This is a genomic window from Streptomyces sp. SAI-170 (genome assembly GCF_049739565.1).
In the GTDB taxonomy this organism is placed as follows: domain Bacteria; phylum Actinomycetota; class Actinomycetes; order Streptomycetales; family Streptomycetaceae; genus Streptomyces.
Genome location: NZ_JBMGQD010000001.1, coordinates 7186530 through 7297253 on the forward strand (window position 1 = coordinate 7186530; position 110724 = coordinate 7297253).

106 protein-coding genes, 4 pseudogenes and 1 riboswitch (2 of these 111 running past the window's edge) are annotated in these 110724 nt (G+C 72.2%); of the genes and pseudogenes, 47 read left to right on the top strand and 63 right to left on the bottom strand.

Annotation, left to right across the window (positions count from 1 at the left end):
* The 3 genes from RKD23_RS32375 to RKD23_RS32385 form a co-directional block, all read right to left on the bottom strand.
* Positions 1-33, bottom strand: the start of a protein-coding gene (locus tag RKD23_RS32375; RefSeq protein WP_424856912.1) for a GNAT family N-acetyltransferase. Its footprint begins 1407 nt before the window's first position; only the first 33 of its 1440 coding nucleotides appear in the window; its start codon is at positions 31-33; its stop codon lies beyond the left edge, outside the window.
* Between the two features lie 226 nt (positions 34-259).
* Positions 260-1849: an alkaline phosphatase D family protein gene (locus RKD23_RS32380; RefSeq protein WP_424856913.1), complete on the bottom strand. Its 1590-nt coding sequence runs from the start codon at positions 1847-1849 to the stop codon at positions 260-262.
* 253 nt (positions 1850-2102) lie between these two features.
* Entirely contained in the window at positions 2103-2933 is an 831-nt protein-coding gene (locus tag RKD23_RS32385; RefSeq protein WP_424856914.1) for an alpha/beta fold hydrolase, read from the bottom strand.
* 116 nt (positions 2934-3049) lie between these two features.
* On the opposite strand from RKD23_RS32385, the gene RKD23_RS32390 reads away from it, so the two are divergent.
* Positions 3050-3934, top strand: coding sequence for an RNA polymerase sigma-70 factor (locus RKD23_RS32390; protein ID WP_424858384.1), 885 nt, complete (start codon positions 3050-3052; stop codon positions 3932-3934).
* Between the two features lie 243 nt (positions 3935-4177).
* Positions 4178-4939 carry a GntR family transcriptional regulator gene (locus tag RKD23_RS32395; RefSeq protein WP_424856915.1) on the top strand — a complete coding sequence of 254 codons (762 nt, stop codon included), beginning with the start codon at positions 4178-4180 and terminating at the stop codon, positions 4937-4939.
* 43 nt (positions 4940-4982) lie between these two features.
* On the opposite strand, the gene RKD23_RS32400 is transcribed toward RKD23_RS32395, so the two are convergent.
* From RKD23_RS32400 to RKD23_RS32410, 3 genes are all read right to left on the bottom strand, one after another.
* Positions 4983-6140, bottom strand: a complete 1158-nt coding sequence (locus tag RKD23_RS32400) for an ROK family transcriptional regulator (RefSeq protein WP_404039743.1) — start codon at positions 6138-6140, stop codon at positions 4983-4985.
* A gap of 98 nt (positions 6141-6238) precedes the next feature.
* Positions 6239-6904: a response regulator transcription factor gene (locus RKD23_RS32405; protein ID WP_424856916.1), complete on the bottom strand. Its 666-nt coding sequence runs from the start codon at positions 6902-6904 to the stop codon at positions 6239-6241.
* A 30-nt stretch (positions 6905-6934) separates the two neighbouring features.
* Positions 6935-8101, bottom strand: coding sequence for a sensor histidine kinase (locus tag RKD23_RS32410; RefSeq protein WP_424856917.1), 1167 nt, complete (start codon positions 8099-8101; stop codon positions 6935-6937).
* Between the two features lie 109 nt (positions 8102-8210).
* Here RKD23_RS32410 and RKD23_RS32415 point away from each other — a divergent pair, with 109 nt between their 5' ends.
* The 3 genes from RKD23_RS32415 (at position 8211) to RKD23_RS32425 (ending at position 10358) form a co-directional block, all read left to right on the top strand.
* Positions 8211-9131, top strand: a complete 921-nt coding sequence (locus RKD23_RS32415) for an ATP-binding cassette domain-containing protein (RefSeq protein ID WP_424856918.1) — start codon at positions 8211-8213, stop codon at positions 9129-9131.
* 2 nt (positions 9132-9133) lie between these two features.
* Complete coding sequence (locus RKD23_RS32420) at positions 9134-9859, top strand: ABC transporter permease (RefSeq protein ID WP_424856919.1); 726 nt, start codon at positions 9134-9136, stop codon at positions 9857-9859.
* A 67-nt stretch (positions 9860-9926) separates the two neighbouring features.
* The gene (locus tag RKD23_RS32425; RefSeq protein WP_424856920.1) at positions 9927-10358 is read left to right on the top strand and encodes a hypothetical protein; all 432 of its coding nucleotides are present in this window, start codon (positions 9927-9929) and stop codon (positions 10356-10358) included.
* A 131-nt stretch (positions 10359-10489) separates the two neighbouring features.
* Here the strand turns inward: RKD23_RS32425 and mug are convergent, their stop codons facing one another.
* From mug to RKD23_RS32465, 8 genes are all read right to left on the bottom strand, one after another.
* Positions 10490-11035, bottom strand: a complete 546-nt coding sequence (gene mug, locus RKD23_RS32430; RefSeq protein WP_424858385.1) for a G/U mismatch-specific DNA glycosylase — start codon at positions 11033-11035, stop codon at positions 10490-10492.
* Positions 11032-12471: an adenylosuccinate lyase gene (gene purB / locus RKD23_RS32435; protein WP_424856921.1), complete on the bottom strand. Its 1440-nt coding sequence runs from the start codon at positions 12469-12471 to the stop codon at positions 11032-11034. The genes mug and purB overlap by 4 nt, the downstream gene beginning before the upstream one ends.
* Positions 12472-12545: 74 nt before the next feature.
* Positions 12546-13331, bottom strand: a complete 786-nt coding sequence (locus RKD23_RS32440; protein ID WP_424856922.1) for an SGNH/GDSL hydrolase family protein — start codon at positions 13329-13331, stop codon at positions 12546-12548.
* An 80-nt stretch (positions 13332-13411) separates the two neighbouring features.
* Entirely contained in the window at positions 13412-14425 is a 1014-nt protein-coding gene (locus RKD23_RS32445) for a hemolysin family protein (RefSeq protein WP_424856923.1), read from the bottom strand.
* Positions 14425-15762 carry a hemolysin family protein gene (locus tag RKD23_RS32450; RefSeq protein ID WP_424856924.1) on the bottom strand — a complete coding sequence of 446 codons (1338 nt, stop codon included), beginning with the start codon at positions 15760-15762 and terminating at the stop codon, positions 14425-14427. Before RKD23_RS32450 ends, RKD23_RS32445 begins: the two co-directional genes overlap by 1 nt.
* A 163-nt stretch (positions 15763-15925) precedes the next feature.
* The gene (locus RKD23_RS32455; protein ID WP_424856925.1) at positions 15926-16351 is read right to left on the bottom strand and encodes a GNAT family N-acetyltransferase; all 426 of its coding nucleotides are present in this window, start codon (positions 16349-16351) and stop codon (positions 15926-15928) included.
* 55 nt (positions 16352-16406) lie between these two features.
* A complete protein-coding gene (locus RKD23_RS32460; RefSeq protein WP_424856926.1) occupies positions 16407-18980 on the bottom strand; it encodes an ABC transporter permease in 2574 nt (857 codons plus the stop codon).
* 4 nt (positions 18981-18984) lie between these two features.
* Positions 18985-19800 (bottom strand): ABC transporter ATP-binding protein, encoded by an 816-nt coding sequence (locus RKD23_RS32465; RefSeq protein WP_424856927.1) that lies wholly within the window; start codon positions 19798-19800, stop codon positions 18985-18987.
* Positions 19801-19950: 150 nt separating this feature from the next.
* Here RKD23_RS32465 and RKD23_RS32470 point away from each other — a divergent pair, with 150 nt between their 5' ends.
* Together RKD23_RS32470 and RKD23_RS32475 are read left to right on the top strand one after the other, a co-directional pair.
* Positions 19951-20181: a toxin-antitoxin system HicB family antitoxin gene (locus RKD23_RS32470; protein WP_404039705.1), complete on the top strand. Its 231-nt coding sequence runs from the start codon at positions 19951-19953 to the stop codon at positions 20179-20181.
* Between the two features lie 4 nt (positions 20182-20185).
* Entirely contained in the window at positions 20186-20566 is a 381-nt protein-coding gene (locus tag RKD23_RS32475; protein ID WP_424856928.1) for a fic family toxin-antitoxin system, toxin component, read from the top strand.
* A 75-nt stretch (positions 20567-20641) separates the two neighbouring features.
* Here the strand turns inward: RKD23_RS32475 and RKD23_RS32480 are convergent, their stop codons facing one another.
* The 4 genes from RKD23_RS32480 to bioB form a co-directional block, all read right to left on the bottom strand.
* On the bottom strand, positions 20642-21322 hold the full coding sequence (locus tag RKD23_RS32480; protein ID WP_424856929.1) for a class I SAM-dependent methyltransferase: 681 nt from the start codon (positions 21320-21322) through the stop codon (positions 20642-20644).
* Between the two features lie 90 nt (positions 21323-21412).
* Positions 21413-22141, bottom strand: coding sequence for a dethiobiotin synthase (bioD, locus tag RKD23_RS32485; RefSeq protein ID WP_424856930.1), 729 nt, complete (start codon positions 22139-22141; stop codon positions 21413-21415).
* Between the two features lie 17 nt (positions 22142-22158).
* Entirely contained in the window at positions 22159-23439 is a 1281-nt protein-coding gene (locus tag RKD23_RS32490) for an adenosylmethionine--8-amino-7-oxononanoate transaminase (RefSeq protein WP_424856931.1), read from the bottom strand.
* Positions 23432-24643: a biotin synthase BioB gene (gene bioB / locus RKD23_RS32495; RefSeq protein WP_424856932.1), complete on the bottom strand. Its 1212-nt coding sequence runs from the start codon at positions 24641-24643 to the stop codon at positions 23432-23434. Before bioB ends, RKD23_RS32490 begins: the two co-directional genes overlap by 8 nt.
* Positions 24644-24791: 148 nt before the next feature.
* Between bioB and RKD23_RS32500 the strand changes: the two genes are divergently transcribed.
* Complete coding sequence (locus tag RKD23_RS32500; protein WP_424856933.1) at positions 24792-25919, top strand: 8-amino-7-oxononanoate synthase; 1128 nt, start codon at positions 24792-24794, stop codon at positions 25917-25919.
* A gap of 78 nt (positions 25920-25997) precedes the next feature.
* Here the strand turns inward: RKD23_RS32500 and RKD23_RS32505 are convergent, their stop codons facing one another.
* Positions 25998-26207, bottom strand: a complete 210-nt coding sequence (locus tag RKD23_RS32505) for a DUF397 domain-containing protein (protein ID WP_404039687.1) — start codon at positions 26205-26207, stop codon at positions 25998-26000.
* 9 nt (positions 26208-26216) lie between these two features.
* Positions 26217-27086: a helix-turn-helix domain-containing protein gene (locus RKD23_RS32510; protein WP_424856934.1), complete on the bottom strand. Its 870-nt coding sequence runs from the start codon at positions 27084-27086 to the stop codon at positions 26217-26219.
* A gap of 213 nt (positions 27087-27299) precedes the next feature.
* Here RKD23_RS32510 and RKD23_RS32515 point away from each other — a divergent pair, with 213 nt between their 5' ends.
* On the top strand, positions 27300-27758 hold the full coding sequence (locus RKD23_RS32515; RefSeq protein ID WP_424856935.1) for an ATP-binding protein: 459 nt from the start codon (positions 27300-27302) through the stop codon (positions 27756-27758).
* A 91-nt stretch (positions 27759-27849) separates the two neighbouring features.
* Here RKD23_RS32515 and RKD23_RS32520 read toward each other — a convergent pair whose 3' ends face one another.
* The 3 genes and pseudogenes from RKD23_RS32520 to RKD23_RS32530 all read right to left on the bottom strand — a co-directional run bounded on the left by RKD23_RS32520 (position 27850) and on the right by RKD23_RS32530 (position 29780).
* A complete protein-coding gene (locus RKD23_RS32520; RefSeq protein ID WP_404039678.1) occupies positions 27850-28323 on the bottom strand; it encodes a C40 family peptidase in 474 nt (157 codons plus the stop codon).
* Between the two features lie 3 nt (positions 28324-28326).
* A riboswitch (cyclic di-AMP (ydaO/yuaA leader) is annotated at positions 28327-28517 on the bottom strand.
* A 309-nt stretch (positions 28518-28826) separates the two neighbouring features.
* Positions 28827-29136 (bottom strand): annotated as a pseudogene (locus RKD23_RS32525) (hypothetical protein).
* 7 nt (positions 29137-29143) lie between these two features.
* Positions 29144-29780, bottom strand: a pseudogene (locus RKD23_RS32530) (ATP-dependent Clp protease proteolytic subunit).
* Between the two features lie 84 nt (positions 29781-29864).
* On the opposite strand from RKD23_RS32530, the gene RKD23_RS32535 reads away from it, so the two are divergent.
* Positions 29865-30134: a type II toxin-antitoxin system Phd/YefM family antitoxin gene (locus tag RKD23_RS32535; protein WP_424856936.1), complete on the top strand. Its 270-nt coding sequence runs from the start codon at positions 29865-29867 to the stop codon at positions 30132-30134.
* A gap of 94 nt (positions 30135-30228) precedes the next feature.
* Here RKD23_RS32535 and RKD23_RS32540 read toward each other — a convergent pair whose 3' ends face one another.
* On the bottom strand, positions 30229-31221 hold the full coding sequence (locus RKD23_RS32540; protein ID WP_424856937.1) for an ABC transporter permease: 993 nt from the start codon (positions 31219-31221) through the stop codon (positions 30229-30231).
* A gap of 109 nt (positions 31222-31330) precedes the next feature.
* Here RKD23_RS32540 and RKD23_RS32545 point away from each other — a divergent pair, with 109 nt between their 5' ends.
* From RKD23_RS32545 to RKD23_RS32580, 8 genes are all read left to right on the top strand, one after another.
* A complete protein-coding gene (locus RKD23_RS32545) occupies positions 31331-31948 on the top strand; it encodes a TetR/AcrR family transcriptional regulator (protein ID WP_424856938.1) in 618 nt (205 codons plus the stop codon).
* Between the two features lie 130 nt (positions 31949-32078).
* Entirely contained in the window at positions 32079-32381 is a 303-nt protein-coding gene (locus RKD23_RS32550; RefSeq protein WP_164425936.1) for an urease subunit gamma, read from the top strand.
* Positions 32382-32392: 11 nt separating this feature from the next.
* Positions 32393-32704 carry an urease subunit beta gene (locus tag RKD23_RS32555; RefSeq protein ID WP_424856939.1) on the top strand — a complete coding sequence of 104 codons (312 nt, stop codon included), beginning with the start codon at positions 32393-32395 and terminating at the stop codon, positions 32702-32704.
* A complete protein-coding gene (locus RKD23_RS32560) occupies positions 32697-34418 on the top strand; it encodes an urease subunit alpha (protein WP_424856940.1) in 1722 nt (573 codons plus the stop codon). Before RKD23_RS32555 ends, RKD23_RS32560 begins: the two co-directional genes overlap by 8 nt.
* Positions 34418-35092: an urease accessory protein UreF gene (locus tag RKD23_RS32565; RefSeq protein WP_424856941.1), complete on the top strand. Its 675-nt coding sequence runs from the start codon at positions 34418-34420 to the stop codon at positions 35090-35092. The genes RKD23_RS32560 and RKD23_RS32565 overlap by 1 nt, the downstream gene beginning before the upstream one ends.
* A gap of 226 nt (positions 35093-35318) precedes the next feature.
* A complete protein-coding gene (ureG, locus tag RKD23_RS32570; protein WP_424856942.1) occupies positions 35319-36002 on the top strand; it encodes an urease accessory protein UreG in 684 nt (227 codons plus the stop codon).
* On the top strand, positions 35999-36763 hold the full coding sequence (locus RKD23_RS32575; protein WP_424856943.1) for an urease accessory protein UreD: 765 nt from the start codon (positions 35999-36001) through the stop codon (positions 36761-36763). The genes ureG and RKD23_RS32575 overlap by 4 nt, the downstream gene beginning before the upstream one ends.
* Before the next feature lie 102 nt (positions 36764-36865).
* Positions 36866-38491, top strand: coding sequence for an alpha/beta hydrolase (locus tag RKD23_RS32580; RefSeq protein ID WP_424856944.1), 1626 nt, complete (start codon positions 36866-36868; stop codon positions 38489-38491).
* A 72-nt stretch (positions 38492-38563) separates the two neighbouring features.
* Here RKD23_RS32580 and RKD23_RS32585 read toward each other — a convergent pair whose 3' ends face one another.
* The 5 genes from RKD23_RS32585 to RKD23_RS32605 all read right to left on the bottom strand — a co-directional run bounded on the left by RKD23_RS32585 (position 38564) and on the right by RKD23_RS32605 (position 43998).
* A complete protein-coding gene (locus tag RKD23_RS32585) occupies positions 38564-39592 on the bottom strand; it encodes an NAD-dependent epimerase/dehydratase family protein (RefSeq protein WP_424856945.1) in 1029 nt (342 codons plus the stop codon).
* A gap of 88 nt (positions 39593-39680) precedes the next feature.
* A complete protein-coding gene (locus RKD23_RS32590) occupies positions 39681-40391 on the bottom strand; it encodes a lysophospholipid acyltransferase family protein (RefSeq protein ID WP_424856946.1) in 711 nt (236 codons plus the stop codon).
* Between the two features lie 944 nt (positions 40392-41335).
* The gene (gene rocD / locus RKD23_RS32595; protein WP_424856947.1) at positions 41336-42562 is read right to left on the bottom strand and encodes an ornithine--oxo-acid transaminase; all 1227 of its coding nucleotides are present in this window, start codon (positions 42560-42562) and stop codon (positions 41336-41338) included.
* Positions 42562-43371: a dimethylargininase gene (gene ddaH, locus RKD23_RS32600; protein WP_424856948.1), complete on the bottom strand. Its 810-nt coding sequence runs from the start codon at positions 43369-43371 to the stop codon at positions 42562-42564. The genes rocD and ddaH overlap by 1 nt, the downstream gene beginning before the upstream one ends.
* A 117-nt stretch (positions 43372-43488) precedes the next feature.
* Positions 43489-43998, bottom strand: a complete 510-nt coding sequence (locus RKD23_RS32605) for an Lrp/AsnC family transcriptional regulator (RefSeq protein WP_424856949.1) — start codon at positions 43996-43998, stop codon at positions 43489-43491.
* Positions 43999-44076: 78 nt separating this feature from the next.
* Here RKD23_RS32605 and RKD23_RS32610 point away from each other — a divergent pair, with 78 nt between their 5' ends.
* The 4 genes from RKD23_RS32610 to RKD23_RS32625 are packed head-to-tail and all read left to right on the top strand — an operon-like array spanning position 44077 to position 48114.
* The gene (locus RKD23_RS32610) at positions 44077-44829 is read left to right on the top strand and encodes a LytR/AlgR family response regulator transcription factor (RefSeq protein ID WP_424856950.1); all 753 of its coding nucleotides are present in this window, start codon (positions 44077-44079) and stop codon (positions 44827-44829) included.
* Positions 44830-44831: 2 nt separating this feature from the next.
* Positions 44832-45191, top strand: coding sequence for a hypothetical protein (locus RKD23_RS32615; RefSeq protein ID WP_424856951.1), 360 nt, complete (start codon positions 44832-44834; stop codon positions 45189-45191).
* Positions 45188-46903: a cation acetate symporter gene (locus RKD23_RS32620; protein WP_424856952.1), complete on the top strand. Its 1716-nt coding sequence runs from the start codon at positions 45188-45190 to the stop codon at positions 46901-46903. The genes RKD23_RS32615 and RKD23_RS32620 overlap by 4 nt, the downstream gene beginning before the upstream one ends.
* Positions 46900-48114 carry a sensor histidine kinase gene (locus RKD23_RS32625; protein WP_424856953.1) on the top strand — a complete coding sequence of 405 codons (1215 nt, stop codon included), beginning with the start codon at positions 46900-46902 and terminating at the stop codon, positions 48112-48114. Before RKD23_RS32620 ends, RKD23_RS32625 begins: the two co-directional genes overlap by 4 nt.
* Positions 48115-48129: 15 nt before the next feature.
* On the opposite strand, the gene RKD23_RS32630 is transcribed toward RKD23_RS32625, so the two are convergent.
* The 5 genes from RKD23_RS32630 to RKD23_RS32650 all read right to left on the bottom strand — a co-directional run bounded on the left by RKD23_RS32630 (position 48130) and on the right by RKD23_RS32650 (position 52707).
* Positions 48130-48333 (bottom strand): hypothetical protein, encoded by a 204-nt coding sequence (locus RKD23_RS32630; protein WP_424858448.1) that lies wholly within the window; start codon positions 48331-48333, stop codon positions 48130-48132.
* 49 nt (positions 48334-48382) lie between these two features.
* The gene (locus tag RKD23_RS32635) at positions 48383-49336 is read right to left on the bottom strand and encodes a cytochrome c oxidase assembly protein (protein WP_424856954.1); all 954 of its coding nucleotides are present in this window, start codon (positions 49334-49336) and stop codon (positions 48383-48385) included.
* Positions 49337-49489: 153 nt separating this feature from the next.
* Positions 49490-50515 (bottom strand): 6-phosphofructokinase, encoded by a 1026-nt coding sequence (locus RKD23_RS32640; protein WP_424856955.1) that lies wholly within the window; start codon positions 50513-50515, stop codon positions 49490-49492.
* A gap of 208 nt (positions 50516-50723) precedes the next feature.
* Positions 50724-51452: a type 1 glutamine amidotransferase gene (locus RKD23_RS32645; protein WP_424856956.1), complete on the bottom strand. Its 729-nt coding sequence runs from the start codon at positions 51450-51452 to the stop codon at positions 50724-50726.
* Between the two features lie 16 nt (positions 51453-51468).
* A complete protein-coding gene (locus RKD23_RS32650) occupies positions 51469-52707 on the bottom strand; it encodes a MurT ligase domain-containing protein (protein ID WP_424856957.1) in 1239 nt (412 codons plus the stop codon).
* A gap of 158 nt (positions 52708-52865) precedes the next feature.
* Here RKD23_RS32650 and def point away from each other — a divergent pair, with 158 nt between their 5' ends.
* Positions 52866-53411: a peptide deformylase gene (gene def / locus RKD23_RS32655; RefSeq protein ID WP_424856958.1), complete on the top strand. Its 546-nt coding sequence runs from the start codon at positions 52866-52868 to the stop codon at positions 53409-53411.
* 55 nt (positions 53412-53466) lie between these two features.
* Here def and RKD23_RS32660 read toward each other — a convergent pair whose 3' ends face one another.
* A complete protein-coding gene (locus tag RKD23_RS32660) occupies positions 53467-54111 on the bottom strand; it encodes a TetR family transcriptional regulator (protein WP_424856959.1) in 645 nt (214 codons plus the stop codon).
* Between the two features lie 171 nt (positions 54112-54282).
* On the opposite strand from RKD23_RS32660, the gene RKD23_RS32665 reads away from it, so the two are divergent.
* Positions 54283-55509, top strand: a complete 1227-nt coding sequence (locus RKD23_RS32665; RefSeq protein WP_424856960.1) for an acyl-CoA dehydrogenase family protein — start codon at positions 54283-54285, stop codon at positions 55507-55509.
* Between the two features lie 87 nt (positions 55510-55596).
* Here the strand turns inward: RKD23_RS32665 and RKD23_RS32670 are convergent, their stop codons facing one another.
* From RKD23_RS32670 to RKD23_RS32690, 5 genes are all read right to left on the bottom strand, one after another.
* Positions 55597-55830, bottom strand: coding sequence for a DUF6213 family protein (locus RKD23_RS32670; protein ID WP_404039596.1), 234 nt, complete (start codon positions 55828-55830; stop codon positions 55597-55599).
* A 25-nt stretch (positions 55831-55855) separates the two neighbouring features.
* On the bottom strand, positions 55856-57250 hold the full coding sequence (locus tag RKD23_RS32675; protein WP_424856961.1) for an NADP-dependent succinic semialdehyde dehydrogenase: 1395 nt from the start codon (positions 57248-57250) through the stop codon (positions 55856-55858).
* 121 nt (positions 57251-57371) lie between these two features.
* Positions 57372-57830, bottom strand: coding sequence for an NUDIX domain-containing protein (locus RKD23_RS32680; RefSeq protein ID WP_424856962.1), 459 nt, complete (start codon positions 57828-57830; stop codon positions 57372-57374).
* Positions 57827-59365: an ATP-dependent DNA ligase gene (locus RKD23_RS32685; protein WP_424856963.1), complete on the bottom strand. Its 1539-nt coding sequence runs from the start codon at positions 59363-59365 to the stop codon at positions 57827-57829. Before RKD23_RS32685 ends, RKD23_RS32680 begins: the two co-directional genes overlap by 4 nt.
* A gap of 29 nt (positions 59366-59394) precedes the next feature.
* On the bottom strand, positions 59395-60342 hold the full coding sequence (locus RKD23_RS32690) for an NAD(P)/FAD-dependent oxidoreductase (RefSeq protein WP_424856964.1): 948 nt from the start codon (positions 60340-60342) through the stop codon (positions 59395-59397).
* 89 nt (positions 60343-60431) lie between these two features.
* Between RKD23_RS32690 and RKD23_RS32695 the strand changes: the two genes are divergently transcribed.
* From RKD23_RS32695 to RKD23_RS32720, 6 genes and pseudogenes are all read left to right on the top strand, one after another.
* Positions 60432-61004, top strand: coding sequence for a helix-turn-helix domain-containing protein (locus RKD23_RS32695; RefSeq protein ID WP_424856965.1), 573 nt, complete (start codon positions 60432-60434; stop codon positions 61002-61004).
* 81 nt (positions 61005-61085) lie between these two features.
* Positions 61086-62051, top strand: a complete 966-nt coding sequence (locus tag RKD23_RS32700; RefSeq protein WP_424856966.1) for an NADPH:quinone oxidoreductase family protein — start codon at positions 61086-61088, stop codon at positions 62049-62051.
* Positions 62048-63229 carry an acyl-CoA dehydrogenase family protein gene (locus RKD23_RS32705; protein WP_424856967.1) on the top strand — a complete coding sequence of 394 codons (1182 nt, stop codon included), beginning with the start codon at positions 62048-62050 and terminating at the stop codon, positions 63227-63229. The genes RKD23_RS32700 and RKD23_RS32705 overlap by 4 nt, the downstream gene beginning before the upstream one ends.
* Positions 63226-64309, top strand: a pseudogene (locus RKD23_RS32710) (acyl-CoA dehydrogenase family protein). The gene RKD23_RS32705 and the pseudogene RKD23_RS32710 overlap by 4 nt, the downstream one beginning before the upstream one ends.
* Positions 64310-64501: 192 nt before the next feature.
* The gene (locus tag RKD23_RS32715) at positions 64502-65365 is read left to right on the top strand and encodes a phosphatidylinositol-specific phospholipase C/glycerophosphodiester phosphodiesterase family protein (RefSeq protein ID WP_424856968.1); all 864 of its coding nucleotides are present in this window, start codon (positions 64502-64504) and stop codon (positions 65363-65365) included.
* A gap of 125 nt (positions 65366-65490) precedes the next feature.
* Entirely contained in the window at positions 65491-65685 is a 195-nt protein-coding gene (locus RKD23_RS32720) for a hypothetical protein (RefSeq protein ID WP_404039566.1), read from the top strand.
* A gap of 3 nt (positions 65686-65688) precedes the next feature.
* Here the strand turns inward: RKD23_RS32720 and RKD23_RS32725 are convergent, their stop codons facing one another.
* The 8 genes and pseudogenes from RKD23_RS32725 to xylB form a co-directional block, all read right to left on the bottom strand.
* A complete protein-coding gene (locus RKD23_RS32725; RefSeq protein WP_424856969.1) occupies positions 65689-66906 on the bottom strand; it encodes a phosphodiester glycosidase family protein in 1218 nt (405 codons plus the stop codon).
* Positions 66907-67048: 142 nt separating this feature from the next.
* Positions 67049-67408: a DUF779 domain-containing protein gene (locus tag RKD23_RS32730; protein ID WP_424856970.1), complete on the bottom strand. Its 360-nt coding sequence runs from the start codon at positions 67406-67408 to the stop codon at positions 67049-67051.
* Positions 67409-67421: 13 nt separating this feature from the next.
* Entirely contained in the window at positions 67422-68945 is a 1524-nt protein-coding gene (gene exaC, locus RKD23_RS32735; RefSeq protein ID WP_424856971.1) for an acetaldehyde dehydrogenase ExaC, read from the bottom strand.
* 518 nt (positions 68946-69463) lie between these two features.
* Positions 69464-70717 (bottom strand): annotated as a pseudogene (locus tag RKD23_RS32740) (GAF domain-containing protein); the annotation flags it as partial.
* Between the two features lie 554 nt (positions 70718-71271).
* Complete coding sequence (locus RKD23_RS32745; protein WP_424856972.1) at positions 71272-71889, bottom strand: N-acetylmuramoyl-L-alanine amidase; 618 nt, start codon at positions 71887-71889, stop codon at positions 71272-71274.
* A gap of 52 nt (positions 71890-71941) precedes the next feature.
* The gene (locus tag RKD23_RS32750) at positions 71942-72955 is read right to left on the bottom strand and encodes an acetamidase/formamidase family protein (protein WP_424856973.1); all 1014 of its coding nucleotides are present in this window, start codon (positions 72953-72955) and stop codon (positions 71942-71944) included.
* A gap of 324 nt (positions 72956-73279) precedes the next feature.
* Positions 73280-74488 (bottom strand): ROK family protein, encoded by a 1209-nt coding sequence (locus tag RKD23_RS32755; RefSeq protein WP_424856974.1) that lies wholly within the window; start codon positions 74486-74488, stop codon positions 73280-73282.
* A gap of 63 nt (positions 74489-74551) precedes the next feature.
* Entirely contained in the window at positions 74552-75997 is a 1446-nt protein-coding gene (gene xylB / locus RKD23_RS32760; RefSeq protein ID WP_424856975.1) for a xylulokinase, read from the bottom strand.
* A 180-nt stretch (positions 75998-76177) separates the two neighbouring features.
* On the opposite strand from xylB, the gene xylA reads away from it, so the two are divergent.
* Positions 76178-77344 (top strand): xylose isomerase, encoded by a 1167-nt coding sequence (gene xylA / locus RKD23_RS32765; protein ID WP_424856976.1) that lies wholly within the window; start codon positions 76178-76180, stop codon positions 77342-77344.
* A gap of 336 nt (positions 77345-77680) precedes the next feature.
* Here the strand turns inward: xylA and RKD23_RS32770 are convergent, their stop codons facing one another.
* Positions 77681-79021 carry an esterase-like activity of phytase family protein gene (locus tag RKD23_RS32770; protein ID WP_424856977.1) on the bottom strand — a complete coding sequence of 447 codons (1341 nt, stop codon included), beginning with the start codon at positions 79019-79021 and terminating at the stop codon, positions 77681-77683.
* 283 nt (positions 79022-79304) lie between these two features.
* Between RKD23_RS32770 and RKD23_RS32775 the strand changes: the two genes are divergently transcribed.
* Positions 79305-79487, top strand: coding sequence for a hypothetical protein (locus RKD23_RS32775; protein WP_404039540.1), 183 nt, complete (start codon positions 79305-79307; stop codon positions 79485-79487).
* A 4-nt stretch (positions 79488-79491) separates the two neighbouring features.
* On the opposite strand, the gene RKD23_RS32780 is transcribed toward RKD23_RS32775, so the two are convergent.
* The 3 genes from RKD23_RS32780 to RKD23_RS32790 all read right to left on the bottom strand — a co-directional run bounded on the left by RKD23_RS32780 (position 79492) and on the right by RKD23_RS32790 (position 82492).
* Positions 79492-80877: a tannase/feruloyl esterase family alpha/beta hydrolase gene (locus RKD23_RS32780; protein WP_424856978.1), complete on the bottom strand. Its 1386-nt coding sequence runs from the start codon at positions 80875-80877 to the stop codon at positions 79492-79494.
* A gap of 302 nt (positions 80878-81179) precedes the next feature.
* Positions 81180-82061 carry a hypothetical protein gene (locus RKD23_RS32785; protein WP_424856979.1) on the bottom strand — a complete coding sequence of 294 codons (882 nt, stop codon included), beginning with the start codon at positions 82059-82061 and terminating at the stop codon, positions 81180-81182.
* Between the two features lie 134 nt (positions 82062-82195).
* Positions 82196-82492, bottom strand: coding sequence for a hypothetical protein (locus RKD23_RS32790; protein ID WP_424856980.1), 297 nt, complete (start codon positions 82490-82492; stop codon positions 82196-82198).
* Between the two features lie 119 nt (positions 82493-82611).
* Here RKD23_RS32790 and RKD23_RS32795 point away from each other — a divergent pair, with 119 nt between their 5' ends.
* Positions 82612-83577, top strand: coding sequence for an oxygenase MpaB family protein (locus tag RKD23_RS32795; RefSeq protein WP_424856981.1), 966 nt, complete (start codon positions 82612-82614; stop codon positions 83575-83577).
* Here the strand turns inward: RKD23_RS32795 and RKD23_RS32800 are convergent.
* Positions 83563-84087 (bottom strand): PadR family transcriptional regulator, encoded by a 525-nt coding sequence (locus tag RKD23_RS32800; RefSeq protein WP_424856982.1) that lies wholly within the window; start codon positions 84085-84087, stop codon positions 83563-83565. The genes RKD23_RS32795 and RKD23_RS32800 overlap by 15 nt on opposite strands.
* A gap of 153 nt (positions 84088-84240) precedes the next feature.
* Between RKD23_RS32800 and RKD23_RS32805 the strand changes: the two genes are divergently transcribed.
* Entirely contained in the window at positions 84241-84996 is a 756-nt protein-coding gene (locus RKD23_RS32805) for an alpha/beta fold hydrolase (RefSeq protein WP_424856983.1), read from the top strand.
* 38 nt (positions 84997-85034) lie between these two features.
* Here RKD23_RS32805 and RKD23_RS32810 read toward each other — a convergent pair whose 3' ends face one another.
* The gene (locus RKD23_RS32810; protein WP_424856984.1) at positions 85035-85634 is read right to left on the bottom strand and encodes a class I SAM-dependent methyltransferase; all 600 of its coding nucleotides are present in this window, start codon (positions 85632-85634) and stop codon (positions 85035-85037) included.
* Between the two features lie 152 nt (positions 85635-85786).
* On the opposite strand from RKD23_RS32810, the gene RKD23_RS32815 reads away from it, so the two are divergent.
* From RKD23_RS32815 to RKD23_RS32835, 5 genes are all read left to right on the top strand, one after another.
* Positions 85787-86557, top strand: coding sequence for an MHYT domain-containing protein (locus RKD23_RS32815; RefSeq protein ID WP_424856985.1), 771 nt, complete (start codon positions 85787-85789; stop codon positions 86555-86557).
* Between the two features lie 142 nt (positions 86558-86699).
* Entirely contained in the window at positions 86700-89174 is a 2475-nt protein-coding gene (locus tag RKD23_RS32820; protein ID WP_424858386.1) for a nitrate- and nitrite sensing domain-containing protein, read from the top strand.
* A complete protein-coding gene (locus RKD23_RS32825) occupies positions 89171-89608 on the top strand; it encodes a roadblock/LC7 domain-containing protein (RefSeq protein WP_424856986.1) in 438 nt (145 codons plus the stop codon). Before RKD23_RS32820 ends, RKD23_RS32825 begins: the two co-directional genes overlap by 4 nt.
* Before the next feature lie 22 nt (positions 89609-89630).
* Positions 89631-90044, top strand: coding sequence for a DUF742 domain-containing protein (locus tag RKD23_RS32830; RefSeq protein WP_424856987.1), 414 nt, complete (start codon positions 89631-89633; stop codon positions 90042-90044).
* 121 nt (positions 90045-90165) lie between these two features.
* Complete coding sequence (locus RKD23_RS32835; RefSeq protein WP_424856988.1) at positions 90166-90771, top strand: GTP-binding protein; 606 nt, start codon at positions 90166-90168, stop codon at positions 90769-90771.
* A 15-nt stretch (positions 90772-90786) separates the two neighbouring features.
* Here the strand turns inward: RKD23_RS32835 and RKD23_RS32840 are convergent, their stop codons facing one another.
* The gene (locus RKD23_RS32840) at positions 90787-91215 is read right to left on the bottom strand and encodes a PPOX class F420-dependent oxidoreductase (protein WP_424856989.1); all 429 of its coding nucleotides are present in this window, start codon (positions 91213-91215) and stop codon (positions 90787-90789) included.
* A gap of 104 nt (positions 91216-91319) precedes the next feature.
* Here RKD23_RS32840 and RKD23_RS32845 point away from each other — a divergent pair, with 104 nt between their 5' ends.
* Positions 91320-91733, top strand: coding sequence for a roadblock/LC7 domain-containing protein (locus tag RKD23_RS32845; RefSeq protein WP_404039499.1), 414 nt, complete (start codon positions 91320-91322; stop codon positions 91731-91733).
* 124 nt (positions 91734-91857) lie between these two features.
* Entirely contained in the window at positions 91858-92820 is a 963-nt protein-coding gene (locus tag RKD23_RS32850) for a DUF6397 family protein (RefSeq protein WP_424856990.1), read from the top strand.
* Positions 92821-92825: 5 nt separating this feature from the next.
* Here RKD23_RS32850 and RKD23_RS32855 read toward each other — a convergent pair whose 3' ends face one another.
* Entirely contained in the window at positions 92826-93692 is an 867-nt protein-coding gene (locus RKD23_RS32855) for an acyl-CoA thioesterase (RefSeq protein ID WP_424856991.1), read from the bottom strand.
* Between the two features lie 19 nt (positions 93693-93711).
* On the bottom strand, positions 93712-96225 hold the full coding sequence (locus tag RKD23_RS32860) for a DEAD/DEAH box helicase (RefSeq protein ID WP_424856992.1): 2514 nt from the start codon (positions 96223-96225) through the stop codon (positions 93712-93714).
* A 145-nt stretch (positions 96226-96370) separates the two neighbouring features.
* Between RKD23_RS32860 and RKD23_RS32865 the strand changes: the two genes are divergently transcribed.
* Complete coding sequence (locus tag RKD23_RS32865; RefSeq protein WP_404039490.1) at positions 96371-97165, top strand: metal-dependent hydrolase; 795 nt, start codon at positions 96371-96373, stop codon at positions 97163-97165.
* A 56-nt stretch (positions 97166-97221) separates the two neighbouring features.
* Here RKD23_RS32865 and RKD23_RS32870 read toward each other — a convergent pair whose 3' ends face one another.
* From RKD23_RS32870 to RKD23_RS32885, 4 genes are all read right to left on the bottom strand, one after another.
* Positions 97222-97485, bottom strand: coding sequence for a type B 50S ribosomal protein L31 (locus tag RKD23_RS32870; protein ID WP_404039487.1), 264 nt, complete (start codon positions 97483-97485; stop codon positions 97222-97224).
* 54 nt (positions 97486-97539) lie between these two features.
* A complete protein-coding gene (locus tag RKD23_RS32875; protein WP_424856993.1) occupies positions 97540-98010 on the bottom strand; it encodes a DUF5709 domain-containing protein in 471 nt (156 codons plus the stop codon).
* A gap of 666 nt (positions 98011-98676) precedes the next feature.
* Positions 98677-100524, bottom strand: a complete 1848-nt coding sequence (locus RKD23_RS32880) for an ABC transporter ATP-binding protein (protein ID WP_424856994.1) — start codon at positions 100522-100524, stop codon at positions 98677-98679.
* A complete protein-coding gene (locus tag RKD23_RS32885; protein WP_424856995.1) occupies positions 100521-102365 on the bottom strand; it encodes an ABC transporter transmembrane domain-containing protein in 1845 nt (614 codons plus the stop codon). Before RKD23_RS32885 ends, RKD23_RS32880 begins: the two co-directional genes overlap by 4 nt.
* A 186-nt stretch (positions 102366-102551) precedes the next feature.
* Here RKD23_RS32885 and RKD23_RS32890 point away from each other — a divergent pair, with 186 nt between their 5' ends.
* The gene (locus RKD23_RS32890) at positions 102552-104150 is read left to right on the top strand and encodes a peptide-N4-asparagine amidase (protein ID WP_424856996.1); all 1599 of its coding nucleotides are present in this window, start codon (positions 102552-102554) and stop codon (positions 104148-104150) included.
* A gap of 66 nt (positions 104151-104216) precedes the next feature.
* Here the strand turns inward: RKD23_RS32890 and RKD23_RS32895 are convergent, their stop codons facing one another.
* Complete coding sequence (locus RKD23_RS32895; RefSeq protein WP_424856997.1) at positions 104217-104705, bottom strand: MarR family winged helix-turn-helix transcriptional regulator; 489 nt, start codon at positions 104703-104705, stop codon at positions 104217-104219.
* A gap of 95 nt (positions 104706-104800) precedes the next feature.
* On the opposite strand from RKD23_RS32895, the gene RKD23_RS32900 reads away from it, so the two are divergent.
* Together RKD23_RS32900 and mltG are read left to right on the top strand one after the other, a co-directional pair.
* On the top strand, positions 104801-106603 hold the full coding sequence (locus tag RKD23_RS32900) for an ABC transporter ATP-binding protein (protein WP_424856998.1): 1803 nt from the start codon (positions 104801-104803) through the stop codon (positions 106601-106603).
* Positions 106604-106646: 43 nt separating this feature from the next.
* Positions 106647-107489: an endolytic transglycosylase MltG gene (gene mltG, locus RKD23_RS32905; protein ID WP_424856999.1), complete on the top strand. Its 843-nt coding sequence runs from the start codon at positions 106647-106649 to the stop codon at positions 107487-107489.
* 12 nt (positions 107490-107501) lie between these two features.
* On the opposite strand, the gene RKD23_RS32910 is transcribed toward mltG, so the two are convergent.
* The gene (locus tag RKD23_RS32910; protein ID WP_424857000.1) at positions 107502-108578 is read right to left on the bottom strand and encodes an NAD(P)-binding domain-containing protein; all 1077 of its coding nucleotides are present in this window, start codon (positions 108576-108578) and stop codon (positions 107502-107504) included.
* A gap of 128 nt (positions 108579-108706) precedes the next feature.
* Between RKD23_RS32910 and RKD23_RS32915 the strand changes: the two genes are divergently transcribed.
* Together RKD23_RS32915 and RKD23_RS32920 are read left to right on the top strand one after the other, a co-directional pair.
* Positions 108707-109129 (top strand): secondary thiamine-phosphate synthase enzyme YjbQ, encoded by a 423-nt coding sequence (locus tag RKD23_RS32915; protein ID WP_424857001.1) that lies wholly within the window; start codon positions 108707-108709, stop codon positions 109127-109129.
* Between the two features lie 212 nt (positions 109130-109341).
* Positions 109342-110724: the 5' portion of an MFS transporter gene (locus tag RKD23_RS32920; RefSeq protein ID WP_424857002.1), read on the top strand. Its footprint extends 174 nt past the window's final position; 1383 of the gene's 1557 nt are visible here — the first part of the coding sequence; its start codon is at positions 109342-109344; its stop codon lies beyond the right edge, outside the window.

Below are 110724 nucleotides of genomic sequence, written 5' to 3' on the forward strand. Positions count from 1 at the left end.
GCGGCCGTGCCGCGCTCGCGTCACATCAGACATGTTTCGCTTCATACGCCCACTGTGGACGAGAGGTGTTGCGTGATCACGAACGCTTTGTGACCGATGGGTAAAGGACGCTTCTGCACCATTTGTTGTTCTTTTGACGGTTGAGTTGTCTACGTCATGCGGCGACCTCCCCCGCCGGCGCCCGCTCCGCTGGACGCACACGTGCCCCGCACCGGGGGATGACGCCGGTGCGGGGCACGTGCTGTCGAGCGTACGGCAGTTACTGGCCGACCCGGCCTGGCTGGAGCACCTGCGTGAACAGCACGGTGCCGTCCTGCTCGCGCAGCCGGACCGTCAGCTCGGCGCTGTCGCCGTCGATGTCGACCTCGCCGAAGAACTGGTACCCGTCGGCGGGGGAGACGTTGCCGACGCTCGGCGCCTTCACGAAGACCCGCTCCGGGCCGAAGGTGCCGTCCAGGGCGCTCGCCGGAAACGCGCCCGCGTTCAGCGGCCCGGAGACGAACTCCCAGAACGGCTCGAAGTCCGTGAACGCCGCCCGTGACGGCTGGTAGTGCTGGGCCGAGGTGTGATGGACGTCGGCCGTCAACCACACCGTGCCGGTGATCCGCCGGTGCTTGACGAACCGCAGCAGCTCGGCGATCTGCAGCTCGCGCCCGAGCGGCGCACCCGGGTCGCCCTGAGCGATGGCCTCGAAGTGCGGCCGGCCCTCCTGGCCGTCCGGCACCACCAGGCCGATCGGCATGTCGGCGGCGATCACCTTCCACACCGCCCGCGAGCGCGCCAGCTCCCGCTTCAGCCACTCCAACTGCTCGACGCCCAGGATGCCCTGCGGGTCGACGGCCTGGTCGTCCGGCGAGTTCGCGTTGCGGTGGCTGCGCATGTCCAGCACGAACACGTCCAGCAGCGGCCCCTGTCGCAGCACCCGGTACACGCGGCCCTCCCGGGCGCCGGGCCGCAGCGTCGAGACGGGGAAGTACTCGCTGAACGCCCGCTGCGCCCGCGCCGCCAGCACGTCCACGCTCTTCTCCGTGTAGCGGGTGTCGGTGCCGGCGACGACCTGCCCCGGGTACCAGTTGTTGCGCACCTCGTGGTCGTCCCATTGCACGATGGTGGGCACCTGCGCGTTGAAGCGACGCAGGTTGTCGTCCAGGAGGTTGTAGCGGAAGTTGCCGCGGTACTCGGCGAGCGTCTCGGCGACCTTCGCCTTCTCATCGGTGGTGACGTTCCGCCAGATGCCGCCACCGGGCAGCGCCGCGGTCGGCGCGATCGGGCCGTCGGCGTAGACGGTGTCGCCGCTGAACAGGAAGAAGTCGGGGTCGAGGCGGGCCATCGCGTCGAAGATGCGGTAGCCGCCGAGGTCGGGGTTGATGCCCCAGCCCTGGCCCGCGAGGTCGCCGGACCACAGGAAGCGCACACCGTCGCCGCGGCGCACCGGCACTGTGCGGAAAGTCCCCGGGACCGGCTCGCTCGTACGACGCGGGTCGTCCGGGTCGGCGAGCAGCACCCGGTAGTGGACCTGCCGGCCGGGCGGCAGCCCGCGCAGCCTGGTCGTACCGGTGAAGTCGGTGTCCGGGCCCAGCAGGGGGCCGTGCCATCTGCGCGGATCGCGGAACGACTCGGTCGCCGAGGTCTCCACGATCATCCGGGCCGGCCGGTCCGAACGGACCCACACCAGCGCCGAGTCGGCCGTCACGTCACCGCTCTGCACGCCCCACTCCGCGCGGGGGCGCCCGGACAGGGCGAAGGCCGGTGCCGCGCCGAGGCCGGCCGGGAGGGTCAGGGCCGCCGAGGCGGCGACGGAGCCGCGCAGCACGCTGCGACGACCGGGGAGCAGGGGACGGGCGGACATGGTGGGGCCTCCAGTGCGGGGAGCCGGCTGGTGTGCCCTGACACACCTACTGGTGCACCGCAGCGCCCACGCGAACCACAAGTGAACAACTGTCCCCGGCCACCGCGTATCCGACGCACTGTCACCTCGACCGCGTCCCACGCGCGCGTAGTACCCGCGCCGTCACCCCGGAGCGCCCCTGCCCCACCGCTGCGTTCGCACAAGCGCCGCCAGGCTGACGCGCGGCCCGACGCCGTACGCCCGGAGCGTCCCCTCAGCGGCTGCCGTCGAGGATCACGCGGGCGACGAGCGCCGGGTCGTCGTTCATCGGGACATGGCCGCAGCCGGGCAGCCGTACCAGCCGGGCCTTGGGGATGATGCCCTTCGCGCGTACGCCCTGCCGGCGCAGCAGCAGGCGGTCCTTGGTGCCCCAGGCCACGGTGACCGGGATGCCGGGGATGTCGTCGGTGAACTGGACCGTGGCGCCCGCGCGGAGGGTCTCGGTGAAGCCGGTGGCGTTGGCGAGGGCCAGGGTCTCGGCGACCACGGCCTCAGGCGACCTGCGGCCGGGCCGGGCGTAGATCGTGCTGGTCAGGACGGTCCGACCGGGCGCCGTACGCGACAGCCGCTCGACCAGGGGCACGGGCAGCCCGCGTGCGCTCTGCCGCATCGCCATCAGCACGCCGAACGCGTAGCGCCGCTCGGCCCGCGTCCAGAAACCGGCGGGCGACAGCGCGGTGACGGACCGGACGAGCTTCTCCCGGCCCAGCTCCAGGGCCAGCAGCCCGCCGAGGGAGTTGCCCGCCACATGGGGGCGGTCCAGGTCCAGTGCCTCGCACAGGGCGCCGAGCGCGGCGTTCATGGTCGGCAGGTCGTGGGCGAGGCCGTCCGGCAGGGACGGGGACGCGCCGAAGCCCGGCAGGTCCACGGCGATCACGTCCCGCTCGGCGGCCAGGATGTCGATGACCGGCTCCCAGGCCTGCCAGTGGTGGCCGATGCCGTGCAGCAGGAGCAGCGGTTCACCGCTGCCCACGCGCGCGTAGGAGAGGGTCACGGACCGTCGGCCCTGGGGGGAGGGGACCTCGAAGGTGACGGTGGCGGACATGAGCGGCTCCTTTGCCTGGGATGCGCCGACGAACGCTTGGTGGACAGCTTGTCAGCAATTACTACTCGTGGGTAGCCCATCTGGACATGACACCGCGCGTCGGATGGGATGACCTGGTGATCACCGACCCCGCGACCGACGTCTTCGAGCAGCACCGGCCCGTACTCATGGGCGTCGCCTACCGCATGCTCGGACGCGTGACGGACGCCGAGGACGTCGTCCAGGACGCGTGGCTGCGCTGGTCCGCCGCCGGCCGCGACGAGGTCCGCGACACGCGCGCGTACCTGGTGCGCATCACCACGAGGGTCGCCCTCGACCGGCTCCGCCGGATCCGCGCCCGCAACGAGGCGTACGTCGGCTGCTGGCTGCCCGAGCCGTACGCCGCCGAGCACGTCGGCCTCGTCCCGGACACCGCCGAGGGAGCCCTCCTCACGGAGTCGGCCTCCCTCGCCGTCCTGGTCCTGCTGGAGTCGCTGTCGCCGCTGGAGCGGGCGGTGTTCGTGCTGCGGGAGGCCTTCGGCTATCCGTACGGCGAGATCGCCGCGATCCTCGACCGCGCGGAACCGGCCGTACGGCAGCTCGCCGCGCGGGCCCGCCGGCATGTCGACGAGCGGCGGCCCCGCTACGACGTCGACCCCGGCCGGCGGCGCGAGCTGACCGAGCGCCTCCTCGCCGCGGCCCGCGAGGGCGACCTCGACGGGCTCGTGCGGCTGCTGGCCCCCGACGCCCGGCTGGTGGGCGACGGCGGCGGCAAGTCCCGCGCGCCCCTGCGCGTCCTGGAGACCGCCGACCGGATCGGGCGCTTCCTCGTCGGCGCGGCGCGCAAGAGCCCGCCGGGCAGGTCCGTACGCCTCATGGAGCTCAACGGCGGACCCGCCGCGCTCTACCTCCGCGACGGCGCCCCCGACGCCGTGCTCCAGGTCGACGTCGTCGACGGGCGAATCCAGACCGTCCACCTCATCCGCAATCCCGACAAGTTGCGGTCGCTCGTCGGGCTCTGACCGCCGGCACCGTACGGCCCCCGTCGTCCGCGACGGGGGTTTTGCCGTGATGTCACGAATGCGACCCCGTGCGAACGCGCCATGAACGCTGCACCGCGCACGCCCCGAGCCCCCGCCCAGGGATCGAGGATTGGTCTTGACCAAGGGTGGGGGCCGTCCTATGGTCGCTGATAAGTGCAACAACCTTTAATAAACAAGGGCGCTAAAACGCCGCCGGGGAACACGGCGATTGCGGAGGACAGGGTGGGGACCCAGCAGTTGGAAACGGTGCCGGAACCGAAGTACTGGCACCTCAAGACCGTGCTCACCGAGGCACTGGACTCCGAGTTCTCCGTGGGGGAGATCCTTCCCAACGAGCGCGACCTCGCCGCCCGCTTCGGCGTCGCCCGCGCCACGCTCCGCCAGGCCCTGGAGCAGCTCGAACTGGAAGGCAGGCTCCAGCGCCGCCGCGGCGTCGGCACGACCGTGGCACCGCCCCGCGTGGGCGTGGCCGTCGGCAGCGAGCAGCCCGGCTGGCCCGGCGGTCCCGAGGACGCCTGGCAGCCCGTCGACTGCGAGCTGGCCGTGCCGCCCGCGTCCGTCGCCGCCGCGCTGGAGACCGCCGCCGACGAGCCCGTGCACATCGTGCGCCGCACCCGCATGACCCACGGCCAGCCCGTCGCCGCCGAACTGCTCCACATCCCGCAGTCCTCCGTGCCGGACCTGTCCGGCATAGACGCTCCCTCGGGCGCGGCACGCGCGCGTGCGGTGCTGCGCGAACTGCAGCGCCTGGAGCTGGAGGGCCACGACAACGCGGTCGAGCTGGGCTCCGCCCGCGCGGACGACGCCAAGGAGCTCGACCGGCTGCCCGGGGCGCCCGTGCTGATCGTCACCACCCGGTACCTCGCCGGGGGGCGCACCGCCGCGCTGTCCGTCGCCACCTACCGCGCCGACACCTGCCGGCTCACCTTCGGCGACTCCGGCAACGTGGAGATCCACCAGGACCCCCAGCGCCGGGCGAGCTGAGCGACGCCCGTCCACCGCATCCCGCGGCCGGACATCTCGGCCGTCAGCGGCGTGCCGTGACCGTGCCCTCCACCGCGAAGAGCTGCTCCTCCACGTGGTCGAGGGCCAGGCGCACCGCGCCGGTGGCCACGGCCGCCTCGCCGAGCAGCGACAGCGCCACCCTCGGCGGCCGCAGACAGTAGCGGGCCAGCTCGCGCCGCAGCGGTTCGAGCACGTCGTCCAGGCCGGCCGCCCAGCCGCCGATCACGACGAGTTCGGGGTCCAGGGCCAGCACCAGCGCGGCGACGTCGTGCACCAGCCGCTGGATGAACCGGTCGACAGCCGCGCGGGCCCCCGTGTCGCCCCGGCGGGCCCGGGCGAACACCTCGGCGACCGCCTGCTCGTCCAGCGGGTGCAGCGGCTCGTCCGTCGTGGACAGCAGCGTCTCCGGCGTGACCTCGCGCCCCAGCAGATGCAGCGCGCCGATCTCCCCGGCCGCCCCGCCGAACCCGCGGTGCAGCCGACCGCCGATCAGCGCGCCCGCCCCGGGACTCAGTCCGGCCAGCACGAACACGACGTCGTCCGACTCGGTCGCCGAGCCCTTCCAGTGCTCCGCCACCGCCGCCGCGTTCGCGTCGTTCTCCACCAGCACCGGGCACTTGAAGGAGCGGCTCAGCCGCTCGCCCAGCCGCAGGCCCGTCCACCCCGGCAGCGCCGTGCCCAGCCGCACCGTGCCGTCCGCCTCGACGATCCCGGGCGTGCCCACGCCCACCGCCCGCAGCGAGGCCCGGGACACTCCGGACCGGCGCAGCAGCTCCGCCACCGCACCGCGCACCCGCTCCAGCCGCTCGTCCGCGTCGACCGTCTCGTCGACCTCCTTGGCCTGCGCGCCCAGCACCTTCCCGTCCAGGTCCGCCAGCAGCGCGGCCACCCGGTGGGCGCCGATCTCCAGGCCCAGCAGATGCCCCGCCTCGGCGCGGAAACGGAACCGCCGCGCGGGCCGCCCCTGCCGCCGGGCAGCGCCCTCCTCCGCGGCCTTCTCGACGACCAGCCCGGCCTCGATGAGCCCTTCCACGACACCCTCGACGGTCGGCCGGGACAGCCCGGTGACGCGCGTGATCTCCGTGAGCGTCGCGCAGTCCGTGGCACGCAGCGCGTGCAGCACCACCGCGGAATTGATCCTTCGCAGCAGCGAGGGATCCCCGCCGGTCAGCCGCCCCACCGTCCGTCCTCCCAGCTCGAGCGCGTGATGGCCGGATCGTACTCGGCGCGGCGGAACCGGGCGAGTGGCGGAGTCCCCTGCTCCGCACACCCCCGCCGTCAGCCCGGCGAGACGAACCCGGACTCGTACGCGACGATGACCGCCTGCGTACGATCGCGCGCCCCCAGCTTCGCCAGTACGGCGCTCACGTGCGACTTCACCGTCTCCGCGCCCACGGTCAGCCGGGCCGCGATCTCCGCGTTCGACAGACCCCGCGTCATCAGCCGCAGCACCTCCGCCTCACGCTCGGTCAGCCGGGCCCGATCCAGCGCCGCCCGCGCCGCCGGGTTCCCGGCCCCGTCGCCGCCGTACTCGGCGGCCAACTGCCGCACCGACGCCGGGAACAGCAGGGATTCGCCCTCGGCGACCAGCCGCACCGCGTGCACGATCTCCGCCGGACGCGCCCGCTTCAGCAGGAACCCGCTGGCACCCGCACGCAGCGCGTCGTACACGTAACTGTCGTTCTCGAACGTCGTCACCACCAGGATCCTCGGCGGCTCCGGCACCGTCCGCAGCACCGCGCGGGTCGCCTCGATGCCGTCGAGCAGCGGCATCCGGACGTCCATCGCGACCACGTCCGGCCGCAGTTGCCGCACCAGCGGGATCACCGCGGCCCCGTCCGCGGCCTCCCCGACGACCTCGATGTCGGGCTGTGCGTCCAGAACGGCCCGCAGACCCGCGCGGACCAGGGGTTCGTCGTCGACAAGGAGAACGGTGACGGACATCCGGCCAGACTAGTCGAGCCCGTACGACGGTCAGCCCAGCGGCAGTTCCACCCGCACGCGCCAGTCGCCGTCGTCAGGGCCGGTGTGCGCCCGGCCGCCGAGCAGGGCCGCACGCTCGCGCATGCCGCGCAGGCCGCTGCCCCGGCCGGGCGTGGGTATCGCGGCGGGCAGGGCGTTGCGCACCTCCAGCTCGAGCGTGCCGTCCGCGACCCGCACCCGCACCTGTGCCGGGACCGCGCCCGCGTGCCGCAGCACATTGGTCAGGGCCTCCTGGAGGATGCGGTAGCCCTCGCGCGAGACCGGCCCCGGCAGCGCCTCCAGCGGGCCGCTCACCTCGGCGTCGAGCTTCGCACCGGAGGCCCGCGCGGACTCCAGCAACCGGTCGGCGTCGGCCAGCGTCGGCCTGCTGCTCACCGGCCGCTCCGACTCGCGCAGCACCCCGAGCACCCGGTCCAGGTCCTCCAGCGCCGCCCGGCCGGTGTCCTCGATGGCCGCCAGCGCCCGGTCGGTGAACTCCGGGTCACCCGCGGCCCGCGCCGCGCCCGCCTGCACCACCGCCACCGTCAGCGCGTGCCCGATGGAGTCGTGCAGCTCGCGCGCGATGCGGTTGCGCTCCAGCAGTCGCTCCGTGCGCTCCTCAAGCGCGGCGAGCCGCTCAGCGGGGGAGGGGCCGAGCAGCCGCCCGGCCAGCGAGGTGATCAGCTCGCCGGACGCCACGACCACCACCGGCAGCAGCACGAGCGGCAGGGGCGCCAGCGCCAGGTACCACCAGTGGTCCCCGGACAGATGCAGCAGCGCCCCCCCGTCCGGGCCGCCCCCGCCCAGCCCCGCCCGCACCAGCGTCTCGGTGGTGATGGGAAGTTGGACCGTCAGCATCGCGACCACGCCGCCCAGCAGCAGCCGGGCCTCCAGCCACAGCACCGTCCGCGCGCGGTCGCCCCAGCTCGCCGCGGGCGTGGTGACGATCTCGGGGCCGACGCCCGCAGGCCGCCGCCCCACCAGCAGCAGCCGTGCCTGCAACCCCTCCACCGTCCGCATCCCCGGCACCAGACCGGCCAGCCCCAGCGGGACCGCGGACAGCAACCACCAGTCCTCGTTGAGATACATCCACATGGCGGGCCACACGACGGCCATGAACAGATGCAGCCATCGTGTGTACGTCACGGCCCTGGTGAACGGGCGCAGCAGGCGGAGCATGCGCCCATCGTCGCAGCCACCACCGACAACGGGCCTCCCCCGGCCGGGGGAGCCGATCTCCCCTCGCGGGGGAGGCGACGACCCGGCACCGGCCGCCACGCTGATGCCCATGACCAGCATCGACGTCCAAGACCTCACCAAGGAGTACGGCACCCGGCGGGCCGTGGACGCCCTGACCTTCAGCGTGCGCCCCGGCCGGGTCACCGGCTTCCTCGGCCCCAACGGCGCGGGCAAGTCCACCACCATGCGGCTCGTGCTCGGCCTCGACCGGCCGACCTCGGGCACCGCCACCGTGGGCGGCCACGCCTACGCCGGCCTCGACGAACCCCTGCGTCAGGTCGGCGCGTTGCTCGACGCCCGGGCCGCCCACGGCTCCCGGACGGCCCGTGACCATCTGAGGATCCTCGCCACGAGCAACCGCATCCCGGCCCGGCGCGTGGACGAGGTGCTGCGGGAGACGGGCCTGGAGTCCGTCGCGCGGCGCCGGGTGCGGACGTACTCGCTGGGCATGCGGCAGCGCCTCGGCATCGCGGCCGCGCTGCTCGGCGACCCCGCGGTGGTGATGCTCGACGAGCCGTCCAACGGCCTGGACCCCGAGGGCATCATCTGGATCCGCGCCCTGCTGCGTCGGCTCGCCGCCGAGGGCCGCACCGTACTGGTCTCCAGTCACCTCATGAACGAGACGGCCGAGTTCGCCGACCACCTCGTGGTCCTCGGGCGCGGGCGGCTGCTCGCCGACATGCCCATGCGGGAGTTCATCGACGCGCGCGTGCGGCCCCGGGTGCGGGTGCGCACCACGGACGCCACGGCCCTGCAGAACGTCCTGGCCCGGCACGGCCACACCGCCGAACCCGGCGAGGACGGCGCCTGGACCGTGCATCACGCGCGCGTGGCCGAGATCGGCCGGCTCGTCTCCGAGGCGCACGTCCCGATCCTCGAACTCACCGCGGAAGAGGGCACGCTCGAACAGGCCTACCTCGATCTGACCGCGTCCGAGACCGAGTACACCGCACAGCTCCAGGAGGCCTGACCATGCCGTTCGCACCGATCCTGCACGCCGAGTGGCTGAAGGTCCGCACCCTGCGCTCGCTGTACGGCGCGCTGCTCGCGCTGCTCGCCGTCTCCACGGCCTTCTCGGCGCTCTCCGGCGTCTCGGACACCTCGGACCCGGAGTTCGACCCGCTGTTCACGGCGTTCTCGGGCGTCCTGCCCGGTCAGATCGCCGTCATCGCCTTCGGAGCCATGGCCATGTCGGCGGAGTTCCACGGCGGCGCCCTGCGCCTGTCGCTGGCCGCGGTGCCACGGCGCGGGCGGTGGTTCGCCGCCAAGGCCGTCGCTGTCGGCGTACCGGCGCTGCTGGTCGGTCTGCTGACCGCCGGGGCCTCGCTCGCCGCCGCCCGTGCCGGACTCGGCGCCACGGCGGACGGGCTGACCGCCGCTCAGCAGGTGCGCGGGGTCGTGGGCTGCGGGATCTACCTCGCGCTGATGGCGCTCCTGGCGACCGGGCTCGCGGCCCTGCTGCGCAGCGGTGTGGGCGCGCTGTCGGTCCTGATCCCCTTCGTCCTCGTGGTCTCCTTCGTCGTCGGGGACACCGCGGGGAAGGTGACCGACTTCCTGCCCGACAAGGCAGGTCAGGTGGTCCTGCACGGGACCTGGGAAGGCACCCTCGGCCCGTGGACCGGCCTCGCCGTGACCGCGGCCTGGGCTGCCGCCCTGCTCGCCGCCGGGGCGTGGAGCGTGCACCGCAGGGACGCCTGACGCCCCGACGGCGGGGGCCACGGCTGACGCCCCGCCAATTGTCAGTGGTGCCGGGTTTACTGGAGGCATGGACATCGCGCGGTACCTGGACACGATCGACCGGCTGTGCGCCCGCCCCTTCCCGGCGGAGCACGGCTGGTCGGACGTGGGCCGGGAGGGGCCGGGCTACTGCATAGCGGAGTTGGCGGCCGGGGACGGGGACGCCGCGCGCCGCGAGCGCACGGCGGAGGACTTCGAGGCGTACCGGGAGGGCATCGCACAGCGCCTTGACCAGCGCTGGGGAGCACAGCCCGCGTGGAGCACGCTGACGCTCCAGGTGCGCAAGGAGAGAGGCGAGGAGATACCCGAGCCATGGGGGAGCGTCGGTGAACTGCTGGACGAGGTGTCCCTGTGGCGGACGAACGGCACCGACCGCTGGGTGGCGATAGGGGTCGCCGCGCGGGGCGAGTCGGAGGAGGTCCGCCTGCTGGCCGTGGTGACGGAGATCGACCCGCCCTGAGGAAGGACGCACGGCGACGCGGGGTCTGCTCCTCGCGGCGACCCGCCGGGACGCAGGGGGCCAGGTTTGCGCAGCCCCCACCTGACCCCGGCTCAGTCCGCCGCAGCCACGCCCAGCCAACCAACCCCGGCTCAGTCCTCCGCAGCCACCCGCAACCGGGCGAACTCCTCCGCCATCGTCGCGGCCGTCCAGTGCGCGTTCAGCCCGCTCGGATTGGGCAGCACCCACACGCGCGTGTCCCCGATGGTCCGCTCCTGCGGCCCCACCTGGGCGGTGCGGTCCCCGAAGGCCGCCCGGTAGGCGGTGACGCCCACCACCGCGAGCCGGCGGGGCTTCAGGCGGGCCACCTTCAGTGCCAGCAGCCGGCCGCCCTCGCGGTACTCCTCGGCGGTGAGTTCGTCCGCGCGGGCGGTGGCCCGGGCGACCACGTTGGTGATGCCGAGCCCGTAGGACAGCAGCTCCTGCTGCTCGGCCGGCTTCAGCAGCCGCGGGGTGAAGCCGGACAGATGCAGCACCGGCCAGAAGCGGTTGCCGGGGCGCGCGAAGTGATGGCCGGTCGCAGCCGTCATCAGGCCCGGGTTGATACCGCAGAACAGCACGCGAAGGCCGTCCGCGACGACGTCCGGTACGAGACGGTCGCGGGCGGCCTCCAGCTGCTGCGGCGTGAAGCGGGTCAGAGAATCGCTCCGGGGGTGTAGCCCGCGGCCTCCGGGTGCTGCTTGACGATCTCGTCGATGCGGGCGACGACCACGCCGACCTGGTCGGCGGCGGCACCGGTGAAGGACAGCTTGTCGGCCATCAGCTCCGCCAGCTGCGACCGGTCCAGCGGCAGCCGCTCGTCCGCGGCCAGCTTGTCGAGCAGGTCGTTGCGCTCGGCGCCCTGCTCGCGCATGGCCAGCGCGGTCGCCACGGCGTTCTCCTTGATGGCCTCGTGCGCGATCTCCCGGCCGACACCGGCCCGCACCGCGCCCATCAGCACCTTGGTGGTGGCGAGGAACGGCAGGTAGCGGTCCAGCTCCCGGGCTACGACGGCCGGGAACGCGCCGAACTCGTCGAGGACGGTCAGGAACGTCTCCAGCAGGCCGTCCAGCGCGAAGAACGCGTCCGGCAGCGCGACCCGGCGCACCACCGAGCAGGACACGTCGCCCTCGTTCCACTGGTCGCCCGCCAGCTCGCCCGTCATCGAGGCGTAGCCGCGCAGGATGACCATCAGGCCGTTGACGCGCTCGCAGGAGCGGGTGTTCATCTTGTGCGGCATCGCCGAGGAGCCGACCTGGCCCGGCTTGAAGCCCTCGGTGACCAGCTCGTGCCCGGCCATCAGCCGGATCGTCTTGGCCAGCGACGACGGCGCCGAGGCCAGCTGCACCAGCGCGGTGACGACCTCGTAGTCCAGGGAGCGCGGGTAGACCTGGCCGACCGAGGTGAAGGCCTGCGCGAAGCCCAGGTGCTGCGCGATCCGGTTCTCCAGGTCGGCGAGCTTCGCGGCGTCACCGCCGAGCAGGTCCAGCATGTCCTGCGCGGTGCCGACCGGGCCCTTGATGCCGCGCAGCGGGTAGCGGCCGAGCAGCTCCTCCAGGCGGCCGTAGGCGACGAGCAGCTCGTCGGCGGCGGTCGCGAAACGCTTGCCCAGGGTGGTGGCCTGCGCGGCGACGTTGTGGGAGCGGCCGGCCATGACCAGCTCGGCGTACTCGCCGGACAGCTTGCCGAGGCGGGCCAGCACGGCCACCGTGCGGTTGCGCATCAGCTCCAGGGAGAGCCGGATCTGGAGCTGCTCGACGTTCTCCGTCAGGTCGCGGGACGTCATGCCCTTGTGGACCTGCTCGTGCCCGGCGAGGTCGTTGAACTCCTCGATCCGCGCCTTCACGTCGTGCCGCGTGACCTTCTCGCGCTCGGCGATGGAGGCCAGGTCGACCTGGTCGAGGACACGCTCGTAGTCGGCGATCGCCGCGTCCGGCACCTCGATGCCGAGGTCCTTCTGGGCCCGCAGCACGGCGAGCCAGAGCTGACGCTCCAGCTTCACCTTCTGCTCGGGGGACCAGAGCGTGGCGAGCTCGGCGGAGGCGTACCGTCCGGCGAGAACGTTCGGGATGCGGGGCTTGGCGGGAGAAGTCACGTGTCGCGGATTCTACTGGCGATTAGTGCAGGCCAGCGCCAGACCCCGGTTGGGCGGAACCTACGAGACCGCTGTCACTCGGCGGCCTCCGCCAGATACGGCATCAGCTCCGGCCGCTTCGGCGGGCGCCCGTCCCCCGACGACCGGCCGGTCAGCCGGCGCCCGATCCAGGGAAGCAGGTGCTGCCGGGCGAACCGTACGTCCGCGACCCGGCGGGTGACCCAGCCCGGCGGCAGGGACGCCGGCGCCGGGACGTGCCAGTCGGCGTCCTCGGGTTCGTAGCCCAGCGACTGCCAGACCGCCTCGGCGACCCGGCGGTGACCCTCGGCCGTGAGGTGGAGCCGGTCCACGTCCCACAGCCGCGGGTCACCGAGGGCGGGTGCGCCGTACAGGTCGACCACGACCGCCCCGTGCCGGGCCGCGAGCTCGTCGATGCAGGTGAACAGCTCCTCCATGCGCGGCCGGAACCGCTCCAGGACCGGCCCCTGCCGGCCCGGGCTGCGCATCAGCACCAGCTGCTCGCAGGCCGGGGCCAGCCGCTCCACGGCCTCGGTGAGCAGCCCCTTCACGCGCCCCATGTCGCACTTGGGGCGCAGCGTGTCGTTCAGGCCGCCGACCAGGGTGATCACATCGGCGCCCATCGCGGCGGCGACGTCCACCTGCTCGTCGACGATCTGCCCGATGAGCTTGCCGCGCACGGCGAGGTTCGCGTACCGGAAGCCGGGCGTGCGCGCGGCCATCCGCGCCGCGAGCAGGTCGGCCCAGCCGCGGTAGCTGCCGTCGGGCAGCAGGTCCGACATGCCCTCGGTGAAGGAGTCGCCGACCGCGACCAGGCTGGTGTGAGTGGGGTTCGTCTGCATGGCGTCAGCGATGGTAACCCGTCGGACATACCCAGCGGTCGGTCACCCCGGCCGACCCCGTCTCACGGCAGCCCAGCCCCCTACGCCGGCTGCCCGAACAACTCCCGCAGCACGTCCTCCATCGTCACCAGCCCCGCCAGCCGCCCGTCGGCGCCGAGCGCGGCGGCGAGGTGCGTACGACTGCCCCGCATCGCGGTCAGCACGTCGTCCAGCGGAGTCGTCTCCCGTACGCGGGCGATGGGCCGCATGTCCCGCAGCCGGAAGGCCACATCGCGCGGGGAGGCGTCCAGCGCGTCCTTCACATGCAGATAGCCCACGATGCGCCGGCCCTCGTCGACCACCGGGAACCGGGAGAACCCGGACTCGGCCGACAACCGCTCAAGCTCCTCCGGCGTGACGCCCACACGCGCGTAGACGACCCGTTCCAGCGGAAGCACCACGTCCCGCACCGGCCTGCGCCCCAGCTCCAGCGCGTCGTTCAGCCGCTCGCGCGCACGGGCGTCGATCAGCCCGGCCTCGCCGGAGTCACGCACCAGGCGGGCCAGCTCGGCGTCCGAGAAGGTCGCCGTGACCTCGTCCTTGGTCTCGATCCGCATCAGCTTGAGCAGGGCGTTGGCGAAGGCGTTGATCGCGAAGATCACCGGCCGCAGCGCCCGGGCCAGCGTCACCAGCGGCGGCCCCAGCAGCAGCGCGCTGCGCACCGGCTCGGCGAGCGCGATGTTCTTGGGCACCATCTCGCCGAGCAGCATGTGCAGATACGTCGCGAGGGTCAGCGCGATGACGAACGACACCACGTGCCCGGCACCGCTCGGCACGCCGACCGCGTGGAACACCGGCTCCAGCAGATGCGCGATCGCCGGTTCGGCGACCACACCGAGCACCAGGGTGCACAGCGTGATGCCGAGCTGCGCGGCCGCCATCAGGGCGGACACATGCCGAAGGCCCCACAGCACGCTGCGGGCGCGCCGGTCACCGTCCTCGGCGTGCGGTTCGATCTGGGAACGGCGTACGGAGATCAGCGCGAACTCGGCGCCGACGAAGAAGGCGTTGACGACCAGCGTCGCCAGACCGATCAGCAGCTGTACGGCGACCATCACCGGCTCCCCTCTTCGTCGTCCTCGGTGTCGTCCAGCGGCGCGTGCAGCAGCACCCGTGCGGCGCGGCGCCCGCTCGCGTCGACCACGTCCAGCCGCCAATGGCCGACCTGGAGGCTGTCGCCCTCGGCCGGGATGCGGCCGAGTTCGGCGGCGACGAGGCCGGCGAGGGTCTCGTACGGCCCCTCGGGCGGCCGCAGGCCGACGCGCGCGAGCTGGTCGATGCGGGCGGCGCCGTCCACGGAGTACAGGGCGTGGCCGTCCGGGTCGGTGCCGGCCGGGGCGAGGTCGGGCGTCTCGTGCGGGTCGTGCTCGTCGCGGACCTCGCCGACTACCTCCTCGACGATGTCCTCCAGGGTGGCGACGCCGGCGGTGCCGCCGTACTCGTCGATGACGACCGCCATGGTCCGCTTGCCGGACAGCCGGTCCAGCAGGCGGTCCACCGTGAGCGACTCCGGCACCAGCAGCGGCTCGCGCATCAGCTCGGCGACCCGCACCCGGGGGCGCCGTTCGGCGGGTACGGCCAGCACGTCCTTGATGTGCGCGGTGCCCACGACCGAGTCGAGGTTGCCGCGGTAGACGGGGAAGCGGGACAGGCCGGTCGCGCGGGTGGCGTTGGCGACGTCCTCGCAGGTCGCCTGCACATCCAGGGCGATGACCTGGACGCGCGGCGTCATCACGTTCTCCGCGGTCAGGTCGGCCAGGTTCAGGGTCCGTACGAACAGCTCGGCGGTGTCCGGCTCCAGGGCGCCCTCCCGGGCGGAGTGCCGGGCGAGCGCGGCCAGCTCCTGCGGCCCGCGCGCGGAGGCCAGCTCCTCGGCCGGCTCGATGCCGAACCGGCGCACGACCCGGTTGGCCGTGTTGTTCAGGTGGGTGATGAAGGGCCGGAAGGCGCGGCTGAACCAGCGCTGGGCGTTGCCCACCGTCTTGGCCACGGCCAGCGGCGAGGAGATCGCCCAGTTCTTGGGCACGAGTTCGCCGACGACCATCAGGAACACCGTCGACAGGCCCGTACCCAGCACGAGCGCCAGCGAGGACGCGGCCGACCGGGACATGCCGACCGACTCCAGCGGGCCCGCGATCAGCCGCGAGATCGACGGCTCGGCGAGCATGCCGACGACCAGGTTGGTGACGGTGATGCCGAGCTGGGCGCCGGAGAGCTGGAAGGTGAGGTTGCGTACGGCCTTCAGCGCGCCGGCCGCGCCGCGTTCACCGCGCTCGGCCGCCGCCTCCAGCTCGCCGCGCTCGACCGTCGTCAGCGAGAACTCGGCGGCGACGAAGGCGCCACAGGCGAGCGAGAGCAGGATCGCCACCAGCAGCAGGAGCACTTCGGTCATCGGGTCACCTCCGTCCCATGATCGGACAGGGTGGCGGACAGTGCGCGATGTCGGCTACTGGGAGGCTCGCCCATGGACGGACGCTCACACCTTTCATCAGAGGACCGCGTCAGGACGACACGGTCCTCCAATAGTAAAGGATCGGCAAAGCGGATCAGGTGGATCAGTCGGTGAGGGGCTTCACCCAGCGAAGCCACTGCTCCTGGGGCGCGTACCCCGCCGCGCGCCAGGCATGGTGCGCCGTCTCGTTGCGGGTGAGCACCATCGCGTCCCCGCGCCGGCCCCCCAGCCGTACGAAGCGCTCCTCGGCCGCCGTGAGCAGCGCCGAGCCGATGCCGCGGCGGCGCCGCTCCGGGTGCACCGCGAGCCGGTACAGATGGCAGCGCCAGCCGTCGAAGCCGGCGATCACGGTGCCCACCAGTTCGCCGTCCAGCTCGGCCAGCAGCAGCGCCTCCGGGTCCCGCTCCACCAGCCGCTCCACTCCGGCGCGGTCGTCGCTGATGCTGGTCCCCTCGGCGGACGCCTTCCAGAAGGCGAGCACGGCATCGAGGTCGTCGGGCGTCGCGGCCCGTATCCGCAGGTCGGTCATGGGACGAGCACATCACGGTCGGCCCTGCCGGACGGCGAATTCCACGATGCGGACGTCACTCGTGCGCGATCGCCGCCAGTACGTTCATCCGCGAGGCCCGCAGCGCGGGCAGCAGCGCCGCCACCACCCCGACGACCGCCGAGCCGATGACCACCGCCACGATCGTGCCCCAGGGCACCGCCAGCGCGGTCATGCCCTGGAGCGCCAGCACCTGCTGCATGCAGACACCCCACACCAGCCCGAGCGCGAGCCCCAGCACCGCGCCGAACACGGCGATCACCACCGACTCCAGCCGGATCATCCGCCGCAACTGCCGGCGCGACAGCCCGATCGCCCGCAGCAGCCCGATCTCCCGGGTGCGCTCCACGACCGACAGCGCGAGCGTGTTCACCACACCGAGCACCGCGATGACGATGGCCAGCCCGAGCAGCGCGTACACGAGATACAGCAGCACGGCGATCTGGTCGTGGATCAACTGCTTGTAGTCCGCCAGGTCCCGCACCTGCACCTGCGGATACGGCTCCAGCGTCCGCTCCAGACCCGCGCGCAGGGCGTCGTCGTCGGTGCCCGCCCGGCCGTTGACGTAGACGGCGGAGTCCTGGCCGCCCGGTGCGTAGCGGTCCAGGGTGGCGAGGGAGAAGTAGATGCCGCCCTGGTTGCCGAAGCCCTCGGCGGTCTCCTGGTCGGTCAGCGCGCCCACGGTCAGCTCGGCGGTGCGCCCGCCACGGAACTCCACGGGCAGCGCGCTGCCGACCCGGACGTCGTGGTCCCGCGCGAAGTCCAGGTCCATCGCGAGGTGCCCGCCGGCCAGCGCGGCGGCGGTGTCTCCCTGCGCGTAGGTGATGTTTGCGACCTCGTCGAGCTGGGCGTCGTAACCGGCCGCCGTGGTCGTGACGCGGTCGCCGTCCGGCAGGCGTACGGCGATCGGGGTGAACCGCGCGCGGACGACCAGGCCGACCCCCTCCGTGTCGCGCACCTTGTCGGTGACCTCGGGCGGGAACGGCACGAAGTTGCTGTTCTGCAGGACGAAGTCGGCGCCCAGCGTTTTGTCGATCTGCTCGTCGAACGACTGGGTCATCGACGCGCTCGCCACCGACATCCCGCCCACGAGCGCGAGCCCCACCATCAACGCGGCGGCCGTGGCGCCCGTACGGCGCGGATTGCGCAGGGCGTTGCGCTGGCTCATCCGCCCGACCGAGCCGAACAGCGCCGGGAAGCCCGCGCCGAGGACCCGGATCACCGGGCGCACCAGCAGCGGCCCCGCGATGACGGTGGCGACCAGCGTCAGCACGACCCCGAGGCCCAGCAGGGACGCCGCCGTGGCCGTCCGTGACGCGGCCACGCAGCCGGCCAGCGCCGCCGCACCGGCCGCCCCGACGACCACGCCCACCACCGCACGCACCTTCAGCGGGCGCCCCACCCCGGCGACCTCGGCGTCCGAGAGGGCCGCCATCGGGGAGACCGTGGCCGCGCGGCGGGCCGGGAGATACGCGGCGACGAAGGTGACGCCCACGCCGACGACGTACGCCACCACGGGCGTTCCCCACCCGACCACCATCTCGGTGGCCTTGATGTTCATGCCGAGCAGGCCCATCAGCTCGATCAGCCCGGCGGCGAGGCCGATCCCGGCGGCCAGGCCCAGGGTGGAGCCGACCAGGCCGAGCAGCGTCGCCTCCGCCAGCACCGAGCGGCGCACCTGACGCCGGTCGGCGCCCAGGGCGCGCAGCAGGCCCAGTTCGCGGGTTCGCTGGGCGATCAGCATCGAGAAGGTGTTGACGATCAGGAACACGCCCACGAGCACGGCGATCCCGGCGAACCCCAGCATCACGTACTTGATGACGTCGAGGAACCCGCCCAGCTGGTCCACGTCCGACTCGGCCTGCTCCTCGGCCGTCCGCAGCTCGTAGCGGGCCGCGCTGTCACCGAGCGCCACGGCCACGCGCCGCTTCAGCTCGGTGTCGCTCACCCCGTCGGCCGCGTCGACGGTGATGGCGGTCGCGGCCTTCGTGTCGCCCAGCAGCCGGGCCTGCGCGGTCGGCGGGTCGAGGAACAGCAGGGCCGCGCCGGGGTTGGTGGTGGTGAAGGTGACGATGCCGACGACCTTCACGTCGAAGGAGCCGGGCGCGGCGATCACGGTGAGCGTGTCGCCGATCGCCACGTCCTTGCGGTCGGCGGTCTCCGAGTCCAGCAGCGCCTCCTCGGGACCGTGCGGGGCGTGGCCGGAGGTGAGCTCCACGGGGCTGCGGTCGGTGGGCTGCCAGCCGGTGCCGATCGTCGGGGCGCCGGTGGTCGGGCCGACCGACTCGTGGTCCTCGTCCACGACGGTGATGCCGTTGACGTCCACGTCCGCGCGCGCGTCCGCCACCCCGGCCACCCGCTTCACCCGTTCGGCGAGCGCGGCCGGCAGGGTCGGGGTGAAGCCCGAGGGCACGGTCTCGTCGAGTGTCTCGTCCGGGCTGATCGTCACATCGGCGGCCGTGGACGCGAAGAGCCGGTCGAAGGTACGGCTGACGGTGTCCGAGAAGATCAGGCTGCCCGCGACGAACGCGACGGACAGCACGACCGCCAGCGCGGACAGCAGCAGCCGTCCCTTGTGCGCGAGAAAGCTGCGGAGGGTCGCCTTGAGCACGGACTCAGGCCTCCTTGCCGGGGTCGCCACCGTCTGCGATGGCCCCTCGGACGATGTCGAACCGTTTCATTCGCTCCAGCACGGCATGGGCCGTGGGCCGCTCCATCTCGTCGACGATCCGCCCGTCCGCGAGGAAGAGCACCAGGTCCGAGTGGGCGGCGGCGCCCGGGTCGTGGGTCACCATCACCACGCTCTGCCCGAGGTCGTCCACCGCCTCGCGCAGAAAGCCCAGCACCTCGAGACCGGCCCGCGAGTCCAGGTTGCCGGTCGGCTCGTCCGCGAAGATCAGCTCGGGCCGGGAGGCCAGCGCGCGGGCACACGCGACACGCTGCTGCTGGCCGCCCGACAGCTGGGCCGGCCGATGCGTGAGCCGGTCGCGCAGCCCGAGCGTGTCGATGACCTGGTCCAGCCACGCCGGGTCGGGTTTCTGCCCGGCGATGTCCATGGGCAGGGTGATGTTCTCCAGCGCGTTCAGCGTCGGGATCAGGTTGAACGACTGGAACATGAAGCCGATCCGGTCCCGGCGCAGCCGCGTCAGCTCCCGCTCCCGCAGCCCGGTGATCTCGGTGTCGCCCAGCCACACCTGCCCGGCCGAGACGGTGTCGAGCCCCGCCAGACAGTGCATCAGCGTGGACTTCCCCGAGCCCGAAGGCCCCATGACCGCGGTGAACCGGCCGCGCGCGACGTCCACGTCCACCGAGTCCAGGGCCAGTACGGCCGTCTCACCGGAGCCGTACGCCTTGGTCAGGCCGCGGGCGCGCGCGGCGATCCCGTCGGCCGAGGCCAGGCCCGGGGCGTGCTCCGCAGCAGGTGTGGACAAGGCCGCCTCCTTGGTCGGGGACCGGGGATCGGGGACATCGGGCACTTCCTCGTCCCGCCCGAGCCTAATGTGACCGGCGGCACACTCGGTATCCTCCTTGAGTTTGAGTGGCCCTTGCCGGTGCTAGCACCTCGGCGCTAGCTTCGAGGTATGGCGAAGACCCAGCTGAACGTCCGCGTGGACGAGGGCACGGCCCGCGCGGCCCGTGAGCGCGCCCTGGCCCGCGGCATGAGCGTCAACCGCTACATCGAGGAACTGGTCCGACAGGACACCGGCGAGGTCGGCCACACCTTCGTGGAGGCCGCCGCCGACTTCATGAAGAGCTACGCGTCCGTCTTCGCCGAGGAGTTCGGCGACCCGAAGCGCGAAGGCCGTCACTGAGCCGTTGAGCCCTCTCCGGATCGACCTCGCCTGGCTGCTGATGCTCGCCGAGCAGTACACCCCGGGGGACCCCCAGGTCAGCGACTGGGGCGCGCTCGTCGCCGCCGTCGCCCGCCACCAGGCCGAGATCTTCGACGTCCCCGTCTACGACACCCCGCACGCCCGCGCCGCCGCCCTGCTCCAGCTCCTCGTCCACATCCCGGCCCTGGAGCGCTCCAACGCCCTCTTCGCCTGCGCCGTCGCCTACGCCTACCTCGTCGCCAGCGGCCTCAAGGTCGTCACCTCACCCGAACAGGTCCGCGACCTCGCCCGCATGGTCAAGACCGGCGAAGCCTCCGTCCACGACATCGCGGACGAACTGCGCCAGTGGAGCATCGAGGCCTAGGGCCTGTCTTCCGGATCAGGTCGGCTGAAGGGGACTGCGCTTCTCGCGACGCCGGCATGATCCGGAAGACAGGCCCTAAGCCTCCGGCCGCCAGGCCGTGCCCAGGACGCAGTACGACATCGGCAGGGCCGGGCCCTTGTCCGGCATCAGGAAGCTGCGGTAGGGGCCGAGTTCGAAGCCGGCGGAGCGCAGGGCGGCCACCGGGTCGCGGGAGACGTGGCAGCCGCCGTTGAGGCGCGGCCACACCGTCAGGTCGAGGGCGCGCTGGGTGGCGGTCATGGCCCGGCCGCCGCCCCGCCCGTGCTCGAAGAACCGCACCTCGCCGCCAGGCCGCAGGACCCGCCGCACCTCCCCGAGCGCGCGCGGCACGTCCCGCACGCTGCACAGCACCAGAGACAGCACGACCGCGTCGAACGCCTCGCTCTTGACCGGCAGCGCCTCCGCCGCACCCGGCACCACGTCCACCGGCACCCCGGCCCGCACCGCGGCGTCCACCGCGAGCTGCCGCAGGGTGCGCTCGGGTTCGATGCCGACGACCTCGGAGACGGTGCCGGGGTAGTGGGCGAAGTTCAGCCCGTTGCCGGCGCCCACCTCCAGCACGCGGCCGGACAGACCGGCGAGCAGCCGCTCGCGGATGCCGCCCATGCCCATCCGGGTCTCGGCGGCCACACTGACCCGGGCGTAGTAGCGGGCGAACAGCGGACGGTGCACGGCATCCCGCGCCGGCTTGCCGGCGGCCGTGGAACGCAGCGGCATGGGGACCTCCTCGGCAGGACGGGCCTTAAGCCGATTCTGCCCCGCCCCACGCCCCGGCACCCACGTCCACGACCGCCGGACAGCGGCGGCCTACGTCGCCGAGGGCGCGGCCCACCGCGTCGCGAAGGCGTCCGCGTCCCAGGTCCCGTCCAGCCGCGGCGCGAGCCATCCCGGCGCGGAGGCCCGGAAAACGTCCGGGGACAGCGCGCCCGCCCCGGCCGGCAGGGCGCCGAGCAGCGCAGCCGCGGTCACCTCCGGCAGGTCGGCGAGGTTGCAGCGGCAGGCGAGGTCGGCGTCGTCGGGCCAACTGCCGATGACGACACCGGCCAGGTCGAGGCCGCGGCGGCGCAGCTCACGGGCCGTCAGCTCCGTGGTGTTCAGCGTCCCCAGGCCCGCCGAGGCGACCACCAGGACCGGCGCGCCCAGCAGCTCGGCCGCGTCGGCCAGCGTGCCGCCCTCGTCGTCGAACCGCACCAGCAGCCCGCCCGCGCCCTCCACCAGCACCAGGTCGTACTCCGTGGCCAGCTTGGCCGCCGCGTCCGCGATCTCCCGCGGCCGCACCGGAGCGAGCCCCGCCCGCCGCGCCGCCGTCGCCGGGGCCAGCGGCTCCGGATACCGGGCGAGCTCGGCGATCGCGACCTCGCCCGCGAGCCGCGCCACCTCGGCCGCGTCCCCGAGCTCGTCCGGCCGTACGCCCGTCTGCGCACCCTTCAGCACGGCGACCGACCGGCCGGCCGCGAGCGCCGCGGCAGCCACCGCGGCGGTCGTGACGGTCTTGCCGACCTCCGTGCCCGTACCTGTGATCACCAGGACCGGCATATCCGCTTCTCTCCGTTTCATCCCTCGCGCGCGGCCGCGCACACGGCCCGCGCGATCCGCGCCACGTCCTCGTCACCGGTGACGTACGGCGGCATGGTGTAGATCAGGTCGCGGAACGGCCGCAGCCAGACGCCCTCGCGCACCGCGGCCGCCGTCGCCGCCGCCATGTCGACCGGGTGGTCCAGCTGGACGACACCGATCGCGCCGAGCACGCGCACGTCCCGCACACCGGAAAGCTCCGAGGCCGCGGCGAGCCCCTCGCGCAGGCCCGCCTCGATGCGCTTGATCTCCGTGGCCCAGTCCTGCCCGAGCAGCAGGTCCAGCGAGGCGCAGGCCACAGCGGCGGCGAGCGGGTTGGCCATGAACGTCGGCCCGTGCGCCAGCACCGGCACCTCGCCCTGCGAGATCCCGTCGGCCACACGCGGCGTGCACAGCGTCGCCGCCATCGTGAGATAGCCGCCGGTCAGCGCCTTGCCCAGGCACATCACATCCGGCGTCACGCCCGCGTGGTCGGCCGCGAACAGCGCGCCCGTACGGCCGAACCCGGTCGCGATCTCGTCGAACACCAGCAGCACGTCGTGCGCGTCGCACGCCTCGCGCAGCACCCGCAGATAGGCGGGGGAGTGGAAGCGCATGCCGCCCGCACCCTGCACCACCGGCTCCACGATCACCGCGGCCAGCTCATGGGCGTGCTCCGCGATCGCCGAGCGCAGCAGCTCCGCGTACGTCTCCTCGTACTCGGCCGGCGGCGCGTCCACGAACACCTGCTGCGGCAGGACGCCCGACCACAGCGCGTGCATGCCGCCGTCCGGGTCGCACACGGCCATCGGCTGCCAGGTGTCCCCGTGGTAGCCGCCGCGCCAGGTCAGCATCCGCCGCTTCTCCGGGCGGCCCAGCGAACGCCAGTACTGCAGGCACATCTTCACCGCGACCTCGACCGACACGGACCCGGAGTCGCAGAGGAACACATGCTCAAGACCGTCGGGCGACATGTCGACAAGGCGCTTCGCCAGCCGTACGGCGGGCTCGTGCGTGAGCCCGCCGAACATGACATGGCTCATCCGACCGAGCTGGTCCTGCACGGCCTCGTCCAGCACCGGGTGGCGGTAGCCATGGATCGCCGCCCACCAGGACGACATGCCGTCGACCAGCTCGCCCGAGCCGCCGGCGAGCCGCAGCCGGACCCCGCTCGCCGACTCCACGACGAGCGGTTCGGCCTTGCCGGGCATCGGACCGTAGGGATGCCACACATGCCGCCGGTCCAGGTCCAGCAGCTCCGGCACGCCGAGCTCAGGCATTGGGCGCGAGGTCCGTACCTGCACCACGACGGCGTACGGCGACGAGGTCGGTCCGCGGCTCGGCCGCGGCGGGCGCGGCCTCGGCGGCAGCCGGCACGGAGCCGCAGACCCCGCCGCCCTCATGCGAGCCGCAGCCACCGGCACCCTCGTGGGAACCGCAACCACCCGCGGCCGCGTGAGAACCGCAGCCCCCGGCAGCGGCCCGGTGCTCCGGCAGCGTCACCTCCCCGGCGCCCTCCACCTCGAAGCCGGCGTCGGCGATCATCTCCAGGTCGGCCTTGCCGGCCTGGCCCTCGCTGGTGAGGTAGTCGCCGAGGAAGATCGAGTTGGCCAGGTGCAGCGCGAGCGGCTGCATCGTGCGCAGGTGGACCTCACGGCCGCCCGCGATGCGCACCTCGACGTCCGGGCACACGAAGCGGACCATCGCCAGGATGCGCAGGCACCGCTGCGGGGTGAGGTTCCACTCCTTGGCCAGCGGCGTGCCCTCGAACGGGATGAGGAAGTTGACCGGCACCGAGTCCGGGTCCAGCTCGCGCAGCGAGAACACCACGTCGACCAGGTCCTCGTCGCTCTCGCCCATGCCCGCGATCAGGCCCGAGCAGGCCGACAGACCCGCCGCGTGCGCCTTCTGCACGGTGTCGACGCGGTCGGCGTAGGTGTGCGTGGTCGTGATGTCCGCGTACGTCCCCTCGGACGTGTTCAGGTTGTGGTTGTAGGCGTCGGCGCCCGCCTCGCGCAGCCGCTCGGCCTGGCCGTCGGACAGCAGACCGAGGCAGGCGCACACCTCGACGTCCTCGTTCTGGTCCTTGATCGCCTTGATGGTCTCCGACACCCGGTCCACGTCACGGTCCGTCGGACCGCGCCCGCTGGCCACCAGGCAGACCCGCTTGGCGCCTCCGGCGAGCCCCGCGGCGGCCGCCTCGGACGCCTCGTCGGGCTTGAGCCAGGTGTACTTCAGGATCCCGGCCTTCGAGCCGAGCCGCTGGGAGCAGTACGAGCAGTCCTCGGGACACAGGCCCGACTTGAGGTTGACGAGATAGTTCAGTTTCACGCGCCGCCCGAACCAGTGCCGGCGCACCTTTCCGGCCGCGGCCACGACGTCGAGCAGCTCGTCGTCCGACGTGGCCAGCACGGCGAGCGCTTCCTCGCGGGTCGGCAGCTCGCGCCGAAGCCCCTTGTCCACCAGCGTGTTCAGCAGATCCATGAGAGCCGATCCTGTCGTACGGAGGTACCCCGGGCCAATGTGACTTCGCACAACGAAGGGCGTTCGACGTGTGGGTATTGCCACACCGTGGGCGGCTGCCCCTGCGGCTAGTGTCTGTCCACTGCCTACAAATCCTGCGGAGGGACCCATGGCGTTCGGCTGGATCGACGAGTCGGCGGAACTGCGCCGCCGCGCCGGACTCGTACGGACGCTGCGCCCGCGCCCCGCCGACTCGCCGCTGCTGGACCTCGCGAGCAACGACTACCTCGGCCTTGCCCGCCACCCCGAGATCGTCGCGGGGGCGCAGGAGGCCGCCGCGCTCTGGGGCGGCGGCGCCACCGGCTCCCGGCTGGTCACCGGCACCACGGAACTGCACACCGCGCTGGAGCGCGAGCTGGCCGAATTCTGCGGCTTCGAGGCGGCCCTGGTCTTCTCCTCCGGGTACGCCGCCAACCTCGCGGCGGTCACCGCGCTGGCCCCGCACGGCTCGCTGGTCGTCTCCGACGCGGGCAACCACGCCTCGCTCATCGACGGCTGCCGGCTGGCCCGGGGCACCACCCAGGTGGTCGGACACGCCGACCCGGACGCGTTCCGCAAGGCCCTGGGCACGCACGAGGGCCCCGCCGTCGCGGTGTCCGACTCGGTCTTCTCGGTCGACGGCGACGCGGCCCCGCTGGCCGCCCTCGCCGAGGCCTGCCGGGCGTACGGCGCCGGGCTCGTGGTCGACGACGCGCACGGCCTCGGCGTACTCGGCGACGGCGGGCGCGGCGCGCCGCACGCGGCCGGGCTGGCGGGGGCCGAGGACGTCGTCGTGACGGTGACCCTGTCGAAGTCGCTGGGCAGCCAGGGCGGCGCGGTGCTGGGCCCCGCGCGGGTGATCGAGCACCTGGTCAACGCGGCCCGCACGTTCATCTTCGACACCGGCCTCGCCCCGGCCGCGGCGGGCGCGGCCCTGGCGGCCCTGGGGCTGCTGCGCCGTGAGCCCGAGCGGGCGGCGCGGGCGCGGGAGGTGGCGACCGAGCTGTACGAGCGGCTGACGGCGGCGGGCCATGAGGCGGTACGGCCGGACGCCGCCGTCGTGTCGGTGCGCGCTCCGTCCCCGGAGCAGGCCGTGCGGTGGGCGGCGGACTGCCGCGCCGCCGGGGTGGCCGTGGGCTGCTTCCGGCCGCCGTCCGTGCCGGACGGCATCTCCCGGCTGCGGCTGACCGCCCGCGCGGACCTCTCCGGGGAACAGATCGAACGCGCTGTACGGGTGATCGGTCGGACGCGACCGTGAGTCGGCGATCCACGGCCGTGTTTCAGAACTGATCCGTTTTCAGAGTGAAACGACCCTGGGAGGGGCCTCGAACGACCCTCAGTGGAATGCGGCCGTGAATCCCGCCCAGCTCTCGGGGGAGAAGAGCAGCGCGGGTCCCTCCGGCCTCTTGGAGTCGCGCACGGCGAGCCGGCCCGACCAACGGGCTGTCTCGACGCAGTTGTTGGCTCCGGTGCTGTAGCTGCTGCGCAGCCACTGTGCGCTGTGCAGTCGGGTACTGGAGGGGACGTTCCGAGGCAGTGCAGACATGGTGCCTCCTTATGCGCCGTCAACTGTCCCGGCGATGTGATCCAGCGAGTCCTCGGGTGAAAGGGCGTGTGCCTGAAGGGTGTTGAAGGCCTCGGTGTAGGCCTCCAGGTCTTCTTTCCGTTCGAGATAGAGGCTACTCGTCATGTGGTCGAGAACAACCACATCCAGATCAGAAGTGCGCGGAAATGAGAAGATAACGAAAGGCCCGGTGACGCCGATATGCGCCCCGGCGGAGAACGGCAGCACCTGGATACGGACCTGCGGCAGCCGCGCCGCCTCCAGCAGCCGCCGCACCTGCCCCCGCATCACCTCGGGCCCGCCCACCTCCCGGCGCAGCACGGCCTCGTCCAGCACCGCGCTCAGCCTCAGCGGCGGCTGCGCCCGCAGCACCTCCTGCCGGGCGAGGCGCACCTGCACCAGCGCGTCCACCCGCTCGTCCGGCTCCCCGGCGAGGCCGGCCACCGCGGCCCGGGTAACCGCACGGGCGTACTCGGGGGTCTGAAGCAGACCGGGCACCACGGAGGTCTCCAGCGTGCGCATCGCGCTGGCCTGCGACTCCAGACTGATGAAGTCCCGGTAGGCGGGCGGCAGCACCCCGCGGTAGGCGTGCCACCAGTGGTGCCGGCCGATCCCGTCGTCGGAGCCCGCCAACATCAGCAGCAGCTCGCGCAGTTCGGGGTCACAGACGCCGTAGGCGTCCAGCAGTAACCGCACGTCGGACGGTTTCACGCCACTCGCGCCCGTCTCGATCCGGCTCACTTTCGACTGATGCCAGCCCACCAGCCGGGCCGCTTCGCCGCTGGTGAGTCCCGTACGGGTGCGCAGCGCGCGCAGCTCCGCGCCGAGCTTTCGGCGGCGCACCGCCGGACCGTGCTGCATGGGCCCCTCCCTACTCCTCAAGGGCCGCCCAAATAGGGTCTGCCGTCGCAGAGTTCACCGCTTCGAGCGACAGATATATGCATATCTTGGTGGATCGCCACCGTTACCGGCGTGCTGGTGGCAGTCTGGCGAACGAAGCACCAGTCCGGGACCGTACTCGAACCATCCGATTCTTGTCGGACCGCGATCCCGTGGGAAAGGGACGACGTCGCCATGGCAGACCACCTGGAAGCATCCGTCACTCTGCCGAGCGATCCCGCCTCGGTCTGCGCGGCCCGTGCCTTCGTCATCGGCACCCTGGGGGAGTGGGGTCTGCCGTCGGACACCGAGGCCGCCGACACCGTCCGGCTGATCGTCTCCGAACTCGCCACCAACGCCGTACAGCACACTTTCGGGCAGTCACCCACCTTCACGGTGGCCGTGCGCCTGGAGCGTGACGAACAGTTGCGCATCGGCGTCACCGACAGCCACCCGAGATTCCCGAAGCGGCTGCCGGCCGCGGTGCAGCAGGACAACGGCCGCGGCATGGTGATCATCCGCTGGCTGACGGCGGAGTGCGGCGGCAGACTGCGCGTCAGACCCACGCGCGAGGGCGGCAAGACGGTCCTGATCGAGCTGCCCTGGACCGTCCCGGCTCATCCGGTGACCGCGGCGGGCCAGCAGGAGCCGTGAGCCCCCGAGAGCGCGCGGACGCTGCTCGGGGGCCCAGGGGTGGCCCCAGGCGGTGACGGCGGGTCAGGGCGCCGTACCGCCCGGGAGCGGGTCAGCTCACGCGGCCGTACCAGACCTTGCTCGTCCAGATCTTCTGCAGCCTGACCACGTCCCCGGTCTTCGGGGCGTGCCAGATGCGGCCCTTACCGGCGTAGATGCCCACGTGGTAGACGTTCGAGCCCGAGTGGAAGAACACCAGGTCCCCCGCCTTGCGGCTCTTGGCGGAGATGTGCCGGGTCTTGTTGTACTGCTGGGCGGCGGTCCGCGGCAGAGACTTGCCCGCCTTCTTGTACGAGTAGAGCGTGAGGCCCGAGCAGTCGAACCGGTGCGGACCGGTGGCGCCGTACTTGTAGGGCGAGCCCTTCTTCGAGGCTGCCACCTGGAGGGCCTTCGTCGCGGACGTGGCGGCCTGGGCCTCGGCGGCGACGCCGGGCACCACCAGGGAGCCGCCCACGGCGGCGAGAGTCAGGGCCGAGGCCGTACCGGCACGGGCCATGAGCGACGGGACACGATTCTGCGCGGTCATGCGCAACCCTTCGTCAGCCGCCTGTGAAGGATGACCTGTCGGATTCGGGCTGGCGAAGTGGCCCGGCCACCCGAAGGCGGCTTCACCCCAAGGACCGCTCGGACAACTGCGCTCCGGCGGACCGTCGTGCTTGGGTCCTCCACTCCTGCCGATCCACTCCTGTCGACCGGTCATCCGGGCGGCGGCAGGACTCGGCGTCCGCCCGGACCGCCCCGCCGCGGTGGCGGGGGCTTGTCGTCAGTCAGGGATCTTCACTCACAAGTGTCCGAAATACCCAATGGAACCGGGGATTTGTGTTGTTACTCACCACTCGCCCGTTCGGGTGGACAGCTTGATCGACAAGCGTCTGTCAAGACCGCCGAACGGCCCCGGACCAGGGCCGGAACGCATTGTTCCGCCGTGAAAGCGCGCGCATCACGCAACTGTTGGGCCCCGCAATACGACCACCTTCTACTCCGAAAGGGGGTACGTCATTTGGTCCGTTTAACGGCGGCCTCGCGCGCTCAGCCGTCGGAGCGCGACGGCAGCGCCACACGCGCCGTTCGGCGCTCCCCGTCCAGGACGCGCAGCGCCCGCGCGAGGGTCGGCGCGTGCAGCTCCGTCTCGCCCCGTTGGTGCATCAGCGCGAGTGCGTCGCGCAGTTCCACGGCCTTGGCGCACCAGCGCCTGAGCGGCGCGCAGTCCGCCGTAGGTGTCGCCGTGGTGCGCGGGGTTGATCCGGCCCAGCAGGTCGACCGTCTCCAGGTAACGGTCGATCAACTCGCCCTCGGCGCGGGTCAGCGCGGGCAGCGGCGGCAGTTCGGGTGGCAGCACCGGCGCCTCACTCCCCGGTCGGCGGGGCGAGGGTCGCCTTGCGGCCGGGCACGATGCGGTCCACCAGCCTGTACTCCAGCGCCTCCTGGGCGGTGAGGACGCGGTCGCGCTCGATGTCCGCGCTCACCTGCTCCCGGTCGCGTCCGGTGTGCCGGGCCAGCATCTCCTCCAGGCCGCGCCGCATGCGCAGCAACTCCTCCGCCTGGAGGGCGAGATCACTGGCCTGCCCCTCCACCGGCTCGGTGAGCGCGGGCTGGTGGAGCACGATCCGGGCGCCCGGCAGCGCGAACCGCTTGCCCGGCGTCCCCGCCGCGAGCAGCACCGCCGCCGTCGCACCGGCCTGGCCCCAGGCAGATCGTCTCCACGTCGCAGCCGACGTAGCGCATCGTGTCGTAGATCGCCGTCATGGCGCTGTACGAGCCGCCGGGCGAGTTGACGTACAGCGAGATGTCCCGGTCCGGGTCCTTGTGCTCCAGGTACATGAACTGCGCCATCACGTCGTTCGCCGACGTGTCGTCGACCTGCGTGCCCAGCAGGACGATCCGTTCCTCCAGCAGCTTCGAGTAGGGGTCCTGGGTCCTCGGTCCGGAGCTGGTGCGTTCGGTCATCTCGGGCAGGACATGGCGGGCGGACGGTCGGGTCATGGCTCACGCGCCTCCCTTCGGAGCCCTCGGCGAAGGGTGTTCCGTAGAAAATGTACAGGACGTACATGACGTAATGTGGTGAGCATGGCCTACGAGATTCCGGTGACGCAAGCCCGCGCTGAGCTCGCCGACCTCATCAACCGCGTCGTGTACGGCGGCGAGCGCGTCGTCGTCACCCGGCACGGCAAGCCCCTCGTCGCCCTGGTCTCCGCCGCTGACCTGGAACGACTCGACGCGCTGGATGCCCCGGCCGAGGAGCAGGTGGTCAGCGCGGTCTCCGCGGTCCGCGAGGTCGCGTCCGCTCCCCGCGAACGGCAGCGCTTCGGCATCGCGGCGGAGCACCGGGGCCCGTAACCGCTGGGGGTGTGTGCACCACTTGTTGCACCCTCCGGCGGCATTTCCGGCCGAGTGACCCGTCCCGGGTGCAACAGATCGTGCACACACCGGCCTACGCCGTGAGGGCGGGCTCCCGGTCCCGGCTCGGGGTGCTCTTGTGGGGCCTCAGGGTGGGGCCCAGGGCTACCGCGCCGAGGCCGATGACCGCCCACCAGGTCAGGGTCAGGGCGGGGGTCGTGGCCGCGGCGCCGTCGAAGTACGACACCGAGCGGATCAGCGTCGCGCCCGCGCCCGGCGGCAGCCACTGGCCGAGGGCGCCGGCCGGCTCCGGCAGCATTTCCGGGGCCGAGGCCGCCGCGGAGAAGGGGTTGCCGAGCAGCATCACCAGGCCGGCCATGACGCCGATCCCCGCCGGGCCCAGCAGCGCCGCGAGGCCTGCGACCGCGGCGCCGACCGCCAGCGCGGCCAGCCCCAGGGCGCCGGCCTCCGTCCACCAGTCGCCGGTGAGGACGCCCAGCCAGCTGTGCGCGAGGGCCGCCGCGACCACGCCGACCAGGGCGGCCGCGCCCACCAGCGCGGCCACCGCCCGCACGCCCCGCAGTCCGCTCAGCGTGACAAGGGCGCCCATCGCGATCCCGGCCAGCGCCAACGGCAGCACGCTCGCGGTCAGCGCGGCCCCGCGCGGGTCCCGCTCGGGAGCGGCGACCACGTCGACCGTGCGCGGCTCGGTGCCGGCCGGGGCCTGCTCGGCGACAGCCTGCCGGAGCAGCTGGGCCACCAGCGGGCTCGCGGCGGAGGCGGTGAGCAGCTCCGGGCCGCGGTCGGTCACGACGACCGCGCCGTAGACCGACCGGTCCTCGACGGCCCGGCGGGCCGCGTCCGCGTCGGCGTACCGGTGGACGTCGAACGCGCCCTCGTGCGCCTGGAGCTGCCGCTCCACCTGTGCGGTGGCGGCGGTGGGTCCGGCCACGCCGATCGGCAGGTCGCGCGGCGCGGTCCGGGCGGCCGGCCAGGCGAAGGCCCACAGGGCGAGCGCCGCGACGAGCGGGACGAGCACGACGACCGCGAGCAGGCGGCGCGTGTGCGGTGAGGGGGTGGCGGACATGGTCCCTCCGGCTTCAGATCAAAAAGAAGGATCGTTCGTTTTAGGTGTCTCCAAAGTGCTCCCCGTGCCGGTCCTTGTCAAGAAGGAACGTTCGTTTTAGGTTGCGGTCATGGCTCGCGTATCCCAGGAACACCTCGACGCCCGGCGGCGGCAGATCCTCGACGGCGCCGCGCTGTGCTTCGCCCGCAACGGCTTCCACGCCACGTCCATGCAGGACGTGCTGAAGGAGGTCGACCTGTCCGCCGGTGCCGTCTACCGCTACTTCAGCGGCAAGGAGGAACTGATCGCCGCGATCGTCTCCGAGGTGCTGGGCGAGGTCCGCGCGGCCTTCGAGGCGGCGGCCGAGCAGACCCCGCCCTCGTCGCCGGACCGCCTCGTGGCCGACGTCCTCAGCAACACCCTCGCCCTGCGCGAGAACCTCACCGTCGACGGACAGCCCGCCTTCCCGCGCCTGGTCGTCCAGGTCTGGTCGGAGATCCCGCGCAACGAGGCCCTCGCCGAGGTCCTGCGCGAGGGCTACGGCTCCGTGCGCGAGGCCTGGGCGCGGATCGTGCGGCTCTACCAGGGCAGCGGGCGGATGCGCACGGACATCGAGCCCGACCACGTCGCCCGGACCATGATCGCCGCCGTGCTCGGATTCATCGCCCAGCAGGCGCTGTTCGGACCCGTCCCGGTGGAGGTCCTGCGGGACGGCCTGCGCGCGCTGATGAGCATGACGGACGCCTGAGGGTCACAGGTTGGTTAACGTGCTCGAAACGCGGCCCAACTAGCCTGCCCCACCACACGCCACCAGGGACTTTGCCGGGTGGCGGGACAGCGGACCCCGCACGGTCCGGAGCGAGGATGTGAGGTGGGACGTGCAACTGACCCCGCACGAGCAGGAGAGGCTGCTGATCCATGTGGCGGCCGACGTCGCCGAGAAGCGCCGGGCCCGCGGGCTCCGGCTCAACCACCCCGAGGCCGTCGCCCTCATCACCTCGCACATCCTCGAAGGCGCCCGGGACGGCCGTACCGTCGCCGAGCTGATGGCCTCCGGGCGGAAGCTGCTCACCCGCGACGACGTCATGGACGGCATCCCGGAGATGATCCACGACGTGCAGGTCGAGGCCACCTTCCCCGACGGCACCAAGCTCGTCACCGTCCATGACCCGATCGTGTGAAGGGGGCGGCGATGATTCCCGGCGAGATCCTCTTCGCGGACGACCCGGTCGTCTACAACGACGGCCGTGAGGTCACCCGGCTGACCGTCCTCAACGCCGCCGACCGGCCCGTGCAGGTCGGCTCCCACTACCACTTCGCCGAGGCGAACCCCGGCCTGGACTTCGACCGGGCCGCCGCCCGCGGCAAGCGGCTGAACGTCGCCGCGGGCACGGCCGTGCGCTTCGAGCCCGGCATCCCCGTCGAGGTCGAACTCGTGCCGCTGACCGGCGCCCGCGTGGTGCCCGGCCTGCGCGGGGAGACCGGAGGTGCCCTCGATGCCTGAGATCTCCCGCGCCGCGTACGCCGACCTGTTCGGGCCGACCACCGGGGACCGCATCCGCCTCGCGGACACCGATCTGCTGATCGAGATCGAGGAGGACCGCTCCGGCGGACCCGGACGCTCCGGTGACGAGGCCGTGTTCGGCGGTGGCAAGGTCATCCGCGAGTCCATGGGCCAGGCCCGCGCCACCCGCGCCGAGGGCACCCCGGACACGGTGATCACCGGCGCCGTCATCGTCGACCACTGGGGTGTGGTCAAGGCCGACGTCGGCATCCGCGACGGCCGCGTCACCGGCATCGGCAAGGCCGGCAACCCCGACACCATGGACGGGGTGCACCCCGATCTGGTCATCGGCCCCGAGACCGAGGTCATCGCGGGCAACGGGCGCATCCTGACCGCCGGTGCCATCGACGCGCACGTCCACTTCATCTGCCCGCAGATCGCCGACGAGGCGCTCGCCTCCGGCATCACGACGCTGGTGGGTGGCGGTACGGGCCCGGCCGAAGGGTCGAAGGCGACCACGGTCACGCCCGGTCCCTGGCACCTCGCCCGCATGATGGAGGCGATGGAGGCCTACCCGCTCAACATCGGCTTCCTCGGCAAGGGCAACACCGTCTCCCACGAGGCGATGCTCTCCCAGATCCGCGGCGGCGCCCTCGGCCTGAAGCTGCACGAGGACTGGGGCTCCACCCCGGCCGTGATCGACGCCGCGCTGACCGTCGCCGACCGGACCGGCATCCAAGTCGCCATCCACACCGACACGTTGAACGAGGCGGGCTTCGTCGGCGACACCCTCGCGGCGATCGCCGGGCGTGGCATCCACGCGTACCACACCGAGGGCGCGGGCGGCGGACACGCGCCCGACATCATGACGGTCGTCTCCGAGCCGCATGTGCTGCCCAGCTCCACCAACCCGACCCGGCCGTTCACCGTCAACACCGCCGAGGAACACCTCGACATGCTGATGGTGTGCCACCACCTCAACCCGGCGGTCCCGGAGGACCTGGCCTTCGCCGAGTCCCGCATCCGGCCCTCGACCATCGGTGCCGAGGACATCCTGCACGACCTGGGCGCCATCTCGATCATCTCCTCCGACTCCCAGGCCATGGGCCGCGTCGGCGAGGTGATCATGCGGACCTGGCAGACCGCGCACGTGATGAAGCGGCGGCGCGGAGCACTGCCCGGGGACGGCCGCGCCGACAACCGTCGCGTACGTCGCTATGTCGCCAAGTACACGATCAACCCGGCCCTCGCCCAGGGCCTCTCCCACGAGATCGGCTCGGTGGAGAGCGGCAAGCTCGCCGACCTCGTGCTGTGGGAACCGGCGTTCTTCGGCGTCAAGCCGCAACTCGTCCTCAAGGGCGGCCAGATCGCGTACGCGCAGATGGGCGACGCCAACGCCTCCATCCCCACCCCGCAGCCGATCCTGCCCCGCCCGATGTACGGCGCCATCGGCCGCGCCCCGGCGTCCAACTCGGTCAACTTCGTCGCCCCGCTCGCCCTGGAGGACGGCCTGGCCGAACGGCTCGCGCTCGGCAAGCGGTTCGTCGCCATCGAGTCGACGCGCGCGGTCACCAAGGCGGACATGCGGGAGAACGACGCCCGGCCGCGGGTCGAGGTCGACCCCGACAGCTTCGCCGTGCACATCGACGGCGAGCTCGTCGAGGCCACCCCCGCGGCGGAACTCCCCATGGCCCAGCGTTACTTCCTCTTCTGATGTCCAGGGCTGCGCTACTGGTCCTGGCCGACGGCCGCTTCCCCGCCGGAGGGCACGCCCACTCCGGCGGGGCCGAGGCGGCCGTCAAGGCGGGGCGGATCACCGACGCCGCGAGCCTGGAGGACTTCTGCCGGGGGCGGTTGCACACCGCCGGGCTGGTGTCGGCCGCGCTCGCCGCGTCCGCCGCGGTGGGCGTGGACGTGGTGGAACTGGACGCCGCCGCCGATGCCCGTACGCCGTCGCCGGCGCTGCGGGGCGCTGCGCGGAAGCTGGGGCGGCAGTTGCTGCGGGCCGGTCGTGCGACGTGGCCGTCGGCCGAACTCGACGCCCTGGCACGGAGGTTCCCCAAGGGGGCGCATCAGCCTGTGGTGCTCGGGGCCGTCGCCCGGGTGGCGGGGCTCGGGGCGGTCGATGCGGCCTACTGCGCGGCGTACGAGGGAGTGAGCGGGTCCGCCACCGCGGTGGTGCGGTTGCTCGGTCTTGACCCCTTCGAGGCTACGGCCGTGCTGGCCCGGCTCGCCCCGGAGCTGGATCGCGTCGCGGATCGGGCGGTGGAGGCGGCTCTGCGGGTGGTCGGGGAGGGGGTCGGGGCGTTGCCTGCGGCTTCTGCGCCGTTGCTGGAGATCTCGGCGGAGGTGCACGCGGCTTGGCCTGTGCGGTTGTTCGCGTCCTGATGTGGGAATCGCCCCCGCCGCCCCTACCCGTTCCCATCCCCAGGGGCTCCGCCCCGGTCGACCCCGCCAGGGGGCTCCGCCCCCTGGACCCCCATCGGCCTGAACGGCCTCGTCCTCAAACGCCGGACGGGCTGAGATGTGCCCGACTGGGCTCAAAAGGCAGCGTAAGAGAGCCGAAAGGCCCGTCAGCGCCGAAAGGCGCCGTACGAGACAGGAGCCGTGTTCCATGCACCTCGACCATTCCCCCCACGGACCCTCCGCCCTCAGTGCCGACGCGCGCCGGCCCGACGGGTCGCGGCGGGCGTTGAGGATCGGGCTCGGTGGGCCCGTCGGGTCGGGTAAGACCGCGACCGTCGCCGCGCTGTGCGGGGCGCTGCGGGAGGAGTTGTCGCTCGCGGTCGTCACCAACGACATCTATACGCGGGAGGACGCCGAGTTCCTGCTGCGCGAGGCCGTGCTGCCGCCGGAGCGGATCGCCGCCGTGGAGACCGGGGCGTGTCCGCACACCGCGATCAGGGACGACATCTCCGCGAACCTGGAGGCGGTGGAGGACCTGGAGGACGAGGTCGGGCCGCTGGATCTGATCCTCGTCGAGTCCGGGGGCGACAACCTCACGGCCACCTTCTCCAAGGGCCTGGTGGACGCGCAGATCTTCGTGATCGACGTGGCCGGAGGGGACGACATCCCCCGCAAGGGAGGGCCGGGTGTGACCACGGCCGACCTGCTGGTCGTCAACAAGACCGACCTCGCGCCGTACGTCGGCTCGGACCTGGCGCGGATGGCCGCCGACGCCAAGGCCCAGCGCGCCGAACTGCCGGTCGTCCTGCAGTCGCTGCGGAGCGAGGCGGGCGTCGGCGAGGTCGCCGCGTGGGTGCGGGCCCAGCTCGCCGCGTGGCGGGCCCGCCCGTGAGCGGGGTCCGGGCCACCGCGCGGGTGGCCGCTCGGGCCGACGGGCGGGGCGGTACGGCCCTGCCCGTCCTGGAGAGCGAGGGCCCGCTGGCGCTGCGGCGGACCCGGGGGAGCGGCAGCGAGGCGCATGTCCTGCTCGTCGGCGCGATGAGCGGTCCCCTCGGCGGTGACCGTCTCGCGGTGCACGCGGACGTCGCCGAGGGCGCCCGGCTGCGCGTCGGCTCGGCCGCCGCCACCATCGCCCTGCCGGGCCAGGCCAAGGGCGAGGCCCGCTACGACGTACGACTCGACGTCGCCGACGGCGGCGAACTGCGCTGGCTGCCCGAGCAGTTGATCTCCGCACGCGGCAGCGACCTGTACGTCACCACCCGCGCCGACCTCGCGGCCACGGCCCGGCTGGTGCTGCGCGAGGAGCAGGTGCTCGGGCGGGCGGGGGAGGAACCCGGGCGGCTCAGCAGCCGTCTCACCGTGCGGGTCGCCGGGCGCAGCGTGCTCGACCAGGAGCTCGCCTGCGGACCCGGTGCGCCGGGCGGCTGGGACGGCCCCGCCGTGCTCGGCGGGCATCGCGCGGTCGGCCAACTGGTCGTCGTACGGCCGGAGTACGGTGAACGGCCGGTGGCGGCCCAGGTGCTGGGGGAGGGGGCCGTCCTCGTCCCGCTGGCCGGGCCCGCTGTTCTCGTCAGTGCTGTCGCGTCCGACGCGCTGCGGCTGCGGCGGGTGCTGGACCGGGCCATGACGCTGCTCGAAGACGGTGACCGCTGATCGGAAACGCCGTTCCGGTTATCGGATTGGCAAAGAAGACACGCCGCCCCTGTTGTCAGGGACCTCTCAGCCGACAGGATCGCCCGTACTTGTCTCGAAACGATGTACGGGGAGGCTTACTTGACCGGTACGAGAGCGAAGAAGCGGACGGCCGCCATAGGTTCGGCCGGAGCGCTGATCGCCGCCGCGCTGATAGCCGGGGCTGTGACCGCGCCCACGGCCAGCGCCAGCACGAGCTCCACCGACCGGCACCGCGGCTACAGCGAGGCGCAGGGCGCCGCGATCGCCGCGGCCCGCGCGGCGAAGGCGGGCATCGACTGGCAGGACTGCCCTGCCGACTGGGGCCTGGAGAAGCCCATCAAGTGCGGCTACGTCACCGTGCCGCTCGACTACGCGAAGCCGTACGGCAAGCAGATCAAGCTCGCCGTCGACCGCATCGGCAACACCGGCACCCCCGAGGAGCGCCAGGGCGCCCTCGTCTACAACCCCGGCGGCCCCGGCGGCTCGGGCCTGCGCTTCCCGCGCCGCGTCGTCACCAAGTCGCCCGTGTGGGCCAAGGCCGCCAAGGCCTACGACTTCGTCGGCTTCGACCCGCGCGGCGTCGGCAAGTCCACGCCGATCTCCTGCGTCGACCCGCAGGAGTTCGTCAAGGCGCCCAAGATGGACCCGGTGCCCGACACCGAGGCCGACAAGCTCGCCCAGCGCAAGCTGGCCCGCGAGTACGCCGAGGGCTGCTACGAGCGCAGCGGCGAGATGCTGCCGCACATGACCACGCCCAACACCGCGCGCGACCTCGACGTCATCCGCGCCGCGCTCGGCGAGAAGAAGCTGAACTTCCTCGGCGTCTCCTACGGCACCTACCTCGGCGCCGTCTACGGCACCCTGTTCCCGACCCATGTGCGCCGCATGGTCGTCGACAGCGTGGTCAACCCCTCCCGGGAGAAGATCTGGTACCAGGCCAACCTGGACCAGGACGTCGCCTTCGAGGGCCGCTGGAAGGACTGGCAGGACTGGGTCGCCGCCAACGACGCCGCCTTCCACCTCGGCACCACCCGCGCGGCCGTCCAGGCCAAGTGGTTGGAGCTGCGCGCCACCGCCAAGAAGAACCCCATCGGCGGGGTCGTCGGCCCGGCCGAGCTGATCTCCTTCTTCCAGAGCGCCCCGTACTACGACTCCTCGTGGGTCCCGGTCGCCACCGTCTTCAGCAAGTACGTCGCCGGTGACACCCAGGCCCTCGTAGACGCGGCCGCCCCCGACATGTCCGACACCGCCGGCAACGCCGCGTCGGAGAACGGCAACGCCGTCTACACGGCCGTCGAGTGCGCCGACGCCAAGTGGCCCACCAGCTGGAAGAGGTGGAACCGCGACAACACGCTGCTGCACCGCGACCACCCGTTCATGACCTGGGCCAACGCCTGGATGAACCTGCCGTGTGCCACCTGGCCGGTCAAGCAGCAGACTCCGCTGGAGGTGCGCTCGCACAAGGGGCTGCCGCCGGTGCTGATCGTGCAGTCGGAGCGGGATGCGGCTACGCCTTACGAGGGGGCCGTGTCGTTGCACTCGAGGTTCAAGGGGTCGCGGCTGATCACCGAGAAGAACGCGGGTTCGCACGGTGTGACCGGGCTGGTCAACTCCTGCATCAACGACCGGGTGGATGCCTACCTGCTGAGCGGGGCGCTGGACTCGGCCGACGTCACGTGTGAGCCGCACGCTGTGCCCAAGCCGTAAGTCATCGTGCCGGTGGTTCTCTGCCGGTTTCGTTGTGGCTGGTCGCGCAGTTCCCCGCGCCCCTTGGGGACGTCACCTGCGCGCCAGCCATACATCCTCAGCCGCATAATCGAACAGGTCGCCGTACGCGGCGTACATCTTCGGGTACACCTCGCGCCAGTCGCCTCGGGCCAGTTGGTGGGTGATCCAGTCCACCGTCTCCGGGAGGGTTTCGGCGTACGTCACCACCGGGCGGTAGCCGAGTTCGCGTTCGGCGGCCGACATGTCGCAGATGACCGGCGCCGGTACCGACCAGGGCGTGTCGCCCACGGTCGGTGCCGGCGCCGGGCCGTCGACGAGGATGTTCTCGGCGTCGGCGCCCATCACGGCGTCGATGGCGGCCGCGATCTCGACGACCGTCGGGGCCTCGGCGTCGACGGCGTTCAGGACGCGTGAGCCGGGGCGGGCCGCCGCGAGGCGGATCAGTTCGGCGAGGGTGTGGACGCTGACCGGGTGGAAGCGGCTGCGGCCGCCGTAGGCGATGACGCGCCTGCGGCGGCCGTCCAGGTTGCGCTTGACGAAGTACAGCTCGCGCGGGGTGCGGCAGTGCGGGCCGTGCACCGCGCCGGCGCGCAGCAGCGTGGTCGGCAACCGGTCGCCCGCCGCGAGGAGTTCGTGCTCCACCGCCACCTTGGCCGTGCTGTACGTGGCGTCGCCGGGGGCGACCGTGGTCTGGGTCTCCGGGAGCGGCAGCGGGTAGTGCGGGAAGCCGTCGGGTTCGGACTGGGTGTCGAAGCCGCGTCCCTTGTCGTCCTCGTAGACCGAGACGCTGGAGATCACCACCGCCGAACCGATCCGGTCGGCCAGCCCGGTCAACTGGCGCGCGTGGCGGGCCTTGAAGGCCACCATGTCGACCAGCAGGTCGCAGTCGTGGCCCAGCAGCGTCTCCAGGGCCTTGTCGTCCTCGCGGTCCAGCCGTACGGCCCGTACGCCGTCGGGCCAGTCGTCGTCACGGTCGCCGCCGCGGGAGGCGGCCGTCACCTCCCAGCCGTCGCGTGCCAGCGCCGCAACGGTGGGGCGCCCGATCTGGCCTGTCGCTCCGATCACCACAGCTCGTCTCATGGAGCGACCGTAGGCGTACGACGGCCGCTCGGCCCAGGGGATCTGCTCAAGGCAGAGGCGAAGGCAGAGGCAAGGTGCGGTGGTCGGGTCAGCGGATCCGCGGGAACCTGCGTTCCTTCGCGGCGGCGTCCTCGGCCTTGGCGACGGCCGCGTACGTGTCGACGTACTCCTGCCCGGACAGCGACAGGATGGCGTACATGATCTCGTCGGTGACGGCGCGCAGGACCGCCTTCTCGTTCTCCATGCCGGCGTAGCGGGAGAAGTCCAGGGGCGCGCCGAAGCGGATGGTCACGGGGTGGAGGTTGGGGACGACCTTGCCGGGCGGCTGGGCCTCGAACGTGCCGATCATGGCGCAGGGGATCACCGGGACGCCCGCCTTCAGGGCCATGACCGCGACGCCGACCTTGCCCTTGTACAGCCGTCCGTCGTGCGAGCGGGTGCCCTCGGGGTAGATCCCGAGCAGCTCGTCCTTGGACAGGACGCCGAGGCCCTCGCGGATGGCGGCCTGGCCGGCCTCCTTGCCGGAGCGGTCCACCGGGATCTGCCCGGCGCTGCGGAAGAAGAACGCGGTCAGGCGGCCCTTGAGGCCGGGCCCGGTGAAGTACTCGGCCTTCGCCAGGAAGGTGATCCGGCGCTTGAGCACGGCCGGCATCAGGAAGTGGTCGGAGAAGGAGAGGTGGTTGCCTGCGACGATGGCCGCTCCCGAGTCGGGGATGTGCTCGAGGCCCTCGATGCGGGGCCGGAAGAGCACTCTCAGCAGCGGTCCGAGCAGCACGTATTTGAGCACGTAGTAGAACAAGGGGGCGCTCCTCACTCCGGTGACTCGCCACAACCGCCACGTTCCCGCAGGTCAACAACCTGTCAGTGTAGGCGCGGGCGCCCTCCCCCGGAACAGGTCGCACCGGCCGGGGCGTGGCGCCTCTGGCATACGGGCGCGGGAGGTCGGGTCGCCTCCGGCCGGTTCGGTCCGGTCGCCCGGGGCGTGGCGCCTCTGGCATACGGGCGCGGGCGGTCGGGTCGCCTCCTGCCGGTGCGGGTCGCGTCGGCCGGGCGCGCCCGCGGTCGGTGCAGATCCCGGGCGGTCGGAGCGTCTCCGGCCGGTGCAGGCCGTGACGCCGGGGCGCCCCGGGCCAGGAACTGGTCGCGCCGGGTCGGGGCCCCTCGGGCCGGTTTAGGGCCGTGCGGTACGACGTCCCCGTTCGGTGCAGGGTCCGGGCGGTCGGGACGCTTCCTGTCGATGCAGGGCGTGGCGCCTGCGGCGGGTACGGGTCCGGTCGGCCGGGGCGGCTCTGGCCGGTGCGGGTCGCGTCGATCGGGCGCGCCAGCGGTAGGTGCAGATCCCGGGCGGTCGGAGCGTCTCCGGCCGGTGCAGGCCGTGACGCCGGGGCGGCCCGGGCCAGGAACTGGTGGCGCCGGGTCGGGGTCCTTCGGGCCGGTTTGGGGCCGTGCGGTACGACGTCCCCGGTCGGTGCAGGTCCGGGCGTCGGGACGCTTCCTGTCGATGCAGGGCGTGACGCCGAGGGCGCCCCGGGCCAGGAACTGGTCGCGCGGGGTCGGGGCCCCTCGCGCCGGTTTAGGGCCGTGCGGTCAGACGCCCCCGGCCGGTACAGGCCGCGACGGCCAAGGGCGCCTTCGGCCACGAGCTGGCCCGGTCGGCCGAGGGCGCCCCCGCCAGGAACAGGTCCGGTCGGCCGAGGGCGCCCCGGCCAGGAACAAGTCCCGTCGGCCGGGGTCCCCCCGGCATCAGGCGCCCTGCGTCAGCACCTTCTCCAACGAGCCGATCGCGGAGCGCAGTTCCTCGGCGGTGACGGTCAGCGGCGGCGCGAGCCGGATCGTGGAGCCGTGGGTGTCCTTGGCGAGGACGCCCTCGCGCATCAGGCGTTCGCTGATCTCGCGGCCGGTGCCGATGGCCGGGTCGATGTCCACGCCCGCCCACAGGCCGCGCGCCCGGAAGCCGACCACGCCGCGGCCGACCAGCTCGGTCAGGCCGTCGCGCAGGATCACGCCCAGCTCGGCGGCGCGGGCCTGGAACTCGCCGGTCTCCAGCAGCTCGACCACGGCCGTGCCGACCGCGGCGGCGAGGGGGTTGCCGCCGAACGTGGAGCCGTGCTCACCCGGCCGCAGCACCCCGAGCACCTCCCGGCTGCCGACCACCGCCGACACCGGCACGATGCCGCCGCCCAGCGCCTTGCCCAGCAGCACCAGGTCCGGGACGACGCCCTCGTGCTCGACGGCGAGGGTGCGGCCGGTGCGGCCGAGGCCCGACTGGATCTCGTCGGCGACGAACAAGCAGCCCTTGCGGCGGGTCAGTTCGCGCACTCCGGCCAGGTAGCCGTCGTCGGGGATGATGACGCCGGCCTCGCCCTGGATCGGCTCGATCAGCACGGCCGCGGTCGTGTCGTCGATCGCCGCCTCCATCGCCGCCAGGTCGTTGTACGGCACGATCCGGAAGCCGGGCGCGAACGGGCCGAAGCCGGTGCGGGCCGTCTCGTCGGTGGAGAAGCCGACGATGGTCGTCGTACGGCCGTGGAAGTTGTCCGCGGCGACCACGATCGTCGCCCGGTCGGCGGGCACGCCCTTCACGTCGTACGCCCACTTGCGGGCCAGCTTGATGCCGCTCTCCACCGCCTCCGCGCCGGTGTTCATCGGCAGCACCATGTCGTGCCCGGTCAGCTCCGCGAGCCGCTCGGCGAACTCGGCGAGCCGGTCGTTGTGGAAGGCCCGCGAGGTCAGGGTCAGCCGGTCCAGCTGGCGGTGCGCGGCCTCGATCAGGGCGGGGTGACGGTGGCCGAAGTTGAGGGCCGAGTAGCCGGCCAGCATGTCCAGGTAGCGGCGGCCCTCGACGTCCTCCACCCAGGCGCCCTCCGCGCTCGCCACGACCACGGGCAGGGGGTGGTAGTTGTGGGCGAGGACCGGCTCCTCGGCGCGGATCAGCTCGGCGGAGGAACGGGTGTGGGCGGGTGCGGTCATCAGCGGATCTCCTGGGTGCAGCACTTGATGCCGCCGCCGGCCTTGTGGAACTCCGACAGGTCGACGGGGACGGGGACATAGCCGTGCTCGGCGAGACGCACCGAGAGCGCCTCGGCCTGCGGTGCGATGAAGACATTGCGGCCGTCGGACACGGAGTTCAGGCCGAACGCCATCGCGTCGTCGCGGGTGGCGAGCACCGCGTCCGGGAACAGCCGGGCGAGCACCTCACGGCTGCCCGGGGAGAACGCCTCCGGGTAATAGACGATGTTGTGGTCGTCCAGCACGAACAGCGCCGTGTCCAGGTGGTAGAAGTACGGGTCCACCAGCGTCAGGCTGACCACCGGCCGCCCGAAGAACTCCTGCGCCTCGCGGTGCGCCTCGCGGGTGGTGCGGAAGCCGTGCCCGGCGAGCACATAGCGGCCCGTCCACACCAGGTCGCCCTCGCCCTCGCACACCGACTCCGGGCGGTGCACGTCGTAGCCGGCCTGCTTGAACCAGGTGTCGTAGTGCACGGACTCCGGGCGCCGCTCGGGCGCGTGGAACAGCGAGCCGAAGACCCGGCCGTCGACGACGACCGCGGAGTTCGCGGCGAAGACCATGTCCGGGAGCCCGGCCACCGGCTCCACGGCGTCGACGGCATGCCCGTGCGAGCGGTAGGCGCTGATCAGCGTCTGCCACTGCTCCTGGGCGAGGTCGACGTCGACCCGGACGTCTGGATGCATCCAGGGATTGATCGCGTACTGCACGGCGAAGTGTCTTGGTTCGCAGACGAGAAAACGCCGCCGGCGCGGCACACGGCTGTCGGTCACAGAGGGTCCCTCCGCTTCCTGCGGTGATCGGTCAGGGGTGAGACCAAGGTAGGAACTGACAGATACGCCCGACAAGAAACGAGAGCTGCGTGTCTGCGCAGGAATGCTGCGTCTTGATCAGGGCAGACGCACGTCTGCTGCGCCGTCGGGCGCGGGCTGGGACGCACCCGCCTCCGGACTCTCCGGGAGCAGATGGGACAGCACCATCACACTGATCGTCTTGCGGATGAACGGCTCCGCACGAATGCGCTCCAGCACCTCCTCGAAGTGCTCCACGTCCCGCGCCCGCACATGCAGCAGCGCGTCCGCGCCGCCCGTCACCGTCATCGCCGCGGTGATCTCCGGATGGTTGCGCACCACCTCCGCGAGCCGCCGCGGCGGCGCCGCGCCCTCGCAGTACACCTCGACGTACGCCTCCGTGCGCCAGCCCAGCGCCGACGGCCGTACGGTCGCCGAGAACCCGGTGATCACGCCGGTCTCCCGCAGCCGGTCCACCCGCCGTTTGACCGCCGTCGCCGACAGCCCGATCGCCGCGCCGATCTCGGCGAAACTGGTCCGGGCGTTCGCCATCAGGGCGGTGATGATCTTCCGGTCGAGCTCGTCGAACGGAGTGGTCCTGCTGTTCATGGCCGCACCCTATCCAGCGACGACGCCGAAACCCCGGCACGTGTTCAGGTGTACGGATTGCTCCTACACTGCACGTTCATGCTGCGCGCCCTCGCCGTCGACGACGAACGCCCCTCGCTGGAGGAACTGCTCTACCTCCTGCAGGCCGATCCCCGCATCGGCAGCGCGGAGGGCGCGGGCGACGCCACCGAGGCCCTGCGCCGCATCAACCGCGCCCTGGAGTCCGGCCCCCACGGGCCCGAGGCCATCGACGTCGTCTTCCTCGACATCCAGATGCCCGGCCTCGACGGGCTCGACCTCGCCCGGCTGCTGACCGGGTTCGCGCACCCGCCGCTGGTCGTGTTCGTCACCGCCCACGAGGACTTCGCCGTGCAGGCCTTCGACCTCGACGCCGTCGACTACGTCCTCAAACCCGTCCGCCGCGAACGCCTCGCCGAGGCCGTCCGCCGCGCCGCCGACCTGCGCGGTACGACCGCCCCGCGCATCCCCGTGCACGAGCCCGACCCCGACCACATCGCCGTCGAGCTCGGCGGAGTGACCCGGTTCGTGGCCGTCGGCGACATCACCCATGTCGAGGCCCAGGGCGACTACGCCCGGCTGCACACCCCCCAGGGCAGTCATCTGGTCCGCATCCCGCTGTCCACCCTGGAGGAGCGCTGGCGCGCACGCGGCTTCGTCCGTATCCACCGCCGCCATCTGGTCGCCCTGCGCCACATCGGCGAGCTGCGCCTGGACGCCGGTTCGGTCAGCGTCATGGTCGGCGCGGAGGAGCTCCAGGTCAGCCGCCGCCATGCGCGCGAACTGCGGGACCTGCTGATGAGGAGGCCCTGACCGTGCCCCAGGACCCCGGCGAGACCCGGGTCGTCGTCACCGGCCCGCCCCGCCGCACCCGGCGCGCCCCCGGCTACTACCGCCCGCGCACCGAGATCGACGAGCAGACCACCCTCGGCCACACCTACGTCCGCTCCCTGATGCGCACCCAGCTGCGCGCCGGCCTCACCGCCTTCGCCGTCCTCGTCCTGCTCGTCGGCCCGCTGCCCCTGCTCTTCACCGCCATGCCCGCCGCCCGCCGCCTGGAGTGGGGAATCCTCGGCTTCGGGCTGTACGCCCCGCTGGTGCTGCTCGCCCGCTGGTACGTGCGGCGCGCCGAGCGCAACGAACGCGACTTCGTCTGTCTCGTCGAGGACCGATGAACTCTAGCTACGCCATACCCGCGGTCGCGCTGGTGGTCGTCGCGACCGTCCTCGTCGGCGCCTTCGGCCTGCGGATCTCCCGCACCACCTCCGACTTCTACGTCGCCTCCCGCACGGTCGGCCCCCGCCTGAACGCCGCCGCCATCAGCGGCGAGTACCTCTCGGCCGCGTCCTTCCTGGGGATCGCCGGGCTGGTCCTCGTCCAGGGCCCCGACATGCTCTGGTACCCGGTCGGCTACACCGCCGGCTACCTGGTCCTGCTGCTGTTCGTCGCCGCCCCGCTGCGCCGCTCCGGCGCCTACACGCTGCCCGACTTCGCAGAGGCCCGCCTCGCCTCCCCGGCGGTACGCCGGCTCGCGGGGGCCTTCGTCGTCGGCGTCGGCTGGCTCTATCTGCTGCCGCAGCTCCAGGGCGCGGGCCTCACGCTCACCGTGCTGACCGGCGCCCCGGACTGGCTGGGCGGCGTCATCGTCGCCGTCGTCGTCACGGTGACCGTCGCCGCGGGCGGCATGCGCAGCATCACCTTCGTGCAGGCCTTCCAGTACTGGCTCAAGCTCACCGCCCTGCTGGTCCCGGCCCTGTTCCTGGTGCTGGCCTGGCAGCACGACGGCGCCCCGAGCCGCGCCTTCGAGGAACCGGCGGCCTTCCGCGAGCAGCGCACGGTCCAGGTCGACGACACCCTCGCCCTGAGGCTGGACCGCCCGCTGACGGCCACCGTCACCGGCACGGTCGACGGCCGCGCCTACGACGCCCGCGAGACCACCCTGGACACCGGCACCCACCACATCGACGCGGGCACCCGCCTCACCTTCGCACCCGGCACCGCCGTCCCCGCCGCCGAGCCGGGCGGCACCAGCGGCATGTCCACCTCGCTGGCCGCCTCCCGCGCCGAACGCCCGCTGTACGCCACGTACGGACTGATCCTCGCCACGTTCCTCGGCACCATGGGCCTGCCCCACGTCGTCGTCCGCTTCTACACCAGCCCGCACGGCGTCGCCGCCCGCCGCACCACCGTCGCCGTCCTCGCCCTGGTGGGCGGCTTCTACCTGCTGCCACCCGTCTACGGCGCCCTCGGCCGTCTCTACGCCCCCGAGCTGACCCTCACCGGCGACGCGGACGCGGCCGTCCTGCTGCTGCCCGGCCGCATGATCGGCGGGGTCGGCGGCGACCTGCTCGGCGCGCTGCTCGCCGGAGGCGCGTTCGCGGCGTTCCTGTCCACGGCATCGGGCCTGACCATGGCGGTCGCGGGCGTCCTCGCCCAGGACGTGCTGCCCACCCGGGGCGTACGGCACTTTCGGCTCGGCACCGGCCTCGCCATGCTGGTGCCGCTCGCGGCGAGCGCCCTGGCCGGCGGGCTGCCGGTCGCCGACGCGGTCGGGCTCGCCTTCGCCGTGTCGGCGTCCTCCTTCTGCCCCCTGCTGGTCCTCGGCATCTGGTGGCGCCGCCTCACCCCGCCGGGCGCGGCCGCCGGAATGCTGGCCGGCGGGGGAGCGGCCTTCCTCGCCGTCGCCGCGACGATGTCCGGCTTCCCCGGTCCCGGCGGCCTGCACGCCCTCCTGGCCTGGCCCGCCCTCTGGTCCGTGCCGCTGGGCTTCCTCACGATGATCCTTGTCTCCCTGGCCACACCGGGCCGGGTCCCGGCGGGCACCGCGGCGATCCTGGCCCGGTTCCATCTGCCGGAGGACCTCACCCGAGCGGAGGCCAGGACATGACCGGGTTCATCGCCGGCCTCTGCGTGGCCGTCCTCCCCCTCCTCGCCCTCGGCTTCTGGCTGGGCCGGCGCACGGCGCGCCCCGGCAGCCAGGGCGGAGGCCTCGGCACGCCGGTCGAGCACGCCACCTTCCAGACGCTGCACACCGCCTCGCTGGCCGCCCCGCCACTGCGGGCGGGGCTCACCGAGGAGACCGCACGCAAGTCGGCCCGAAGGCTGCGCTCACTGCTGGGCACGGACGCGCTGGGGCTGACCGACGAGGAGCGCGTCCTGGTCTGGGACGGAGCCGGCGCTCATCACCGTACGGAGATCATGGAACGGCTGGCCGGTCCGCTGGAGACCGGCCGGGGCGAGGCGTTCCCGTTGACCTGCGACACCCCGGACTGCCCGGTCCGCTGGGCCGTGGTCGCCCCGCTCACCGTCGACGACCGGGTGCACGGCACACTGGTGGCCTGCGCGCCCCGCGAGTCCGCCGTCCTGGTGCGCGCGGCGGGGGAGGTCGCCCGCTGGGTCTCCGTCCAGCTGGAACTGGCGGACCTGGACCAGTCCCGCACCCGGCTGATCGAGGCCGAGATCAAGGCCCTGCGCGCCCAGATCTCGCCGCACTTCATCTTCAACTCGCTCGCGGTGATCGCGTCCTTCGTGCGGACCGACCCCGAGCGCGCCCGGGAGCTGCTGCTGGAGTTCGCCGACTTCACCCGCTACTCGTTCCGCAGACACGGCGACTTCACCACCCTCGCCGACGAACTGCACGCCATCGACCACTACCTCGCCCTGGTCCGGGCGCGCTTCGGCGACCGCCTCTCCGTCACCCTGCAGATCGCCCCCGAGGTGCTGCCGGTGGCGCTGCCGTTCCTCTGCCTCCAGCCGCTGGTGGAGAACGCGGTCAAGCACGGACTGGAGGGCAAGGCCGACAAATGCCACATCCAGATCACCGCGCAGGACGCGGGCGCCGAGGCCCTGGTCGTCATCGAGGACGACGGCGCCGGCATGGACCCCGCCCTGCTGCGCCGTATCCTCGCGGGCGAGGTCAGCCCCTCCGGCGGCATCGGCCTGTCCAACGTCGACGACCGGCTCCGCCAGGTCTACGGCGACGCCCACGGCCTCGTCATCGAGACCGCGGTGGGAGCGGGCATGAAGGTGACCGCCCGGCTGCCGAAGTACCAGCCGGGCGTGCACTCGGGGGCCCGGCTCGGCCGGGAGCAGGCCTGAGGTGCCGCCCAGGGCTCAGGTGCTGCGTGTCGCCACCATGCCGAGGGTGAGCAGACCGAGCACGACCCAGCCGAACCACAGCCAGCCGTTGCTGCCGAGCACCGCCGTGTAGGCCGTCACCACGACGAGCCCGCCGACGGTGAGCACCCCCATGGTCTTCGTGGAGCTGTCCGTGGAACCGGGCATCGCGACACCCTCCTCGTCCGTCCGTCCCTCCATGGTGCCCCCGATCCATGGAATCCGGCCCGGTTTTCCAGGACTGGGCCCCTCAGCCGCCGCCGCGCGCGTTCAACGAGGCCAGGTAGGCGTTGTACGCCTCCAGCTCCTTGTCCCCGTCCCGGTCGGCGGCCCGGTCCTTGCGCTTGGCCTGCCGCTGCTCGGAGCCGTACCACTGGAACAGCAGGGCGATCAGCACCAGCACGGACGGGATCTCGCTGAACGCCCAGGCGATCCCGCCGGCCGCGTTCTGGTCGGCGAGCGCGTCGATGCCGAGCGAGGCGGGCGGGTTCCGGTACGTCTCCACCATCGGGGTCGAGCCCATCATCAGCGCGATGCCGAAGAACGCGTGGAACGGCATGCCCGCGAACAGCTCCAGCATCCGCATCAGATAGCCCGGCCGGTTCGGCCCCGGGTCCACGCCCATGATCGGCCAGAAGAAGACCACCCCGACCGCCAGGAAGTGCACCATCATCGCGGCGTGGCCCGCCCTGGAGCCCATCAGCGTGTCGAACAGCGGGGTGAAGTACAGCGCGTACAGGCTCGCGATGAACATCGGGATCGTGAACGCCGGGTGCGTGACCACGCGCAGGTACCGGCTGTGCAGCAGCGCCAGCAGCAGCTCACGCGGCCCCTTGCGCCCCCGCCCCGCGGGCGGCAGCGCCCGCAGCGCCAGCGTGACCGGCGCGCCCAGCAGGATCAGGATCGGCGACAGCATGCTGATGACCATGTGCTGCACCATGTGCACGCTGAACATGACCATCCCGTAGTCGTTCAGCTTGGTGCACATCACCACACCGATGGTCAGCACACCCGACACGAAGGCGAGAGTCCGCCCGAGCGACCACGCGTCCCCGCGCCGCCGCAGCCGTGCGACGCCCCAGACATAGAGCCCGATCCCGACCAGGCAGGCGACGAGAAAGAACTCGTCCGGCGACCACTGAAGACCCCGCCCCAGCGTGAACGGCGGCAGATCCATGGTCATGCCGTGCCCGCTGTGATCCATGCGCCAGGCTCCTGTTTCGAGGGGGTTGTGCGAAAACGTCCGGCACCAAGACTAAAGCGGCCCCCGGCGACAAAAGTCACCGGGGGCAGAGGTACCTCAGGGGCGCGGGGAACTGCGCGAGCAACCACAACGATGCCCGCACCCGCCGGACGGCTAAAGCACGCACTCAGCCTCGGCGTACCGCTCAGCAGGAACGGTCTTGAGCGTCTCGACGGCCTCGGCCAGCGACACCATCACGATGTCGGTCCCCCGAAGCGCGGTCATCATCCCGAACTCCCCCCGGTGCACAGCCTCCACCGCATGCCACCCGAACCGGGTCGCGAGCACCCGGTCATAGGCGGTCGGCGTACCACCCCGCTGCACATGCCCGAGAATGACCGGCCGCGCCTCCTTGCCGAGCCTTCGCTCCAGCTCCACCGACAGCTGACGGGCTATCCCGGCGAACCGCTCGTGCCCGTAGATGTCCTTGCCGCCCTCGTCGAACTCCATGGAGCCGGCCTTCGGCTTGGCCCCCTCCGCGGCGACGACGATCGCGAAGCGCTTGCCGGCCTCGAACCGCTCACCGACGACCGTGGTCAGCTCGTCGATGTCGAAGGGCCGCTCGGGGACGACGATGGCGTGCGCGCCCGCGGCCATGCCGGAGTGCAGCGCGATCCAGCCGGTGTGGCGGCCCATGACCTCGACCACGAGCACCCGCTGGTGGGACTCGGCGGTGGTCTTGAGCCGGTCCAGCGCCTCGGTCGCCACGCCCACGGCCGTGTCGAAGCCGAAGGTCACGTCCGTGACGGCGATGTCGTTGTCGATGGTCTTGGGCACGCCCACGACGGGCAGGCCGCTGTCGGACATCAGCCGGGCCGCCTTCAGCGTGCCCTCGCCGCCGATCGGGATGATCGCGTCGAGCCCCAGGTCGGCCACATGCCCCTTGGCCCGTTCCACACCGTCCCGCAGATGGGAGGGCTGGACCCGGGAGGAGCCGAGGATGGTGCCGCCACGGGCGAGGATGCCGCCGACCGCGTCGAGGTCGAGCTTGAGGTAGTCGCACTCCAGGAGGCCCTTCCAGCCGTCCCGGAAACCGATGACCTCGTCGCCGTGGTCGGCGACGGCACGGTGCACGACGGACCGGATGACGGCGTTCAGGCCGGGGCAGTCGCCGCCGGACGTGAGGACACCAATACGCATAGCCCGAACTACCTTTGCAACGTGGGCCGGGGACCGGACCACGTTGTCCGGCGAGATCCAGGTCACCCTACCGGCGTGAGGGGGGCCCACCGCACCGGGCGTCCGCCTGCTGGACATACCTGCACATATGAGCAGACGGCACGTCAGGCGGGCCCACGCAAAAGCCGCCCGGAGTCACAGAACTCCGGGCGGCCGTAGGACACAAGGCTTACGCGGGCTGCTGCGCGGCCGCGATGCGCTCGTTGCGCAGCGCCTCGTACCAGCGGTCGTCGGTCGGCGGCAGCGCGTTGACGTCCAGCGCCAGCTTCAGCAGCAGGTCGGCGATCAGCGGGTTGCGCGCGAGCACGGGCCCGTGCATGTACGTACCGAAGACGGTGTCGTTGTACGCGCCCTCCGTGCCGTCGCCCGTGCCGTTGCCGTTGCCGAGGCGGACCTGGGCGAAGGGGCGGGCCGTCGGGCCGAGGTGGGTGACGCCCTGGTGGTTCTCGAAGCCGGTCAGCGGGGGCAGGCCGAGCCGCGGGTCGATGTCCCCGAGCACGTCACCGACGCACCGCTCGCCCTCGCCGCGCACCGAGACCACGTCCAGCAGACCGAGGCCCGGCTCGCGCTGGCCGAGGTCGTTGATGAACTCATGGCCGAGGATCTGGTAGCCGGCGCACACGGAGAACACGATCGCGCCGTTCTCCACCGCCCGGTACAGCCCCCCGTCGCGGCGCAGCCGCTCGGCCGCGAGCCGCTGCGGCCGGTCCTCGCCGCCGCCGATGAGGTAGATGTCGCCGGAGGTCGGGATCGGCTGGTCGCTGCGCACGTCGAGCCGCGCCACGTCCAGGCCCCGCTGCCGCGCCCGGCGCTCCACGACGAGGACGTTGCCCTGGTCGCCGTAGGTGCTGAGCAGGTCGGGATAGATCCAGACGACCCGCAGCTGGTTGTCGCTCACAAAAGTCCCCTGAGTGTCAGTTGCCGACGCGGCGGCGCAGGTCCTGGAAGGCGGTGTAGTTGGCGATGACCTCGATCCGGCCGGGCGGGCACATCTGCACCGCCTGGTCGAGGTTCTCGCACACCTGGAAGTACTGGTCGGCGACCTCCAGGCGCACCGCGAGGTCGAGCTTGCGGTCGCCGATCACGAAGATCGGGTGACCGGTCAGCCGCGTGTAGTCGACGTCCCACAGCCAGGACGTGTCCGTGCCGTCGGCGCCGCGCGCGTTCACGGACAGGATGACCGGGGCCGGCGGCGGGTCGATGAGCGAGAACGTCTCCAGCCAGCCGGCCGGGTTCTTCGCCAGCAGCAGCCGGAGGTCACGACCCTCGAACTGCACGACGTCGTAGCGTCCGGCGACCGCCTGCACCTGGTACATGCGCTCCAGCGCGACCTGCGGCGGTACCCCGAACACGGCGGCGACGGCCGCGGAGGACGCGGCGTTGGCCTTGTTGGCGCGGCCCGGCAGCTGGAGGTGGATCGGCCAGGCCGAGCCGTGCGGGTCCAGGACGTGGTCGCCGGACAGCGCCCAGGTCGGGGTGGGCCGACGGAAGCCGCAGTCGCCGCAGAACCAGTCGTCGCCGGGGCGCTGCATCACACCGCCGCAGGACGGGCAGGACCAGGCGTCGTCCTTCCACATCTGACCGGCCGCGACCCAGATCACGTTCGGGGACGAGGACGCGGCCCACACGACCAGCGGGTCGTCGGCGTTGGCGACGATGACGGCCTTGGAGCCGGCCAGCCCCTCACGCCAGTTCTCGGCGAGCATCCGCGTCTCGGCGGCACGGTCGAGCTGGTCGCGCGAGAGGTTCAGCAGGGCGATGCACTTGGGGTCGGTGTCCCGGGCGACGCCCGCGAGGTACTTCTCGTCGACCTCGATCACACCGAACTTCGCGTCCGAGCCGCCCGCCAGCGCCGAGGTGATACCGGCCGGCATGTTGGCGCCGAGCGCGTTGGACACGACCGGACCGGCCGCCCTGAGCGCCTCGGCGATGAGCCGGGTGGTGGTGGTCTTGCCGTTGGTCGCCGAGACCAGGATCACGTCCAGGTTCTGCGCCAGCCGGGCGAGCAGGTCGGGGTCGAGCTTGAGGGCCACCCGTCCGCCGATCACCGAACCGCTGCCGCGTCCCGCGGCACGGGATGCCGCCGCGACCGCCTTGCCCGCGGTCACGGCGAGCTTGGCCCGCGGCGTGAGCGGGTCCGAGTTGCCTGCCATCAGTCCTCGATCCTCCTTGCGTACGCGCCGCGCCGACATCCTTACGGCCACGTGGTGTGGCCTCAGCCTATCGAGATCCACTCACGTGCCCGAATCGCGGCACCGTCACGATCCAGGCACGCACCGGACGCGACCTGCCAGACCGTACCCTTGCGGGCATGCGAAACGGCTCGATCCCGGGCGCCCGCGGGCGCGTCCGGCCCCTCACCCTGCTCGGCGATCCGGCCCTGCACACCCCCTGCGCCGACGTCACCGACTTCGGCCCCGAACTCGCCGCCCTCGTGGAGGACTTGTTCGCCACGATGTACGCCGCGAACGGGGTCGGCCTGGCCGCCAACCAGGTGGGCGAGCCGCTGCGCGTCTTCGTCTACGACTGCCCCGACGACGAGGACGTCCGCCATCTGGGCCATGTGGTGAACCCCCGCCTGGTGGAGGCGGACGGTGTGGTCCTGCGCGGCCCCGAGGGCTGCCTCTCCCTGCCGGGCCTGGAGGCCGGCACGGAGCGCTACGACCACGCGGTGGTCGAGGGCTTCACGATGACGGGCGACCCGATCACCATCCACGGCACGGGCTGGTTCGCGAGATGCCTCCAGCACGAGTGCGACCACCTGGAGGGAACCGTCTACGCGGACAGGGTGACGGGCTGGCGCCACCGCAGATTGATGCGCCAGGTGGCTCGAACTTCTTGGGGCAGTCAGGGGTGACGTGGCCAGGGGCGCGGGGAACTGCGCGACCAGCCACAGACGATCCGCGGACGGCTCAGAACCCCGGCCCCCCGACACGGTCGCCGGCCGCAGCCAACCGCCCCCACAAAAGATCCGCAAGACTCCGCACCAACTCAGCCCGAGAGCAGGGCCGTTCACCCAGCCACCAGTCCCCGGCGGCATGCATCATCCCGACGATCCCATGCCCCCACACCCGGGCAAGCTGCTGAGACCCGGGCCCGAGATCGACCCGCTCCTCGATGACGGCGGCCAACTCCTCACCCATCCGCCGAAGCAGCGGAGCCGAGTGCTTGCCGACATCGAACCCCTGATCTCCGCTGGAGACCCCCTCCGAGGGATGCATCAGGAACCGGTACACCTGAGGCCGCGCCTCGATGGCAGCCAGATACGTGTCCAGGGTCGACTCCACCCGCTCCCGCCGCTCGGCAGGCGCGTCCAGCGCGGCCCGCAGCGAGCTCAGCAGGGCGTCCGTGTGCCGCTTGGCAAGGGCGGCGTAAAGACCCCCCTTGTCACCGAAGTGCCGGTAGAGGATCGGCTTGGTGATGCCCGCCTCCGCCGCGATCGCGTTCATCGACGCCTGCGGCCCGTCCCGGAGCACCACTCTGTCCGCGGCCTCCAGCAGCTCGCGCCGTCGGCGGTCGGCGGACCTCTGCTGCTCGGTCCGCTGCGTGGTGTCCATGATCTCTCCCCACCCGGTGCTGAATCGGTGACGCCAGCGCAAACTAACACTCGACCCGCTCCCGGCATCGAACGGGCTGCCGACCCGGTACGACGAGTTGACTTTTCCTACCCGTCAGTAACAGACTGCGGTTACCGCAAGTAACACGCAGGTGCCGCCGCTGGAGGGGACATGGCCGAGTTCACCATGGAGCTCAACGACGAACAGAAGGAGGTCCGGGACTGGCTGCACGGCTTCGCCGCCGACGTCATCCGGCCCGCGGCCGCCGAATGGGACGAGCGCGAGGAGACTCCCTGGCCGGTCATCCAGGAGGCCGCCAAGGTCGGCATCTACTCCCTGGACTTCTACGCCCAGCAGTACTTCGACCCGACCGGCCTCGGCATCCCGATGGCCATGGAGGAGCTGTTCTGGGGCGATGCCGGTATCGCCCTGTCCATCGTCGGCACCGGTCTGGCCGCCGTAGGCGTCCTCGCCAACGGCACGGACGAACAGATCGGCACCTGGATTCCCCAGATGTACGGCGACGCGAACGACGTGAAGGTCGCCGCGTTCTGCTCCTCCGAGCCCGACGCCGGCTCCGACGTCGCCTCGATGCGCACGCGCGCCGTGTACGACGAGGCCAAGGACGAGTGGGTGATCAACGGCACGAAGACCTGGGCGACCAACGGCGGCATCGCCAACGTCCATGTGGTCGTCGCGGTCGTCGACCCGGAGCTGGGCTCCAAGGGCCACGCCTCCTTCATCGTCCCGCCGAACACGCCGGGCCTGTCCCAGGGCCAGAAGTTCAAGAAGCACGGCATCCGCGCCTCGCACACCGCCGAGGTCGTCCTCGAGAACGTACGTGTGCCGGGCTCCTGCCTGCTGGGCGGCAAGGAGAAGCTGGACGAGCGTCTCGCGCGGGCCCGGGAGAGGGCCAAGGCCGGTGGCGAGCGGGTGAAGAACGCGGCGATGGCCACGTTCGAGGCCTCGCGGCCGGCGGTCGGCGCGATGGCGGTCGGCACGGCGAGGGCCGCGTACGAGGTGGCTCTCGACTACGCGAAGACCCGCGAGCAGTTCGGCCGGCCCATCATCGACAACCAGGGTGTGGCCTTCCAGCTCGCCGACATGCGGACGTCCATCGACGCGGCCCGTCTGCTGGTCTGGCGCGCCTCCTGGATGGCGGTCAACGGCAAGCCGTTCACGGCGGCCGAGGGCTCGATGTCCAAGCTGTTCGCCTCCGAGACCGCCAAGAAGGTCACCGCGCAGGCGGTCCAGATCCTCGGCGGCAACGGGTTCACCCGGGAGTACCCGGTGGAGCGCATGCACCGGGACGCGGCGATCTACACGATCTTCGAGGGCACGAGCGAGATCCAGCGGCTCGTGATCGCCCGGACTCTCTCCGGGATGCCCATTCGTTGATGCCGTCCGCGGGCCGTCGACGGTCGCTCGCGCAGTTCCGTGATCCGCAGCGCCAGTGGAGGGTGGGCAGAGGGTGAGAGCGGGGGCTCAGCTCTGCCCGCTGCTGTGGGCGATGCACGCCACGTCGATCCGGTCGGCCAGCTTCGCCAGTTCGATGGTCAGCGCGGCGACCGTGTCCTCGTCGAGCCCCTCCTGCCCGGCCTCGACGAGGTGCACCCACCGCGCCCCCACCGTACGCAGCAGCTTGCTCACGTCGGCCGCGGACACCTGCAAGGCCCCGCGGTCATCGACGATCAGAGGGAGAGTCACTTCGCGGTTCACACCGGCGATCGTAGCCGCGCGGCGGTCACGCACCGTGCCAAACCGTGGTGATGTTGCAGAACTCCCGGATTCCGTGCCCGGACAGCTCACGCCCGTACCCGGACCGCTTCACGCCGCCGAACGGGAACGCCGGATGCGAGGCCGTCATGCCGTTGACGTACACGCCACCGGCCTCCAGATCCCGGACGAACCGGTCGACGTCGCCCTCGTCGCGCGTCCATACGTTCGAACTCAGCCCGAACGGTGAGTCGTTCGCGATGAGCACGGCCTCGTCCAGGTCGCCCGCCCGGTACAGCGTGGCGACCGGCCCGAACGCCTCCTCGCGGTGGATGCGCATCTCGCGCGTGACACCGGCGAGCACGGTCGGCGGGTAGTACCAGCCAGGCAGCTCGGGCCGGCGCAGCCGATGGCCCCCGCACAGCACCTTCGCCCCGACGCGTGTGGCGTCGTCGACGAGCTCCTCCAGATCGTCCCGGCCCTGCTCGGTGGCGAGCGGCCCGATCTCGGTGTCGTCCTCCATCGGGTCACCGACCTTCAGCGCCTTCATCCCGGCCACGAACCGCTCGGCGAAGGCGTCGTAGACGTCCGTGTGCACGATGAACCGCTTGGCGGCGATGCACGACTGCCCGTTGTTCTGCACGCGCGCGGTCACCGCGACCGCGGCGGCCCGGTCGAGGTCGGCGGACGGCATCACCACGTACGGGTCGCTGCCGCCCAGCTCCAGCACCGTCTTCTTGATCATCTCCCCGCAGGTGGAGGCCACCGCACGCCCGGCCGGCTCGCTGCCGGTCAGCGTCGCGGCCTTGACGCGCTCGTCGCGCAGGACGTCGTCGACCTGCCCCGAGCCGATCAGCAGGGTCTGGAAGCAGCCCTCGGGGTAGCCCGCCCGGTGGAAGAGGTCCTCCAGATACAGCGCGGTCTGCGGCACGTTCGAGGCGTGCTTGAGCAGGCCCACGTTGCCGGCCATCAGCGCGGGCGCGGCGAACCGCATCACCTGCCACAGCGGGAAGTTCCACGGCATCACCGCGAGGACCGGCCCGAGCGGCCGGTAGCGCACCCGCACGCGCGAGGCGCCGGAGTCGCGCACATCGGCCGCGTCGGGCTCCTCGTCGGCGAGCAGCGCCTCCGCGTGCTCGGCGTACCAGCGCATCGCCTTGGCGCACTTGGCGGCCTCGGCGCGGGCCTGCTTGACCGGCTTGCCCATCTCGGTGGTCATCACCCGGGCGATGTCCTGCTGGTCCTCGTCGAGGAGCTCGGCGGCCCGGGTCAGCAGACGGGCGCGGTCGGCGAAGCCGCTCGTGCGGTACGTGCGGAAGGTGGCCTCGGCGAGCTGGAGCCGGCGGTCGAGTTCCTCCTCGTCCATGGCCTCGTACGTCTTGAGCGTCTCGCCGGTCGCCGGGTTCACCGTCGCGATGGGCATGACAGGACCTCCCTGGGTGCGGGCTGTGCTTCGACCTTCGCGCGCCGCGGCCCGCACCGCAACGCGTACGCGTCTGCTCAGGGCTCAGGGCTCAGGGCTCGCAGGGCTCAGGTACTGGAACTCAGGACGAGTGCTCCGCCAGCCGGTCGAGAAACGTGGCCTGCGCCTTGACGATCAGCTCGCGCGCCCGGTCCAGGCCGTGCCAGGCGACCCGGTCCAGTTCGGGGAACTCCTGAAGGCGGCCCGACCTCGGGGGCCATTCCATGGTGAAGGTGCCGGGGTCGACGGCGTCCGGGTCGAGGTCCGCCTCGACGGCCCACACGGTGACGACCTTGCCGCCGGTCTGCCGGACCTCGCCCAGGGGGACCGCCTCGCCGGCGGGCGGCTCCACGCCCAGTTCCTCACGGAACTCCCGCCGGGCCGCCTCCCAGGCGGGCTCGTCCGGCTCGTACTCGCCCTTCGGCACGGTCCACGCCCCGGCCTCCTTCTTGGTGAAGAACGGGCCGCCCATATGTCCCAGCAACACCTCAAGACCGTCATCGGTGTGCCGGAACAACAGCAGCCCGGCGCTGCGCTTCACGGCCGTACCTCCGGGTGGGCGGCCAGCAGTGTCTCCACGGTGTCCGCGTCCTCGGGCCGCTTGTCATCGCGGTAGCGGACCACGCGCGCGAACCGCAGGGTGACGCCCGCCGGGTAGCGGGAGGAGCGCTGCAGACCGTCGTAGGCGATCTCGACGACGAGCTCCGGGCGGACATGGACGACCCAGCCGTCGTCCTTCACGGCGATCTCCCGCAACCGCTCGGTCTGCCAGGCCAGCATCGCGTCGGTCATGCCCTTGAAGGTCTTGCCGAGCATGGCGTACGACCCGTCGGCCCGCCGCGCGCCCAGGTGCAGGTTGGACAGCTTGCCGGTACGGCGTCCGTGGCCCCACTCGGCGGCGAGGACCACCAGGTCGAGCGTGTGCACGGGCTTGACCTTCAGCCAGGACGCGCCGCGGCGGCCCGCGCTGTAGGGCGCGTCGAGCGCCTTGACGACCACGCCCTCGTGGCCGCGGTGCAGCGTCTCGGCGAGGAAGGCCTCGGCCGCGGCGGCGTCGTCGGGGCCGTGCGCGAGGGCGCGGCGCACCCGCATCGGCTCGGGAACCAGCCGGGCCAGCTCGGCGTGCCGCTCGGTGAACGGCAGGTCGAGCAGGTCACGGCCGTCCACCGACAGCGCGTCGAAGAACACGGGGGAGACGGGCACCGCCTCCGCGGCCGTGGCCACATCCACCCGGGAGCCCACCCGCCCGGCGGTCTCCTGGAAGGAACGGGGCCGCCCCGCGGGGTCGAAGGAGATCACCTCGCCGTCCAGGATGAACCGCTCCCCGGCCAGTTCCAGCGCCGCCGCGGTCACCTCCGGCAGCCGGTCGGTGATGTCGTCGAGGGTGCGTGTGTACAGCCGGACGTCGTCGCCGTCGCGGTGCACCTGCACACGGATGCCGTCGAGCTTCTCCTCCACCGCGCACGCGCCCAGTTTCTCCACCGCCTCGGCCACCGAGGACGCGCTGTGCGCGAGCATCGGCAGCACCGGGCGGCCGACGGTCAGCCGGAAGCGGTCCAGGGCGGGCGGGCCGTCCGCGAGCAGCGCCTCGGCCACGGCCTGGAGCGACCCGGCGAGCATCACCGCCCGCCGTACGTCCGCGGGCGGCGCCCCCGTGGCCTGGGCGAGCCCCTCCACGGCGACCGCGTCCAGCGCGCCCTGGCGGACCTCGCCGGTGATCAGGCCCAGCAGGAAGCGCTGCTCGTCCGCCGTCGCCGCGCCCATCAACTCGCCCACCAGGCGCGTGCGTTCGGCCTGCGAACCGGCGCCGGAGACCTGGGAGAGGCCGGTGAGCCGGGCGTCGACCTCGCGCACCGTCAGGGCCGGCTCGGCGGCCGGCGCGACCTCGCGGCTCAGCACCTTCCAGCCGACGCCTAGCCGCCCCTGCGGCAGCCGTCCCGCCAGATACGGGATGACGATCGGCACGTCCGCCGCCTCGGCCTCCCGGAACAGCTCCGCGAGCAGGGCGATCTTGCGGGACCGCGCCGACGTGGCGGCGACCTCCCGGGACACGTCGGCGAGCCGGGTCAGCAGCATGCAGCCATGGTGCAACGCGGCGGCGCCGACTACACCCCGGCCGCCTCGACCGCCGCGTCGAGGTCCGTCATCAGCAGCTCACCGTTGATCGCGGCCCCGGCCCGGTAGCCGCGGCTCGCCGCGTTCACCACCTGCTCGGCGAACCCGGAGGCGTTGCCCGCCGCCCACAGTCCGGGCACGCTCGTCAGACCCCGCTCGTCGACGACGGGGTAGCTGCCGAAGGGCGTCTCGGTCATCTCCGCGCCCAGCTTCACGAACAGCTCGGTCCGCGGCACGGCCCGCGGCGCGACGAACAGCACCTCACGCTCGTACGCCGTCCCGTCCACGAGTCGTACGCCGGTCAGCCGGTCGTCCTCGACGACGAGCCCCGCCACCTCGCCGGGCACCACCTTCACCCCGGCCGCGGCCAGGCGCCGCACATCCTGCTCGGACAGCTCCGACTCGGCGACCCGGTGCAGGAAGAGCGTCACGTCCTTCGACCACTGGGACACCATCAGCGCCTGGTGCACGCTCAGCGCGGTGGTCGCCAGCACGCCGAAGGCCCGGTCGCGGACCTCCCAGCCGTGGCAGTACGGGCAGTGCAGCACATCCCGGCCGAACCGCTCGGCCACGCCGGCCACGGGCGGCAGCTCGTCCTTCAGGCCGGTCGCGACGACGAGCCGGCGGGCGCGGACGGTCCCGCCGCTCGCCAGGGCGACGGTGAAGTCCTCGTCGCGGGTCACGTCGACCACCCGGTCCCGGACCAGGTCCACGCCGTAGCGGGCGATCTCCTCCCGGCCGACCGACAGGAACTCGGCCGGCGACATCCCGTCCCGGCCGAGGTAGCCCTGCATGTGCGCCGAGGGCGCGTTGCGCGGCTCGCCCGCGTCGACGACGAGCGTGCGGCGCCGGGCCCGGCCCAGCACCAGAGCGGCGGACAGGCCCGCCGCGCCCCCGCCGACGACGATCACCTCGTAGTGCTCGGTCACCTCGGTCATGTCGACCACCTCCTGTCGGGTTCCTGTGGCGACCATCGCTCCGGTGCTCCGGGATTGACAAACGTTGTTGCCGAATCTGCAATACGGCCATGACGACCGACGACGTACTGGCAGGTGTGGGCCCGCGGCTGCGCAAGCTCCGCAAGGAACGGGAGGTGACGCTCGCGGCGCTGTCCGAGACGACCGGCATCTCCGTCAGCACCCTCTCCCGGCTGGAGTCCGGCCTGCGCAAGCCTTCGCTGGAGCTGCTGCTGCCGATCGCACAGGCCCACCAGGTGCCGCTGGACGAACTGGTCGGGGCACCGCCGGTCGGCGATCCGCGGGTGCGCGCGAAGCCGATCCAGCGGTACGGCCGCACCCTCTATCCGCTGACCCGGCAGCCGGGCGGGCTGCAGGCCTACAAGATGGTCGAGCCCCAGCGGTCGGCGGAACCGGATCCACGGACCCATGAGGGGTACGAGTGGCTGTATGTGCTGTCCGGGAAGCTGCGGCTGGTGCTGGGGGAGCACGACGTGGTGCTCACCGCGGGGGAGGCCGCCGAGTTCGACACGCGCGTGCCGCACTGGTTCGGGTCGACGGGGGAGGGGCCGGTGGAGTTCCTGAGCCTGTTCGGACCGCAGGGGGAGCGGATGCATGTGCGGGCGCGGCCGAAACGGGTGTGAGCCCTGACCTTCCCCGATGGGCAAGCGACCGCTTAGTATGCGATCGACCCTGGTCGGACGGAGCAGTCGGTGGAGGCCCTGATGCAGGCATGGCGAGTGCACGAGAACGGCGAGCCGAGCGAGGTGATGCGGCTCGACGAGACCGAGCGGCCCACGCCCGGTGACGGCCAGGTCCTGCTGAAGGTCCGTGCCGCGAACATCAACTTCCCGGACGCCCTGCTGTGCCGGGGCCAGTACCAGGTCCGGCCGCCGCTGCCCTTCACGCCGGGCGTGGAGATCTGCGGTGAGACCGAGGACGGCCGCCGGGTGATCGCCAACCCGGTGCTGCCGCACGGCGGCTTCGCCGAGTACACCGTCGCGGACGCCGCCGCCCTGCTCCCGGCCCCCGACGCGCTGGACGACGCCGAGGCCGCCGCGCTGCACGTCGGCTACCAGACGGGCTGGTTCGCACTGCACCGCCGGGCCGCCCTGGAAGCGGGCGAGACGCTGCTCGTGCACGCCGCCGCTGGCGGGGTCGGCAGCGCCGCCGTACAGCTCGGGAAGGCCGCGGGCGCCACGGTCATCGGCGTGGTCGGCGGCGCGGACAAGGCCGCCGTCGCCCGGGAACTGGGCTGTGACGTGGTGATCGACCGGCGCGCCGAGGACGTCGTCGCGGCCGTGAAGGAGGCGACCGGCGGGCGCGGGGCCGATGTGATCTACGACCCGGTCGGCGGCGAGGCCTACGCCCAGTCCGCCAAGGTCGTCGCCTTCGAGGGCCGGATCCTGGTCGTCGGCTTCGCCAGCGGCAGCATCCCCAGCCCGGCCCTCAACCACGCCCTGGTGAAGAACTACTCGATCCTCGGCCTGCACTGGGGCCTGTACAACACCAAGAACCCCAAGCTGGTCCAGCACTGCCACGAGCAGCTCACCGAACTGGCCGCGAGCGGTGCGATCAAGCCGCTGATCAGCGAGCGGGTCGCCCTCGGTGAGGCGGCGGCCGCCGTGCAGCGAGTCGCCGACGGTGTGACGACCGGCCGGATCGCCGTGGTGACGGAGGCGGCGGCATGACCGACGCAGCCGAACTGCGGCGCCGTACGGCCGAGTTGCTGGCCGCACACCCGCCCGCGACGACCGACCGGCTGGACTTCCTGCGCGCCCGCTTCGACGCCGGCCTTGCCTGGGTCCACTACCCGGAGGGCCTCGGCGGCCTCGACGCGCCGCGCTCCCTCCAGAGCGTCGTGGACGCCGAGCTGGCCGCCGCGGGCGCACCCGACAACGAGCCGCGCCGCAACGGCATCGGCCTCGGCATGGCCGCGCCGACGATCCTCAAGTACGGCACCGACGAGCAGAAGCAGCGCTTCCTCAAGCCCCTGTGGACCGGGGAGGAGGTGTGGTGCCAGCTGTTCAGCGAGCCCGGCGCCGGCTCCGACCTGGCCGCGCTCGGCACCCGGGCCGTCCGTGAGGGCGACGACTGGGTCGTCAACGGACAGAAGGTGTGGACGTCCGGCGCGCACAACGCCCGCTGGGCCATCCTGATCGCCCGCACCGACCCGAGCGTGCCCAAGCACGCCGGCATCACCTACTTCGCCTGCGACATGACCGACCCCGGCGTCGACGTCCGGCCGCTGCGCCAGATCACCGGCGAGGCCGAGTTCAACGAGGTCTTCCTCACCGACGTCCGCATCCCCGACGCCCACCGCCTCGGCGAGGTCGGTGACGGCTGGCGGGTCGCGCAGACCACCCTCAACAACGAGCGCGTGGCCATCGGCGGCATGGCCCTGCCCCGCGAGGGCGGGATGATCGGCAAGGTCTCGCAGACCTGGCGGGAACGCCCCGACCTGCGCACCCACGACCTGCACCAGCGGCTGCTGACCCTGTGGGTCGAGGCCGAGGTCGCCCGGCTCACCGGCGAACGCCTGCGCCAGCAGCTCGTCGCGGGCCAGCCCGGACCCGAGGGCGCCGGCATGAAGCTCGGCTTCGCCCGCCTCAACCAGGTGATCAGCGGCCTGGAGGTGGAACTCCTCGGCGAGGAGGGTCTGTTGTACGACGACTGGACCATGCGCCGCCCCGAGCTGGTCGACTTCACCGGCCGCGAGGCCGGCTACCGCTATCTGCGCTCCAAGGGCAACAGCATCGAGGGCGGGACCAGCGAGGTCCTGCTGAACATCGTCGCCGAGCGCGTCCTCGGCCTGCCCGCCGAGCCGCGCACCGACAAGGACGTCGCGTGGAAGGACCTGGCCCGATGACCGATCTGCTCTACACGGAGGAGGAAGAGGCTCTCAGGTCCGCCGTACGGGACCTGCTGCGCGACCACTGCGACCCGGCCGGTGTCATCGCCCGCACGGAGACGGACACGCCGCACGACCTCGCGCTGTGGAAGTCCCTCGCCGACGGCATGGGCCTCGCCGGACTGCTGGTGCCGGAGGAGCTGGGCGGTCAGGGCGCAACCCACCGTGAAGCCGCCGTCGTGCTGGAGGAGTTGGGGCGGGCCGTCGCCTCCGGTGCCCTATCTGAGCAGCGCGGTCGTGGCCACGGAGGCCCTGCTGGAGTGCGGCGACGAACAGCTCCTCGGTGAACTGGCCTCCGGACGGAGGATCGGCGCCCTCGCGGTCGGCCTGCACCTCGCACCCGGCGCCGCCTTCACCGCCGTACGTGTGACGGACGGTCTCCTGCACGGCGAGCTGACCGGCATCGCGGACGCGACGGCCGCCGACGTGCTGCTGGTGCCGGCCGACGACGGCGGCCTCTACGCGGTCGAGGCGGACGCCGCCCAGATCACGCGCCGGACGTCGTTCGACCTGACCCGGCCGGTGGCGACCGTACGGCTGGACGGCGCGGCGGGCCGGCGGCTGGGCGAGGCCGAACCCGCCGTACGGCGTGCCCTGCTGGCCGGTGCCGGGCTGCTGGCGTCCGAACAACTGGGCGTCGCCGACTGGACGTTGACGGAGACCGTGCGCTACCTGAAGGAGCGCAAGCAGTTCAACCGGCCCGTCGGAGGCTTCCAGGCGCTCAAGCACCGGCTCGCCCAGCTGTGGCTGGAGGTCGTGAACCTGCGCGCCGCGGCCCGCAATGCCGCCGACACCCTCGCGAACGGGGACTTGGGCGACGAGGTGCCTGTGGCGGTCGCCGTCGCCCAGGCCTACGCGGCCCCTGTCGCCGTACGCGCCGCCGAGGAGGCGTTGCAGCTGCACGCCGGCATCGGCATGACGTGGGAGCACCCCGTGCATCTGTACCTGAAGCGGGCCAAGGCCGACTCGATCGCGTACGGCACGGCGGGCGCGCATCGCGCGGCGCTGGCCGAACTGGTCGACCTCCAGGCTCCCTGAGGTTCATCCGGCTGTGAGAAGCCCGTCCCCGGGCAGGGACGGGCTTCTTCTTGTCTCCGTGCGCCTTCCTGAATCCAGGTGCGCGTGGTGAACGAGTGACGGCGGTTCGGCCAACTCCCGCCCGGGGCCCTGTGTTTGAGGTGTTCACGCCCCATACTCGCTGGGGATCGACACCACACAGGGAGGCAGCGCATGGCCCTCACCACCCGTCGCAGAGCCCTCACCGCCTTCGGCGCCGCACTCGCGGGCACGATCGCCCTGCCCGGCGCCACCGCATTCGCGGCCGACGGGAAGAAGCGTGGCAAGGCCCCGCTGTGGCGGGCCCACGCCCACAACGACTACGAGCACCCCCGGCCGCTCCTCGACGCCCTCGACCACCGCTTCGGCAGCCTGGAGGCGGACATCTACCTGGTCGGGGACCAACTGCTGGTCGCCCACGACCCCGAGGACCTGGACCCCGCCCGCACCCTGGAGTCCCTCTACCTCGACCCGCTCGCCGCCCGGGTGCGCGCCCACCACGGCTGGGTGTACCGGGGACATCACCGGCCGCTGCAACTGCTCATCGACATCAAGACCGAGGGCGCGGCGACGTACCTCGAACTGGACCGGCATCTGCGGCGCCACAAGCACCTGTTCACCACCTACGCCCACGGCCGCGTCTTCCCCGGCCCGGTCACCGCGGTCATCTCCGGCGACCGCGCCGCCCGCGCGCCCATGGAGGCGCAGACCGTGCGGCACGCCTTCTACGACGGCCGCCTGAGCGACCTCGGCAGCTCCGCCCCGGCCTCCTTCGTGCCGCTGATCAGCGACAACTGGACCCGCACCTTCACCTGGCTGGGCGTGGGGCCGTTCCCCGAGGCGGAGCGGCAGAAGCTGCGCGCCATCACCGGGGCCGCCCATGAGCGGGGCCAGACCGTCCGCTTCTGGGCCACCCCTGACCTGCCCGGACCGGACCGGGACGCGCTGTGGGCCGAGTTGCTCGATGCCGGTGTCGACTTCCTCAACACGGACGACCTCGCGGGCCTGGAAGTCTTCCTCGACACCCACCGGGCCTGATCGTCACAGCCAGACACCACACGTTCGGAGGACATGTCAGCCGCCCGGACGAACCCTCCGCTACGCCACACTTGCGGCCGAACGCCGTGAACCGGACGTGACCGGCGTGGCGGAGGAGGTTGACGATGGCCGTTTCCATCTCTGTGGTGCTGCTGCTGTTCATCCTGGCGGTGATCTTCCTGCGCAACGGGGGACTCAAGCTCTCCCATGCGCTGGTGTGCGCGCTGCTCGGGTTCTATCTCGCGAGCACGAACATGGCGCCCACCATCCACAGCGGCCTCACGGCGACCGCGGACATCGTGAGCAGTCTGCGGCCATGACCCTCAGGGGCCTGTGAACACCCCGATGCCGTTCGGGACCGGGCGTTCCGACCCGGTGCTCGGGTGGTTGAGCGGGGTGACGCCGTCCGGGGTGCGCGCCACCAGGGTCGTGGAGCCGCCGCCGTCCAGGTTGAGGGCGTGCTCGGCCCCTAAACCGAGCATGACCTGGGCGATCTCGGCGACGGTCAGACCGGTCCGGTACTCCGGGGAGCCGTCCAGTGCGAGCAGCAGCACCCGACGGCCGTCGTCGGCGATGCCCGCCGCCGTGCGGACCGCGGCGGTGCGGGTGTCCAGGCCGGGCAGCGGCTGCCCGTCGTGGAGCACGGGGTAGCCGCCGACGGCGAGCTGGAGCGGGATCGGCGAGGTCGTGTTCCTGAGCCGGTGGGTGATCCGCACCGGCTCGCCGATGTGGAACTTCCGCAGCTCCTGCGCGCCCGCCTCCCGGCCGACGAGAACGGTCGTGCCCCGGAGGATCTGCCCGCTGCCAGGGGCGTCCGCCGTGGAGACGACCCTGCCGTGGCGGACCGTCACCTCGTAGGTGTCGGTGCTGCACGGGGCCGCCCGTTCGGTGTCCGTGCCGCAGGTGGCGCGCACCCGGGAGGCGCTGCCCCAGTCGTCGGTGAACGCCCCGACGGACCCGACCGGGAGCGCGTACTGGTTGAGGCCGCCCAGCGGCAGCTCGGCCTCGGGTGTGGTGACCGAGCCGTCCAGGGACAGCCTCTCGACGCGGGCCCGGCGGTCGCGGCCCACGCCGATGACGTCCTCGGTGGTGGTGCCCGGCGGCAGCGCGGGCCCGAACCGCTGCCCGTTCGGCACCGCCGCCTTCAGCGCCCGGCCGCCCGCGATCGCCGGGCCGACGCTCGCGCCGGTGGCCTCCACGCCCGGGTGCTGGGCCTCGGTGATGTTGAAGAAGTCGCCGTTGACGCCCGCGGTGGCGCCCTCGGCCGTGGCGAACTCCGAGACGGTGGCCCGCGCGGCCACCGCCCCCGGGTAGAGCAGGCCGAGGTGCACCCGGGGGTCGGTGAGGTCGACGCTCAGTACGTGGGCGCGGACCGGGCCCTTCACGCCCAGGACGTCGAGCAGCTGGTACTCGAGTCCCGGTGCGAGGGCCGTGGTCCGCTTCGTCTCGGCCTCGACGGAGCCTGCTGGGGCGGCGCCGACTGGTGCGGCGCCTGCCGGGGCGGCCCCCGTGAGCGCCGCGCCGGCCAGCAGGCCGCACACCGTCAGAACCGTGAGTGCTCTTTCGCGGAACCGTCTGCGCCGACCCGTCACGGGTTCCCCCCTGAAGTCCCTGAGCCTCTTTCAAGTCTCGCGGCAACCGCGGGGATTGCACCAGATGGCGCACCCGGACGGATGACAGGCCTTAGGGGTCGACGACCCTGGAGCGGATCAGGAAACGCACCCCCTCCGGCGCCTCCAGCGAGAACCCGCTGCCCCGGCCCTCGACGACGTCGACGATCAGCCGGGTGTGGCTCCAGACGGCGTACTGACTGCGCGACATCCAGAACGTCACCGGCTCCTCCACGCCGTCCACCGCCAGCTCGGCCAGCAGCACGTCCGAGTCGCCGGTGCGGAACTCGCCTTCCGGGTAGCACATCGGCGCGCTGCCGTCGCAGCAGCCGCCCGACTGGTGGAACATCAGCGGTCCGTGCGCCGCTCGCAGCCGGCGCAGGAGGTCGGCGGCGGCGGGAGTGAGCTGGACGCGGGGGATCTCCTCGGGCATCGTCGGTCGCCCTCTAGAAGAAGCCCAGCTTGCGCGGGGAGTAGGACACCAGCAGGTTCTTGGTCTGCTGGTAGTGCTCCAGCATCATCTTGTGGGTCTCGCGGCCGATCCCGGACTGCTTGTAGCCGCCGAACGCCGCGTGCGCCGGGTAGGCGTGGTAGCAGTTGGTCCACACCCGCCCCGCCTGGATGGCGCGGCCCGCGCGGTACGCCGTGTTCATGTCCCGCGTCCACACACCCGCGCCCAGCCCGTACAGCGTGTCGTTGGCCGTCTTGATCGCGTCGTCGAAGTCGTCGAACTGCGTCACCGAGACCACCGGCCCGAAGATCTCCTCCTGGAAGATCCGCATGCGGTTGTCGCCCTCGAAGATGGTCGGCTGCACGTAGTAGCCGCCCTTCAACTCCCCGTCGTGCTCGATGCGTTCGCCGCCGGTGAGCACCCGGGCGCCCTCCTGCCGGCCGATGTCGATGTAGGAGAGGATCTTCTCCAGCTGGTCGTTGGAGGCCTGCGCGCCGATCATCGTGTCCGTGTCGAGCGGGTGCCCCGGCCGGATCAGCTCGGTACGGGCGACGGCCGCCGCCAGGAACTCCGCGTAGTGGCCGCGCTGGATCAGAGCCCGCGACGGACACGTGCACACCTCGCCCTGGTTCAGGGCGAACATGGTGAAGCCCTCCAGCGCCTTGTCCCGGAAGTCGTCGTCCTGCGCCCATACGTCGTCGAAGAAGATGTTCGGCGACTTGCCGCCCAGCTCCAGCGTGACCGGCTTGATGTTCTCCGAGGCGTACTGCATGATCAGCCGCCCCGTCGTGGTCTCGCCCGTGAACGCCACCTTCGCCACGCGCGGGCTGGACGCCAGCGGCTTGCCTGCCTCCACCCCGAAGCCGTTGACGATGTTCAGCACGCCCGGCGGCAGCAGATCGGAGACGAGGCTCAGCCAGTAGTGGATCGACGCCGGCGTCTGCTCGGCCGGCTTCAGCACCACCGCGTTGCCCGCCGCGAGCGCCGGCGCCAGCTTCCACGCGGCCATCAGGATCGGGAAGTTCCACGGGATGATCTGCGCGACCACACCCAGCGGCTCATGGAAGTGGTACGCCACCGTGTCGTCGTCGACCTCGCCCAGCGAGCCCTCCTGCGCCCGGATCGCGCCCGCGAAGTAGCGGAAGTGGTCGATGGCCAGCGGGATGTCGGCCGCCAGCGTCTCGCGCACCGGCTTGCCGTTCTCCCAGCTCTCCGCCACCGCCAGCGGCTCCAGATACGCCTCCATACGGTCGGCGATCTTCCGCAGGATGTCGGCACGCTCGGTCACCGACGTGCGCGCCCAGCCCGGCGCCGCCGCGTGCGCCGCGTCCAGCGCCCGCTCCACGTCCTCCGCGGTACCCCGCGCCACCTCGGTGAACGGCTGCCCGTTCACCGGACTCGGGTTCTCGAAGTACCCACCGCGCAACGGCGGCACGTACTCCCCGCCGATGAAGTGGTCGTACCGCGCCTGATAGGAGACGATCGCGCCCTCTGTACCGGGCGCCGCGTAACGGGTCATGCTGCTCTGCCTCCCGATCGACCGCCACCCTCCGTCGGGCGGCTTCCGACGGGAGGCTAGGAGGGCGGACGTTGCGAGGAGGTTGCGTACGGGGGTGGCGGGGAGGTGGGGTGGCTGGGCTGGGGTTGCCCTGATGGTGATTTCGTCTTGGCCGGGGACGGGCTGGCGGGGCGCTGCGGCTAGGGCGTGTGCCGTGGGCGCGGTACGCCGGGCAGACGTACGGCCCTGCGCGCCGACCCTGTGGATCCGGTCAGGCCCGTCGGTCCGGTCGGTCCGGGCGGTCCGGTCGGTCCGGTCGGTCGGGTCGGTTCGGTCGGTTCGCTGGGGCGGGGCCCGGCAGTGGCGGCCGCCTCCGGATTCCGCATCGTGGGCGAGGCGGGTGACGCGGGTGACGCGGCCGACGCGGGCGGCGCGGCTGAGCGGGTCGGTGGGGCTGGGCGGGTCGGTGGGGCTGGGCGGGTCGGTGGCGTCGAGCGGGTCGGTGGGGCTGGGCGGGTCGGTGGCGTCGAGCGGGCCGGTGGGGCCGACAACTCGGCCTCCAGCGCGGCGAGTCGGGTGTGCACCGCGGCTGTGGGGCGCAGCGCGGCCAGGGCCCGCCACACCTCCAGGTCGTCCTCGCCCCACGGTGCGTACGCCCAGTCGGCCAGCAGGTCGGGGTCGCCCCGGTCGATCAGCGCGCCGCGCAGCCCGTCGGCGAGCCTGCGCCGCAGCCGCACCACCGCTGGAGCCTGGGAGGCCGGCAGCAGCGGACCGGTGTAGGCCTTGGCCGCCGCGGTCACCGCCCCGGCGGCCAGCCGTCGCTCCACCACGGCCACGTCCGACTCCACCGGCACCGTCAGCCGGTACGGGCGCGAGGCGAGCAGTCCCGGACCCAACACCCCGCGCAACCGCGCCAGCTCCGCGCGCAGCGTCACCGGGGTCACCGACTCGTCCTCGTACAGCGCGCAGAGCAGTTCGTCCCCGGTCAGCCCCTCCGGATGGCCGGCGAGCAGCACCAGGATCTCGCTGTGCCGACGCCCCAGCCTGACGCCCCGACCGCCGGCGCGCAGCCGCACCTCGTCCCGGCCGAGCGCGCTCAGCTCCAGCACCTCCCCGTCGTTCGACGCCCCCTCCGGAGTTAACAGCGCCAGCTGGGACTCGGCGGCCCGCGCGACCGCCTGCACGAAGCCCAGGCTGTGCGGATGCGCCAGGCCGTCCCCACCAGTGATGTCCACCGCCCCGAGCACCCGCCCGGTGCGGGGGTCGTGCACCGGCGCCGCCGCGCAGGTCCACGGCTGCACCGGCCGGCTGAAGTGCTCGGCTGCGAACACCTGCACCGGCCGGTCGACGGCGACCGCCGTACCCGGCGCGTTCGTGCCCATCGCGCTCTCCGCCCAGCGCGCGCCCGGCACGAAGTTCATCCGCCCCGCCTGCCGCCGGGTCGCCGGGTGGCCCTCGACCCACAGCAGCCGGCCGTGCGCGTCGCACACCGCGAGCAGATGCTCGCCGTCCACCGCGAAGGTGCCCATCAGCTCCCTGAACAGCGGCATCACCCGCGCCAGCGGATGCTCGGCCCGGTAGGCGCCGAGGTCACCGTCCGTCAGTTCCACGCTCGCCGTGCCGTCCGGCCCGACCCCCGCCCGCGCCGAACGCCGCCACGACTCCGCCACCACGGACCGCACGGGGCGGGTCACCCTGCCCCCCTCGGTGAACGTCTCGTATGCGCGGCGCAGCATCCGCGCGTGCTCGACGGGGTCGGCCCCTGGCTCCAGGGCCACCCAGGAATCGGTCAACTCGGCCTCCCGGAGGGCGATGCGGATGGGGACATCGTCACTCCGAGTGTCCGCGGCGACAACCGTTTCGACGGGGGTCACTCGATCGGGGGTCCGGGAGCGGGCTGGGTTGGTTGGCCTGGGTTGGGGTTCGGTGGGTCGGGCTGGGTTGGTTTGGGTGGGTGGGTTGGGCTGGAGGCACAGTTGGGACGCAGGGCGCCGGCCTTGGCGGCCAAGGTTCGGGCGTAGGGCTGCGGCGTAGGGGCTGGAGGCCCGGGGCAGGGGCTGTTGTGGCGGTGGGCTCGCCGTGTGGGGGCTCGGGGGGCATCCCCTGACCTCCTGGCCGGCTCCAGAGCCACGGTCGGCCAGGAGCCGAAGTCGACCCCGTCACCGCGACCCACCCCAGCACCACATCGCCCAAGCCGCACGCCCGCCCAGACACCACACCTCCCCAGACCCACGGGCGATCCCAGCGTCGCGGGAGGTGCGGGGCCGTCCACGGTGCCGGGGCCGGTCTCGGCACGGGGCTCGGTGTCGGGGGCCGCCGTGGCGCCACGGTCGCCCGCCGTGTCGGGTCAGGCCCGCTCGACGAGTCTCATGTACCGCTCCCAGTCCCAGTGCGGCCCGGGGTCCGTATGGTCGCTGCCCGGCACCTCGTAGTGGGCGATGATGTGCGAACGGTCCCGCGGGATCCCGTACTTGGCGCAGATCGTCGCCGTGAGCCGGGCCGATCTCTCGTACAGGGCGTCGGTGAAGTACGCGGGCCGGTCGACCCAGCCCTCGTGCTCGATGCCGATGCTGCGGGTGTTGTAGTCCCAGTTGCCGGCATGCCAGGCGACGTCGGCCTCCGGGACGCACTGAGCCACATGTCCGTCCGCCGAGCGTACGAGGTAGTGGGCGGACACCTCCTTCTTGGGGTTCTGGAAGACGCCGAGGGCCGTGTCGTACGTGGTCTGGGTGACGTGGATGACGACGAAGTCGACCGGGTACTGGATGGGCCGGTTCGCCCGGGTGTAGTTGGCGGAGCTCGCCGGTTCCCAGGTGGCCGGCGCGTAGTCGAGAGCCTGGGTGTGCGCGTCCGCACGTGTCTCGGGGAGCAGCGCGTACGGAACGGCGGCCAGGGCGGCGCCCTTCAGCAGACGTCGTCTGCCGGGGTCGGATGCTGTGGGTGGGAGCGGTGTTGCCCGTTCCATGGGGTTGCCTTTCGAAGCCTCGGTGGCTCATCGGAGGAGGAGACGGTGCAGGTCAGCGGCGCAGCGTCGCCGCCGTCTCGCGCAGGCGCGCGTGCAGTGCGCGGTGCGTCTCGCGCTCGGGCAGCCAGTCCTTGCGGATCTTGGCCACGCACGTGTAGTTGGTGTCGCACACATTGGCCAACGGCGACTCGACCGCCTGGGTTGCGAACTGGTACGCGTCCGGCTCACTGAAGCCGTAGTCGCGCACGAGCCAGCGCACCAGATCCAGCTGGGATATCCGGAAGGCGTCCTCCAACGGGCGTGCCGAGCCGGTGGAGATGATGTGGGTGTCGGACTCGATGCGCGGCCAGGGTGTGCTGATCCCCTTGAGGAGTTCGACGACGACCACGGTGTGCATCGCGCACTCGACGGCGACCCCGCAGGTCTCGCCCTCGCCCTGCCGGGCATGTCCGTCGCCGAGACTGAACAGCGCCCCCTCCACGTTCACCCCGAGGTAGCAAGTGACGCCGGCCCGCATCTCCGGGGTGTCCATGTTGCCGCCGTGGGCGTCGGGCACCAGGGCCGAGCGGACCTCCAGGTTGGCGGGTGCGACGCCGACCGTGCCGTGCATCGGGTCCATGGGCAGCTCCAGTTCGAGGTCGCTGTCGCGGGCCCGGAAGAGAGCCGTGCGCCGGGTGCGGTCGAGCTGCCAGATCCAGACGGTCTCCGGAAGCGGCGGCTGGAGCGTGGCCGTGGTGTGGGTGGAGGTCAGCGCGCCGAAGAGGGGAACCGTGGTGGAAGCGGCCCAGTCGCGGGCGGGTTCGATGGACACGAAGTGCACGGCGAGGGTGTCCCCGGGCTCGGCGCCCTCCACATGGAACGGGCCGGTCTGCGGGTTGAGGAACGGGAACTCGCACACCTCGGACACGAGATCCTTCTCCGAGCGGACCCGCCCGGCGAAGCAGTCCTCCGTGTACAGGTCGAGGACCGTGCCGGGCGCGATCCGCGCGACGGGCGGCACGCCCCCGAACGTCCAGGCGTACTCGTCCGGCCGGGGACGCACGGTCAGGATGCGCGGGTCGCTCATCGCTGCACAGCTCCGTTCTGCGGACAGTCCGCGGGCAGGCCGGTGGTGAGGCGTGAGACGAGGCGTGTGCGGTGTGGTCGTACCGTGTGCCGCGTCTCACGTGAATCACCGTACGGCGCCCGGTGGTTCGGCAGAAGGACGAGATCGCGTTCCGTGGATGGTGGCGCGCTTGTGGATAACTCGCTCACCCGGAAGTGTGATGCCCGGCAGTGCGGGGGTGCAGGCAGCTGCGGGGCCCGGGCAGGTGCTCGGGGCCCAGGCGGTGCGCACGCCTGGGGAAACTCGCGCACCAAGCCGCATTCGACACGAGCTGACAGCCTCGGCTCACCGCCGTTCGGCGATCCCCGCCGGGTCGTCCAGAACCCCTCGCACCACCCAGTGCGCCGCCCCCAGCAACGGCCCCTCCGGCCCCAGCCGGGACACGGACACCGGGCAGGCCGGACCAGCCGTCCGCCGGGCCAACTCGGCTTCCAACGAAGGCAGCAGCCAGGGTGCGAGTCCGGCCAGCGCGCCGCCGACGACCACTCCGCGAGGGTCCAGCAGATTGACGGCCCCGGTGAGGGCGATGCCGAGCGCCTCGCCCGCGTCGTGCAGCGCACGCCGTACGTCGGTGTCGCCGGCGGCCGCCCGACCGGCGAGCAGGCCGACCCGGTCCTGACCCGGCTCCAGCCCGGCGGCACGCAGCACGGCCTCCTCTCCGGCGTACTGCTCAAGGCAGCCGCGCCCGCCGCACGCGCACTTCGGTCCGTCGGGTCGTACCGGCACATGACCCAACTCGCCCGCGAAACCCCGTGTCCCGCGAAGCAGTTGTCCGTCCACGACCACGGCGGCACCGATGCCGATCTCGGCGGAGACGTGCAGGAAGTCGTGCGGTGTGTCCTCACCGAGCCAGAGTTCGGCGAGGCCGCCGAAGTTGGCCTCGTTGTCGACGGTCAGCGGATACTCCGCCGGCAGCAGCGCGCCGAGGTCCACCTCGTGCCAGTCGAGGTTGGGGGCGCGTACGACCGTACGGCCGTCCCGGGCCACTAGTCCGGGCACGGCCACGGCGAGACCCGCCGGCCACAGTCCCTCGCCGTCCGCCTCGGCGACCACCTCCCGCACCAGCGCGGTGAGTTCGGCGACGACCGGCTCGGGGGAGCGGCCGCGGTTGGTGCCGTGGCGTACGGCACGGGCCCGCACACGGCCGCGCAGATCGACCGCGCACACCGCGAGATGGTCCACGCCGATCTCCGCGCCGATGCCCGCCGGGCCCTGGCCGCTGACGGCGAGGGCGGATCCCGGCCGGCCCACCCGGCCCGGCCGCTCGGGGCCCAGCTCCTCCAGCAGACCGGTGCGGATCAGCTCGTCGACCAGCGTGGACACGGCCGCCCGGGTGAGCCCGATGTGCGAGGCGACCGCCGCGCGTGACAGCGGCCCCTCGGCGCGCACGGTGTGCATCACGCGGGCCAGATTGCGCCGGCGCATGCCCTGCTGGGTGTCGGGCAGCGCACGCCCGGGACCGTCGGGACGGGCTTCGTGCGGTGATGCGGTCATGCCTCCGTCAGTCCTCAGTCTGTGCCGGCGTCGCGCTTCGGCGGCCGGGGCCGCTGTGTGGCGTCAGTCGGTTCGGGTGCCCCGCCCCAGCAGCGGGTTCGCGTCGGAGAGTACCCCGGAGATCCTGGCGAGCGTCTCCTCGTCCCGTTCCACCGCGTCCAGTACGGGCCCGCGCGCGGTGTCCCAGCGCCGGGCGACGGCGGCCGGGTCCTCGCCGGTGAGCACCCCGGCCGCCTGCGCGGCGGCGCCGAGCGCGACCAGTTCCCGGGCCTCGGGGACCTGGACAGGGCGCCCGGACAGCCGTCGTACCGTCTGCTGCCAGGCGCTGCCGCGCGCGCCGCCGCCGATCAGCAGCAGCGGGGCGGAGCGGTCGGCGTCCTGGTCGAGGACCAGGTCGAGCGCGCCCAGCAGGGAGTGGACGGCACCGTCGTACGCCGCCTGGAGGAGCTGGCCGGCGGTGGTGTCGTGGCGCAGTCCGTGCAGCAATCCGGAGGCGTTGGGCAGGTCGGGGGTGCGTTCGCCGTCGAGGTACGGCAGGAGCGTCACGGACGTGCCGGGCTCGACGGCCTCGCGGTCCAGGCTGAGCAGCGCGGCGATCCGGTCGACGGCGAGGGTGCAGTTGAGGGTGCAGGCCAGCGGCAGCCAGTCGCCGCGTGCGTCGGCGAAACCGGCGACGGTGCCGCTCGGGTCGGCCGGACGGTGCGTCGACACGGCGTACACCGTGCCGGACGTGCCCAGGCTCAGCACCGGCGTGCCCGGACGCAGCCCCAGGCCCAGTGCCGCGGCGGCGTTGTCGCCGGTGCCCGGCGCGACCAGGGTGCCTTTGGAGAAGGGCAGGTCATGGCTGTCGCGCACGGTGCCGACCACCTCACCGGGCCGGGCGACGCGCGGCAGCAGCGCGGGATCCAGGCCCACGTGCCCGAGGACGTCCTCGTCGTACGACTCCGTCCCGGAGGCCCACCAGCCCGTGCCGGAGGCGTCGCCACGGTCGGTGGTGGCGAGGCCCGTGAGGCGTTCGGTGAGGTAGTCGTGGGGGAGGCGTACGGCCTTCGTGGCGCGAACGGCCTCGGGCTCGTGCTCGGCGAGCCAGGCCCACTTGGTGACCGTGAACGAGGCACCGGGCACGCTGCCGGTGCGCTCCGCCCAGGCCTTCGGGCCGCCCAGCTCCTCGACGAGTCGGCGCGCCTGGGCGGCGGAGCGGACGTCGTTCCACAGCAGGGCCGGCCGGACCGGCTCGCCGTGCTCGTCCAGCGTCACGAGTCCGTGCTGCTGGCCGCCGACCGAGACGGCTGCCGCCTCGTGCGCGGCGTCACCGCACTGGCGCAGCGCCTCGCACAGCGCGTCCCACCACTGGCGCGGATCACTCTCCCGGCCCGCCCCCGACGACACGGTGTGCGGGGCCTGCCCGCTCGCCACCACCTCGCCGGTCGACACGTCGACGACCAGTGCCTTCGTGGACTGGGTGGATGTGTCCACGCCGACGACGAGCGGACCCTCGGCTGCTGACATCGGGCTCTCCCTTTTGGTGCGGCTGTGCAGGACCTGACCTGCTGCTTTTTCATGGATTCCGGGGTGATGCGACCTGCAGGCCGCATCGAGAGCACCTCTTGTCTCTTCCCTGGAACGCGTCGGCATACTAATTTGTAAAGCGCCATGACGAAATAGTCGGAGCAAGCAAGGAGCCGTGGCATGAGCTACCAGCCCACCCCCGAGGACAGGTTCACTTTCGGTCTGTGGACCGTCGGCTGGCAGGGAAGGGACCCCTTCGGTGATGCCACCCGCGCGGCCCTGGACCCGGTCGAGACCGTGCAGCGCCTGGCCGAGCTGGGCGCCTATGGTGTGACCTTCCACGACGACGACCTGATCCCCTTCGGGTCCTCGGACACCGTGCGCGAGTCGCACATCAAGCGCTTCCGCCAGGCACTCGACGCCACCGGCATGAGCGTGCCGATGGCCACCACGAACCTCTTCACCCACCCGGTCTTCAAGGACGGTGCCTTCACCGCCAACGACCGCGACGTACGCCGCTACGCGCTGCGCAAGACGATCCGCAACATCGACCTCGCCGCCGAGCTGGGCGCCCAGATCTATGTCGCCTGGGGCGGCCGCGAGGGCGCCGAGTCCGGCGCGGCGAAGGACGTGCGCGTGGCGCTGGACCGCATGAAGGAGGCCTTCGACCTCCTCGGCGACTACGTCACCTCCCAGGGCTACGACCTGCGCTTCGCCATCGAGCCCAAGCCGAACGAGCCGCGCGGCGACATCCTGCTCCCGACCGTCGGCCACGCGCTCGCCTTCATCGAGCGCCTGGAGCGGCCCGAGCTGTACGGCGTGAACCCCGAGGTCGGCCACGAGCAGATGGCCGGGCTCAACTTCCCGCACGGCATCGCCCAGGCCCTGTGGGCGGGCAAGCTCTTCCACATCGACCTCAACGGCCAGTCCGGCATCAAGTACGACCAGGACCTGCGCTTCGGCGCCGGGGACCTGCGTGCCGCCTTCTGGCTCGTCGACCTGCTGGAGAGTGCCGGTTACACCGGGCCTCGCCACTTCGACTTCAAGCCGCCGCGCACCGAGGACGTCGACGGGGTGTGGGCCTCCGCCGCGGGCTGCATGCGCAACTACCTGATCCTCAAGGAGCGCGCCGCCGCCTTCCGCGCCGACCCGGAGGTCCAGGAAGCCCTGCGCGCCTCCCGTCTCGACGAGCTGGCCCAGCCCACCGCCGCGGACGGTCTGCAGGCCCTCCTCGCCGACCGCGCCGCCTTCGAGGACTTCGACCCGGACGCGGCCGCCGCGCGCGGGATGGCCTTCGAGCGGCTCGACCAGCTGGCCATGGACCACCTGCTGGGGGCACGTGGCTGAGCGACCTGGCGGTGACCGGCTTCCCCCGGGGCAATCCGCCTCCGGGGTCGCCGGTCACCGGACGGCGCTAGAGCGCCGCCACACCCGCCGCGGCGGCGCGAGGACCTCCCACGACGCCCGCTGAAGCCGGCCGTGGTCGGCGCCGGATATCCAGGGGCCCAGACGCTCAGAGGTGCTCCACGGAGCGTCCGCGACGAGGGCGGACACAGGAGCGAGCGCCGCGCGGTGGGCCGCACGCCGCTCGTAGCTCGTCGTCTCGTGTCCTGTCACATCCACGACGCTAGCAACGGGCACTGACAACGCCCCTCGGTCGAGCGTCCGCTGCGAGCCGTACGGTCAGATGCCGTGCGGCAGCCGCACGAAGAGGACCTTCGTCTCCACGCCGCTGTCCACGAGACGGCCCTGGGCGTCGAAGGCGCCCGCGCCGTCCGTCATGCCGAAGTCGTTGTCGTTGACGACGGCGATCGTGTCGTCGGACACGCGCGCGACGCCCTCGATCTTCCCCGGCACACCAGGCACCGTGCCGAGGTCGACGAGGAGCCGCTTGGCGAGCACGGGGACACCGGTCGCCGCCGGGTCGTCGAGCTGCTCCAGCGACGGCGACGTCGTCGCGTCGTCCCAGCGCCCACCGAGGATGTTCGCGGCCGGGGTGAGACGTACGAGATGCAGCCGGGCGGTTTTGTCGGTGCGCTCCTGCACCAGGAGCCGGTCACGGCCCACCGCGACCACCGAGGAGATCTTCAGCTCGGAGGTGTCGTCCTCGCCCGGATCGACCACGCCGACCGGGTCGAAGCGGTACGCGTACTCGGCGGTGACCGCCCCTTCTGCGGGCGAGAAGCGCACCAGACGGGTGGTGCGCGAGGCGTTCCCCGCGCCGGCGTCCGGCAACGACAGCGGGCTCTGCAGGGCCATCACGAGGTCGCCGCCCGGCAGTTGCGCGAGTCCCTCGAAGCCGCGGTTGACCTTCCGGTGCAGCAGCACGGACGGCAGCGCCTCCACCACCGGGTAGTCGGCGCCGGTGAGGTTCAGCCCCTGGGGCACGTACCGCGTGAGCACCTTCCCGCGCGCGGAGACGTGCACCAGCGAAGGCCCGTACTCGTCCACCAGCCAGAAGGTCCCGTCCGCGGCGCGCACGATCCCCTCGGTGTCCAGTCCGTTCGGGTCGTACGACAGAGGCGTGGACGCTTCGTAGGAGTACGGAGCCTCGTCGCGGCCGGCCTGGTTGGGCAGACCGGTGACCGCCTCGCCGGACGACGTGGTGAGGGGGATCGCGGACAGCACACGCACGCTGTCGCCGGTGACCCGGATCTTCACGATCGCCGGATCGAACCCCGGCACCGGGAACGTGCGGCGCTTGGTCCCGCCCACCTTGATCTGGCCGTTGGGCCCGCGGTCGGTGACCGTCCAGAACTCACCCTTGCGTCCGGCCGGATACAGGTCGCTGCCGATGCCGCCTAGGTCCACACCCCGGTCGTCGTCCACCGTGCCGGGGAGCAGGGCGTTGCTGAACCCCGCCAGCGGAACGTCTTCGAGCGTCGCGCCACGGACGACCCGCGCCTCCCTGTCAGGGGCCGCCGAAGCCGGAACGGAGGCCGTGAGAGCGGCCAGCACGACGAGGGGCAGCCCCACCGCGACGGAACGGGGGATAGGGCGCCGGTCGGCGGCATACGGGGACATCGGGCCTCCTGGGAGCAAAATCGCTGTCGCGGCCAGATTCGAACCCTGCGGAGAGAACACCGCGGCACACCCACGTGAACGCAGGGCGTCGCCTTCCGGTCGGGCCGGAAAGGGGGGACATTCAGCGCGGCAGCGTGCGGGAGAGCTGGCTTGAGCGAGCAGGATCAGGGGCCGGCTCAGGGGCAGCATCAGGGACGAGTCAGGGTCGCCGTCCGGAACCGTGCGAGGTGTGGGTCCGTTCTCACCACAGAGAGCGGCAGTGGCCGCGAAGGAGGCGACACAGATGTCGAAGAACGCGAAGATCGCCGCGGGAGGTGTGGCGGCCGGGCTCATCCTGCTGATCTGGCTGCCCTGGTGGGCCGCACTGCTGATCGTGCTGGGCGTCCCGGCCGCCGCCTACCTCACGCTCGACCCGTCACAGCGACGCCGACTGCGTCGCATATCCCGCAAGGAGCTCGGCCGCTGAGGCGCTAGCGGTCGCGAGCGGCGGCATCGTCCAACGTGCACGAGTCGACCACGTCGCCGCTCGCGGACCGGGCCACGGCGCGGTCGGAGGGCGGCGGCGTGCCCCGCTCCACCCAGGCCACCAGCGCGTCGAACGCCGAGCGGTAGCAGGGCAGGATCGGCCGCAGCCGGTCCGGATAGGTGTCGTACAGGCCGTCGACGTGCGTGCCGCCCAGGACCGTGTAGTAGCGGTGCAGTCCGCCCCGGCCGCGCTCGTCGATCATCCGGGCGTACACATCGGAGTCCGCCGCCTGCGGCAGCAGCGCGTCCAGGTCGCCGTGCAGGGTGATCATCGGCCGCCCGATGCGTCCGGTGAGCGCCACCCGGGCCACCGCCCGGTGGACGGAAGCGGGCCGCGAGGCGTAGTCGTAGGCGGCGTCGGAGGCGCACGGCGCGAGGATCTGCTCGACCGTGCCGCCGGCCGACGGGCCCGGACAGCCGGGGTCGTAGGACGGGTCGAACTCGGCGCGGTAGATCTTCTGCGTCAGCCCCCAGTAGGCCTTCTCGTGGTACGGCCACAGGAACTCCGAGCCGCGCGCGAACCCCGCCGCGTACAGGTCCTCGTCCCGCGCGGAGCCGGCCGCCCGCGCGACGGTGACCGGCAGGGAGGTGAGCAGATTGGGGCCGTCGGCGGTCCACAGGGCTCCCTCCCAGTCCACGCCCCCGTCGTACAGCTCCGGGTGGTTCTCCAGCTGCCAGCGCGTGAGGTAGCCGCCGTTGGACATGCCCGTCATGTAGGTGCGCCGCGGGGCATGCCCGTAGCGCTGGGCGACAGCGCGCCGGGCCGCCCGGGTGAGCTGGGTGGTGCGCTCGTTCCATTCGGCGACCGCGTCCCCGGGGCGGGAGCCGTCGCGGTAGAAGTCGGCACCGTTGTTGCCCTTGTCGGTGGCGGCGTAGGCGTAGCCCAGCGCCAGCACCTGGTCGGAGATCGCCCGGTCGACGGCGTACTGCCTGCGTGTACCGGGCGCGCCCGTGACGACGAGACCGCCGTTCCAGTGGTCGGGCATACGGATGACGAACTGGGCGTCGTGGTGCCAACCGTGCGTGGCGTTGAAGCTGGAGGTGTCGGGAAAGTAGCCGTCCACCTGGATGCCCGGCACCCCGGACGGGCTGCGGGTGTCCTTCGCCGTCAGCCCCGCCTGGTCGGCGGTGTCGGTGTACGGCGTGCCCGCGAGCCCCGTGGTGGTGAGGTCGGCCAGGCACGCGCTCCGCTGGAACTCCGCCCCCGGCACACGCACCCGCTCCTGGCGGGCGCAGTGACCGTCATCGGCCGCCCCCGCGGCGGGAGCGGGGCCGGTGACGGTCACCGCCAGCAGTGCGGCGGCGAGTGGGACACCTCGGGACAGACGCATGAACGGCCTCCAGGGCGGGCGACGGTGGGACCGCACGGCGATCGGGCGCGCGGGTGGCCCCATCGTGTGGCCGCACCAGTCCACCGGCCATGGGTTGGCACCACATGCCAAGAGCCCTTCGCCTGGGGGCTCATCACACGACAGACACGTCAACGAAGCTGCCGTTGCGGAGGCTTGCGGCAGCTCGCCCGTGCAGCAGGCAGGTCATCGAGCGTGCGTCCGGTGCGCCCCCGAGGTGGATGCCTGACGGGCGTGCCGCTGCCGCGAGCAGCCGAGGCGTGCCCGCAGAGAGCCGCCTCCGGTCAGCTGGGGCGCACAGCCATCTTGTCCAGCGCCTCCAGCAGCCCCGGCAGCTCCGCACCCCGCCCTACCGGCAGCACCTCTCCCGGCGCGTCGTCGAGCAGCACGAACGCGATGTCGTCCGTCCTGGCCACCAGCGACCAGCCGGGGCCGTCGGCCCGCAGCGTCCGTGCGTCACCCGGCGCGAAGGAGGAGCGGACGCGGCCCAGCGGCGGCGGCGAGTCCACGTACGCCCGCGCCTCCGCCAGCACCCGCCGCACCCCACTGCGGGCGCCGCCGGACTCCTGCCCCGTGTCGTCGCTGTCGGTCCGGGCGTCCGTGTCGGCGTCCGGAGAGCCTTCGGCGGCGTCCCCGGAGGCCTCGTCCGCGCCCATCGAGGCGAACTCGGAGTCGTCGATCTGCTCGCGCCACAACGCCCACTGCAGCGCGACCTCGTCCGCGCCCATGCGGCGCTGCGCCGGCCCCCAGCCGGAGGTGTCCGGCGGGGCGAGCGGAGGCTGGTCGACAAGCGCGGGATCGGGATCGTGCGGGGCCGGGATCCCGGGAGCCGCGACGGCGACCGCGAGCGGCCAGCCGGGCAGCGCCACCACGACCGTGTCCTCGGTGGGGGACAGGTCGTACTCCATACCGCAGTCCCAGGAGGCGATGGCCACGGCCACCAGGGAGACGTCGTCGGTCACGATGGTCCAGCGCGCGCCCTCACCGTCCTGGCCGAGCACCAGTCCGTACCCGTCGGCGAGCGGCGCCAGCCCGAGCGCCGCACAGGCCTCGGGGTAGTCGTCACCGAGCACGCTCGGGAACTGCGCAGGCGTCAGCAGCACCGCCGTGAGCACATACAGCGCGTCGTCCGCGGCGGTGACGGCGTCTTCGTCCGTCCCGGCCATGCCAGCCTCCCAGGGGTTCGTCCAACCGCGCGCACCCTAATGCGCACCGGACGCCCTTGTCACGACTCCCCAGAACGCCCGGAGCTGCGGTTTCCGACGTGACGGGACGAATCGACCGCCTGCATCGGGGCGCCTCAGGCCGCCGGCAGACCCAGCAGCGAGCGGGCCACGGTCCCCGGCGACTCGTCGCGCTCGCGCGCGAGCGCTATCAGCGCACGGCACGCCAGCTCGTTCACACCGAACGACAGCGCCTCCGGCGACACCCACCCGGACGCCTCGTCGATCCGGTCCTGGTCGTCCTCGGCGCAGGCCGCGACATACACCGCGGCCGCCTCGAACAGGTTGTGCGCGCGCCTGTCCCGCTCGCCCTGCCGCTCGGTGCGCGGCGCACTGAGGAGTCTGTGCCAGGCCTTGCGAACCTTGTCGAACATGCCGACCGCCCTTCCCTGCCTCTGTTCCCCGAGGTGATGCACTTACCCCCCGGCTGATCTTTCATCTGCTGTTACCCACCGTAGAGTTGGAGTTTCGGCGGCAGAAGGAGGAAGGCGCGGTGAAGCGCTATGCGAGGCTGGAACAGATCCGACGGATGGACCCGTACAAGGAAGCCTCGGAGATCTACCGGCTGAGCTCCGCCTACGAGTTCCCCTGGGACTACACCCGAGCGCTGGAACTGGCCCTCTACCGCACCTACGCCGTCCCCTCCATCGGCCGCCTGCTGGCCGAGACCGCGGAGCTGACCGACCGCACCCAGAAGCGCTATGACGACACCTCGCTGCTCCTCGACGCCGTCGTGGAACACGGCTTCGACAGCGAGCAGGGCCGCACCGCGATCCGCCGCATCAACCAGATGCACCGCAGCTACGACATCAGCAACGACGACATGCGCTACGTGCTCAGCACGTTCGTCGTGATGCCCAAGCGGTGGATCGACGCTTACGCCTGGCGCAGGATGTCCCGCCACGAGACCGTGGCCTCGACCGTCTACTACCGCACCCTCGGCCGGCGCATGGGCATCAAGGACGTCCCCGAGACGTACGAGGAGTTCGAGAGCTGCCTCGACGACTACGAGGCCGCCCACTTCGCCTGGGACGAGGGTGCGCGCCGGGTCTCCGACGCCACGCTCGACCTGATGGCCTCCTGGTATCCGCGCCCCATGGCACCGCTGCTGCGCACCGCCACGCTCGCCCTGCTCGACGACTCGCTGCTGCGGGCCTTCCGCTACGCACCTCCCCCCGCCGCCACGCGTACGCTCGTGCGCCGGGCGGTGCGGCTGCGCGGGCGTGCCGTTCGACTCCTGCCCCCGCGCCGCGCGCCCCACTACGCGCGGCAGAACTGGGAGATCAAGGGCTATCCCGACGGCTACGAGGTGAACGAACTGGGCACCTGGCCGGTTCCCGGAGTGCGCGGTTGTCCGGTCCGGCACCTGGACACCGCGGGCACACCGGGGGCCCCGGTCGCGGACACCTCGGGCGCTCCGGGCACTCCAGGTGCTCCAGGCACTTCAGGCGCCGAGTGACCCGAGCGTGGCGCGCAGCCAGGTGAGTTCGGCCCGGGACGTGGCGCGCGCGATGGTGAGGATGCCGCGCCGGAAGGGGTCGTCCAGCTCCTCCGCGGGCAGCGGCCGGTCTCCGTCGTAGAAGAAGCTCGCGGGCTCCTCCAGGAAGCCGAGCCTGCGCCGTAGTACGGCCGCCTGGGCGGCGGGGTCGTCCAGGTGTCGCAGGAAGGCGAGCACCGTGAACCAGCGGTTCTCGTCGGTGATGTCCAGCCGGTCGGGCTCGGCGAGTCGACGGCGCAGGTCGTCCCGGCCCGCTGCCGTCAGGGACAGGACGTGTCGCGGGGCGGCTCCCGCGCCGGGCTCCGTCGTGCGCTCCAGGAGCCCCGCCTTCTCCAGGCGCTTGATGGCCGGATAGAGCGTGCTCTCCGCGACGGGCCGGACGTGCCCGGTCAGCGCCGTGATCCGCTTGCGCAGCTCATAGCCGTGCAGCGGGGCGTCGTAGAGGAATCCGAGGATGGCGAGCTCCAGCATGCCCGCATTTTCGCATCCCGCTGTACCTCGCTGAAGCGGTACCTCAGGTGGATCGTACATTCGCGCCGCAATACATCGGTAGCGAAGTACTACGTCGCCGATGTATCTTCCGGTGTGCCGGAAGCGAACCGGTGGTGGCGAGAGGAGCATGTGATGCGTCAGGCGGAGTTCGACGACAAGGGCAGCTGCATCCGGTGGACGGAGGTGCCGGGTGAGGAACCCGCGCGTGTGTATGTGCACGGGCTCGGGTCGATGTCCTCGGTGTACCACGCGCATATCGCCGCGCGGCCCGAACTGGCAGGGCGGCGCAGCCTGTTCGTCGATCTGCCCGGACACGGCATCAGCGACCGGCCCGAGCACTTCTCGTACACCTTGGAGGCCCACGCCGACGCCCTCGCGGCGGTGCTGGACACGGCCGGGCTGAGCGGCGCCGAGCTGATCGCGCACAGCATGGGCGGCGCAGTGGCGCTCGTCCTTGCCCACCGCCGGCCCGACCTCGTGTCGCGGCTGGTGCTCACCGAGGCCAACCTCGACGCCCACCCGCCCCTCACTGCGGCGAGCAGTGGCATTGCCACATGGGAGGAGGACGCCTTCGTGGAGCATGGGTACACGCGCGTACTGGAGAAGATCGGCCCTGTGTGGGCGGCGACGATGCGTCTGGCGGACCCGCGTGCGCTGCACCGCACGGCGGTCGGGCTCGTCGGCGGATCCACGCCCGTCATGCGCACGATCCTGGAGACGGCGCCCGTCGACCGTGTCTACCTTCAGGGTGAGCTGAGCGGCGAACTGGAGGGCGGGAAGGCCCTGGAGGCAGCAGGCGTGCGCGTGGTGACGGTGCCGGGCGCGGGGCACAACGTCATGTTCGACAACCCGGAGGCCTTCGCGGCCGCCGTCGCCGGACGTCTTTGAGGGCCAGTCCGTCCGCACGGCCCGGGCGAGTCCGAAGCTCAGTCCGTCCGCACGGCCAGGGCGAGAAAGCGGGCGTCTTCGTCGACGTACGACGTCATGCGCCACCCCGAACGCGCGAGAAGCGGGCGGAGGTTGGGCTCGGCGCGAAGATCCGCCGGGGTGATCTGCCGTCCCTGCCGGGCCGCCAGGGCCGCCCGCCCGATCGGGTGGAACAGCGCCAGAGTGCCGCCGGGGCGCACCACACGCCACAACTCCCGGAGGTTCTCCTCCGGTTCGGACAGATGCGAGACGAGTCCCGCGCCGAACACGGCGTCGAGCGCCTGCGAGCGCAGCGGCAGCGCGGCGACGTCCGCGAGCAGCAACTGTCCGTCCCGGTCCCGTCCGGCCGCCACGGCGGCCTCCAGCATGGCCGGGGTGATATCGGCACCGAGAACCACTCCCGAGGGGCCCACGGCGGCGCGCAGCGGCGGCAGCGCCCGCCCGGTGCCGCAGCCCGCGTCGAGCACCCGGTCGCCTTCCCGCAGGCCGAGGTCGGCCACGGCTGCCGCGTAGGCGGGGCCGTCGTCGGGGAAGCGGCTGTCCCAGTCGGCGGCGCGGGCCGTGAAGAACTCCTGGACGTGCGTACGGTCGTCGCTCATGCTCCGCATGATCCCTCACCGACACGGATGACGCCTCGGCGCACATGTTCGAGCGGGACGCGATCGTTCCGAAACATCTAGGCGTCATATTCCAGCAGCTTTCGAAATGCGCCCCCTCTGTGCGCCCGTGCCCCCGCTAGCGTCCCCGGGCCATGGGACACCTGGACCACGCCACCTTCGGCTGGCTGACGCCCGCGCTGTCGTACCTGATGGCCTGCATGGGCGCAGCGCTCGGACTGCGATGCACCGTGCGCGCCCTCGGCGCCACCGGACGGTCGCGCCGCAACTGGCTCTTGACCGCCGCCTCGGCCATCGGTACCGGCATCTGGACCATGCACTTCGTGGCCATGCTCGGCTTCGGCGTCCATGGCACCGACATCCGCTACGACGTGCCGCTGACCATCCTCAGTCTGCTCGTCGCCATGCTCGTCGTCAGCGCCGGCGTCTTCGCCGTCGGCTACGGCCGCGAGCGGGGCCGGTCGCTGCTGATCGGCGGCCTGACCACCGGCCTCGGCGTGGCGAGCATGCACTACCTGGGCATGGCGGCGGTGCGGCTGCACGGCGATGTGACCTACGACCCCGTCATGGTCGCCGTCTCCGTCCTGATCGCCGTCGTCGCGGCGACGGCGGCCCTGTGGGCGGCGCTGAACATCAAGTCGCCCCTCGCGGTCACCGTCGCCTCGCTGGTCATGGGCGTGGCGGTCAGCAGCATGCACTACACCGCCATGTTCGCGGTGGACGTGCGAGTCACGCCCTCCGGTGAGGTGCTGCCCGGGGCCACGGCGATGCAGTTCATCTTCCCCCTCGCCGTCGGCCTCGGGTCCTACCTCTTCCTGACCTCGGCCTTCGTCGCCCTGTCGCCGACGGCGGGGGAGCGCGAGGCGACCGCGGCGGCCCAGCGGCCGGTGGAACTCGCCCGCTGATCCCCCGCCGAGGAGCCCCGGCCTTCACCTCATGGCCGCGATCACCGGCCCACCACCCGTGACCGCCCCCGTCACGCCCACGGCCACCGCCTCGGCCGGCCCCGACGGCACGTCCCCCGAATCCCTTCCGAGCGAGGAGGCCATGCGTACACCCCGCAGCACCCCCACAGGCGCCCAGTCGCCGCCCCCACCGCCGCGCGGCCGCCGCGCCCACGCCGGGCTCCCGGCCGACGAGAACCCCGCCGACCCGGCGGGCACCGGCCCGGAAACCGAGCCCCCGCGCGTGGGACGCCGTTGGACCCGTCCGCGCACGGTGCGCGCACGGATCGTCTGCCTGCTGATGGTGCCGGTGGTGTCGCTGCTGGCGCTGTGGGCGTACGCGACCGTGACCACCGCCCAGGACGTCTCCCGGCTGCGGCAGTTGCAACGCGTGGACGCCGAGGTCCGCACGCCCGTCACGGCCGCGGTCGCCGCCCTCCAGGCCGAGCGCGCCGCGGCCGTACGTCGGGCGACCGACCCCGCCGCCGGCAGCGGCGACGACCTCGACCGGCTCGCGCGCGCCACCGACCGCGCGGTGGCCCGGCTGCGGCTCGACGAGCACAACACCGTCGCCGAGAGCCAGGAACTGCCGCCCGGAGTCGCCCAGCGCCTGGAGGCCTTCGTCGACGGCACCGAGCGGCTGCGCGGACTGCGCACCGACCTGAAGGACGGACGCGCCGACTGGCAGGAGACGTACGAGCGCTACAGCCGCACCATCGCGGACGCCTTCGCCGTGGGCGGCGCCCTCAGCGGCATCCAGAGCGCCGAACTCGGCTCCGACACGCGCGTGCTGCTGGAGTTCTCCCGCGCGGGTGAGGCGCTGGCCCGGGAGGACGTGCTGCTGGCCGGCGTACGTCCGGCCAAGGGCTTGTCGGGTGAGCGGCTGCGGCTGTTCACCGGGGCCGTCGACACGCGCCGTACCCTCACCGAGTCAGCCGTCGTCGATCTGCGCGGCTCGGAACGGGCCGCCTGGCGCGAGCTCGCCGACAGCGACGCCTATGCCGCCGTCACCGCACTGGAGGACGAAGCCCTCACAGGTGAACCCGCCGGCGCCGCCTGGAACAGTACCCACGCGCGCGTGCAGAGCGAGATGCGGGCCATCGAGCAGTCCGCGGCCCGGGACGTGGCCGGCCGGGCCGACCCGCTGACCCATGGACTGCTCACCCCGGCCGGCGCGGCCGTGCTGTTCGGGCTGGCCGCCGTCGCCGCCTCCCTCGTCATCTCGGTGCGCATCGGCCGTGGTCTTGTCGTGGAACTCGTCAGCCTGCGCAACAGCGCCCTGGAGATCGCCCGGCGCAAACTCCCCGACGCCATGCGCAAGCTGCGCGCGGGAGAGGAGATCGACATCCGCGCGGAGGCGCCGCCAGGGCCGCCCGCCGAGGACGAGACCGGACAGGTCGCCGAAGCCCTCAGCACCGTGCACCGGGCCGCCCTGCGGGCCGCCGTGGAGCGCGCCGAACTCGCCAGCGGAATCTCCGGCGTCTTCGTCAACCTCGCCCGGCGCAGCCAGGTCCTCGTCCACCGCCAGCTCAGCCTGCTCGACAGCATGGAACGCCGCTCGGACGACCCGAACGAGCTGAGCGACCTCTTCCGCCTGGACCACCTCACCACCCGCATGCGGCGCCACGCCGAGAGCCTGATCATCCTCTCCGGCGCCGCCCCCGGCCGAGCCTGGCGCATGCCGGTCTCGCTGACCAACGTCGTGCGTGCCGCGGTCTCCGAGGTCGAGGACTACGCGCGCGTGGAGGTAAGGCAACTCCCCGAGGCGGCCGTCGTCGGTGCGGCCGTCGCCGACCTCACGCACCTGCTGGCCGAGATCATCGAGAACGCCGCCCAGTTCTCCCCGCCCCACACGCGTGTGCGGGTCACGGGCGAGCCCGTCGGCAACGGATACGCCATCGAGGTGGAGGACCGCGGCCTGGGCATGGGCAAGGAGACCCTCGCCGAGGCCAACCGGCGCATCGCGCAGTCCGAGGCCCTCGACCTGTTCGACAGCGACCGGCTCGGCCTGTTCGTGGTGAGCCGCCTCGCGGCCAGGCACGGCATCCAGGTCCATCTGCGGCCCTCGCCCTACGGCGGCACCACCGCGGTCGTCCTGCTGCCCGTAGCGCTGCTGCACAACGGGGCGGCGGAACGATCCGGCAGCCAGGCCGCCGAGACACCCAGGCCCACCGAACGCGAGTACGCGCGCGTGCCCGCAGGCCCCCCGCATCAGGACATCTTCCACCGGGCCGCCGACCGTCCGGCGCTTGCCGCCCCCGCCCCCGCCCCGCCCTTGTCCGATACGACGCCGCCGGGGGTGACCGCCTTGCGCCCGCACCGCACACCGGACGACACCGAGACGTCCGAGGACCTGCCACGCCGGGTCCGCCAGGCCTCCCTCGCCCCCCAGTTGCGCGAGAGGCGCCCCGAGGGACCCGCCCGGCCGCCCGGGCCTCCCGACGACGACGGGCGCACCCCCGAACTCGTACGGGACCGCATGGCCGCCTACCGCGACGGCTGGGCGCGTGGCGGTGGCAGACGACCCGGCCGTGGCGCCGGCCCGGCAGGCGACAGCAGCGAAGGAGACCCCGCATGATCCAGGACCCGAGCAGAAGAACCGCCCAGCGGTCCGGCGAACTCGACTGGCTGCTGGACGACCTGGTGCTGCGCGTCCGCGAGGTACGGCACGCCGTGGTGCTGTCCAACGACGGGCTCGCCGTGGGCGCCTCCAGCGACCTCAGCCGCGAGGACGCCGAGCATCTCGCCGCGGTCTCCTCCGGATTCAACAGCCTCGCCAAGGGCGCGGGCCGGCACTTCGGGGCTGGAGGCGTACGCCAGACCATGGTCGAAATGGACGAAGGCTTCCTGTTCGTGGCGGCCGCGGGCGACGGCTCCTGCCTCGCCCTCCTCACCGCCGTGACCGCCGACATCGGCCTCGTCGCGTACGAGATGGCACGTCTGGTCAAGCGTGTCGGCGAACACCTCTACACGCCGCCCCGCGTCACCGCGCGGCCGCCCGCGGCGGGATGAGCGGAGAAGGCGGTCCACGACGATGACCGACGACCTGCGGGGCGCTCCGAGAGAACCGGGCAGCCAGTGGTACGACGGCGAGGCCGGCCCGATCGTCCGCCCCTACGCCATGACGGGCGGCCGGACCCGGCCCGCGCCCACCGGAGTCCGCTTCGACCTGATCGCCCTGGTCACCCTCGACCCCGCGGCGCCCGGGGCCGAGGACGACGCCGCGCTCGGCCCCGAACACCGCGCGCTGGTCGACCTGTGCCGTACGGAGACACAGTCCGTCGCCGAACTCGCCGCAGGCACCGACCTGCCGGTCGGCGTGGTCCGGGTGCTCCTCGGCGACCTCCTGGAACTGGGCCGGGTCACCGTCACCCGTCCCGTACCGCCCGCGCAACTGCCCGACGAACGGATTCTGCGCGAGGTGATCGAAGGGCTGCGGGCGCTGTAGAGAAGCCTGCGAAAAGTGAAGTGGGCGCGCACCGGCGCTCATTGAAGACGCGTCGGCACACCGCCCGTGCGCCCCACACCCCCACGTCGACCGATTCCGGCACTCCCGAGAGAAGTGATCCATGGTCTCCGAGCACTCCGACGCCACGGACGACGAGACGGCCGCTCTGGCGTTGAAGATTCTGGTCGCCGGCGGTTTCGGCGTGGGCAAGACGACCCTGGTGGGCGCGGTCAGCGAGATCAGGCCGCTGCGCACGGAGGAACTGCTCAGCCAGGCGGGCCAGTCGGTGGACGACACCGACGGCGTGGACCAAAAGGTGACCACCACCGTGGCCATGGACTTCGGACGGATCACCATCCGTTCCGGGCTGTCCCTCTACCTGTTCGGCACCCCCGGACAGGACCGCTTCTGGTTCCTGTGGGACGAGTTGGCGCAGGGTGCGCTCGGCGCCGTCGTCCTCGCCGACACCAGGCGCCTCGAGGACTGCTTCCCGGCCGTCGACTACTTCGAGCACCGGCACATCCCGTTCGTGGTCGCGGTCAACTGCTTCGCCGGCGCCCGCGCACACGACGTCGCCGACGTACTGAGCGCGCTCGATCTCGACCAGGGCACACCGGTCGTGCTCTGCGACGCCCGCGACCGGGACTCCGGCAAGGAAGTGCTCATCCGGCTCGTGGAGTACGCCGGACGCGTGCACACCGCCCGACTGCTCGACTCCGTCGGCTGACGTCCGGCAGCGGCCTCAGCCGGAGACGGCCTTCTCGGAGACGACCTTGTCGATCGACACCCGGACGAGAAGCTCACCCGGTACGGCGTTGCGCGCGCCGAACTCCTCGCCGCGCTCCTCGCCCATGTACCGCGCCCCCAGACGAGTCGCCCAGCGACGCAGGTCCGCCTGGTCCTCCGACACCCGGGCGTGGCCCTGCAGCACCACGAAGTCGAACGGTGGCCGGTCGTCGTCCACGCACAGGGCGACCCGTCCGTCGCGCACCAGATTCCGCCCCTTGACGGTGCGGCTGCCGGTGGTGAACACCACCTCGTCGCCGTCGAGGAGGAACCAGATCGGCGCCACGTGCGGGCTGCCGTCGGCCCGGACGGTGGACAGTTTGCCGGTGCGTGTTCCGTAGGAGACGAACGCCCGCCACTCGTCGTCGGTCATCTTGTGTGCCATGGCCACATCCTCCTTGCCCGCACGCCGCTCGTGGGGAAGGCTGGCGAAGAGTTCCTCCGACACGGAGGAGACGTCACACGGGGAGAACACGGGGAGACCGGAACATGGGGCAGAACCAGGGACTCGGCTGGCTTCTGGACGATCTGACCGAGCGCGTCGACCAGGTACGGCACGTGCTGGTGCTGTCCAACGACGGCCTGGTCACCGGCGCGAGCACCGGGCTGCGGCGCGAGGACGCGGAACACCTCGCCGCCGTCGCGTCCGGACTGCACAGCCTCGCCAAGGGCTCGGGACGCCACTTCGGCGCCGGACAGGTACGCCAGACGATGGTCGAGTTCGACGACGCGGTGCTCTTCGTCACCGCCGCGGGCACCGGAAGCTGTCTGTGCGTCCTCAGCGGCGCCGACGCCGACATCGGGCAGATCGCCTACGAGATGACGCTGCTCGTCAACCGGGTCGGCGAGCACCTCGCCGTCGACGCCCGGCACCCCGAGCGCACCCCCTCCATAGACCTCTGACCTGCGCTTTCACCCCCGTCACAAAGTTATCCACAGGCTCGCCACGAGATCGGCCGCGGCCGCTACGGTCTTTTCCACGGGCATCGCACCGAGCGAGCCACCGACTCCACGGGGGAGACCGACCATGTCAGGCGACACCATCACGCGACCCGACCACCTCACCTGCACGCCGAGCCGCGCCGCCCGCGAACTGGGCCTCAAGCGCAACGACTTCGATCTCGCGGTGCACCTCGGGCGTATCCGTACCGTGCCCGACGAGGGCGGCGGAGGCCGCCGGGTCCCGTACGCCGAACTCGACCGACTGCGCGCCGAGCCGGACTTCCCGGAAGCCCTCCAGGACAGCGTGCGCGTCGTGGGCACCAGCGAGGGAGCGGCCCTCATGGAGGTGCCCGCCACCCGGTTCACCCGGCTCGCCCGCCTGGGCCTGGTGGTGCCGGTGCGCTTCTACCTCAATCGCTACCGGGCCGTGGTCTGGCTGTATCTCGCCGACGAACTCCGGCAGTTCGCCGCCGACGCGGACAACACCCCACTGCTGACAGGGCGGATGCCCGCCGGCCTGCGCGGCCAGGCCGAGGACGGCCTCGACCTGCGCGCCCGGAACTGGCGCGGACGCCACCTCGGATTCCTTCTCCGCCAGGCCGACGATCCCTGGCAGCGTGCGGGAGCACTCGCGGCCCTGCTCGCGCCCGTCGAGATCGCCCAGCTCGTGCCGGACCCCTACGAGCGCTCCCATGTGAACCGCTTCCGCCCGGGACCGCCCGGCAACGGCTCGCCGGGCTCCCCGTCCGCCCACATCGCCGAGCGCATCATGACGGCGGACGACCCGGACGAGATCGCCTGGCTCAGGTCCGAGCTGACCGCGACGCTGGAGGAGGCCCGCCGACACCGGCCCGCACCGCGCCCGGCGCACCGGCAGGACACCCCGCCGGCCCCTGCCGAGCCCAGCGGCAGTGACATGACTCTCCCTGAAGAGGCCTGCGGGTCCACACCTCACGCCCCCGGTCGAACCCGGACGGGGCTGCTCGGCCGACTGCGTCGCGGCAGGGCACGTGTCCGACGCGCGGAACGCGCCCCGCAGCGCTCCTGACCGGGCTACAGGGCCCTGAAGAGACCTTCCTGGACGACGGAGACGAGCAGCCGGCCCTCCAGGTCGTAGATCCTGCCGCGGGCCAGTCCTCGCCCGCCCGTGGCGATCGGCGACTCCTGGTCGTAGAGGAACCACTCGTCGGCGCGGAACGGCCGGTGGAACCACATCGCGTGATCCAGCGACGCCATGTCGAAACCACGCGGCCCCCACAGCGGTTCCACCGGGATGCGCACCGCGTCCAGGAGGGTCATGTCACTGGCGTACGTCAGCGCGCAGGTGTGCACGAGCGGGTCGTCACCCAGCGGCCCCACCGCGCGCATCCACACCGCGCTGCGCGGATCGGAGCCCTGGACCTCTTCCTTGGTCCAGCGCAGCCGGTCCACGTACCGGATGTCGAAGGGCTGACGGCGCGCCATCCGCTCCAACTGCTCGGGCAGCGTGCCCAGATGCTCCCGGATCTCGTCCGTGACCGTCGGAAGGGACTCCGGGTCCGGGACCTTGCGCGCCGGCGGCAGCTGGTGCTCGAAGCTCCCTTCCTCAGGCTTGTGAAAGGAGGCGGTCAGATTGAAGATCGTGCGGCCCTGCTGCACGGCGGTGACCCGGCGGGTCGTGAACGACCGCCCGTCGCGCACCCGTTCCACCTGGTACACGATCGGCACGCCCGGCCGGCCCGGCCGCAGGAAGTACGCGTGCAGCGAGTGCACCGGGCGGTCGCCCTCGGTGGTGCGCCCGGCAGCCACCAGCGCCTGGCCGGCCACCTGCCCGCCGAAGACCCGCTGCAGGGACTCCTCGGGGCTGCGGCCACGGAAGATGTTGACCTCGATCTGCTCCAGGTCGAGCAGGTCCACGAGCCTCTCGGCCGGGTTCGTCATGGGCGTGTCTCTCCTGTGCTCACAGCTGGCCGACGTCCGTCACACGGACAACCGCGCGTCCCTCCGCGTCGGAGGCCTCCAGGTCGATCTCCGCGCTGATGCCCCAGTCATGATCCCCGTTCGGGTCGTCGAAGATCTGCCGGACCCGCCACAGGCGGTTCTGCGGCTCCTCCTCGATGACGAGAAGCTTGGGCCCACGGGCGTTCGGACCGGTGCCGAGATCTTCGTACTCGTCCCAGTACTTGTCCATCGCCTCGCCCCAGGCGTCCGCGTCCCAGCCGGACTCGGCGTCCATCTCGCCCAGCTCGTCGACCTGGTCGAGGGCGGCCAGCTCCACCCGCCGGAACATGGCGTTGCGGACCAGGACCCGGAAGGCACGCGCGTTGGTGGTGACCGGCTTGACCTCGTCGGCCTTCTCCTGCGCCTCCTCGGCGGTCATCACCTCCGGGTTGGCGAGCTGCTCCCACTCGTCCAGCAGGCTGGAGTCGACCTGGCGGACCATCTCGCCCAGCCACTCGATCAGGTCTTCGAGATCCTCGGACTTCAGGTCGTCCGGGATGTTGTGGTCGAGGGCCTTGTAGGCGCTGGCGAGGTAGCGCAGCACGATGCCCTCGGTGCGGGCCAGCTCGTAGTGGGAGACCAGCTCGGTGAAGGACATGGCCCGCTCGTACATGTCGCGGATCACGGACTTCGGCGACAGCGGGTGGTCGCCGACCCAGGGGTGGCTCTTGCGGTAGGTGTTGTACGCGTGGAAGAGCAGCTCCTCCAGCGGCTTGGGGTAGGTGACGTCCTGGAGGCGCTCCATGCGCTCCTCGTACTCGACGCCGTCCGACTTCATCGCCGCCACGGCCTCGCCGCGCGCCTTGTTCTGCTGGGCGGCGAGGATCTGCCGCGGGTCGTCCAGGGTGGACTCCACGACCGACACCATGTCCAGGGCGTACGACGGCGACTCGGGGTCGAGGAGCTCGAACGCGGCCAGCGCGAAGGTGGACAGCGGCTGGTTGAGCGCGAAGTCCTGCTGGAGGTCGACCGTGAGCCGGACGATACGGCCCTCGGCGTCGGGTTCGTCGAGCTTCTCGACGATGCCGCCGTCCAGCAGCGAGCGGTAGATGGCGATGGCCCGGCGGATGTGCCGCAGCTGCTGCCTGCGCGGCTCGTGGTTGTCCTCCAGCAGATGCCGCATCGCCTCGAAGGCGTTGCCGGGACGGGCGATCACCGACAGCAGCATCGTGTGCGTGACACGGAAGCGGGAGGTGAGCGGCTCCGGCTGGGACGCGATCAGCTTCTCGAAGGTGTCCTCGCTCCACGCCACAAAACCCTCGGGCGCCTTCTTGCGCACCACCTTGCGCCGCTTCTTCGGGTCGTCGCCCGCCTTGGCGAGCGCCTTCTCGTTCTCGATGACGTGCTCGGGAGCCTGCGCCACGACGAAGCCCGCCGTGTCGAAGCCGGCCCGGCCGGCCCGGCCCGCGATCTGATGGAACTCCCGGGCGCGCAGCGTGCGCACACGGCTGCCGTCGTACTTGGTGAGCGCCGTGAACAGCACCGTGCGGATGGGCACGTTGACGCCGACGCCGAGGGTGTCGGTGCCGCAGATGACCTTCAACAGGCCTGCCTGCGCGAGCTTCTCCACCAGACGCCGGTACTTGGGCAGCATGCCCGCGTGGTGCACACCGATGCCGTGCCGGACGTAACGGGAGAGGTTGCGGCCGAACTTGGTGGTGAAGCGGAAGTTGCCGATCAGCTCGGCGATCTGCTCCTTCTCGTCCTTGGAGCACATGTTGATGCTCATCAGCGCCTGCGCCCGCTCCACGGCCTGCGCCTGGGTGAAGTGCACGATGTACACCGGCGCCTGCTGCGTCTGGAGCAGCTCGGTGAGCGTCTCCGTCATCGGGGTGCGCTGGTACTCGTAGGACAGCGGCACCGGGCGGGTCGCGGAGCGGACCACCGAGGTGGGGCGGCCGGTGCGCCGGGTGAGGTCCTTCTCGAACATCGAGACGTCGCCGAGTGTGGCCGACATCAGGATGAACTGCGCCTGCGGCAGCTCCAGGATGGGGATCTGCCAGGCCCACCCGCGGTCCTGCTCGGCGTAGAAGTGGAACTCGTCCATGACGACCTGGCCGACGTCGGCGTTCTTGCCGTCGCGCAGCGCGATCGAGGCGAGCACCTCGGCGGTGCAGCAGATGACGGGCGCGTCGGCGTTCACGGAGGCGTCGCCGGTGAGCATGCCGACGTTCTCGGTGCCGAAGAGCTTGCACAGCTCGAAGAACTTCTCCGACACCAGCGCCTTGATCGGAGCCGTGTAGAAGGTGACCTCGTCACGGGCGAGCGCGGCGAAATGGGCGCCCGCGGCGATCATGCTCTTGCCGGAGCCCGTGGGCGTCGACACGATCACGTTCGCACCGGACACCACCTCGATCAGCGCCTCCTCCTGATGGGGGTAGAGCGTGAGACCCCGCTCCTCGGCCCAGGACTCGAAGGCTTCGTAGAGGGCGTCGGGGTCTGCGGTCGGCGGGAGCTGATCGATGAGGGTCACGCCCCCATCTTGCCTGGCCTCCGCCCCGATGCGGGAATCGGATGCCCGCCCGAAGATCACGACCGCTACGCTGTGTCGCCGACGTGGCGTCAGTCCACGCGGCCAACTGGACAGCGGCAGACGAGGAACGGGGCGGGCAACGGCGATGATGGGACCAGCACACTCACTCTCGGGCGCCGCGGCCTGGCTCGGCGTCGGAGCGGCCGCCGCCGCGGCCGGGCACACGATGCCCTGGCCGGTCCTCCTGGTCGGTTCCCTGCTCTGCGCCGGCGCGGCGCTCGCCCCGGACCTCGATCACAAAGCGGCCACCATCTCGCGCGCGTTTGGTCCGCTGTCGCGCGGTGTGTGCGAGATCGTGGACAAGCTCTCCTACGCCGTCTACAAGGCCACGCGCAAGCAGGGCGACGCGCGCCGCTCGGGCGGGCACCGCACACTGACCCACACCTGGCTGTGGGCGGTCCTGCTCGGGGCGGGCGCCTCGGCGCTGGCGATCACGGGCGGCCGCTGGGCGGTCCTGGCGATCCTCTTCGTGCACATGGTGCTGGCGATCGAGGGTCTGCTGTGGCGGGCCGCCCGCGGGTCGAGCAGCGATGTGCTGGTGTGGCTGCTGGCCGCGACCAGCGCGTGGATCCTCGCCGGGGTGCTGGACAAGCCGGGCAACGGCGCGGACTGGATGTTCACGGCGCCGGGCCAGGAGTACCTGTGGCTGGGCCTGCCGATCGTGCTCGGCGCTCTGGTGCACGACATCGGGGACGCGCTGACGGTCTCCGGATGCCCGATCCTGTGGCCGATCCCGGTGGGCCGAAAGCGCTGGTACCCGATCGGCCCGCCCAAGGCCATGCGGTTCCGGGCGGGCAGCTGGGTGGAGCTGAAGGTGCTGATGCCGGCGTTCATGGTGCTCGGGGGAGTGGGCGGCGCGGCCGCGCTCAACTTCATCTGAGCGATCCGCGCCGCGGTCCCGACCGCCGGCGTAGCGGTTGGCTTCGGCGCCTGTGGTCAGGCGTTGCCGCCGGACTGGGCACCGCCGTAGCGCCGCTCGAAGGCGGCGACGCGGCCCTCGGTGTCGATGGTGCGGGCCTTGCCCGTGTAGAACGGGTGGCTCTCGGAGGAGATCTCCACGTCGACGACCGGGTAGGTCTCGCCGTCGTCCCACTCGATGGTCTGGTCGCTGCTCGCGGTGGAACGGGTGAGGAAGGCGTATCCGGCGGCCCGGTCACGGAAGACGACGGGGTGGTAGTCGGGGTGCTTGTCCTGCTGCATGCGTGCTCCTGGTGCGGCGTGGAAAGAAGGTCGGGCGGAAAGTCGAGTGCGAGGTCAGCCGTACAGGGCCTCCTCGTCGACGATGTGCATGGCCGCCTCCTCGGCGGAGGCCGCCGCACCGTCGATGCCGACGTCCGTGGCGACGAGCGCGCTCTCCTCGTCCTCGTGCGCTCCCTCGTCGGGGGCCACGAGGCGGCCCGAGCGAGCCGCACCGACCTCGTTGTCCAAGAGCTCGCCGTCGGTGTCGCGGTCGCCGATGCCGTCCCCGTCCTCGGCCGCGTCCACGTCAGGCACCTCCTCGGCCAGCCGCTGGTCCAGGGTCTCGCCCTGCCACCGCTCGGCGGCCGTCACACCGTCGTGCTCGACGGCCCAAGGCTTCTCCGGAGGCGACCAGCCCCGGTCCAACGGGTCGCCCACACCGTCGTACTCGAGGGTGTCCTCCGCATCGAGCAGCCCGGTGTCCTCGCGCTGGTCGGACGCGTCGGGCTGGTAGACGTCGTCTCCCCATCCGTCGGCGCTGTTCACGGGTACCTCCAGGTGGTGGGGACGGTGCCGTCACGGCCTCGGGTGGCGGGATGTCGTCCCCGCGCGGTGCGTGGGCCGTCACGGCATCGGCGGGCCGCCGGGTGCTCCCGCGGCCGGTGCCGCTTTCCAGAGTTCCACCCTTCGTCGGAACCGCGCAACGGCACGAGGCGGGGCCCGGCCGGGGCCGGGCTCCCGCACCCGCCTCCAGGCCTCGCCGCAGGTGGGCCCACTGACACCGTGGCCTGCGACAGCACCACCGCGCAGCCTGCGCCGAGCCTCTCGGGCGACGCGTCACGGACCCGTCGAGGCTTTCTGATGTTGGTCCGCGGGGAACAGCGCAGGTGGTCGGGGCGAGCGCGCCGGGCGGTCGGGCGGGGGAGGGCGCCGGCCGTGGTGAGGGCCGGGGTTTCCGGCCTGGCGCGTCCCCGGTCGGAGGGCTGGTGCGACTCGCTGTCGAGGGGCGGTGCCGAGTCCCGCGACGCGGTGCGTCCCGGGTCGCGGGCGGACGGCCGATGCGGGGTGCCGTCGGTGGTCGGGGCCGCGTGCCGCAGCCTGGTGTGTCCCCGAGCCGCGTCCTGTGGTCGCGACGACGGGCCTACGGTGGGACGCGCCGAGTCCCCCCGCCCGGCGCGTCCCTCGACCCCGGCCCTCCGTGGGCCGGTCGGGTCATCCGTGCCAGGACCGCCACAGTGCAGCGTAGGCCCCGTCCGCCGCGACCAGATCGTCGTGGCTGCCCAGTTCGCTGATGCGGCCGTTCTCGACGACGGCGATGATGTCCGCGTCATGGGCCGTGTGGAGGCGGTGGGCGATGGCGACGACGGTGCGGCCGTCGAGGACGCGGGCCAGGGACCGTTCGAGGTGCCGGGCCGCGCGCGGGTCGAGCAGCGAGGTCGCCTCGTCCAGGACGAGGGTGTGCGGATCGGCCAGGACCAGCCGGGCGAGGGCGATCTGCTGGGCCTGGGCGGGAGTCAGGGCGAAGCCGCCCGAACCCACCTCGGTGTCCAGCCCGTCCTTGAGCGCGCACGCCCAGCCGTCCGCGTCGACCGCGGTGAGGGCCTCCCACAGCTCGGCGTCGGTGGCCTTGTCCGCCGACGAGCCCGGCGCGTGCCCCTGCGCCGGCACCACTGCACCCGCCCCGAGCCGCGATCGCGGAACAGCGAGCAGCAGGTTGTCGCGCAGGGTGCCCACGAAGACGTGGTGCTCCTGGTTGACGAGGGCCACATGGGACCGGACCCGTTCCGCGGGCATCCGGGACAGCTCGGCGCCGCCCAGGGTGATGCGGCCGGACCGGGGCGCGTAGATGCCGGCGAGGAGGCGGCCCAGCGTGGACTTGCCCGCGCCGGAGGGTCCGACGAGGGCCAGCCGGGTGCCGGGGGCGACCGAGAGGGACACCTCGCGCAGGACGTCCACGCCCTCGCGGTAGCCGAAGTGCACCTGGTCGGCGTGCACGTCCCGCCCCTCCGGCGCCACGGCGGCGTCACCCGCCTCGGGCTCGATGTCCCGCACGCCGACGAGCCGGGCGAGGGACACCTGGGCCACCTGGAGCTCGTCGTACCAGCGCAGGATGAGGCCCACCGGGTCGACCAGCATCTGCGCGATGAGGGCGCCGGTCGTGAGCTGGCCGACGCCGATCCAGCCCTGAAGGACGAACACTCCGCCGAACATGAGCACGGAGCCCAGCACCGTCACATGCGTGATGTCGACGACCGGGATCAGCACCGACCGCAGCCACAACGTGTAGCGCTCCCAGCTCGTCCACTCCTTGATGCGCTGGTCGGACAGGGCGACCCGGCGTTCGCCCAGCCGGTGCGCCTCGATGGTGTGCCCGGCGTCCACGGTCTCGGCGAGCGCGGCGGCCACGGCGGCGTACCCGGCGGCCTCCGAGCGGTAGGCGGCGGGCGCCCGCTTGAAGTACCAGCGGCATCCGACGACCAGCAGCGGCACGGCGACCAGCACGGCGGCGCCGAGCGGCGGGGCCGTGACGACGAGCCCGCCCAGCAGCAGCGCCGCCCAGACCAGGCTGATCGCCAGCTGGGGGACGGCCTCGCGCATGGCGTTGGCGAGCCGGTCGATGTCGGTGGTGATCCGGGACAGCAGGTCACCGGTTCCGGCCCGCTCCAGGACACCAGGAGGCAGGCCGACCGACCGCACCAGGAAGTCCTCGCGCAGGTCGGCCAGCATCCGCTCGCCCAGCATCGCCCCGCGCAGCCGCACCTCGCGCACGAAGACGGCCTGCAGGAGCAGGGCGGCCACGAACAATGTGGCTGTCAGCCCGAGATGCAGCTCGCGGGCCTCGTCCGAGACCCGTTCCACCAGGTCGCCGAGGAGATAGGGCCCGACCATCGAGGTGACCACGGCGACGGTGTTGACGCCGATGAGCAGCAGAAAGGCGCGGCGATGCCGCTGGAACAGTTCCTTCACATACGCGCGTACGGTCGCCGGGGCACCGACGGGGAGCGTGCTCGCCGTTGTCGGGGCCGCCGGGTCGTACGCCGGTGGCGCCACGCCGATCATGCCGTCTCCTCGATCTCTTCCAGGGCGTCGGTCTCTTCCAGCGCGTCGGTGTCGTCCAGGGCGGCGTCCGTCAGAGCGGCGTCCGCCCGGGAGTGCGAGTCCGCGGCATCGTCCTCGGTGTCGCGAGTGACCACCGCCCGGTACCGGGGCTCCGCGTGCACGAGTTCGCGGTGCAGGCCCACCGCGACGACCTCGCCGTCGTGGACCAGGACGACGCGGTCGGCCCGGTCCAGCAGCAGAGGGGAGGAGGTGAAGACCACCGTGGTGCGCCCGTCGCGCAGTTCCCGCAGCCCCTGCGCGATCCGCGCCTCGGTGTGCGAGTCGACGGCGGAGGTCGGCTCGTCCAGGACCAGCACCTCGGGGTCGGTCACCAGGGACCGGGCGAGGGCGAGGCGCTGGCGCTGGCCGCCGGACAGCGAGCGCCCGCGCTCGGTGATGCGGGCGTCCATCGGGTCCTCGGCGTCCAGCGAGCCCTGCGCGAGCGCGGCCAGCACGTCCTCGCACTGTGCCGCGGACAGCGCGTCGCGCGCGTCGACGTCACCGGAGGCGGGTACGTCCAGCAGCTCACGCAGGGTGCCGGACAGCAGCACGGGGTCCTTGTCCTGCACGAGCACGGCCGTGCGCGCGCCGGCTAGTGGCAGGTCGTCCAGCGGCACCCCGCCCAGCAGTACCGAGGTGCCCGGCTCGCTCGGGTGCCCGCCCAGCCGTTCCGCGAGCCGGCCCGCCGCGTCCGGGTCGCCGCACACGACGGCGGTGAGCCGCCCTGCCGGTGCGAGGAGGCCGGTCGTCGGGTCGTACAGATCGCCGGTCGGCGCCTTACCCGCGAGGGATCCGCCGCTGTCGGTGGCGCGTTCCAGGGACAGCACACGGGCGGCCCGGCGCGCGGAGGGGCGGGAGAAGGAGTAGGCCATCGCGATTTCCTCGAAGTGCCGCAACGGGTACGTGAGGATCAGGACGGAGCTGTAGACGGTGACGAGTTGACCGACTGTGATCCGGCCCTCGCGGGCCAGGTGGACGCCGTAGCAGACGACGACGATCAGCAGCAGCCCGGGCAGCAGGACCTGGATCGCCCCGATGAGCGACCACATACGGGCGCTGCGGACGGCGGCGTGGCGCACCTCCTGGGAGGCACGGCGGTAGCGGTCGAGGAACAGTTCCTCGCCGCCGATGCCGCGCAGTACGCGCAGGCCCGCCACGGTGTCGGAGGCCAGCTCGGTGGCGCGCCCGGCCTTCTCGCGCTGCTGGTCGGCCCGCCGGGTGGCCCGCGGCAGCAGCGGCAGCACCGCCAGGGCCAGGACGGGCAGTCCGACGGCGACGACGACGCCCAGCGCCGGCTGGTAGACGACGAGTCCGACGCAGACCACCACGACCGTCAGCGCGGCGGCCGTGAACCGGGACATCGCCTCCACGAACCAGCCGATCTTCTCCACGTCGCCCGTGGACACGGCCACCACTTCTCCGGCGGCCACCCGTCGGGTGAGTGCCGAACCGAGTTCGGCGGCCTTGCGGGCCAGGAGTTGCTGGACGCGTGCGGCGGCGGTGATCCAGTTGGTGACGGCGGCGCGGTGCAGGGCGGTGGAGCCGATCGTGTTGCCCGCGCAGGCAAGCGCCATCAGTGCGCCGGCGGCAGCCAGGCGGGCGCCGGACCGGTCGACCACCGCCTCCACGGCAAGGCCGACACAGTAGGGCAGCGTGGAGACGGACAGGAAGTGCAGCAGCCCCCAGGCGAGGGATTTGAGCTGCCCTCCCACCTGGTTCCGGCCGAGCCACCACAGGAATCGGGGCCCGGAGCGTGCATCGGGAACGCCCGGGTCGGGATACGGAAGGTCTTGGATCTGCATGACGTCCCAGTGGCTCGTCTCAGGAGTACGGGACCGCCCACCGGCGGCAACAAACCGTGAAAGGTTCGCGTCCTTGCGTAGTCGATGGCAAGCGCTTTTCCCGATGCCCGTACAGCGTCGGCCACTTGAGGACGCCTTGCGGAACGCCTCATTGCCACAACGCCCGACTCCCCGTAGAACACCGGCATGAGAAACCGGATCATCATGTCCATGCTCACGGGAGCGACCCTCCTGGCGAGCACTCTCCTCGGGGCCGGTCCAGCCCGATCGGCCGACGTCCCCGCCGAGTTCGGCACCGACTGGCACGACCCGGTCGTCGCCGCCCCGCCGGTCACCGAGCCCGCCGGGAAGACCTGCCGAGTGACGCTCGCCGAGGCGCAGTTCCGCGACTTCACGCCGTACAAAGGCAGATACAGCCCGCCCGAGGGCTGCGGCGACCGCTGGAGCAAGGTCGTGCTGCGGCTCGACGGAAAGGTGAAGGGACGGCAGTACGACCGCCTCGGATACGTCCATGTGGGAGGCGTCGAGATCCTGCGGACGTCGACCCCGCAGCCCTCACCCGACGGCATCGAGTGGTCGGTGTCGAAGGACGTCACCCGCTACAGCGACACCTTCCGGGCCGACCGGGACGTGGAGATGCTGATCGGGAACGTCGTCAACGACACCTACACCGGCGTCATCGACGTCAAGGTCACGCTCACGTTCTTCGCGGGAGGCCCCGCGGCCCGCCGCACCCCCGACCAGGTGCTCACCCTCACGGACGGCGCCACCCTCACCGCCCCGCGCAACAGCGAACGCATCCTCGCAGAGGTGTACGCCACCGGATCGGGCGGCGGATGCGAGGAGTACTGGTACCTGACCGTGCCCGGCTCCGCCCCCTACTCCTGCCCGGCCGACGACGGCCCGTACCGCGAGGTGCAGATCCGGGTCGACGGCCAACTCACCGGAATAGCCGCCCCGTTCCCGACGGTGTGGACGGGCGGATGGTCGAATCCCTTCCTCTGGTACGTCGTTCCGGGCCCGCGCGCCTTCGACATCAAGCCGATCGAGTACGACCTGACGCCGTTCGCCGGGCTCCTCAACGACGGCCGCCCGCACCGCGTCGAGGTGTCCGTCGCCGGTGTCCCGGCAGGCCAGAGCGGCTGGAGTACTCCGGTGAACGTCCTGGTCTGGCAGGACGCCGGCCGCACCCACGTCCCCGGCGCGCTCACCTCGACGAAGGTCACCGGCCTGGTGAACGATTCCTCGTACACGCCCGGTTCGGAGCACCGCGTGGACACCGAGGGCGGCCATGCGCTGACCGTCGCCGGATACGTCGACACCTCGCACGGCCGGGTCACGACCACCGTCTCCCGCACGCTGGCCAACACCTCGGTGCACCGCTGGACCGACGGCGAGACGGTCGACGGGCTCGACGCCACCTGGACCGACGCGGAGAGCCGGACCGTCGACGGGCCCGGCCCGTCGCGGACGACCCGTACGCAGCGGACGTACACGATGGACGGCACGACCACCCTCGGCGCCGCCGACCGGCTGCGCACGGTACTGACTCTGGGTGACCGGGCCTCGACCACCGAGACGCGAGGAGGCGTCCGCACCGCCTGGTCACGGCTCGACGACACCTACACGGGCGACGCCACGTACACGATCAACGTGCCGCGTGACCAGCGGCACGCGGTCGGTGCGACGAGCGAGCGCTACCGGCTGTACGGCTCGGCGGGCTGCTACGACCGCACGCTGACGACGGTTCAGGGCGTGCTGACGGAGGACCGCCTGCGCTGCTGAGCGCACGGCATCGCCACTGACGCGGCCGCTCCCGCAGGGGGCGGCCGCAGTGGCGTCCGAAAGGTTTCAGCAGCGTCCCGTCCCGACGCCGCCCATGCCTCCGATGCCCCCCAGGCCCTCCCCGTCGCCGTCGATCAGCGTGTCGAGGAGCCCCAGCAGCACCGTCCGCTCCGCCGTCGTCAGCGGGGCGAGGATCTCCTCCGCGGCCGACCGCCGCGCCTCGCGCAGCTCACGCAGGGCCTCGCGGCCCTCGTCGGTGACCTCGATGCGGATGACCCGGCGGTTGGCCGGGTCGGGCACCCGGCGCACCATGCCGCTCGCCTCCAGACCGTCGACCAGCGTCGTGACCGCACGGGGCACGACCTCGAGGCGCTCGGCGAGGTCGGCCATCCGCGGCGGTGAGCCGAAGTGCGCCAAGGTGCGCAGCAGCCGGGACTGGGCTGGAGTGATGCCCAGGTCACGGTGTTCCAGATGCCGTTTCTGGATGCGGTGCACCCGGCGGGTGAGCCGCAGGAGTTGCTCGGCGAGCAGGCCCTCGGAATCTGGGGTGGTCATGCGGGAACAATATCAGGACCCCATTCATTGTGAGTATAGGTAACAATGAGCTACGATCCGTCGGCCACCGACCCCGTCCCATCCCGTAGGAGCCCATGCACCCCGAACATGACCCCACCTGGATCCCGCCCGCCGACGCGGGCGAGCAACCCCGACAGGTGCGCCGCATCCTGGCGCTCTTCCGCCCCTACCGCGGCCGTCTGGCCGTCGTCGGCCTGCTGGTCGGCGCCGCCTCGCTGGTCTCCGTCGCCACGCCCTTCCTGCTGAAGGCGATCCTCGACGAGGCGATCCCCGAGCGGCGCACCGGCCTGCTCACCCTGCTGGCCCTCGGCATGATCCTCAGTGCCGTGCTGACCAGCGTCTTCGGCGTGCTGCAGACCCTGATCTCCACCACGGTCGGCCAGCGCGTCATGCACGACCTGCGCACCGCCGTCTATGGCCGGCTCCAGCGCATGTCGCTCGCCTTCTTCACGCGCACACGCACCGGCGAGGTGCAGTCCCGCATCGCCAACGACATCGGCGGCATGCAGGCCACCGTCACCTCCACGGCCACCTCCCTGGTCTCCAACCTCACCGGCGTCATAGCCACGATCGCCGCGATGCTCGCGCTGGACTGGCGGCTCACAGTCGTATCGCTCCTGCTGCTGCCGGTGTTCGTGTGGATCAGCCGCAGAGTGGGCAACGAACGCAAGAGGATCACCACCCAGCGCCAGAAGCAGATGGCCGCCATGGCCGCCACCGTCACCGAGTCGCTGTCGGTCAGCGGCATCCTGCTCGGCCGCACCATGGGCCGCGCCGAGTCGCTGACGCAGTCCTTCGCCGAGGAGTCCGAGCGGTTGGTCGAGCTGGAGGTCCGCGCGAACATGGCGGGCCGCTGGCGGATGGCCGTCATCACGATCGTCATGGCCGCCATGCCCGCCGTCATCTACTGGACCGCAGGCCTCGCCCTCCACCTGGGCGGCCCGGACGTGTCGCTGGGCACCATCGTGGCGTTCGTCTCGCTCCAGCAGGGCCTGTTCCGGCCCACGGTCAGCCTGCTCGGCACCGGTGTGCAGATCCAGACCTCGCTCGCGCTCTTCCAGCGCATCTTCGAGTACCTGGACCTGCCGATAGACATCACCGAGCGCGAACGCCCCATACGTCTCGACCGGATCAAGGGCGAGGTCCGCTTCGAGGAGGTCGAGTTCGGCTACGACGCCAAGGACGGCCCCGTCCTCGACGGCATCGACGTCACCGTCCCCGCGGGCGGCAGTCTCGCCGTCGTCGGCCCCACCGGCGCGGGCAAGTCCACGCTCGGCTACCTGGTGCCGCGGCTGTACGACGTGACGGGCGGCCGGGTCATGATCGACGGGGTCGACGTGCGTGACCTCGACTTCGACACGCTCGCCCGCGCGGTCGGCGTCGTCTCGCAGGAGACGTACCTCTTCCACGCCTCGGTCGCCGACAACCTCCGCTTCGCCAAGCCCGACGCCACCGACGACGAGCTGCACGCGGCGGCGAAGGCCGCACAGATCCACGACCACATCGCGGCGCTGCCCGACGGTTACGACACGGTCGTCGGCGAGCGCGGCCATCGCTTCTCCGGCGGGGAGAAGCAGCGCCTCGCCATCGCCCGCACGATCCTGCGCGACCCACCGGTGCTGATCCTCGACGAGGCGACCAGCGCGCTGGACACCCGCACCGAGAGCGCGGTCCAGCAGGCGATCGACGCGCTGTCGGCCGACCGGACCACGCTCACCATCGCGCACCGGCTGTCCACCATTCGGAGTGCCGACCAGATCGTGGTTCTCGACGCCGGCCGAGTGGCCGAACGGGGCACGCACGAGGAGCTGTTGGGGCTCGACGGACGGTATGCGGCCCTGGTGCGAAGAGACGCCCGACTGGAGCCGACAAAATGAAGATATGCCGGGTTTGCGGCGATATGCGGGTTACCGTGCCCACATGCAGACGAACACTCCGCCACGGAGCTCGATCCGGCTGACGCGCCGGGGCCGTATCGTCCTCATCGCGACCGGGGCCGTCGTGGCCGCCACCGCCGTGGCGGTGCCGCTGCTGACCCTGGGCGGCGAGCAGGACGCCAAGCCCACCTCGCTGGTGATCCCCGAGGGCTGGCGCGCCGGCCAGGTCTACGAGGCTGTCGACAAGGCTCTCGAACTGCCGCCGGGCGCCACCAAGAAGTCCCTGGCCAAGGCCAACCTCAGGCTGCCCAACGACGCCGAGGGCAACCCGGAGGGCTACCTGTTCCCGGCGACCTATCCGATCCAGGAGAAGGCGACGCCCGAGTCGCTGCTGGCGTACATGGTCGACACGGCGAACAAGAAGTTCAACGGCGCGCCCATCGCGGCCGGTGCCCAGCGCAACGCGATGAACGTCTACCAGGCCGTCACCATCGCCAGCATCGTCCAGGCCGAGGCCGCCACCAAGGCCGACATGGGCAAGGTGGCCCGGGTGATCTTCAACCGGCTGGAGCGGGGCATGCCGCTGCAGATGGACTCCACCATCAACTACGCGCTCGGCCGCTCGACGCTGCGGACGACGCTGGACGACACCCGGCTGGACAGCCCCTACAACTCCTATCAGCGCATGGGCCTGCCGCCCACGCCGATCACCAACCCCGGCGAGGACGCCCTGCGCGCGGCGATCAGCCCGACGCCGGGCGACTGGCTGTACTTCGTCACCGTCAAGCCCGGCGACACCCGCTTCACGGCCGACTACGCCGAACACCAGCGCAATGTGGCCGAGTTCAACGCCCAGCAGAAGAAGAGCCCGCAGCCCGCACAGTGACCCGGTGGGGCGTCACGCGGCGACCGGGTCCGTGGCCAGCAGCCGTCTGATGTCCCGTACGGCGGCGCGGCCGGCGCGGTTGGCGCCGATCGTGCTGGCGGACGGGCCGTAGCCGACGAGGTGGATGCGGGGATCGGCGACCGCGCGGGTGCCCTCGAGCCGGATGCCGCCGCCCGGCTCGCGCAGCCGCAGCGGGGTGAGGTGGTCGATCGCGGCGCGGAAACCGGTCGCCCACAGGATGACGTCGGCCGCCACCTGCCGGCCGTCGTCCCAGGCGACCCCGTCGGGCGTGATGCGGTCGAACATCGGCTGCCGGTCCAGGACTCCGTCCCGCAGCCCCTGCCGGATCGCGTCGTTCAGCGGCAGTCCGGTCACCGACACCACGCTCCTCGGCGGCAGTCCCTGCCGCACGCGCTCCTCGACGAGGGCGACCGCGGCGCGGCCCGCGTTCTCGTCGAAGGGGCCCTCGCGGAAGACGGGCGGCCGCCGGGTGACCCAGGTGGTCGACGCGGCGTACGGGGCGAGCTCCAGCAGGTGCTGCGTCCCGGAGGCGCCGCCGCCGACCACCACGACGCGCTGTCCGGCGAACTCCTCGGGGCCCGGGTACTGGGCGGTGTGCAACTGGCGTCCGCGGAAGGTCTCCTGGCCGGGATAGCGCGGCCAGAAGGGGCGGTCCCAGGTGCCGGTGGCGTTGATCAGCGCCCGGGTCGCCCAGGTGCCGGCCGAGGTCTCCACCAGCAGCCGCCCGTCCGGGCCCTCGCGGACCGCGCGGACGTCGACGGGACGCCGTACGCGCAGATCGAAGGTCCGCTCATAGGTGGCGAAGTACTCGGAGATCACCTCCGAGGAGGCCCGCTCGGGGTCCGCGCCCGTCAGCTCCATGCCCGGCAGGGCGTGCATGCCGTGCACCTTGCCGTAGGTGAGCGAGGGCCAGCGGAACTGCCAGGCGCCGCCGGGACCGGGGGAGTGGTCGAGGACCACGAAGTCGCGCTCCGGCTCGAAACCGGAGCGGCGCAGGTGATAGGCGCCGGCCAGACCCGCCTGCCCAGCGCCTATGACGACGACCTCGACCTCACTCAAGTTGTTCACGTTTCTACCAACCGCGTGGGTGCGGTAGATCTTCCCGGTAGATCTTCCCGGACGGCCCGCCGACGGCGAGACACCAGCGGGACGCATCCTGAGGCGGCAGCGGCCGTCCATGGGCCAGGATGGAGGGCATGCCAGATGCGTTCACCACCCATGTGCTGCGGGTCTCCTCCGGGTCCAGCGAGCGGATCGTCGACCTCACCGCCGACTGCGAGGCCTTCCTCAGGGAGGCGGCCGACGGCCGTGACGGCCTCCTCAACGTCTTCGTCCCCCACGCCACCGCCGGTGTCGCCATCATCGAGACCGGCTCGGGCAGCGACCACGACCTGCTCGCCGCCCTGCACACCCTGCTCCCCGCCGACGACCGCTGGCAGCACCGCCACGGCAGCCCCGGCCACGGGCGCGACCACGTCCTGCCCGCCATCGTGCCCCCGCACGCGACCCTCCCGGTGATCGGCGGCCGGCTGGAACTCGGCACCTGGCAGTCGGTCTGCCTGGTGGACACCAACAAGGACAACCCGGACCGTCAGGTGCGCCTGTCCTTCCTCGGCTAGTTCCCGTAGCGCGCGGCGCACCGGAACGAGCCGTGTCAACTGGGGAACCTGCGGGGCCCTTGGACCGCTGGGGCGTGGAGGGAGTCACCTGGAGCCGAGGCGATGATCGACTGGTGACCCCCGGAGGGCGGGCGTAGCGTCGGACGGGTGGACCAGCGGTGGACGCACCCGTCCGTCCACCGACCCCCCTCGCCTCCGAGGGCGTGATGCGCATGAGCAGCCATCCCCAGCCGACCTCCGCAGCACGCACCGCCACCCCCGAATCGGGTGGCGGCGGCAACGCGATGGCCCTTCTGGTCATCGCGTCCTGTCAGCTGATGGTGGTGCTGGACATCACCATCGTGAACATCGCGCTGCCGGACATCCAGCGCTCCCTGGAGTTCTCCACCACCAGCCTGTCCTGGGTGGTCAACGCCTACACCCTCACCTTCGGCGGCCTGCTGCTGCTCGGCGGCCGGGCCGGCGACATCCTCGGCAGACGGCGCGTGTTCGTTTTCGGCGTGCTGCTGTTCGTGCTCGCCTCCCTGCTCGGCGGCCTCTCCCAGAACGCCGGTCAGCTGCTCGCGGCACGCGCCCTGCAGGGGGTCGGCGGCGCCATCGCGTCCCCCACCTCGCTGGCGCTGATCAGCACGACCTTCCGCGAGGGCCCGGAACGCAACCGGGCGTTCGGCGTGTTCGCCGCGGTCTCCGCGGGCGGCGGCGCGATCGGACTGCTCATGGGCGGCATCCTGGTCGAGTGGCTGGACTGGCGGTGGGTGCTGTTCGTCAACGTGCCCATCGGCCTGCTGATCGTGCTCGCCACACCGCGCTGGATCAAGGAGTCCGAGCGGCACCCCGGCCACTTCGACATCGCGGGCGCACTCACCTCCACCGCCGGCATGGTGCTGCTGGTGTACGGCTTCATCCGGGCCGCGCAGGACGGCTGGCGGGACGCCTACACGCTGGCGTCGTTCGGCGCGGCCGTAGTCGTGCTGGCGGCGTTCGTCCTGATCGAGCGCAGGTCCAGGCAGCCGATCACCCCGCTGCACATGTTCGCCGACCGCAACCGTGCGGGCACGTACGGCATCATGCTGTGCCTGGCCGCGGCGATCTTCGGGATGTTCTTCTTCCTCACGCTGTTCGTGCAGAACGTCCTGGACTTCAGCCCGCTCGCGGCCGGGTTCGCGTTCCTGCCGGTGAGCGCGGTCATCGCCGTCGGCGCCGGACTGGCCTCACGGTTCCTGCCCGTCTACGGCCCCAAGCCCTTCATGGTGATCGGCGCGATCCTGGCCGCCTCCGGCCTCGCCTGGCTGACCCTGACCGATGTGCACTCCACGTACGCCGGCAGCATCCTCGGCCCGATGCTGGTGTTCAGCCTCGGCATGGGCATGGAGTTCGTGTCGCTGACGCTGATGGCACTGTCCAACGTCGCCGTCCGCGAGACCGGCGCGGCGTCCGGGCTGCTCAACGCCACCCAGCAGGTGGGCGGCTCGCTGGGCCTGTCCATCCTGGTCACCATGTTCGGCACGGCCAGCGGCAACGAGGCCGACAAGCAGATCCCGCTGTTCCTGCGGCAGGCCACTCCCGCCGAGCGGCTGCGCTTCGAGAAGACGGGC

What these genes read in the sequence shown, in the direction of transcription:
- RKD23_RS32650 (WP_424856957.1), bottom strand. Translation starts at nt 52,707, where the DNA reads ATGGCAGGCAACTCGGACCCGCTCACGCCGCGGGCCAAGCTCGCCGTG.
- RKD23_RS32545 (WP_424856938.1), top strand. Translation starts at nt 31,331, where the DNA reads ATGGCTCGCGTATCCCAGGAACACCTCGACGCCCGGCGGCGGCAGATC.
- RKD23_RS32695 (WP_424856965.1), top strand. Translation starts at nt 60,432, where the DNA reads ATGACGACCGACGACGTACTGGCAGGTGTGGGCCCGCGGCTGCGCAAG.
- RKD23_RS32900 (WP_424856998.1), top strand. Translation starts at nt 104,801, where the DNA reads ATGCACCCCGAACATGACCCCACCTGGATCCCGCCCGCCGACGCGGGC.
- RKD23_RS32880 (WP_424856994.1), bottom strand. Translation starts at nt 100,524, where the DNA reads ATGATCGGCGTGGCGCCACCGGCGTACGACCCGGCGGCCCCGACAACG.
- RKD23_RS32870 (WP_404039487.1), bottom strand. Translation starts at nt 97,485, where the DNA reads ATGCAGCAGGACAAGCACCCCGACTACCACCCCGTCGTCTTCCGTGAC.
- xylA (WP_424856976.1), top strand. Translation starts at nt 76,178, where the DNA reads ATGAGCTACCAGCCCACCCCCGAGGACAGGTTCACTTTCGGTCTGTGG.
- RKD23_RS32675 (WP_424856961.1), bottom strand. Translation starts at nt 57,250, where the DNA reads ATGCCCATCGCGACGGTGAACCCGGCGACCGGCGAGACGCTCAAGACG.
- RKD23_RS32720 (WP_404039566.1), top strand. Translation starts at nt 65,491, where the DNA reads ATGGCCGTTTCCATCTCTGTGGTGCTGCTGCTGTTCATCCTGGCGGTG.
- RKD23_RS32450 (WP_424856924.1), bottom strand. Translation starts at nt 15,762, where the DNA reads ATGACCGAAGTGCTCCTGCTGCTGGTGGCGATCCTGCTCTCGCTCGCC.
- RKD23_RS32705 (WP_424856967.1), top strand. Translation starts at nt 62,048, where the DNA reads ATGACCGACGCAGCCGAACTGCGGCGCCGTACGGCCGAGTTGCTGGCC.
- RKD23_RS32565 (WP_424856941.1), top strand. Translation starts at nt 34,418, where the DNA reads ATGTCCAGGGCTGCGCTACTGGTCCTGGCCGACGGCCGCTTCCCCGCC.
- RKD23_RS32890 (WP_424856996.1), top strand. Translation starts at nt 102,552, where the DNA reads ATGAGAAACCGGATCATCATGTCCATGCTCACGGGAGCGACCCTCCTG.
- RKD23_RS32625 (WP_424856953.1), top strand. Translation starts at nt 46,900, where the DNA reads ATGACCGGGTTCATCGCCGGCCTCTGCGTGGCCGTCCTCCCCCTCCTC.
- RKD23_RS32455 (WP_424856925.1), bottom strand. Translation starts at nt 16,351, where the DNA reads ATGACCGACCTGCGGATACGGGCCGCGACGCCCGACGACCTCGATGCC.
- RKD23_RS32745 (WP_424856972.1), bottom strand. Translation starts at nt 71,889, where the DNA reads ATGGAACGGGCAACACCGCTCCCACCCACAGCATCCGACCCCGGCAGA.
- RKD23_RS32470 (WP_404039705.1), top strand. Translation starts at nt 19,951, where the DNA reads ATGGCGAAGACCCAGCTGAACGTCCGCGTGGACGAGGGCACGGCCCGC.
- RKD23_RS32790 (WP_424856980.1), bottom strand. Translation starts at nt 82,492, where the DNA reads ATGTTCGACAAGGTTCGCAAGGCCTGGCACAGACTCCTCAGTGCGCCG.
- RKD23_RS32610 (WP_424856950.1), top strand. Translation starts at nt 44,077, where the DNA reads ATGCTGCGCGCCCTCGCCGTCGACGACGAACGCCCCTCGCTGGAGGAA.
- RKD23_RS32815 (WP_424856985.1), top strand. Translation starts at nt 85,787, where the DNA reads ATGGGACACCTGGACCACGCCACCTTCGGCTGGCTGACGCCCGCGCTG.
- RKD23_RS32420 (WP_424856919.1), top strand. Translation starts at nt 9,134, where the DNA reads ATGCCGTTCGCACCGATCCTGCACGCCGAGTGGCTGAAGGTCCGCACC.
- RKD23_RS32800 (WP_424856982.1), bottom strand. Translation starts at nt 84,087, where the DNA reads ATGCTGGAGCTCGCCATCCTCGGATTCCTCTACGACGCCCCGCTGCAC.
- RKD23_RS32835 (WP_424856988.1), top strand. Translation starts at nt 90,166, where the DNA reads ATGGTCTCCGAGCACTCCGACGCCACGGACGACGAGACGGCCGCTCTG.
- RKD23_RS32895 (WP_424856997.1), bottom strand. Translation starts at nt 104,705, where the DNA reads ATGACCACCCCAGATTCCGAGGGCCTGCTCGCCGAGCAACTCCTGCGG.
- RKD23_RS32830 (WP_424856987.1), top strand. Translation starts at nt 89,631, where the DNA reads ATGACCGACGACCTGCGGGGCGCTCCGAGAGAACCGGGCAGCCAGTGG.
- RKD23_RS32730 (WP_424856970.1), bottom strand. Translation starts at nt 67,408, where the DNA reads ATGCCCGAGGAGATCCCCCGCGTCCAGCTCACTCCCGCCGCCGCCGAC.
- RKD23_RS32780 (WP_424856978.1), bottom strand. Translation starts at nt 80,877, where the DNA reads ATGCGTCTGTCCCGAGGTGTCCCACTCGCCGCCGCACTGCTGGCGGTG.
- RKD23_RS32490 (WP_424856931.1), bottom strand. Translation starts at nt 23,439, where the DNA reads ATGCCTGAGCTCGGCGTGCCGGAGCTGCTGGACCTGGACCGGCGGCAT.
- bioB (WP_424856932.1), bottom strand. Translation starts at nt 24,643, where the DNA reads ATGGATCTGCTGAACACGCTGGTGGACAAGGGGCTTCGGCGCGAGCTG.
- RKD23_RS32885 (WP_424856995.1), bottom strand. Translation starts at nt 102,365, where the DNA reads ATGCAGATCCAAGACCTTCCGTATCCCGACCCGGGCGTTCCCGATGCA.
- RKD23_RS32555 (WP_424856939.1), top strand. Translation starts at nt 32,393, where the DNA reads ATGATTCCCGGCGAGATCCTCTTCGCGGACGACCCGGTCGTCTACAAC.
- def (WP_424856958.1), top strand. Translation starts at nt 52,866, where the DNA reads ATGCGAAACGGCTCGATCCCGGGCGCCCGCGGGCGCGTCCGGCCCCTC.
- RKD23_RS32775 (WP_404039540.1), top strand. Translation starts at nt 79,305, where the DNA reads ATGTCGAAGAACGCGAAGATCGCCGCGGGAGGTGTGGCGGCCGGGCTC.
- RKD23_RS32750 (WP_424856973.1), bottom strand. Translation starts at nt 72,955, where the DNA reads ATGAGCGACCCGCGCATCCTGACCGTGCGTCCCCGGCCGGACGAGTAC.
- exaC (WP_424856971.1), bottom strand. Translation starts at nt 68,945, where the DNA reads ATGACCCGTTACGCGGCGCCCGGTACAGAGGGCGCGATCGTCTCCTAT.
- RKD23_RS32560 (WP_424856940.1), top strand. Translation starts at nt 32,697, where the DNA reads ATGCCTGAGATCTCCCGCGCCGCGTACGCCGACCTGTTCGGGCCGACC.
- RKD23_RS32805 (WP_424856983.1), top strand. Translation starts at nt 84,241, where the DNA reads ATGCGTCAGGCGGAGTTCGACGACAAGGGCAGCTGCATCCGGTGGACG.
- RKD23_RS32845 (WP_404039499.1), top strand. Translation starts at nt 91,320, where the DNA reads ATGGGGCAGAACCAGGGACTCGGCTGGCTTCTGGACGATCTGACCGAG.
- xylB (WP_424856975.1), bottom strand. Translation starts at nt 75,997, where the DNA reads ATGTCAGCAGCCGAGGGTCCGCTCGTCGTCGGCGTGGACACATCCACC.
- RKD23_RS32855 (WP_424856991.1), bottom strand. Translation starts at nt 93,692, where the DNA reads ATGACGAACCCGGCCGAGAGGCTCGTGGACCTGCTCGACCTGGAGCAG.
- RKD23_RS32685 (WP_424856963.1), bottom strand. Translation starts at nt 59,365, where the DNA reads ATGCTGCTGACCCGGCTCGCCGACGTGTCCCGGGAGGTCGCCGCCACG.
- mltG (WP_424856999.1), top strand. Translation starts at nt 106,647, where the DNA reads ATGCAGACGAACACTCCGCCACGGAGCTCGATCCGGCTGACGCGCCGG.
- RKD23_RS32825 (WP_424856986.1), top strand. Translation starts at nt 89,171, where the DNA reads ATGATCCAGGACCCGAGCAGAAGAACCGCCCAGCGGTCCGGCGAACTC.
- RKD23_RS32915 (WP_424857001.1), top strand. Translation starts at nt 108,707, where the DNA reads ATGCCAGATGCGTTCACCACCCATGTGCTGCGGGTCTCCTCCGGGTCC.
- RKD23_RS32535 (WP_424856936.1), top strand. Translation starts at nt 29,865, where the DNA reads ATGGCCTACGAGATTCCGGTGACGCAAGCCCGCGCTGAGCTCGCCGAC.
- bioD (WP_424856930.1), bottom strand. Translation starts at nt 22,141, where the DNA reads ATGCCGGTCCTGGTGATCACAGGTACGGGCACGGAGGTCGGCAAGACC.
- RKD23_RS32660 (WP_424856959.1), bottom strand. Translation starts at nt 54,111, where the DNA reads ATGGACACCACGCAGCGGACCGAGCAGCAGAGGTCCGCCGACCGCCGA.
- rocD (WP_424856947.1), bottom strand. Translation starts at nt 42,562, where the DNA reads ATGACCGCACCCGCCCACACCCGTTCCTCCGCCGAGCTGATCCGCGCC.
- RKD23_RS32810 (WP_424856984.1), bottom strand. Translation starts at nt 85,634, where the DNA reads ATGAGCGACGACCGTACGCACGTCCAGGAGTTCTTCACGGCCCGCGCC.
- RKD23_RS32480 (WP_424856929.1), bottom strand. Translation starts at nt 21,322, where the DNA reads ATGCCGCTGCGTTCCACGGCCGCCGGCAAGCCGGCGCGGGATGCCGTG.
- RKD23_RS32865 (WP_404039490.1), top strand. Translation starts at nt 96,371, where the DNA reads ATGATGGGACCAGCACACTCACTCTCGGGCGCCGCGGCCTGGCTCGGC.
- RKD23_RS32380 (WP_424856913.1), bottom strand. Translation starts at nt 1,849, where the DNA reads ATGTCCGCCCGTCCCCTGCTCCCCGGTCGTCGCAGCGTGCTGCGCGGC.
- RKD23_RS32520 (WP_404039678.1), bottom strand. Translation starts at nt 28,323, where the DNA reads ATGACCGCGCAGAATCGTGTCCCGTCGCTCATGGCCCGTGCCGGTACG.
- RKD23_RS32580 (WP_424856944.1), top strand. Translation starts at nt 36,866, where the DNA reads ATGTACGGGGAGGCTTACTTGACCGGTACGAGAGCGAAGAAGCGGACG.
- RKD23_RS32715 (WP_424856968.1), top strand. Translation starts at nt 64,502, where the DNA reads ATGGCCCTCACCACCCGTCGCAGAGCCCTCACCGCCTTCGGCGCCGCA.
- RKD23_RS32415 (WP_424856918.1), top strand. Translation starts at nt 8,211, where the DNA reads ATGACCAGCATCGACGTCCAAGACCTCACCAAGGAGTACGGCACCCGG.
- RKD23_RS32500 (WP_424856933.1), top strand. Translation starts at nt 24,792, where the DNA reads ATGGCGTTCGGCTGGATCGACGAGTCGGCGGAACTGCGCCGCCGCGCC.
- ureG (WP_424856942.1), top strand. Translation starts at nt 35,319, where the DNA reads ATGCACCTCGACCATTCCCCCCACGGACCCTCCGCCCTCAGTGCCGAC.
- RKD23_RS32820 (WP_424858386.1), top strand. Translation starts at nt 86,700, where the DNA reads ATGCGTACACCCCGCAGCACCCCCACAGGCGCCCAGTCGCCGCCCCCA.
- RKD23_RS32440 (WP_424856922.1), bottom strand. Translation starts at nt 13,331, where the DNA reads ATGCAGACGAACCCCACTCACACCAGCCTGGTCGCGGTCGGCGACTCC.
- RKD23_RS32410 (WP_424856917.1), bottom strand. Translation starts at nt 8,101, where the DNA reads ATGCTCCGCCTGCTGCGCCCGTTCACCAGGGCCGTGACGTACACACGA.
- RKD23_RS32620 (WP_424856952.1), top strand. Translation starts at nt 45,188, where the DNA reads ATGAACTCTAGCTACGCCATACCCGCGGTCGCGCTGGTGGTCGTCGCG.
- RKD23_RS32665 (WP_424856960.1), top strand. Translation starts at nt 54,283, where the DNA reads ATGGCCGAGTTCACCATGGAGCTCAACGACGAACAGAAGGAGGTCCGG.
- RKD23_RS32700 (WP_424856966.1), top strand. Translation starts at nt 61,086, where the DNA reads ATGCAGGCATGGCGAGTGCACGAGAACGGCGAGCCGAGCGAGGTGATG.
- RKD23_RS32540 (WP_424856937.1), bottom strand. Translation starts at nt 31,221, where the DNA reads ATGTCCGCCACCCCCTCACCGCACACGCGCCGCCTGCTCGCGGTCGTC.
- RKD23_RS32385 (WP_424856914.1), bottom strand. Translation starts at nt 2,933, where the DNA reads ATGTCCGCCACCGTCACCTTCGAGGTCCCCTCCCCCCAGGGCCGACGG.
- RKD23_RS32505 (WP_404039687.1), bottom strand. Translation starts at nt 26,207, where the DNA reads ATGTCTGCACTGCCTCGGAACGTCCCCTCCAGTACCCGACTGCACAGC.
- RKD23_RS32770 (WP_424856977.1), bottom strand. Translation starts at nt 79,021, where the DNA reads ATGTCCCCGTATGCCGCCGACCGGCGCCCTATCCCCCGTTCCGTCGCG.
- RKD23_RS32690 (WP_424856964.1), bottom strand. Translation starts at nt 60,342, where the DNA reads ATGACCGAGGTGACCGAGCACTACGAGGTGATCGTCGTCGGCGGGGGC.
- RKD23_RS32425 (WP_424856920.1), top strand. Translation starts at nt 9,927, where the DNA reads ATGGACATCGCGCGGTACCTGGACACGATCGACCGGCTGTGCGCCCGC.
- RKD23_RS32755 (WP_424856974.1), bottom strand. Translation starts at nt 74,488, where the DNA reads ATGACCGCATCACCGCACGAAGCCCGTCCCGACGGTCCCGGGCGTGCG.
- RKD23_RS32510 (WP_424856934.1), bottom strand. Translation starts at nt 27,086, where the DNA reads ATGCAGCACGGTCCGGCGGTGCGCCGCCGAAAGCTCGGCGCGGAGCTG.
- RKD23_RS32405 (WP_424856916.1), bottom strand. Translation starts at nt 6,904, where the DNA reads ATGTCCGTCACCGTTCTCCTTGTCGACGACGAACCCCTGGTCCGCGCG.
- RKD23_RS32785 (WP_424856979.1), bottom strand. Translation starts at nt 82,061, where the DNA reads ATGGCCGGGACGGACGAAGACGCCGTCACCGCCGCGGACGACGCGCTG.
- RKD23_RS32840 (WP_424856989.1), bottom strand. Translation starts at nt 91,215, where the DNA reads ATGGCACACAAGATGACCGACGACGAGTGGCGGGCGTTCGTCTCCTAC.
- RKD23_RS32850 (WP_424856990.1), top strand. Translation starts at nt 91,858, where the DNA reads ATGTCAGGCGACACCATCACGCGACCCGACCACCTCACCTGCACGCCG.
- RKD23_RS32445 (WP_424856923.1), bottom strand. Translation starts at nt 14,425, where the DNA reads ATGGTCGCCGTACAGCTGCTGATCGGTCTGGCGACGCTGGTCGTCAAC.
- RKD23_RS32585 (WP_424856945.1), bottom strand. Translation starts at nt 39,592, where the DNA reads ATGAGACGAGCTGTGGTGATCGGAGCGACAGGCCAGATCGGGCGCCCC.
- RKD23_RS32630 (WP_424858448.1), bottom strand. Translation starts at nt 48,333, where the DNA reads ATGGAGGGACGGACGGACGAGGAGGGTGTCGCGATGCCCGGTTCCACG.
- RKD23_RS32605 (WP_424856949.1), bottom strand. Translation starts at nt 43,998, where the DNA reads ATGAACAGCAGGACCACTCCGTTCGACGAGCTCGACCGGAAGATCATC.
- RKD23_RS32635 (WP_424856954.1), bottom strand. Translation starts at nt 49,336, where the DNA reads ATGGATCACAGCGGGCACGGCATGACCATGGATCTGCCGCCGTTCACG.
- RKD23_RS32515 (WP_424856935.1), top strand. Translation starts at nt 27,300, where the DNA reads ATGGCAGACCACCTGGAAGCATCCGTCACTCTGCCGAGCGATCCCGCC.
- RKD23_RS32640 (WP_424856955.1), bottom strand. Translation starts at nt 50,515, where the DNA reads ATGCGTATTGGTGTCCTCACGTCCGGCGGCGACTGCCCCGGCCTGAAC.